Source organism: Roseixanthobacter glucoisosaccharinicivorans (assembly GCF_043195095.2).
In the GTDB taxonomy this organism is placed as follows: domain Bacteria; phylum Pseudomonadota; class Alphaproteobacteria; order Rhizobiales; family Xanthobacteraceae; genus NCEH01.
In genome coordinates, this window is the sequence record NZ_CM195538.1 from 568,092 (window position 1) to 683,434 (window position 115,343).

At 66.7% G+C, this 115,343-nt stretch carries 91 protein-coding genes, 1 tRNA gene and 2 pseudogenes (1 of these 94 only partly in view); 56 read left to right on the plus strand and 38 right to left on the minus strand.

Going from position 1 to position 115,343, the window contains the following annotated elements; translation table 11 throughout:
- Positions 1-49 precede the first annotated feature (49 nt).
- On the minus strand, positions 50-346 hold the full coding sequence (locus tag V5F78_RS02460; RefSeq protein WP_394066846.1) for a hypothetical protein: 297 nt from the start codon (positions 344-346) through the stop codon (positions 50-52).
- Positions 347-495: 149 nt separating this feature from the next.
- Between V5F78_RS02460 and V5F78_RS02465 the strand changes: the two genes are divergently transcribed.
- The 6 genes from V5F78_RS02465 to V5F78_RS02490 all read left to right on the plus strand — a co-directional run bounded on the left by V5F78_RS02465 (position 496) and on the right by V5F78_RS02490 (position 9,377).
- Positions 496-2,520, plus strand: a complete 2,025-nt coding sequence (locus V5F78_RS02465) for an acyltransferase family protein (protein ID WP_394066844.1) — start codon at positions 496-498, stop codon at positions 2,518-2,520.
- A 198-nt stretch (positions 2,521-2,718) separates the two neighbouring features.
- Complete coding sequence (locus tag V5F78_RS02470) at positions 2,719-3,690, plus strand: HlyD family secretion protein (RefSeq protein ID WP_394066906.1); 972 nt, start codon at positions 2,719-2,721, stop codon at positions 3,688-3,690.
- Positions 3,687-6,404, plus strand: coding sequence for a ribosome-associated ATPase/putative transporter RbbA (gene rbbA / locus V5F78_RS02475; RefSeq protein ID WP_394066842.1), 2,718 nt, complete (start codon positions 3,687-3,689; stop codon positions 6,402-6,404). The genes V5F78_RS02470 and rbbA overlap by 4 nt, the downstream gene beginning before the upstream one ends.
- Position 6,405: 1 nt before the next feature.
- Positions 6,406-7,527, plus strand: a complete 1,122-nt coding sequence (locus V5F78_RS02480) for an ABC transporter permease (protein ID WP_394066841.1) — start codon at positions 6,406-6,408, stop codon at positions 7,525-7,527.
- A gap of 98 nt (positions 7,528-7,625) precedes the next feature.
- Complete coding sequence (locus tag V5F78_RS02485; RefSeq protein ID WP_394066840.1) at positions 7,626-8,360, plus strand: CBS domain-containing protein; 735 nt, start codon at positions 7,626-7,628, stop codon at positions 8,358-8,360.
- Positions 8,361-8,393: 33 nt separating this feature from the next.
- Positions 8,394-9,377, plus strand: a complete 984-nt coding sequence (locus V5F78_RS02490; RefSeq protein WP_394066839.1) for a zinc-dependent alcohol dehydrogenase family protein — start codon at positions 8,394-8,396, stop codon at positions 9,375-9,377.
- 242 nt (positions 9,378-9,619) lie between these two features.
- On the opposite strand, the gene V5F78_RS02495 is transcribed toward V5F78_RS02490, so the two are convergent.
- Positions 9,620-12,199: a cation-translocating P-type ATPase gene (locus V5F78_RS02495; RefSeq protein WP_394066837.1), complete on the minus strand. Its 2,580-nt coding sequence runs from the start codon at positions 12,197-12,199 to the stop codon at positions 9,620-9,622.
- Positions 12,200-12,377: 178 nt separating this feature from the next.
- On the opposite strand from V5F78_RS02495, the gene V5F78_RS02500 reads away from it, so the two are divergent.
- Positions 12,378-12,887, plus strand: a complete 510-nt coding sequence (locus V5F78_RS02500) for a peptide deformylase (RefSeq protein WP_394066835.1) — start codon at positions 12,378-12,380, stop codon at positions 12,885-12,887.
- A gap of 116 nt (positions 12,888-13,003) precedes the next feature.
- The gene (locus V5F78_RS02505) at positions 13,004-13,492 is read left to right on the plus strand and encodes a group III truncated hemoglobin (protein WP_394066834.1); all 489 of its coding nucleotides are present in this window, start codon (positions 13,004-13,006) and stop codon (positions 13,490-13,492) included.
- A 184-nt stretch (positions 13,493-13,676) separates the two neighbouring features.
- Here the strand turns inward: V5F78_RS02505 and V5F78_RS02510 are convergent, their stop codons facing one another.
- From V5F78_RS02510 to V5F78_RS02520, 3 genes are all read right to left on the minus strand, one after another.
- A complete protein-coding gene (locus tag V5F78_RS02510; protein WP_394066832.1) occupies positions 13,677-14,219 on the minus strand; it encodes a 2,4'-dihydroxyacetophenone dioxygenase family protein in 543 nt (180 codons plus the stop codon).
- Between the two features lie 737 nt (positions 14,220-14,956).
- Complete coding sequence (locus V5F78_RS02515; RefSeq protein ID WP_394066830.1) at positions 14,957-15,979, minus strand: transketolase family protein; 1,023 nt, start codon at positions 15,977-15,979, stop codon at positions 14,957-14,959.
- Between the two features lie 3 nt (positions 15,980-15,982).
- Entirely contained in the window at positions 15,983-16,876 is an 894-nt protein-coding gene (locus V5F78_RS02520) for a transketolase (RefSeq protein ID WP_394066828.1), read from the minus strand.
- A gap of 563 nt (positions 16,877-17,439) precedes the next feature.
- Between V5F78_RS02520 and V5F78_RS02525 the strand changes: the two genes are divergently transcribed.
- Positions 17,440-18,549 carry a glycerol dehydrogenase gene (locus tag V5F78_RS02525; RefSeq protein ID WP_509276533.1) on the plus strand — a complete coding sequence of 370 codons (1,110 nt, stop codon included), beginning with the start codon at positions 17,440-17,442 and terminating at the stop codon, positions 18,547-18,549.
- Between the two features lie 40 nt (positions 18,550-18,589).
- Complete coding sequence (locus V5F78_RS02530) at positions 18,590-19,297, plus strand: GntR family transcriptional regulator (RefSeq protein ID WP_394066824.1); 708 nt, start codon at positions 18,590-18,592, stop codon at positions 19,295-19,297.
- Between the two features lie 413 nt (positions 19,298-19,710).
- Here V5F78_RS02530 and V5F78_RS02535 read toward each other — a convergent pair whose 3' ends face one another.
- From V5F78_RS02535 to V5F78_RS02585, 11 genes are all read right to left on the minus strand, one after another.
- Entirely contained in the window at positions 19,711-20,406 is a 696-nt protein-coding gene (locus V5F78_RS02535) for an SDR family NAD(P)-dependent oxidoreductase (RefSeq protein ID WP_394066822.1), read from the minus strand.
- Positions 20,407-20,443: 37 nt separating this feature from the next.
- Positions 20,444-21,160, minus strand: a complete 717-nt coding sequence (locus tag V5F78_RS02540) for an ABC transporter ATP-binding protein (protein ID WP_394066820.1) — start codon at positions 21,158-21,160, stop codon at positions 20,444-20,446.
- Complete coding sequence (locus V5F78_RS02545) at positions 21,141-21,884, minus strand: ABC transporter ATP-binding protein (RefSeq protein ID WP_394066819.1); 744 nt, start codon at positions 21,882-21,884, stop codon at positions 21,141-21,143. The genes V5F78_RS02540 and V5F78_RS02545 overlap by 20 nt, the downstream gene beginning before the upstream one ends.
- The gene (locus V5F78_RS02550) at positions 21,881-22,915 is read right to left on the minus strand and encodes a branched-chain amino acid ABC transporter permease (protein WP_394066818.1); all 1,035 of its coding nucleotides are present in this window, start codon (positions 22,913-22,915) and stop codon (positions 21,881-21,883) included. The genes V5F78_RS02545 and V5F78_RS02550 overlap by 4 nt, the downstream gene beginning before the upstream one ends.
- 8 nt (positions 22,916-22,923) lie before the next feature.
- Complete coding sequence (locus V5F78_RS02555) at positions 22,924-23,808, minus strand: branched-chain amino acid ABC transporter permease (protein ID WP_394014563.1); 885 nt, start codon at positions 23,806-23,808, stop codon at positions 22,924-22,926.
- Between the two features lie 472 nt (positions 23,809-24,280).
- Entirely contained in the window at positions 24,281-25,561 is a 1,281-nt protein-coding gene (locus tag V5F78_RS02560; protein ID WP_394066816.1) for an ABC transporter substrate-binding protein, read from the minus strand.
- A gap of 244 nt (positions 25,562-25,805) precedes the next feature.
- Positions 25,806-26,762, minus strand: coding sequence for a 3,5-dioxohexanoate:acetyl-CoA acetone transferase (kce, locus tag V5F78_RS02565; protein WP_394066814.1), 957 nt, complete (start codon positions 26,760-26,762; stop codon positions 25,806-25,808).
- Positions 26,763-26,833: 71 nt separating this feature from the next.
- A complete protein-coding gene (locus V5F78_RS02570) occupies positions 26,834-27,781 on the minus strand; it encodes a 3-hydroxyacyl-CoA dehydrogenase (RefSeq protein ID WP_394066812.1) in 948 nt (315 codons plus the stop codon).
- 833 nt (positions 27,782-28,614) lie between these two features.
- Positions 28,615-31,140 carry a branched-chain amino acid ABC transporter ATP-binding protein/permease gene (locus V5F78_RS02575; RefSeq protein WP_394066905.1) on the minus strand — a complete coding sequence of 842 codons (2,526 nt, stop codon included), beginning with the start codon at positions 31,138-31,140 and terminating at the stop codon, positions 28,615-28,617.
- 79 nt (positions 31,141-31,219) lie between these two features.
- Complete coding sequence (locus V5F78_RS02580) at positions 31,220-32,101, minus strand: branched-chain amino acid ABC transporter permease (RefSeq protein WP_394066810.1); 882 nt, start codon at positions 32,099-32,101, stop codon at positions 31,220-31,222.
- Between the two features lie 192 nt (positions 32,102-32,293).
- Positions 32,294-33,571: an ABC transporter substrate-binding protein gene (locus V5F78_RS02585; protein WP_394066809.1), complete on the minus strand. Its 1,278-nt coding sequence runs from the start codon at positions 33,569-33,571 to the stop codon at positions 32,294-32,296.
- A gap of 146 nt (positions 33,572-33,717) precedes the next feature.
- On the opposite strand from V5F78_RS02585, the gene V5F78_RS02590 reads away from it, so the two are divergent.
- The 5 genes from V5F78_RS02590 to V5F78_RS02610 all read left to right on the plus strand — a co-directional run bounded on the left by V5F78_RS02590 (position 33,718) and on the right by V5F78_RS02610 (position 38,558).
- Positions 33,718-34,455 (plus strand): GntR family transcriptional regulator, encoded by a 738-nt coding sequence (locus V5F78_RS02590; RefSeq protein WP_394066807.1) that lies wholly within the window; start codon positions 33,718-33,720, stop codon positions 34,453-34,455.
- Positions 34,456-34,509: 54 nt separating this feature from the next.
- Positions 34,510-35,286, plus strand: a complete 777-nt coding sequence (locus V5F78_RS02595) for an SDR family oxidoreductase (protein WP_394066806.1) — start codon at positions 34,510-34,512, stop codon at positions 35,284-35,286.
- A gap of 304 nt (positions 35,287-35,590) precedes the next feature.
- On the plus strand, positions 35,591-37,045 hold the full coding sequence (leuC, locus tag V5F78_RS02600; protein ID WP_394066805.1) for a 3-isopropylmalate dehydratase large subunit: 1,455 nt from the start codon (positions 35,591-35,593) through the stop codon (positions 37,043-37,045).
- Entirely contained in the window at positions 37,042-37,650 is a 609-nt protein-coding gene (gene leuD, locus V5F78_RS02605) for a 3-isopropylmalate dehydratase small subunit (RefSeq protein WP_509276537.1), read from the plus strand. Before leuC ends, leuD begins: the two co-directional genes overlap by 4 nt.
- Positions 37,638-38,558: an alpha/beta fold hydrolase gene (locus tag V5F78_RS02610; RefSeq protein ID WP_394066801.1), complete on the plus strand. Its 921-nt coding sequence runs from the start codon at positions 37,638-37,640 to the stop codon at positions 38,556-38,558. The genes leuD and V5F78_RS02610 overlap by 13 nt, the downstream gene beginning before the upstream one ends.
- A gap of 56 nt (positions 38,559-38,614) precedes the next feature.
- Here V5F78_RS02610 and V5F78_RS02615 read toward each other — a convergent pair whose 3' ends face one another.
- Positions 38,615-39,121 (minus strand): YciE/YciF ferroxidase family protein, encoded by a 507-nt coding sequence (locus V5F78_RS02615; protein WP_394066904.1) that lies wholly within the window; start codon positions 39,119-39,121, stop codon positions 38,615-38,617.
- Positions 39,122-39,369: 248 nt separating this feature from the next.
- Here V5F78_RS02615 and V5F78_RS02620 point away from each other — a divergent pair, with 248 nt between their 5' ends.
- Both V5F78_RS02620 and V5F78_RS02625 read left to right on the plus strand, forming a co-directional pair.
- Entirely contained in the window at positions 39,370-39,639 is a 270-nt protein-coding gene (locus V5F78_RS02620; RefSeq protein WP_394066799.1) for a DUF2934 domain-containing protein, read from the plus strand.
- A 289-nt stretch (positions 39,640-39,928) separates the two neighbouring features.
- Positions 39,929-40,789, plus strand: a complete 861-nt coding sequence (locus V5F78_RS02625) for a DUF2189 domain-containing protein (RefSeq protein ID WP_394066797.1) — start codon at positions 39,929-39,931, stop codon at positions 40,787-40,789.
- Between the two features lie 86 nt (positions 40,790-40,875).
- Here V5F78_RS02625 and V5F78_RS02630 read toward each other — a convergent pair whose 3' ends face one another.
- Positions 40,876-41,109 (minus strand): hypothetical protein, encoded by a 234-nt coding sequence (locus V5F78_RS02630; RefSeq protein WP_394066795.1) that lies wholly within the window; start codon positions 41,107-41,109, stop codon positions 40,876-40,878.
- Between the two features lie 217 nt (positions 41,110-41,326).
- Here V5F78_RS02630 and V5F78_RS02635 point away from each other — a divergent pair, with 217 nt between their 5' ends.
- Together V5F78_RS02635 and V5F78_RS02640 are read left to right on the plus strand one after the other, a co-directional pair.
- Positions 41,327-42,922 (plus strand): gamma-glutamyltransferase family protein, encoded by a 1,596-nt coding sequence (locus V5F78_RS02635; protein ID WP_394066794.1) that lies wholly within the window; start codon positions 41,327-41,329, stop codon positions 42,920-42,922.
- Between the two features lie 284 nt (positions 42,923-43,206).
- On the plus strand, positions 43,207-43,917 hold the full coding sequence (locus V5F78_RS02640; RefSeq protein ID WP_394066792.1) for a L,D-transpeptidase: 711 nt from the start codon (positions 43,207-43,209) through the stop codon (positions 43,915-43,917).
- Between the two features lie 271 nt (positions 43,918-44,188).
- Here the strand turns inward: V5F78_RS02640 and ilvA are convergent, their stop codons facing one another.
- On the minus strand, positions 44,189-45,712 hold the full coding sequence (gene ilvA / locus V5F78_RS02645; RefSeq protein WP_394066790.1) for a threonine ammonia-lyase, biosynthetic: 1,524 nt from the start codon (positions 45,710-45,712) through the stop codon (positions 44,189-44,191).
- Positions 45,713-46,137: 425 nt separating this feature from the next.
- Here ilvA and V5F78_RS02650 point away from each other — a divergent pair, with 425 nt between their 5' ends.
- The 8 genes from V5F78_RS02650 (at position 46,138) to V5F78_RS02685 (ending at position 55,609) form a co-directional block, all read left to right on the plus strand.
- Positions 46,138-47,151 (plus strand): TRAP transporter substrate-binding protein, encoded by a 1,014-nt coding sequence (locus V5F78_RS02650; protein WP_394066788.1) that lies wholly within the window; start codon positions 46,138-46,140, stop codon positions 47,149-47,151.
- 57 nt (positions 47,152-47,208) lie between these two features.
- Entirely contained in the window at positions 47,209-49,047 is a 1,839-nt protein-coding gene (locus V5F78_RS02655) for a TRAP transporter large permease (protein WP_394066902.1), read from the plus strand.
- 64 nt (positions 49,048-49,111) lie between these two features.
- On the plus strand, positions 49,112-49,780 hold the full coding sequence (locus V5F78_RS02660; protein ID WP_394066786.1) for a GntR family transcriptional regulator: 669 nt from the start codon (positions 49,112-49,114) through the stop codon (positions 49,778-49,780).
- Positions 49,780-50,988 carry a CaiB/BaiF CoA transferase family protein gene (locus V5F78_RS02665; RefSeq protein ID WP_394066784.1) on the plus strand — a complete coding sequence of 403 codons (1,209 nt, stop codon included), beginning with the start codon at positions 49,780-49,782 and terminating at the stop codon, positions 50,986-50,988. The genes V5F78_RS02660 and V5F78_RS02665 overlap by 1 nt, the downstream gene beginning before the upstream one ends.
- A gap of 48 nt (positions 50,989-51,036) precedes the next feature.
- The gene (locus tag V5F78_RS02670) at positions 51,037-52,200 is read left to right on the plus strand and encodes an iron-containing alcohol dehydrogenase (RefSeq protein WP_394066782.1); all 1,164 of its coding nucleotides are present in this window, start codon (positions 51,037-51,039) and stop codon (positions 52,198-52,200) included.
- Positions 52,201-52,202: 2 nt separating this feature from the next.
- A complete protein-coding gene (locus tag V5F78_RS02675) occupies positions 52,203-53,117 on the plus strand; it encodes a hydroxymethylglutaryl-CoA lyase (protein ID WP_394066780.1) in 915 nt (304 codons plus the stop codon).
- Between the two features lie 40 nt (positions 53,118-53,157).
- Positions 53,158-54,660, plus strand: a complete 1,503-nt coding sequence (locus V5F78_RS02680) for an aldehyde dehydrogenase (protein WP_394066779.1) — start codon at positions 53,158-53,160, stop codon at positions 54,658-54,660.
- Between the two features lie 217 nt (positions 54,661-54,877).
- Positions 54,878-55,609 (plus strand): GntR family transcriptional regulator, encoded by a 732-nt coding sequence (locus V5F78_RS02685; protein WP_394066777.1) that lies wholly within the window; start codon positions 54,878-54,880, stop codon positions 55,607-55,609.
- A 105-nt stretch (positions 55,610-55,714) separates the two neighbouring features.
- Here V5F78_RS02685 and gcvA read toward each other — a convergent pair whose 3' ends face one another.
- Positions 55,715-56,611, minus strand: a complete 897-nt coding sequence (gene gcvA / locus V5F78_RS02690; protein WP_394066775.1) for a transcriptional regulator GcvA — start codon at positions 56,609-56,611, stop codon at positions 55,715-55,717.
- Positions 56,612-56,862: 251 nt separating this feature from the next.
- Between gcvA and V5F78_RS02695 the strand changes: the two genes are divergently transcribed.
- From V5F78_RS02695 to V5F78_RS02750, 12 genes are all read left to right on the plus strand, one after another.
- Positions 56,863-57,702: a transketolase gene (locus V5F78_RS02695; RefSeq protein WP_394066773.1), complete on the plus strand. Its 840-nt coding sequence runs from the start codon at positions 56,863-56,865 to the stop codon at positions 57,700-57,702.
- Complete coding sequence (locus V5F78_RS02700; protein WP_394066772.1) at positions 57,699-58,760, plus strand: transketolase family protein; 1,062 nt, start codon at positions 57,699-57,701, stop codon at positions 58,758-58,760. The genes V5F78_RS02695 and V5F78_RS02700 overlap by 4 nt, the downstream gene beginning before the upstream one ends.
- Complete coding sequence (locus tag V5F78_RS02705) at positions 58,757-59,632, plus strand: NAD(P)-dependent oxidoreductase (protein WP_394066770.1); 876 nt, start codon at positions 58,757-58,759, stop codon at positions 59,630-59,632. The genes V5F78_RS02700 and V5F78_RS02705 overlap by 4 nt, the downstream gene beginning before the upstream one ends.
- Positions 59,633-59,656: 24 nt before the next feature.
- Positions 59,657-60,520 carry an alpha/beta fold hydrolase gene (locus tag V5F78_RS02710; protein ID WP_394066768.1) on the plus strand — a complete coding sequence of 288 codons (864 nt, stop codon included), beginning with the start codon at positions 59,657-59,659 and terminating at the stop codon, positions 60,518-60,520.
- A gap of 42 nt (positions 60,521-60,562) precedes the next feature.
- Positions 60,563-61,576 (plus strand): TRAP transporter substrate-binding protein, encoded by a 1,014-nt coding sequence (locus V5F78_RS02715; protein ID WP_394016230.1) that lies wholly within the window; start codon positions 60,563-60,565, stop codon positions 61,574-61,576.
- 9 nt (positions 61,577-61,585) lie between these two features.
- Entirely contained in the window at positions 61,586-63,454 is a 1,869-nt protein-coding gene (locus V5F78_RS02720) for a TRAP transporter large permease (RefSeq protein WP_394066766.1), read from the plus strand.
- Positions 63,455-63,511: 57 nt separating this feature from the next.
- Positions 63,512-65,521, plus strand: coding sequence for a transketolase (gene tkt / locus V5F78_RS02725; RefSeq protein WP_394066765.1), 2,010 nt, complete (start codon positions 63,512-63,514; stop codon positions 65,519-65,521).
- Positions 65,522-65,666: 145 nt separating this feature from the next.
- Complete coding sequence (locus V5F78_RS02730) at positions 65,667-65,792, plus strand: hypothetical protein (protein WP_394066763.1); 126 nt, start codon at positions 65,667-65,669, stop codon at positions 65,790-65,792.
- Positions 65,793-65,969: 177 nt separating this feature from the next.
- The gene (locus V5F78_RS02735; RefSeq protein WP_394066761.1) at positions 65,970-67,022 is read left to right on the plus strand and encodes a LysR family transcriptional regulator; all 1,053 of its coding nucleotides are present in this window, start codon (positions 65,970-65,972) and stop codon (positions 67,020-67,022) included.
- Between the two features lie 81 nt (positions 67,023-67,103).
- Positions 67,104-68,381 carry a CaiB/BaiF CoA transferase family protein gene (locus V5F78_RS02740; protein WP_445322277.1) on the plus strand — a complete coding sequence of 426 codons (1,278 nt, stop codon included), beginning with the start codon at positions 67,104-67,106 and terminating at the stop codon, positions 68,379-68,381.
- Positions 68,382-68,392: 11 nt separating this feature from the next.
- Complete coding sequence (locus tag V5F78_RS02745) at positions 68,393-69,358, plus strand: hydroxymethylglutaryl-CoA lyase (protein WP_394066759.1); 966 nt, start codon at positions 68,393-68,395, stop codon at positions 69,356-69,358.
- A gap of 243 nt (positions 69,359-69,601) precedes the next feature.
- On the plus strand, positions 69,602-70,609 hold the full coding sequence (locus V5F78_RS02750) for a helix-turn-helix domain-containing protein (protein WP_394066757.1): 1,008 nt from the start codon (positions 69,602-69,604) through the stop codon (positions 70,607-70,609).
- 97 nt (positions 70,610-70,706) lie between these two features.
- Here the strand turns inward: V5F78_RS02750 and V5F78_RS02755 are convergent, their stop codons facing one another.
- The 4 genes from V5F78_RS02755 to V5F78_RS02770 all read right to left on the minus strand — a co-directional run bounded on the left by V5F78_RS02755 (position 70,707) and on the right by V5F78_RS02770 (position 86,482).
- The gene (locus V5F78_RS02755) at positions 70,707-71,420 is read right to left on the minus strand and encodes a SapC family protein (RefSeq protein ID WP_394066755.1); all 714 of its coding nucleotides are present in this window, start codon (positions 71,418-71,420) and stop codon (positions 70,707-70,709) included.
- 167 nt (positions 71,421-71,587) lie between these two features.
- Positions 71,588-72,196: an invasion associated locus B family protein gene (locus V5F78_RS02760; RefSeq protein ID WP_509276542.1), complete on the minus strand. Its 609-nt coding sequence runs from the start codon at positions 72,194-72,196 to the stop codon at positions 71,588-71,590.
- Positions 72,197-72,362: 166 nt separating this feature from the next.
- On the minus strand, positions 72,363-85,121 hold the full coding sequence (locus V5F78_RS02765; protein ID WP_394066751.1) for an autotransporter-associated beta strand repeat-containing protein: 12,759 nt from the start codon (positions 85,119-85,121) through the stop codon (positions 72,363-72,365).
- 392 nt (positions 85,122-85,513) lie between these two features.
- A complete protein-coding gene (locus tag V5F78_RS02770) occupies positions 85,514-86,482 on the minus strand; it encodes an SDR family NAD(P)-dependent oxidoreductase (RefSeq protein ID WP_394066750.1) in 969 nt (322 codons plus the stop codon).
- Positions 86,483-86,619: 137 nt separating this feature from the next.
- Between V5F78_RS02770 and V5F78_RS02775 the strand changes: the two genes are divergently transcribed.
- Together V5F78_RS02775 and V5F78_RS02780 are read left to right on the plus strand one after the other, a co-directional pair.
- A complete protein-coding gene (locus V5F78_RS02775; RefSeq protein ID WP_394066748.1) occupies positions 86,620-87,213 on the plus strand; it encodes a TetR/AcrR family transcriptional regulator in 594 nt (197 codons plus the stop codon).
- 156 nt (positions 87,214-87,369) lie between these two features.
- Positions 87,370-88,308, plus strand: a complete 939-nt coding sequence (locus V5F78_RS02780; RefSeq protein ID WP_394066746.1) for an AraC family transcriptional regulator — start codon at positions 87,370-87,372, stop codon at positions 88,306-88,308.
- A 143-nt stretch (positions 88,309-88,451) separates the two neighbouring features.
- Here V5F78_RS02780 and V5F78_RS02785 read toward each other — a convergent pair.
- Positions 88,452-88,538, minus strand: a pseudogene (locus tag V5F78_RS02785) (aldo/keto reductase); the annotation flags it as partial.
- A gap of 47 nt (positions 88,539-88,585) precedes the next feature.
- Positions 88,586-89,209: a TetR family transcriptional regulator gene (locus V5F78_RS02790; protein WP_509276544.1), complete on the minus strand. Its 624-nt coding sequence runs from the start codon at positions 89,207-89,209 to the stop codon at positions 88,586-88,588.
- Between the two features lie 83 nt (positions 89,210-89,292).
- Here V5F78_RS02790 and V5F78_RS02795 point away from each other — a divergent pair.
- Positions 89,293-90,258 (plus strand): annotated as a pseudogene (locus V5F78_RS02795) (aldo/keto reductase); the annotation flags it as partial.
- 152 nt (positions 90,259-90,410) lie between these two features.
- On the opposite strand, the gene V5F78_RS02800 reads toward V5F78_RS02795, so the two are convergent.
- Together V5F78_RS02800 and V5F78_RS02805 are read right to left on the minus strand one after the other, a co-directional pair.
- A complete protein-coding gene (locus tag V5F78_RS02800; RefSeq protein WP_394066742.1) occupies positions 90,411-91,250 on the minus strand; it encodes an oxidoreductase in 840 nt (279 codons plus the stop codon).
- Between the two features lie 265 nt (positions 91,251-91,515).
- Positions 91,516-92,484 carry a LysR family transcriptional regulator gene (locus tag V5F78_RS02805; RefSeq protein ID WP_394066740.1) on the minus strand — a complete coding sequence of 323 codons (969 nt, stop codon included), beginning with the start codon at positions 92,482-92,484 and terminating at the stop codon, positions 91,516-91,518.
- Between the two features lie 124 nt (positions 92,485-92,608).
- On the opposite strand from V5F78_RS02805, the gene V5F78_RS02810 reads away from it, so the two are divergent.
- From V5F78_RS02810 to V5F78_RS02835, 6 genes are all read left to right on the plus strand, one after another.
- Complete coding sequence (locus V5F78_RS02810; protein ID WP_394066738.1) at positions 92,609-93,667, plus strand: carbon-nitrogen hydrolase family protein; 1,059 nt, start codon at positions 92,609-92,611, stop codon at positions 93,665-93,667.
- A 9-nt stretch (positions 93,668-93,676) separates the two neighbouring features.
- Positions 93,677-94,468, plus strand: a complete 792-nt coding sequence (locus V5F78_RS02815) for an ABC transporter permease (RefSeq protein ID WP_394066737.1) — start codon at positions 93,677-93,679, stop codon at positions 94,466-94,468.
- Positions 94,465-95,307 carry an ABC transporter permease gene (locus V5F78_RS02820; protein ID WP_394066736.1) on the plus strand — a complete coding sequence of 281 codons (843 nt, stop codon included), beginning with the start codon at positions 94,465-94,467 and terminating at the stop codon, positions 95,305-95,307. The genes V5F78_RS02815 and V5F78_RS02820 overlap by 4 nt, the downstream gene beginning before the upstream one ends.
- Positions 95,304-96,128: an ABC transporter ATP-binding protein gene (locus V5F78_RS02825; RefSeq protein WP_394066735.1), complete on the plus strand. Its 825-nt coding sequence runs from the start codon at positions 95,304-95,306 to the stop codon at positions 96,126-96,128. Before V5F78_RS02820 ends, V5F78_RS02825 begins: the two co-directional genes overlap by 4 nt.
- 64 nt (positions 96,129-96,192) lie before the next feature.
- Positions 96,193-97,251 carry an ABC transporter substrate-binding protein gene (locus V5F78_RS02830; protein WP_394066734.1) on the plus strand — a complete coding sequence of 353 codons (1,059 nt, stop codon included), beginning with the start codon at positions 96,193-96,195 and terminating at the stop codon, positions 97,249-97,251.
- A gap of 15 nt (positions 97,252-97,266) precedes the next feature.
- Complete coding sequence (locus tag V5F78_RS02835; RefSeq protein ID WP_394066733.1) at positions 97,267-98,334, plus strand: phenylacetaldoxime dehydratase family protein; 1,068 nt, start codon at positions 97,267-97,269, stop codon at positions 98,332-98,334.
- Positions 98,335-98,637: 303 nt separating this feature from the next.
- On the opposite strand, the gene V5F78_RS02840 is transcribed toward V5F78_RS02835, so the two are convergent.
- The gene (locus tag V5F78_RS02840; protein WP_394066732.1) at positions 98,638-99,219 is read right to left on the minus strand and encodes a TetR/AcrR family transcriptional regulator; all 582 of its coding nucleotides are present in this window, start codon (positions 99,217-99,219) and stop codon (positions 98,638-98,640) included.
- A 408-nt stretch (positions 99,220-99,627) separates the two neighbouring features.
- Here V5F78_RS02840 and V5F78_RS02845 point away from each other — a divergent pair, with 408 nt between their 5' ends.
- Both V5F78_RS02845 and V5F78_RS02850 read left to right on the plus strand, forming a co-directional pair.
- Positions 99,628-100,218 (plus strand): DUF308 domain-containing protein, encoded by a 591-nt coding sequence (locus V5F78_RS02845; RefSeq protein ID WP_394066898.1) that lies wholly within the window; start codon positions 99,628-99,630, stop codon positions 100,216-100,218.
- Positions 100,205-100,363, plus strand: a complete 159-nt coding sequence (locus V5F78_RS02850; RefSeq protein WP_394066731.1) for a hypothetical protein — start codon at positions 100,205-100,207, stop codon at positions 100,361-100,363. Before V5F78_RS02845 ends, V5F78_RS02850 begins: the two co-directional genes overlap by 14 nt.
- A 539-nt stretch (positions 100,364-100,902) precedes the next feature.
- Here the strand turns inward: V5F78_RS02850 and V5F78_RS02855 are convergent.
- The 3 genes from V5F78_RS02855 to V5F78_RS02865 form a co-directional block, all read right to left on the minus strand.
- Positions 100,903-101,433: a cupin domain-containing protein gene (locus V5F78_RS02855; protein WP_394066729.1), complete on the minus strand. Its 531-nt coding sequence runs from the start codon at positions 101,431-101,433 to the stop codon at positions 100,903-100,905.
- 13 nt (positions 101,434-101,446) lie between these two features.
- Positions 101,447-102,193 carry an SDR family oxidoreductase gene (locus tag V5F78_RS02860; RefSeq protein ID WP_394066727.1) on the minus strand — a complete coding sequence of 249 codons (747 nt, stop codon included), beginning with the start codon at positions 102,191-102,193 and terminating at the stop codon, positions 101,447-101,449.
- 84 nt (positions 102,194-102,277) lie between these two features.
- A complete protein-coding gene (locus tag V5F78_RS02865) occupies positions 102,278-103,252 on the minus strand; it encodes an SDR family NAD(P)-dependent oxidoreductase (RefSeq protein ID WP_394066725.1) in 975 nt (324 codons plus the stop codon).
- A gap of 114 nt (positions 103,253-103,366) precedes the next feature.
- Between V5F78_RS02865 and V5F78_RS02870 the strand changes: the two genes are divergently transcribed.
- The gene (locus V5F78_RS02870; RefSeq protein WP_394066723.1) at positions 103,367-103,999 is read left to right on the plus strand and encodes a TetR/AcrR family transcriptional regulator; all 633 of its coding nucleotides are present in this window, start codon (positions 103,367-103,369) and stop codon (positions 103,997-103,999) included.
- Positions 104,000-104,172: 173 nt separating this feature from the next.
- On the opposite strand, the gene V5F78_RS02875 is transcribed toward V5F78_RS02870, so the two are convergent.
- Both V5F78_RS02875 and V5F78_RS02880 read right to left on the minus strand, forming a co-directional pair.
- Positions 104,173-104,247: transfer RNA gene (locus V5F78_RS02875), tRNA-Gly, on the minus strand.
- 176 nt (positions 104,248-104,423) lie between these two features.
- The gene (locus tag V5F78_RS02880) at positions 104,424-104,960 is read right to left on the minus strand and encodes a cupin domain-containing protein (RefSeq protein ID WP_394066722.1); all 537 of its coding nucleotides are present in this window, start codon (positions 104,958-104,960) and stop codon (positions 104,424-104,426) included.
- Between the two features lie 103 nt (positions 104,961-105,063).
- On the opposite strand from V5F78_RS02880, the gene ettA reads away from it, so the two are divergent.
- The 3 genes from ettA (at position 105,064) to V5F78_RS02895 (ending at position 107,917) form a co-directional block, all read left to right on the plus strand.
- Positions 105,064-106,719: an energy-dependent translational throttle protein EttA gene (gene ettA / locus V5F78_RS02885; protein ID WP_394066721.1), complete on the plus strand. Its 1,656-nt coding sequence runs from the start codon at positions 105,064-105,066 to the stop codon at positions 106,717-106,719.
- A gap of 56 nt (positions 106,720-106,775) precedes the next feature.
- The gene (gene tam, locus V5F78_RS02890) at positions 106,776-107,549 is read left to right on the plus strand and encodes a trans-aconitate 2-methyltransferase (RefSeq protein WP_394066720.1); all 774 of its coding nucleotides are present in this window, start codon (positions 106,776-106,778) and stop codon (positions 107,547-107,549) included.
- Positions 107,550-107,617: 68 nt separating this feature from the next.
- Positions 107,618-107,917: a hypothetical protein gene (locus V5F78_RS02895; RefSeq protein ID WP_394066719.1), complete on the plus strand. Its 300-nt coding sequence runs from the start codon at positions 107,618-107,620 to the stop codon at positions 107,915-107,917.
- Positions 107,918-108,132: 215 nt separating this feature from the next.
- Here the strand turns inward: V5F78_RS02895 and V5F78_RS02900 are convergent, their stop codons facing one another.
- Genes V5F78_RS02900 through V5F78_RS02910 form a run of 3 tightly spaced genes read right to left on the minus strand, consistent with a single transcriptional unit; the run spans position 108,133 to position 110,774 of the window.
- Positions 108,133-108,924 (minus strand): MetQ/NlpA family ABC transporter substrate-binding protein, encoded by a 792-nt coding sequence (locus V5F78_RS02900; protein WP_394066718.1) that lies wholly within the window; start codon positions 108,922-108,924, stop codon positions 108,133-108,135.
- A 25-nt stretch (positions 108,925-108,949) separates the two neighbouring features.
- Entirely contained in the window at positions 108,950-109,630 is a 681-nt protein-coding gene (locus tag V5F78_RS02905; RefSeq protein ID WP_394066717.1) for a methionine ABC transporter permease, read from the minus strand.
- Positions 109,620-110,774 carry a methionine ABC transporter ATP-binding protein gene (locus V5F78_RS02910; protein WP_394066715.1) on the minus strand — a complete coding sequence of 385 codons (1,155 nt, stop codon included), beginning with the start codon at positions 110,772-110,774 and terminating at the stop codon, positions 109,620-109,622. The genes V5F78_RS02905 and V5F78_RS02910 overlap by 11 nt, the downstream gene beginning before the upstream one ends.
- A gap of 403 nt (positions 110,775-111,177) precedes the next feature.
- Here V5F78_RS02910 and V5F78_RS02915 point away from each other — a divergent pair, with 403 nt between their 5' ends.
- Complete coding sequence (locus V5F78_RS02915) at positions 111,178-111,471, plus strand: ArsR/SmtB family transcription factor (protein WP_394066713.1); 294 nt, start codon at positions 111,178-111,180, stop codon at positions 111,469-111,471.
- 165 nt (positions 111,472-111,636) lie between these two features.
- Positions 111,637-112,386 carry an SDR family NAD(P)-dependent oxidoreductase gene (locus V5F78_RS02920; protein WP_394066711.1) on the plus strand — a complete coding sequence of 250 codons (750 nt, stop codon included), beginning with the start codon at positions 111,637-111,639 and terminating at the stop codon, positions 112,384-112,386.
- A gap of 63 nt (positions 112,387-112,449) precedes the next feature.
- On the opposite strand, the gene V5F78_RS02925 is transcribed toward V5F78_RS02920, so the two are convergent.
- A protein-coding gene (locus V5F78_RS02925) for an efflux RND transporter permease subunit (protein WP_394066709.1) crosses the window boundary here: on the minus strand, positions 112,450-115,343 show its 3' portion. The gene runs 289 nt beyond the window's last position; 2,894 of the gene's 3,183 nt are visible here — the last part of the coding sequence; the start codon falls outside the window, past its right edge; its stop codon occupies positions 112,450-112,452.

Here is a 115,343-nt window from a genome sequence, read left to right on the forward strand (position 1 = left end):
ACGCATCGGCGCCCAAATCGGCGGCGCCCGCGAGCGGCGCGGCCGCCGATCAGCGCTTCCCGTCGCTGCCGTCGCTCGCCTCGTCCTCACCGTCCTCGTCTTCCTCTGCGTCTTCCGCGTCCTCGTCCTCATCGTCGGAGGGCGCGATCAGGCGGTCGAGGCAATCCATGAACTCATCGCCGATCTGCTCCACGGTCTCGCTGTCGAGCGCGGGATCGCACGGCAGCACGAACCGCTGCTCGCCCTCGTCGGTGGTGACATCGAGAATCAGCGCGCTCGGCATGTCCTCGGGGTGCAGGAAGCTGATCCGCAGGCCGGTGAGGATCAGGGCGGGAATATCGGCCATCTGGCGCTCCGAGAGGTATGGGTGCGATGATGGGGCAGGAGGTAGCACGAATTGCGGCCGCCGACACCGCCTGCCACGCTTGCGTCACACACAATGGAACCGGCGCCGGGTTGCCGGGCAGCGGGCGAGTGGCCTAAAGCATCGGCCCGATGACCTACCGCCTGGATATCGACGGCGTCCGCGCCATAGCCGTGCTGAGCGTCCTGCTGTTTCACCTCGGTGTTCCCGGCGTGCCCGGCGGGTTCGTCGGCGTCGATGTGTTCTTCGTGATCTCGGGCTATCTCATCACCGCGAACATTGTTGCCGACGTGCGCGGCGGCGCGTTCTCGCTGCTGCGTTTCTATGATCGCCGCATCCGCCGCATCGTGCCGGCGCTGACGCTCGTGGTGCTGGCGACGCTGGCGGCGGGCTATTTCATCCTCACGCCCGGCGATTACGCGGTGCTCGGCCGCAGCGCGGCCTATGCGGCGGGCGGCCTCTCGAATTTCTTCTTTCTGCGCAATACCGGTTATTTCAATGCGGCGGCGGAGACCATGCCGCTGCTCCACACCTGGTCGCTCGGCGTGGAGGAGCAATTCTATGTGATCTGGCCATTGCTGCTGGTCGCGGCGCTCCGGTTCTCGGCGCGCTGGCCGCGCCTGGTGCCGGCGCTGATGGGCGCGCTCATCCTGGCGAGCTTCGCCTATGCGGTGCAGAAAGTGGGCACCAATCCCAAGAGCGCCTTCTATCAACCCTGGACGCGGGCCTGGGAGCTGGCGGTCGGCGGGGTCCTGGTGTTCATCCCCACCGCCTGGACGGGGGCCATATCGGCGCGCCTTGGCGATCTGCTGAAGCTCGCCGGCCTCATCGCCATTCTCGCGCCGATCCTGCTGCTGACGGCGCAGAGCCCGTTTCCCGGCGCCAATGCGCTCGCCCCGGTGCTCGGCACGGCGCTGCTGCTTATGCCCACGTCCACCCCGACCCGGATGTCGCGAGCGCTGGCGCTGGCGCCGTTGCCGTTCGTCGGGCGCATCTCCTATTCGCTCTATCTGTGGCACTGGCCGATCATCGTGCTGATGCGCCATTACCAGAACGGCGATCGGCTGAACCTCGCCTGGGGCGCTGCGGCGCTGGTGCTGTCCTTCCTCGCCGCATGGCTCTCGTGGCGGTTCGTGGAACAGCCGTTCCGCCGCATGCGCCCGGCGCCGCGCCTCAGCATCGGCGCCGGAGCGCTGACGGCCGGCGTGGTCGCGGCGGTGGGCTTGGGGCTGTTCTTCACCGGCGGACTGCCCGGCCGCGTCTCCGCGCAACTGCAGGCCATGGGATCGAAGGACCGCATGTGGGACTGGGCCTGCCCGCAGCACGTGCCCGAGGGACCCGCCAAGGGCCTGTGCGCTGTCGGCGCGCCATGGGCGAGCGCCGGGACGCGAGCGATCATCTGGGGCGACAGCCATGCCGAGCAGTTGATGCCCATGCTGGATGTGGCGGGCCGGCAGGCCGATACGGCGATCGCCTTGTTCCGCGCCTGCCCGGCGATCATCGAGGCCGGCGGCATCCGGCGCGATTTCGCGGGAATCCCGACCTATAATGAGGATTGCCGCGCCTCGCGCGCGGCGGTGCTCGCCCTGCTGAAGGCCGCGCCCGACATCACGCTCGTCATTCTTGCTGGCGCGTGGCCGTCCACGGCGCAAAACCTCTACCGCCATCCCGGTGAGGCGGTGGGCTTCGAGGCCGGTCGCCGCCTGCTTCTGGAAGGGTTCGACGATCTGATGCCGCGCCTCGCCGCCCCCGGGCGACGGGTGCTGGTGATGGCCGATATTCCCCATTGGGCGAGCGATCCCGTGCCGTGCGTGGTCGCCAACGACGGATCGCTGCTGCGCGCGCCCTGTACCCGCACGGTAAACAGCCTCGCCGCGCCCGATTATGATGCCTTCCAGCGCGAGGTGAACGGCGTGTTCCGGTCCATGCGCGGGCGCTATGGTCCGTCAACCACCATCGCCATTCCCGCCGACGCGCTATGTGGGCCGCAGAGCTGCCAATCCACGGTGGAGGGCGAGTTCTTCTATTATGATCTCGACCACGTCCGCCGCAATCTCTCGCCCGCCGCCACGCGGGCGTTCGCGGCGCGGCTCGGCCTTGCGGATCTGCTGCGGGCGGGAACTGCTGCCCCGTTCGGCCCGCGTGCGGATCAATAGGATTGCGCGTCCCGGCTTGCTTTCAGTGACTTTTAACGACGAGACAGGCGCATGATGTGCGTCAATGATAGGGCAGTGATGCTGAGCTAAACCGGTCGGCCTTGGCCTGTCGCTTTTTCTGTTCGCAGGAGCCTATCCGTGCGCTGTCGTCCGATCGCACTTCTGTTCGCGCTCCAGATCGCCTTTGGCGCGCTCTGCATGGGTCCTGTCGCCGCGCAGGAACCGAAGAACCTCGGCGACCGGCTGCACGGGCTCTGGCAGAAGCTGGCCGGCACCAAGCTGCCGGCCGATATCGCCACCACCAACGGGCGGCTTGAGGCCGAGCAGGTGCTGATCTCCGCGAAATTCGCCGGCCGGGTGCTTCAGGTGCTGGTGGAAGAGGGCCAGACGGTGGAACGGGGCGCGGTGGTCGCGCGCATGGATACGGCGGAACTCGATGCCCAGCTTTCAGGCGCGGAAGCCCAAGTGCGCCGCGCCGAGAAGGCCATGAGCGAGGCCCAGGCCGCCATCACCCAGCGCGAAAGCGAAGTGCTGCTCGCCCACCAGGAATACGACCGCGCCGCGACCCTGAGCGAGCGCGGCTATGGCACCGTCCAGTCGCTGGACCAGCGGCGCAGCCAGATGAACGTGGCGGAAGGTGCCAAGCGGGCGGCGCAAGCCAGTTTCGACCAGGCGCAGGCCGCCGCCGACAGTGCGCGCGCGGACGTGGCGCGCATCCGCTCCCAGCTCGACGATTCCGTGCTCACCGCACCGCGGCGCGGACGCATCGAATACAAGCTCGTGCAGTCCGGCGAGGTGGTCGGCGCCGGCGCGCCCATTGCGACCCTGCTCGATCTTTCCGATGTCTATATGACCGTGTTCCTGCCCGCGCGCGTCGCCGGGCGGCTGGGCCTTGGCGACGAGGCACGGATCGTGCTCGATCCGGCGCCCGATTACGTGATCCCGGCAACGGTGTCCTTCGTCGCCACCGAGGCGCAGTTCACGCCCAAGACCGTGGAAACGGCGGACGAGCGCGAGAAGCTGATGTTCCGCGTGAAGCTGAAGATCGCGCCGAGCCTGCTGAAACAATATGAGGCGCAGGTGAAGACCGGCGTGCGCGGCAGCGCCTTCGTGCGCACCGCCCGCACGGCAGTGTGGCCGGCGGAACTTGCCGTGAAGCTTCCCCAATGAGCGCGGCGGCGGTCCGCTTCGCCGGGGTCGTCCATCATTATGGCAAGACGGTCGCGCTCGGCGGCATCGACCTTGAGATTCCCGCCGGCTGCATGACCGGGCTCATCGGCCCCGACGGGGTCGGCAAATCCACCTTGCTCTCGCTCGCCGCCGGCATCACCAAGATCCAGGCCGGTTCGGTGGAGGTGCTGGGCGCCGACATGGCGAACCGCGCGGCGCGGCGCGTCACCGGCGCGCGCATCGCCTTCATGCCCCAGGGGCTGGGCCGCAATCTCTATCCGACGCTCTCGGTTGCGGAAAATCTCGATTTCTTCGGCCGCCTGTTCGGCCAGGGCGCGGCCGAGCGGCGCGCGCGCAGCGCCGAGCTGCTCGCCGCCACCGGCCTTGCGCCCTTCGCCGACCGGCCGGCGGGCAAGCTTTCCGGCGGCATGAAGCAGAAGCTCGGCATCTGCACCGCGCTGATCCACGATCCCGACCTGCTGATCCTGGATGAGCCGACCACCGGCATCGACCCGCTCTCGCGCCGCCAATTCTGGGATCTCGTCGCCCGCATGCGGGCGCGGCGGCCGGGCATGAGCGTCATCGTCGCCACCGCTTACATGGAGGAGGCGGACGCGTTCGACTGGCTCGCCGCTTTGCACGACGGCCATGTGATCGCCAGCGGCAGCCCAAACGAGATCCGCGCCCGCGCCGGTGCCCCGACGCTGGAGCGCGCCTTCGTGGCGCTTTTGCCGGAGGACGCGCGCAGCGCCGACGGGCCGGTGGTGGAGCGCCCGCGCGTGCCGCAGGACGGCGTGCCGGCCATCGAGGCGGAAGGGCTCACCTGTCGCTTCGGCGCCTTCACAGCCGTGGACCATGTGAGCTTTCGCATCGAGAAGGGCGAGATCTTCGGCTTCCTTGGCTCCAACGGTTCGGGCAAGAGCACCACCATGAAGATGCTGACCGGCCTGTTGCCGGCAAGCGAGGGCGAGGCGCGCCTGTTCGGCCAGACGCTCGATGCCGGGGACATGGAAACGCGCCGCCGCGTCGGCTACATGTCCCAGGCCTTCTCGCTCTATACCGAACTCACCGTGCGGCAGAATCTGATGCTGCACGCGCAATTGTTCGAGCTGGCGCCCGACACCATCGTGCCCCGCGTCGAGGAGATGCTGGCCCGCTTCGACCTGTCCGGCGTCGCCGACACCCGGCCCGAGAGCTTGCCGCTCGGCATCCGCCAGCGCCTCCAGCTCGCGGTCGCGATCATCCACCGGCCGGAGATCCTGATCCTGGACGAGCCGACTTCCGGCGTCGATCCGGTGGCGCGGGACGGCTTCTGGCGGGAGCTGATCGCCCTGTCGCGCGACGATGACGTCACCATCTTCCTCTCCACCCATTTCATGAACGAGGCCGAGCGTTGCGACCGCATCTCGCTGATGCACCAGGGCAAGGTGCTGGCGGTTGGAACGCCGGACGAACTGAAGGCGCAGCGCCACACGCAGTCGCTGGAGGAGGTGTTCATCGCGGTCTTGGAACAGGCCGGCATGGGGCAGGAGGGCGACGCGGCCGCGCCGGAGGCCGCCGTCCCGACCTCCTCCGGTCCGCCGCGCCGGGTCGATCCGCGCCGGATGTGGGCCTATGCGTGGCGCGAGACGCTGGAGATCCTGCGCGATCCCGCCCGTCTCGCCTTCGCCTTCATCGGGCCGGTGCTGCTGCTGTTCACCTTCGGCTATGGCGTGTCGTTTGACGTGGAACACCTGCCCTACGCCGCCTTCGACCAGGACCAGAGCGCCCAGAGCCGGCAATTGCTCGAAAGCTTCCAGGGCTCGCGCTATTTCACCGAGAAGGCGCCCATCACTTCGACGACACAGCTCGACACCCGCATGAAGAGTGGGGAACTCTCGGTGGCCATCGAGGTGCCCGCGGATTTCGGCAAGCAATTGCAGCGCAATCGCCAGCCCGAGGTGGGCGTGTGGGTGGACGGGGCCATGCCGTTCCGCGCCGAGACCACGCGCGGCTACGTCTCCGGCCTTGCGCAAACCTATATGGCGGACGAGGTGCTGCGCCGCTATGGCCATGCGGTGCCGCTCTATCCCATCGAGATCGACACCCGCTTTCGCTATAATCAGGCGTTCAAGAGCGTGAACGCCATCGTGCCGAGCGTGATCGTGCTGATGCTGGTGCTGATCCCGGCGGTGATGACCGCGCTTGGCATCGTCAAGGAGAAGGAGACCGGCTCCATCTCCAATTTCCAGTCCACCCCGGTCACCAAGGTGGAATTCCTGCTCGGCAAGCAATTGCCCTATGTGTTCATCGCCTTCCTGAGCTTCCTGTCGCTGGTGGTGCTCGCCACCTTGTTCTTCCAGGTGCCGCTGAAGGGCTCGTTCGCGACTTTGGCGCTGGGCTCGCTCGCCTATGTGTTCGCCACCACCGGCTTCGGCCTGTTCGTCTCGAGCTTCGTTTCCAGCCAGGTGGCGGCGATCTTTGCGACCTCGATCCTCGCCATCCTGCCGGCGGTAAATTTCTCCGGCCTGCTGGTGCCGGTGTCCTCGCTCTCCGGCGGCGCGCGGCTGATGGGGCTCGCCTTTCCCGCCGCTTGGTATCAGCCGGTGAGCGTCGGGGTGTTCGCGAAGGCGCTCGGCCTTGCCGATCTGTGGCCCAATATCGTGGTGCTGGTTCTGTTCGCGCTCGGCTTTATCGGCGCGGCAGTGCTCGCGCTGCGCAAGCAGGGGGCCTGACATGCGCGCCCGCCTCATGCGCATCTGGCGCCTCGGCATCAAGGAGCTGTTCAGCCTCAAGGCGGATCCGGTCCTGCTGGGGCTGATCGTCTATACCTTCACCTTCGCCATCTATGCGGTGGCCACCGGCGCGAAGTTCGAGGTGGAGAATGCCGCCGTGGCGGTGGTGGACGAGGACCAGTCCGCGCTCTCCCGGCAGGTGCGGGCGGCGATCCTCAAGCCCTTCTTCAAGGAGCCGGTGCTGATTGGCGCGAACGAGATCGACCGGGTGATGGACACCGGCCGCTTCGTGTTCGTCATCGAGATCCCGCCGAAATTCGAGCAGGACGCGATTTCCAACCGGCATCCGACGATCCAGATCGACGTGGACGCGACCGCCATGTCCCAGGCGGGCAATGGCGCCTCCTATCTTCAGAACATCATTCTCCAGGAGGTGAGCGCCGCCCTGCCGGGCACCACCCAAGCGCTGCCCATCGCCGTGGTAATGCGCGCGAAGTTCAATCCGAACCTCAAGTCGGCCTGGTTCACGGCGGTGATGCAGGTGATCAACAACATCACCATGCTGGCGGTCATCCTCTCCGGCGCGGCGCTGATCCGCGAGCGCGAGCACGGCACCATCGAGCATCTGCTGGTGATGCCGGTGACGCCGATCGAAATCATGCTGGCGAAGATCTGGGCGAACGGCCTCGTGATCGTGGTCGCGGCTATTCTCTCGCTGCTGGTGGTGGTCGAATATATCCTGGCGGTGCCGGTGCAAGGCTCGCTCGCCTTGTTCATCCTGGCGACCGTCACTTACCAATTCTCGGTCACCGCGCTCGGCATTCTCATCGCCACCGTGTCCACCTCCATGGCGCAGTTCGGCCTGATCGTGATGCCGATCCTGATCGTGATGAACCTGCTCTCGGGCAGCACGACGCCGCTGGAAAGCATGCCGACGTGGCTACAGAACGTGATGCAGTTTTCGCCCTCCACCCATTTCGTGGCGCTTTCGCAGGCGATCCTTTATCGGGGGGCGGGATTGGCGATCGTCTGGCCGCAGCTGCTGGCGCTGCTCGCCATCGGCGCGGCCTTCTTCGCGCTCGCCGCCCTGCGGTTCCGCAAGGCCCTGCTCGGGGCGCAATGAGGGTGCGGGGGTAGTGTTGATGCGGCTCAATGCAGCATCCCGGCCGTGGGCCACAATGCGCACCACACTTCATACAGCGGGAGCCGCGGGAGGCGACCATGCGCGTTGCGAATGTCATGACCACGCCGGTCATCAGCGTTGAACCCACCACATCCATCGCCGATGCCGCGCGGCTAATGCTGGCGCAGCACATCAGCGGCCTGCCGGTCGTCGCCAAGGACGGCACGCTCGTCGGCATGGTCACCGAGGGCGATTTCCTACGGCGCGCCGAACTCGGCACGCAGGTCAAGCGCTCCTGGTGGCTGGAATTGCTCGTGAGCCCCGGCACGGAGGCGGAGGAATATGTTCACGCCCACGGCCGCAAGGTGGAAGAGGTGATGACCTGCGACGTGCTCACCACCACGCCGGATGCGCCGTTGTCCCAGATCGTCGAGACCATGACCAATGCCCGCGTGAAGCGCCTGCCGGTGGTCGACCATGGCAAGCTGGTCGGCATCATCTCCCGGTCCGATCTGCTGCGCGCGCTGGCCGCGGCTCTGCCCACGGCATCGGCGGAGCAGACGGACGATGCGCGCCTGCGGGCCGCCATCCTCGATGAACTCGCCAAGCAACCCTGGAGCGGCAGCGGCCTCATCCGCGTGCATGTCGAGAAGGGCGTATGCGAACTGCGCGGCACCATTTTCGACGATCGCGAGCGCATGGCGGCGCGGGTCTGCGCGGAAAACGTGCCAGGCGTGACCAGCGTGGTCGATCAATTGGTCTGGGTCGAGCCCATGTCCGGCATGGTGATCCTGCCGCCGGGCGCCGACGCGGCCGAACGCGGCGCGGCCTGAGGCGCCGCCGGCACGCCCGAAGGGGAGAGCGACATGAAGGCCATGGTCCTCCACGCCATCGGCGCGCCTTTGGTGCTGGAACAGCGCCCCGATCCCGTGCCCGCCGCCGGCGAAATCCGGGTGCGTGTGGAGGCGTGCGCGGTGTGCCGCACCGACCTGCACGTGGTGGACGGCGACCTGCCGAACCCGGTGCTCCCCATCGTGCCCGGGCATGAGATCGTCGGCATCGTGGAGGCGCTGGGCGAGGGCGTAACGGCGCCGGCGCTGGGAACGCGGGTGGGGATTCCCTGGCTCGGCCATACCTGCGGGCATTGTCCTTATTGCGCCTCGGGCCAGGAAAACCTGTGCGACGCGCCCGCTTTCACCGGCTTCACCCGCGATGGCGGCTTCGCCTCCCATGTGGTGGCGGATGCCGCCTTCGCCTTTCCGCTCGACGGCTTCGAGGACCCGGTGGCGGCCGCGCCCTTGCTGTGCGCGGGGCTGATCGGCTGGCGCTCCCTGGTGAAAGCCGGCGAGGGCCGGCGCATCGGGCTCTACGGCTTCGGGGCAGCGGCCCATATCCTCGCCCAGGTGTGCCGCTGGCAGGGACGTGAGGTCTATGCCTTCACCCGCGCGGGGGACACGGCGGCGCAGGCGATGGCGCTGTCCCTCGGCGCCCGCTGGGCCGGCAGCTCGGACGAAGCGCCGCCCGAGCCGCTTGACGCCGCCATCCTCTTCGCCCCCGTCGGCGCGCTGGTGCCGGCCGCCCTGCGCGCTGTCCGCAAGGGCGGGCGGGTGGTGTGCGGCGGCATCCATATGAGCGACATCCCGCAATTCCCTTATTCCATCCTGTGGGAGGAGCGGCAGGTGGTGTCCGTCGCCAATCTTACGCGCGCGGACGCCCACGAATTCCTCGCCCTCGCGCCGAAGGCCGGGGTGAAGACGACCACCACGCTCTACCCACTGGAACGGGCGAACGAGGCGCTTGCGGACCTGCGCGCGGGGCGCTTCCAGGGCGCGGCGGTGCTGGTGCCTTAGGACGGTTGGCTTTCAGCGGCGTGGTGGCTCGTCGAGGCGCCTGACGACAGGTGCGCGCGATTGTCTTTCTTTCACTGTTTGTCATGGCCGGGCCTGTCCCGGCAATCCACGCCGGGCCGCTGGCGGGGCCTGGAAACGCTGGCACCAATGGTGCCGCGTGGATGCACGGGACAGGCCCGTGCATGACGATGCTCTGCTGCGATCGTGCCAAGCCACAACTGTCGATCCGTCCTCGAGCGCTTTTAGCGCCGCAGCCGCGCCGCGATGCCCAGGCCCTTGGCGAGCTCCAGCAGCAGCATCATGGCGATCGCCGCCGCGAGCGCGATGCCGACCCCGGCGAGGCCCACGTCGCCGAAGCGGAACAGCGCCGCGGCCGGCGGCACGCCGAGCACGATCCCCAGCATCACCGTCGCCAGCCCCATCACCGCGACCAAAGCGGAATTCGGGCGCGTCACCGCCGTCAGCAGCGAGGAACTGAAGGAGCGGTCCACGATGATCAGCACGACGCTGGCAAGGACGAGGGTAAGAAAGGCGCGCCCGCGCACCACATCCGGCGGCAGTTCGGCGTATAGCGACAGCACATAGACGCCACCTGCGGCCGCGAAAGCGACGAGCCCCTGGATCAGGCTCCAGGCCATCAAGGCGAGCGGCAGCAGCGCGTCCGTGGCCTTGCGGGGCGGGCGCTGCATCAGATCCGGCTCCTCCGGCTCGGCCTCGAAGGCGATGGAGCAGACCGGGTCGATCACCATTTCCAGGAACGCGATGTGCAGCGGCCCGAGCAGCGGCGGCAGGCCGAGCGCGAGCGGCAGGAACGCGAGGCCGGCGATCGGCACATGCATGGCGAGCACATAGCCCATGGCCTTGCGCAGATTGTCGAACGTGCGCCGGCCCAGGCGGATGGTGCGTACGATGGAATTGAAATCATCGTCCAGCAGCACCATCGCCGCCGCCTCGCGGGCGACGTCCGTGCCGCGCCCGCCCATGGCGATGCCGATGTGGGCCGCTTTCAGGGCGGGCGCATCGTTCACCCCGTCGCCCGTCATGGCGACGATGGCGCCTTGCGCCTTCAGGGCTTCCACGATCTTCAGCTTCTGCTCCGGCACGATGCGCGCGAACACCGCCGCCTTCGCCACCGCCGCCGCGAAGGTTGGTGGATCGAGCGCGGCCAGTTCGCGCCCGGTCACCACCGGTTCGGCATCAAGGCCGGCGGCGCGGGCCATGGCGGCGGCGGTGGCGGGATGATCGCCCGTGACCATGGCAATGCGGATTCCGGCCGCCCGGCATTCGCCCACCGCTTCCCGGACGCCGGGCCGCAGCGGATCGGCCAGCGCGATCAGGCCCTGAAACGCAAGCGCCTGCCCTTCCAGCCGGGTGTCCGCCGTCGCGTGCACTTCACCGTCCGCAAGGCCGAGCACCCGCAGGCCGCGCCCCGCCATCTCGGCGGCGGCAGCCAGGATCTGAGCCGCTTTCTCGGGAGGCAGGCGACACAGGCGGACGATGGCCTCCGGTGCGCCCTTGGCCGCGAGCCGGGGCGTCTCCTCGGCCGCGCCCCAGACGCGCCCCATCGCCGGAAGATCGTCGCGCAGGTCGAAATCGCACACCGCCGTCTGCGGCCAGGGCGGTGCGATGCCGGCGCGGGCCGCGAGATCGTGGAAGGCGCGCTCCATAGGATCGAACGTGCGATCCCGACTGGCGCGCGCCGCCAGCAGGACGAGGTGCGCGGCCTCGGGCCCGAGGGCCGCGTCCGCTTCTGCAAGCGCCACCGGCGCGCCCTCGGTGTCGCGCAATTCCACCACGGTCATGCGGTTCTGCGTGAGGGTGCCGGTCTTGTCGGTGCACAGCACGGTCGCCGCCCCGAGCGCCTCGATCGCCGCCGCGCGCCGCGTCAGCACGCGGGCCTTGGCGATGCGGATCGCGCCCATGACGGTGAAGACCGTGAGAATAAGAGGAAATTCCTCCGGCAGCATGGCCATGGCGAGCGCGATGCCGCCGAGCGTCGCGCTGGTCCAATCGTTGCCGGCAAGGCCGTAGAGAACGGCGGCGAGAATGCTGATGGAGATGCCGGCCACCGCGAACAGGCGCACCAGCCGCCGGGTTTGCGCGCGCAGGCGCGGGGGTTCGCGCTCGATGGTGCCGAGGCTCTGGCCGATGCGGCCGAGTTCGGTCTTTCGGCCGATGCCGCGCACGATCCCGCGCCCCTGGCCGCGCACCACCAGCGTGCCGGAGAACGCCGCGCTGCGGTCGTCCGTATCCGCATGGAGCTCGCCCTCCCCGGCGATGGCGCCCGGCGCGGCTGCGGCTTTGCGCACCGGCACGGATTCGCCGGTGAGCAGGGATTCGTCGATCTCCAGCGCGGCGGTGGTGATCAACAGCGCATCGGCCGCCACCCGGTCGCCCTCGGCGATGACCAGCAGGTCGCCGCGCACGACCTCCCGGCCGGGGATGCGTTTTTGCATCCCCTCGCGGATCACCAAGGCGCGCGGGCTGGAGAGGTCGCGCAGGGCCTCGAGGGCGCGCTCGGTGCGCAATTCCTGCACCACCGCGATCAGCACGGACAGGGTGGCGAAGCCGAACAGGATCGCCGCCTCGGCCGGATCGCCCACCACGAAATACAGCAGGCCCGCCGCCAGCAGCAGCGCGAACATGGGTTCGCGGATGGTGTCGAGAATGATTTTCAGCGGCGAACGCTGCTCGCCCTGGGGAAGTTCATTGGGCCCGTCGCGCTTCAGGCGGGCGGCGGCTTCCACATCCGAGAGGCCGGTCTCCAGCTCCGGCGCCGAGGGGGAGGTCAGGTCCTGGCGTTTGTCCGCCGATTGTGGCATCGCCCTCTCCTCGTGGAGGCGCCGGCCCGCGATCGCGGGCGACCGCGAGGGCAGGGTAGGGGTGCGCCGGATCCGGGCGATTGATGCAGCGCAATCGCGGCCATTTTCCCTTAAGGAACACCAAGGTGCAACCGGGCGCTCGCCCCGGCTGCCAGCAAGACGGGACCGGAGGACAGGCATGGCGGTGCGTGAGATCGTGCGGTTTCCAGATCCGCGGCTGCGGCAGGTGGCGGCGGAGGTGACGCGGTTCGACGCCGCGCTTGCTGCGCTGGCGCAGGATCTGCGCGATACCATGAAGGCGGCACCGGGGATCGGCATCACAGCGCCTCATATCGGCGTGGCGGAGCGGCTGGTGGTGCTGGACCTGCCGGAGGAGGGGCAGGTGCGGGCCTATGTCAATCCGCGCGTCATCTGGGCTTCGGCCGAGCTGGGACGCCATCCCGAGGGCAGCGTCTCCATGCCGGGCGTGGTCGACGACGTGGAGCGTCCGGCGCGGGTTCGCGTGCAATATCAGGATCTTGAGGGAACACCCCAGGAACTTGAGGCGGACGGGCTGCTGGCGGTGTGCCTCCAGCACGAGATCGACCAGCTGGACGGCATCTTCTGGCTTCAGCGGCTTTCCCGGCTGCGGCGGGAGCGGGTGGTGAAGCGGTTCGAGAAGCTCACGCGGGCGGCCACCGGCGCCTGAGGGGCGCTATCGACCTCCGGGAAAGCCCGGATTGCGGTTCCGCGCGGGTGCGGCTAAGCCCTTGGCTTAACAGGCACATGGCGCATGCGCCGCCGGTGCGCGAGACGGAGGCGGCGATGGCTGAGGAGGCGGCGCGCGAGCGCATCGTCAGCGGCGAGAGCGAGCAGATGCTGGCCCGCCGGGCGGCGGCGACGCGGGCGATCATGGACGAGACCGGCATCGACGAGGCGATGATCCGCACCCTCGTCTTCACGTTCTACGCGCGTGTGCGGGCGGATGACCTGATCGGCCCGATCTTCGCGGCGCGCGTCGCCGACTGGGACGAACACCTTGAGAAGCTTTGTCTTTTCTGGTCGTCCGTGGCGCTGATGACGGGCCGCTACCACGGCCAGCCCATGCCGCGGCACTTGCCCTTGCCGATTTCCGGCGTCCATTTCGACCGCTGGCTCGACCTGTTCGAGGCGACCGCGCGGGAGCTGTGCCCACCGGCGGCCGCGCGCCATTTCATCATCCGCGCGCGCCGCATCGCCGACAGCCTGGAATTGGGAATCGCTTCTAAAAACAATGAGATCGCAACCCCGCGCCGGCGCCCCCCGCTGTCTTGAGCGGCGCGGCCGTGCGCCGACGACGCGGGGGCGCCGAATTTCATTCGCCCCGCGCGGAGGAACAGTGCGGTGATGGGCAATTTCGGCGGTCTTCCGCGGTGCCCGCGGCGATTTCCGTGAGATTTCGGCCGGCCGGAGTCCCGACCGCGCCTTTCTGCGGATTTTGCCGCGATTTCCGCGAAATTCAGCGAATGAACTGGTCGATATAGTCCACCCCGAGGCCGTTGGCGCTGTAATGGGCGCGGCACTTGTCGATCCGGGTGAAGACGTCGTCGAAGCCGGTCACATTGCCGTCCGGGTCCACATAGATCATCGCGCCATTCACCTGGAACAGGGTGATCATCTCTTCCACATGGGGGTCGACCACGAGGGTGTGGGTCTCGCCCGGCGCCTCATAGACATAGCCGCCCTCTGTGGCGATCCAATCATGCTCGAGATAGCGCCAGGAGCCCTTGATGACATAGCCGTGCACCGGCAGCGGGTGGCGGTGGCGGGAAAGCACGCCGGCCTTGCGCACCTTCAGTAGGTTCATCCAATAGCCGCTGGAGGCGGAGAGCAGCAGCGGGCGGAACCACACGTTCTCTTCCAGCGGCACCCACACGCGCTCGTCGGTGGGGATGGCGTTCGGCACCACCAGTTCAGGGCGCGCCTCGGCCGGCTGGGGTTTGCGATAGGGCTGCCACTTCTCGTCGATGGGGTCGGCGGGGCGGGGCTGGGGCTGGGTCATTTTTCGGTTTCCTCCCGGTTCGGGCGATCGCGGTTATCCGCTTGCCGGCATGGTAGCAAAGACGGGGACGGCGTGCTGTGCGCCGGCGCGGAGGCCGGCGCGCGAGATATGTCCTGGCGTGTGTCGGGCCGTGTTCCTGCCCCCCTCACCCCGGCCCTCTCCCCGGCGGGGAGAGGGGGGCATTGCGGCCTGAGCGGTGGGGCTCCCTCTCCCGCTTGCGGGGGAGGGTCAGGGAGGGGGAAGGCGATGGGAGAGGGGGGCATTGCGGCCTGAGCGATGGGGCTCCCTCTCCCGCGTGCGGGGGAGGGGTGGGGAGGGGGCCGCGCAGCGGGGCGATCCGCCGGGTCGGCGGCCCTGCGGATGTTGGCCCCGATTTTCGCCTTGGGTTTCTTGCGGCGCTGCCGTCTTCCCCCTCCCTGACCCTCCCCCGCGAGCGGGAGAGGGGACGGCGATGGGAGAGGGGGCGTTGCGGCTTGAGCGGTGGGGCTGCCTCTCCCGCGTGCGGGGGAGGGGATGGCGATGGGAGAGGGGCGTTGCGGCTTGAGCGGTGGGGCTCCCTCTCCCGCTTGCGGGGGAGGGGTGGGGAGGGGGCCGCGCAGCGGGGCGATCCCGCCGGGGTTTGGCTTTGGTCGTTCCCGGCTTTTGGCGGCGGTGCTTTTCGTCGCTGCCGCTTTCCCCCTCCCTGACCCTCCCCCGCAAGCGGGAGAGGGGATGGCCGGGAAAGGGCCGCCGACCGCTCAGCCCCGGTCGCCGCCGATGGCGCTGAGCACCACGTCCTCGATGCCGGCGGCGTCGAGCTTGTAATGTGCGTAGAGATGGGTCGGCGGGGCGATCAGGCTGTATTCGTCGTGGATGCCGTGACGGATCAGTTTTACGCCCGCGCCCACCTCGGTCAGCACTTCGGCCACCGCGCTGCCGAGGCCGCCGAGCACATTGTGCTCCTCGGCCGTCATCAGCACCTTGGAGCGCGCGGCCGCCTTCAGGATCGCCGCCTTGTCGATGGGCTTGATGGTGGGCATGTCGATGACCCCCACCGAGCGGCCCGCCGCATTCAGCTTGCGCGCCGCCTCCAGCGCCGAATGCACCGGCAGGCCGCAGGCGATGATGGTGATTTCATCGCCGGGGAAATGCTCGATGGCCTTGCCGAATTCAAAAGTCACATCCGGCCCGTAGACATCGGGCTCGCGGCCGCGGCCGATGCGGAAATAGATCGGCTCGGGATAGTGCGCCGAGGCCTTGATGGCGGCGGCGAGCTGCGGGCCGTCGGCGGGCGAGACCACGGTGAGGTCCGCGATCGCGCGCATGGTGGAAATGTCCTCGGTGGCATGATGCGAGGTGCCGTAGAAACCGAGCGAAATGCCCGTGTGGTGGCCGATGAGCCGCACCGGCTGGCCGCAATATGCGACATCCATGCGGATCTGCTCGCAGCACAGAAGCCCGAGGAAGGAGGCGAAGGTCGCCACATAGGGCTTGAGCCCGGTGGTGGCGAGGCCGGCCGCCGCCGTAACCATGTTCTGCTCGGAAATGCCGAACTGGATGTAGCGCTCGGGAAAACGCTTGGCGAACTTGGCGAGGCCGTTTGAATATTGCAGGTCGGCGGAACCGGCGACCACCGGCTCGCCGGCTTCCGCCAGCGCGATCAGCGCATCCGACAGATGGCTGAGGCCGGGAGTCTTGGCGTTGATTTCCCGGTATTGCCAGGAATTGGGCGAGAGTGGACGGCTGGCGATGGGAGGATTGGGGGACAGGGTTTCGCTCATGGTTCAGATGTCCCTGTTCATGATTTCTGCGACCGCGTTCTTCGCGTCGGAGGGATCGAGATAGCCGAGGTGCCAGCCGGGCTCGGTCTCCATGTAGGACACACCCTTGCCCTTCACGGTGCGGGCGATGATACAGCAGGGCTTGGTGCGGGCTTCGTCGGCCTTCACCTGGCGCAGCAGGGTGGTCAGCTCTTCGAGATTGTGCCCGTCCACGATGTGCACCTCCCAGCCGAAGGCGCGCCATTTCTCGTCCAGCGGCTCGATGCCCATGACATCGTCCACCGCGCCGTCCAGCTGGAAGCCGTTGCGGTCGACGATCGCCACCAGCCGGGAGGCCTTGTGATGGGCGGCGGAAAGGGCCGCTTCCCACACCTGGCCCTCCTGCATCTCACCATCGCCCAGCATGACGAACACGTTGAAATTAAGCTTTTGCATACGCCCGCCGAGCGCCATACCGAGGCCGGCGGAAAGGGCATGGCCGATGGAGCCGGAGGAGAAATCGATGCCCGGCACCTTGCGCATGTCGGGATGGTCGCCGAGCGGGTTGCCGAGGCGGGTGTAATTGTCCAGCACCTCTTTCGCGATGTAGCCGAACTCGGCCAGGATCGGGAACAGGCCGACGGCGGCGTGGCCCTTGCCCATCAGGAAGCGGTCGCGATCCGGGCGGGTCGGATTGCCCTTTTCGATGTCCATGATGTCGTAATAGAGCGCCGCGAAAATCTCGGCGGCGCTGAAGACCGAGCTGTAATGGCCGACCTTGGCCACTTCGATGAGCCGGATGGTCTCCAGGCGCACGAAGCGCGCTTTTTCCCGCAGCATCGCGATGGTTTCCGGGGTGGGCCGGAAATTCGACGCGCGATGGTCGGGCGGTGAGGATGGGCTTGCGGCCGCGCTCATATGGGCTCCCAAATGTTCCGGCCGCCTTCGCGGTGCGAGGGTGCGGGCGGCTTGATGCGGCGAAGCGGTGCTTTCGCGCTTCGTCCAGCTAGTCATAAAATATGATATATCCTTGTGCAAGGAGATCCGGCGTTGTCCCCCTCACCCCGGCCCTCTCCCCGGCGGGGAGAGGAGGGTCGTTTCCCGCCCTGGCCGGTCCCACCTCTCCCCACCGGAGAGGTCGCCCGCGTGCGGGCGGGTGACGGGGCTGTGCGCCCGCTTTGAGGCGATGCGGCGTTTGCGGCGGGTACCCCTCACCCCAACCCTCTCCCCGGTGGGGAGAGGGGGAATTCCGCCGTCTTCACCTCTCCCAGGCGGGGAGAGGTCGCCCGCGTGCGGGCGGGTGAGGGGGCCGCGCTCGTCGGGACGGCGCAACCCTCCGGCTGTTTCTTCCGGCCCGCGAATTGCGGATCACTCATACACGATATATCATATTCTAATCGAAATGCGATGGCCGTTGGCAGGGCATTGGCATGTCGTCAAAATCACATCTGGCGCGGTCAACGCGCCATCGAGGAAGAGCAATGATGAAGGTCTTCGGAGCCCCGCGTCGCTACATTCAGGGCGCGGGCGCGCTCGATCATCTGGGCACCGAACTCGCCCGCATCACCACCGATGCGGTGCTGGTGATCGACCCGTTCATCGACGCCGCCCATGGCGCGCGGATCGCGCAAGCCTGCGCGGCGGCGGGGGTGGACCTGCGGCGCATTCCCTTCGGCGGCGAAAGCTCGCCCACCGAGGTGGACCGGCTGGTGGCGGAATGCGGCGCGCGCGTGCCGAGCCTGGTGGCGGCGGCCGGCGGCGGGAAATGCATCGACGCCGGCAAGGCGCTCGCCGGGCGGCTCGGCGCCAAGGTCGCGACCATCCCCACCATCGCCTCCACCGACGCGCCCACCAGCCACAATTACGTGCTCTATGACGAACACCACCGCCTGCTGGCGGTGGAGAAGCTCCCCGCCAATCCCGACCTCGTGGTGGTGGATACGCAGGTGATCGCCCAGGCGCCGCGCCATCTGTTCCTCGCCGGCATTGGCGATGCGGTGGTGAAGCTGTTCGAGGTGGAACGCTGCGTGCGCGCCAAGGGCAAGAACATCTATGGCGGCGCGCCGGTGGAAAGCGCGCTGATCCTCGCGCGCGGATGCTACGACATCCTGCGCGCCCATGCCGAGGACGCGCTCGCCGCCGTGGACCGCAAGAGCGCCGACGATGCGCTCGATCTGGTGGTGGAGGCCACCGTTCTGATGAGCGGGCTCGCGTTCGAAAGCGGCGGTCTCTCCATCTCCCATTCCATGACGCGCGGGCTCTCCGCCGTGCCGAAATATGCCAATGCCCTCCATGGCTTGCAGGTGGCCTATGGCGGGCTCGTGCAATTGGTCCTGGAAGGCCGGGACGAGGCCTTCATGGACGACATCATCGCCTTCTATGGCCGCATCGGCCTTCCCGTGAGCCTTGCCGCGCTCGCCGGCGCGGGGCCGACGGGCGAGGAAGCCGAGACCATCGCGCGCCTCACGCTGACCGCGCCCCACGCCCGCCATTTCCCCCGCGTGCTGGACGAGGCCGAGATCGTCGCCGCCATCCTCGCGCTGGAAGCGCGCGCGGGCAGCGCGTCGCAGGCGCTGCGGGCGGCAATATGATATATGTTTTGAGGGTTTAAGTAGGGAATCGCGGGATCAGATGGCCGAGCTGCAGCAAGTCGAGAAAGAGAATCTGTCGGCGCGGGTCTATGGCCGCATCCGGCGGGCGCTGATCGACGGGCAGTTCGAGCCCGGCGAGCGCCTGCGCATCTCGGCGCTGGCGGCCGAACTCGGCACCAGCATCACCCCCGTGCGCGAGGCGATCTTCCGCCTCGTGAGCGAGCAGGCGCTGGAGATGAAGGCCGCCACCGCCATCCACGTGCCGCTGCTGGATTCAGAGCGCCTGCAGGAGATCCAGCTCATCCGCGTGCAGCTTGAAGGGGTGGCGGCGGCGCGGGCGGCGCGGCTGATCACCGACAAGCAATTGCGCAAGCTGGAAGCGATCCAGGCCGAATTCATCGAGGCCGCGGCGACCAATCCCAAGAAAGCCAGCATCAAGAATCGCGACTTCCATTTCGCGCTGCTGGACATCGCCCAATTGCCGCGGGTGGAATCCATCGTCGAGAACATGTGGACGCTGATGGGGCCGCTCTTGAGCGTGTTCCATTCCACCATGCCGCCGCGCCAGATCGCCGGCAAGGAGCACAAGCATTACGACGTGCTCACCGCGCTGCGCGCCCGCGATCCGGCCGCCGCGCGCGAGGCGATCCAGGCGGATATCGAATGGGGCCGCGTGCTGGTGGCCTGGGTGGAGGCGCAATCGCGTGCGCCCGCCGGCAAGGATGGCGCGGCGCAGCGGCTGGGATAGGCGCAGTTTGCTCACGGCCCGTGCGGCCCGATTTCCCCCTCCCTAACCCTCCCCCGCACGCGGGAGAGGGGATCTATGGCTCGTGCGGGTGAGGCGGTTCGATCAGCGCCAATGCGCTCCCTCTCCCGCGTGCAGGGCAGGGATGGGGAGGGGGCAGGCGGAGAGGGGAGCACGCTCGTGCCGCCCTCGCGTCCCGGCCCAGCGACGGCGGAGCCGGAGCGCTGAGCCGGGACCCAGCACACGGCTCCTGCGCAGCAGGCAAACCGCGCCGCGCGCTCCTCTAAGGAAGCGCCTTCGGCGGCGTCCTTGCGCTGGGTCCCGGCTCGCGTTCCGCGCCAGAGGCGCTGCACTTGACCGGGATGCGTTCCGCGCCGCGGGCGTTGCACTTGGCCGGGATGCAATCGCCGGCCTGCTCAGGCGATGCCGTAGCCGCCGTCCACCGGAATGATCGCGCCGGTCACATAGCCCGCCGCCGGCGAGAGCAGGAAGTTCACCACCTCAGCCACGTCCGCCGGCGAACCCCAGCGCTGCATGGGAATGCGCGCCATGATGGGCGCCGCGCGCTCGGGATTTTGCAAGGCGCCGGCCGAGAGGCGGGTTTCGATCCAGCCCGGCGCCACCGCATTCACGCGGATCTGTTCCGGCGCCAGCGCCACCGCCAGCGAGCGGGTCAGCTGCACAATCGCGCCCTTGGACGAGGCATAGGCCGGGTTCCGCCCCGAGCCGAAATAGCTCCACATGGAGGCGATGTTCACCACGCTGCCGCCCGCCGCCGCCAGCGCCTGGCGGAACGCCATGGTGACGAGATGAGAGCCGGTGAGGTTGACGTCGAGCACCCGGCGGAAGCCCTCCGGCTCGAATTCCTTCATGTCGTGCAGGATCATGCCGGCGCAGTTCACCACCGCCGACACCTCGGAATAGCGCGCGGCGAGCGCGGCGATGGCGGCGGCGTCGGTCACGTCCAGCTCGGCGAAGTCGAGCGCGAAATCCGCATCCTTGTCGCGGCCGACCGCGAGCGGCGTATAGCCCGCCTCAAGGAGGCGTTCCGCGACCGCGCGGCCGATGCCGGTGCCGCCCCCGGTGACGATGGCGATCTTGGTGCTGCTCACGAAAGGTCTCCGTCCCTGTGTCTCTTTGTGGCGGCCGTCACAGGCCGAGATAGCTGGCGCGCAGATGGTCGTCCGCGAGCAGTTCCGCCCCGGTGCCGCTCAGCGTCATAACGCCATTCTCAAGCACATAGCCGTAATCGGCCATTTCCAACACCTGGAATACGTTCTGCTCGATGATCAGGATCGTGAGATCGCGCTCCTTGATCTTGGCGATGCTCTCGAACAGGCGATCCACCATGATGGGGGCGAGGCCGAGCGAGGGCTCGTCCAGCGCCAGCACGCGCGGCAGGGCCATGAGCGCACGGCCCACCGCCACCATCTGCTGCTGCCCGCCCGAGAGGGTGGAGGCGTTCAGCGCCTGGCGCTCGCGCAGGATGGGGAACAGCTCGAACACTTCCTCCAGCGTCTGGTCGCGGCGCGCGCGGGCGCGCGTGTTCTGCGCCCCCACCAGCAGGTTCTCGCGGATCGACATGCCGAGGAACAATTGCTTGCCCTCGGGCGACTGCACGAAGCCGCTTTCCACCACCTTGTGGGGCGGCAGGCAGAAGATGCTTTCGCCATAGAGCTTCGCCTCGCCCCGGTGCGGCCGCAGCAGGCCGGAGAGGGTGCGCAGCAAGGTGGACTTGCCGGCGCCGTTGGCGCCGATCAAAGCGACGATGGTGCGCGGCTCCAGCACCAAATTGATGCCGCGCAGCACGTCCTGGTCGCCATAGCCGGACCACAGGTCGCGGACCTCAAGCGCGGGCGTCGACATAGCGCTCTCCGAAATAGGCTTTGAGGACGTCCGGCTGGCGCACCACCTCCTTGGGCGGGCCGTCGGCGATCAGCTTGCCATAGTCGAGCACGATCACCCGGTCCGACAGGCCCATGATGACCTTCATCACATGCTCCACGATCAGGATGGTGATGCCGAGGTCGCGCACCTTGCGCACCAGATGCACCATCTCGCCGGCTTCGTTGGGGGTGGCGCCGGCCACCACCTCGTCCATCAAAAGCAGGCGCGGCTTGGTGGCGAGCGCGCGGCCCAATTCCAGCTTGCGGCGGTCGAAGGCGGTGAGGTCGTCGGCGTCGGTGTGGGCCTTTGCGCCCATGTCGAGGAAGTCCACCACCTTCTGCGCCTCGGCGCGGGCTTGCGCCTCCGCCGACGTGCGCACGAAGCTGCCGACCATCACATTCTCCAGCACGCTGAGCCCGCCGAACGGCTTGGAGAGCTGGAAGGTGCGCGCGATGCCGAGCCGGCAGATGTCCCACGGCTTGAGATTGGCGAGGCTGCGCCCCTCGAACAGGATTTCGCCGGTGTCCGAGCGAAGGGCGCCGGCGATCATGTTGAAGGCCGTGGTCTTGCCCGCGCCATTGGGGCCGAGCAGCCCGAGGATCTCGCCCTGGTTCAAGTGGAATGACAAGGTGGAGACCGCCTGCACGCCGCCGAACCTTTTGGAAATGCCCTTCACGTCCAGGATTTTCTGCGTCGCGCTCATTGTCCCTTGCCCTCCAGCGCGTCGGCCTTCACGCCGGTGCGGCTTGCCGCCGGCTTGGCCTTGCGCCCGTTCAGCAGGCGTTGCAGCGGCACGATGATCCCCTTCGGAAAATAGATCACGGCCAGGATGAGCATCAGCCCGTAGAGGACCAGATGCAGGCCGAGGAAACTGCCGCCGATGGTGGCGCGCACCATCTCGCCGATGGGATGCAGCAGCAGCGCGCCCAGCGTCGGCCCGAGGATGGTGCCCTGGCCGCCGACGATGGTCATGATGGCCATGTCGATGGAGAGGTCGATGCCCATGTTCCGCTCCGGATTGATGTAGCGGAACAGCTGCGCGTAATAGGCGCCGCCGAGGCCGGTGAGGAAGGCGCTGATGGCGAGCGCGGTGAGGCTGTAGCGGGTGGGATCGACGCCCAGCGCCTCCGCCCCGTCGCGGTCGCCGCGAATGGCTTTGAGATAAAAGCCGAGGCGCGAACGCTCCATCAAGGCGGTCGCCGCCATCACGCCCACGAGCATGGCGAGGATGATGTAATAATAGGGCACCTTGCCGTCGAACTGAAAGGCGAGGAAGCTTGAGCCCCCCACCGGCGGCACTGTGAGCCCCTGCGCGCCCTTCAGCGGAATGCCCAGGAAATCGTCGGTATTCTCCAGCCAGATGCGCAGGATTTCCGCGAACGCGATGGTGGTCAGCGTGAAATAGGGCCCCTTCAGGCGGAAGGTGGCATAGCCCACCGGCACCGAGAGCAGGGCCGCGAACGCCCCGCCCGCCAGCATGCCAATCCAGGGCGTCACGCCGAGCTGGGTGAACAGCAGCACGGTGACATAGCCCGCCACCCCGGCGAAGGCGGAATGGCCAAGCGAGAGCTGGCCCACATAGCCGCACACGAAGTTCCAGGACGAGGCCATATAGGCGAAGAACAGGACCATCGCCATGGAGTGCAGAATGTAGCTGTCGGTCACGAACAGCGGGATCGCGAGGGCGAGCGCCAGCAGCGGCAGGCCGAGGACGAAGGTGATTTTGGTGCGCATGGGAAACCTCAGGCCCGGCCCATGAGGCCGGCCGGCCGCAGCAGCAGGATCGCGATGAACAGGCCGAACGAGAAGATCGCGGCCGAGGTCGCCGTGACGAATTGCGAGGCGACGGATTCGAACACGCCCAGCAGCAGGCCGCCGAGGATCGAGCCGGGGATCGAGCCGATGCCGCCCAGCACCACCACCAGGAACGACTTGATGCCGAACGACAGGCCGATGTTCGGCGTGATGGAGAAGAACGGCACCAGCAACGCGCCGAACAGGCCGAGCACCGCGCAGCCGAGGCCGAAGGTGACGTTATAGACCCTCTGCACATTGATGCCGGAAAGCGAGGCGGCATCGCGGTTCTGCGCGGTGGCGCGGATCGCCCGTCCCATCTCCGAATGCTTCAGCCAGAAGGACAGCGCCGCCGCCACCACGATGGCGGCCAAAAATCCGACAAGGCGGGCGAGATTGATGGGCAGGCCGGCGACGAAGATCGATTCATAGGTGATGTCGACCGCCACCGAGCGCACGTCCGGCCCGAAGGCCATGAGCACGATATTGTCCACCACCAGATAGACGCCGGCGGTGAGTAGCAGCGCGCTGGTGGGCTCCACCACCAGGGCGCGCTCGCGCTTGAACAGCGGCGAGATCACCACGCCCTGCACGAAATAGCCGACCACGAACAGGAACGGCACGGTGGCGAGAATGCTCACATACGGATGCAGGCCGAGGCTCGCCCACAGCAGATAGGAGCAATACATGGCCAGCATCAGGAACGAGCCATGGGCGAAATTGATCACCCGCATGACGCCAAAGATCAGGCTCAGCCCCAGCGCCACCCCGCCATAGATGCCGCCGATCAAAAGCCCGTTAATGACCGCGAACGAGAGGGTCAACAGATCCATATATCAAACTCCCGTAAGGTCATTTGGTCGGCGGGATGAGGCGTTGCTTTGGACGAAGGCCGGGGGCGTGCGGCCTCTGCTTCGTTTCCCCCTCCCTAGCCCTCCCCCGCAAGCGGGAGAGGGGACGGATGCAGTCCTCGCCCGCACGCCGAAGCAAGAACCCGTGCAGCATCGGCGGGTGAAAGGGTCGACGATTAGTTTCGCGCGCTCCCTCTCCCGCTTGCGGGGGAGGGCTGGGGAGGGGGCACCGGGAGCGGGGGGCGATGCTTTTCCCAATGCCAGACGCGCCCTCCACAGAGGCTCATGCGCGTCTTGACTGCTCCGCAGGTGTTGTCCCTGGGTCCCGGCTCGGCGCTCCGGCTGCGCCGTCGCTGGTCCGGGACGCGAATGCGCCCCGGCGTCTACACCCCGGCTTCCCCGGCGCTTTGAAAAAGACCGGCGGGACCTTGCGGCCCCGCCGCTCAGGCGGGGGTCAGCGCTTGGACCAGTCCGGCACGGGCCACACCGGCTTGGTGGTGGCGGCGCGGTTTTCCAGCGGCCACACGGTGAGGCGTTCGCCACCGATATTCTCGGAGATCACCCCGTGCGCGAAGGTGTTCTGCCCCTGGTCGTCGAACTTGATGCGCTGGTAGCCCACGATCAGCGGCATGCCGGAGGTGATGTCAGTGGCGGCCAGCGCATCGCGGATCTTCTCGCGATCGGCGGAGGCGGCGCGCTCCAGCACATCCTTGATGATGTACATGTTGGACACGCCCTGGGCGCCGTAGGAATTGATGTCGTAGCCGGCCAGCGTCTTGAAGCGGGCGTTGGCGTCAAGCACCTTCGGGTCCTGGTCGGTCTTCAGGCGGTCGATCTGCCAGTCTTCCTGCACGAACAGATAGTCCACGGCCTTCTGCGGCACGGCCTTATAATAAGACGGGTCTTCCGAGCCGCCGCCGACCGAGTGGATGCCGTAGGGAATATTGATCTTGTTCTCGAAATACTGGCGCGTGAACAGGATATGGTCCGGCGTATAGGCCACGACAATCAGCGCGTCCGGCTTGGAGGCGCGGATCTTCAGCAGCTGGGCGGTGAAGTCCACCTGGTTGGGCGGGAAGCTCTCGTCGAGCGTGATTTCGTAGCCGCGCTCCTTGGCGAACTTCTTGATGTTCGCCACATGCGAGCGGCCCCAGTCCGACCCCTCATAGAACAGGCCGATGGTCTTCGGGCCCTGTCCGCTCTCCTTCTTGAGGAGGTCGATGGCGTCGAGCTGCTCGCGCGCGTCGTAGGTGGCCTTGTTGTTGGGGCGGAACACGTATTTGAAGCCGCGCTCGGTGATTTCGTCTTTCACCGATCCCGTGACGATCCAGGGCGTCTTGTAGCGCTCGGCCACCTCGGTCGCGGGGAAGGTGACGGCGCTGTTATAGGCGCCGACGAGCAGCGAGACGTTCTCGCGCTGGATCAGCCGCTCGGTCTCGGAGGCGCCGATGTCGGGCTTGGACTGGCTGTCGGCGAAGATCAATTTCAGCTTGGCACCGCCCATGGAGGCGATGCCGCCGCTTTCATTGATCTGGTCGGCCGCGACCTGCGCGCCCATCTTGGTTTGGTTGCCGATGGTGGCGGAGCCGCCGGAGAGCGGAAGGACGAAGCCGATCGTGACCTCGGCCGGCTTCTGCGCCGGCGCCTGGGCATGGCCGGCTGCGGGCGCGAAGGCGGCGCCGGCCAACAGGGCAGCGGCAAAGCCCCATGCCTTGGATGATGACAAGGTGAGCATTTTTCCTCCCAGATGCATGACCGTTCCCGGCGGGGTCGACCTTCTTATTAGTATGCATGATATATCATGTTTTGCCGCGAGCCTGTCAAGCTGCCGGGCGGGAAGGGGTTTGGGAGGATTGGGGATTCCTGCTCCCCGGCGCCAGGTCGCGCGGGGGAGGTCGGGCAAGGGGCGCGGGGCGGGGCCGGCCGGGAGACACGCGGCCCGCACGGGAACGGCCCATGCGGCCGTTCCCGATGTCGGTTCAGATGTTGGTCTTGTCGGCGCCCTTCAGTTGCAGGATCTGCCGCGCTTCGTCGGGGGTGGCGATCTCCAGGCCCAGGCCCTCGATGATCTTGCGCGCGAGCTTCACCTGGTCGGCATTGGAGGTGGCAAGCTTGCCGCGCCCGGCCCAGAGCGAATCCTCAAGCCCCACCCGCACGTTGCCGCCCATGGACGCGGACATGCCGGCGATCGGCAATTGGTGGCGCCCGGCGCCCAGCACCGACCAGCGATACTGATCGCCGAACAGCCGGTCGCAGGTGCGCTTCATATGCATGACGTCTTCCGGGTGCGGGCCGATGCCGCCCAGCAGCCCGAACACCGACTGCACGAACAAAGGCGGCTTCACCAGGCCCCGGTCGAGGAAATGGGCGAGATTGTAAAGGTGCCCGATGTCGTAGCATTCGAACTCGAAGCGGGTGCCGTTGTCGTAGCAGGTCTGGAGGATATATTCGATATCCTTGAACGTATTGCGGAAGACGAGGTCCCGCGTGTTTTCCAGATGCGTACGCTCCCAGTCGAACTTGAACTCCGGATACTTGTCGAGCAAATGGAACAGGCCGAAATTCATCGAGCCCATGTTGAGCGAGGCGACTTCCGGCTTGAAGGTGGCGGCGGGCAGCACGCGCTCTTCCACCTTCATATAGGGGCTGCCGCCGGAGGTGATGTTGATCACCGCGTTCGTCGCCTGCTTGATGCGCGGCAGGAACCGGCCGAAGGCTTCCGGCGTCTGGTCCGGCTGCCCGGTTTCGGGATTGCGCGCGTGCAGATGCAGGATCGCGGCGCCCGCTTCCGCCGCGGCCAGCGCGTCGGCGACGATCTCGTCCGGCGTGATGGGCAGATGGGGCGACATGGTGGGGGTGTGGATCGCGCCGGTGACGGCGCAGGTGATCACCACCTTGCGCGGTCCGGTGGCGGCGGGGGTCTTCGTCTCAGCCATGAAGTCAGCCTTTCCTGAAAGAATTCAGAAGAAATTCAGAAGAAATTCAGAGGAGATTTCTTGGGCGCGCGTCACGCGCCGATATCGGTGGCGGCCTTGCGCTTGTGGGCGGCGAGCGCCATCAGCCGGCGGTCGCGCCACACCTGCCGCTCGGCGAGCTGGTCTTGCGGCAGGCGCGCGCGGCGCTCGGCGAGCACCTGCGCCATCACCGGCCCGGTCCAGTCCACCCGGTGCCATTGGCTGGGCGAGATGCGCTCATAGATCTGCTGGTAGCGCGCCGCATAATCGGCGACGCCGCCGGGCGCGTTGAGGTCGATGGTCTCGAACGGCCCCATGAACGACCAGCGCAGCGCCAGCCCCTCGCGGATGCCGACGTCGATGTCTTCCACGCTGGCATAGCCTTCCGCCACCAGGCGGAACGCCTCTTCCAGCAGGGCGCCCTGCATGCGGTTCATGACGAAGCCGTCCAGCTCGGTCTTCATCACGATGGGCGCCTGGCCGGCGGCGCGCATGAGATCGGCGGCGCGGGTCATGGTCTCGGCGCTGGTCCAGGGCGCGGGCACCACCTCCACCGCCGGGATCAGATAGGGCGGGTTGATGGGATGGCACACGCACACCCGCGCGCGGCCCTTCAAGTGTTCGGAAAAGGCCGAGGGCAGGAGCGCCGAGGTGGAGGAGGCAAGCACCGTGTTCGGCGCCGCGAGGCGGTCCAGCTCGGCGAACAAAGCGCGCTTCACGTCCAGCGCTTCCGGCGCGTTCTCCTGCACGTGCACGGCGCCATCCAGCGCCGCCCTATAGGAGGGCGCGGCGGAAAGGCGCGCGCGCACGGCGGCAGGCGTATCGCCGTTCAGCAGGCCGTTTTCGGCGAGCGACGGCAGGACGCCGTCGATATAGCCGAGCGCCGCCTCGGGCGCGCCCTGCGCCTGGTCGGCGAGCGCCACGTCGAACCCGGCGCGGGCGAAGGTGATGGCCCAGGCGCGGCCGATGAAGCCGGAGCCGATGATGGCGATCTTGGTCATGGATGGCCTTTCAGATCATGGCGCTTGAAGATGGCGGGCAGTCCTGCTTCCCGTGTCCCGGCCCAGCGACGGCGCGCCGGAGCGCCGAGCCGGGACCCAGGGAAAAAGACGGCGCAGCCGGCGCACGCGCTGCGCGCTTGCGATGGAAGCGCCTGCGGCGGTTTTTTGCGCTGGGTCCCGGCTCTGCGTTCCGCGCCTGCGGCGCTGCACTTGGCCGGGACGCGGGTGGGTTTCTCCGGCATGTGCGGGTGCGTCCCGGCCCAGCGACGGCTTTGCCGGAGCGCCGAGCCGGGACCCAGGGAGAAGCCGGCGCAGCCGGCGCATGCCCTTGCGCGCCTGCGATCGAAGCGCCTGCGGCGGTTTTTTGCGCTGGGTCCCGGCTCTGCGTTCCGCGCCTGCGGCGCTGCACTTGGCTGGGACGCGGGTGGGTTTCTCCGGCATGCGTGTCCTGCGTCCCGGCCCAGCGACGGCCTTGCCGGAGCGCCGAGCCGGGACCCAGGGGAGACGGCGGCGCAGCCGGCGCACGCGCTGCGCGCTTGTGCGATGGAAGCGCCTGCGGCGGTTTTTTGCGCTGGATCCCGGCTCTGCGTTCCGCGCCTGCGGCGCTGCACTTGGCTGGGACGCGGGTGGGTTTCTCCGGCATGCATGTCCTGCGTCCCGGCCCAGCGACGGCTTTGCCGGAGCGCCGAGCCGGGACCCAGGGGAGAAGACGGCGCAGCCGGCGCACGCGCTGCGCGCTTGTGATGGAAGCGCCTGCGGCGGGTTTGTGCGCTGGGTCCCGGCTCGCGTTCCGCGCCTGCGGCGCTGCACTTGGCTGGGACGCGCAACTTCCCTCACAGCCACAGCACCTTGCGCCGCAGGTCGAGGTCGCGCGCCAGCGGGCGGGCGGGGCCTTCGTGCATCACCTGCCCGCGCTCCAGCACCACCGCGCGGTCGGCGAGATTCAGCACCACGTCGAGATGATGATCCACGATCACCAGGGAGAGCTGGTGGCGCAGCCGGTCGAAGGCGTCGAACAATTCCTCGGTCACCGCCGGAGAGAGCCCCTCGAACGGCTCGTCCAGCAGCAGCACGCGGGTGTCGCCCATGAGCGCGCGGGCGACCGCCACCATCTGCTGCTCGCCGCCGGAGAGCAGGTCGGCCGCCGTATCCAGGCGCACCTTCAGGCGCGGGAAAAGATCGAGCACTTCTTCTTCCGAGAAGTGACGCCCCGCGCCAGTGATGCGCTTCAGCCGGCCCAGCTCCAGATTGTGGCGCACGCTCATGCCGTGGAACAGCGCCCGGCCCTGGGGGACATAGCCGACCCCGTGTCGCGCGATGGCGGCGGAGGAGAGGCCGGCGAGTTCTCCGCCCGCGAGGCGCACCGAGCCAGAGGCAGGCTTCACGATGCCGACGATGGTCTTGAGCAAGGTGGACTTGCCGGCGCCGTTGCGGCCCAGCAGGGCGACGATCTCGCCCTCGCGCGCCACCATGGACACTTCGGTGAGAATGCGGCTCTTGCCGTAGAAGGCATCCACCTTCGACAGTTCCAGCATGACGGTGTCGGTCGCCGCCGTGGCGAGGTCGCGGGAGGCGAGCGCCGCCGCGCCGGAGCCGATATAGACGTCCTGCACGCGCTTGTCGGAGCGCGCGTCCTCCACCGTGCCGTCCACCAGCACCGCGCCGTCGGCCATCACGGTGACCGCGTCGGCCAATTCGAACACCCGGTCGATGTCGTGTTCCACCAGCAGCACCGGCACCTCGCCGGAAATCTGCTTGATGAGGTTGGAGACGCGCGTGCGCTCGGCCGCGGCAAGGCCGGCCAAAGGCTCGTCCAGCAGCAGCACGCGGGGCCGCGAGGTGAGCGCCAGCCCCATGTCCAACAACCGCTGGCCGCCATAGGAGAGCGCGCCGGCTTCCGCCTTCTCCATGCCGGCGACGCCGAGAAAGGCGACCATCTCGCCGGTCTCGTGATGGATGTCGGGAATGTCCGCGATGTCGGTCCAGGGATCGAACCGGCGCTTGTGGGTCGCCTGCACGCCGAGGCGCAAATTCTCGTGCACCGAGAGGGTGGGAAACAGATTGGTGATCTGGAACGAGCGCGCCAGCCCCTTGGCGCACACCTTGTGGGGCGGCAGCCCGTCGATGCGCTCGCCGGCCAGGCGGATCTCGCCGGAATCCGGGCGAAACATGCCGGAAATCAGGTTGAAAGCGGTGGTCTTGCCGGCGCCGTTGGGGCCGATCAGGGCATGCAGCGTGCGGTCCTTCACCGCCACCGCGCCGGAGCGCACCGCCTTGATGCCGCCGAACGCGCGGGCGAGGTCCTTCGCCTCCAGCAGCGCCCCGGCGCCGGTCCAGCGCGGCTGGCTGCGCAGCGAGGCGGGCAAGGGGCGCAGCTCCGCGCCGGTGCGCGCGCCCATGGCCGAGCCCTGCTCGCGCTTCTTCAAAACCGGCGCCAGCAGGCGGCCGGCAACGCCCACGAGGCCGGTGGGCGAGAACACGATAAAGGCGACGAACAGCAGGCCGAAGTAAAACAGCCAGTCCGGCGTCCACATGGAGAGGAATTCGCGGAACAGCACGAAGAACAGCGCGCCCAGCGCCGGGCCGAGGAACGAGCGCATGCCGCCGATCACCACCATGGCCAGCAATTCGCCGGAAAAGGCGATGCTCACCGGGTCGGCCGAGGCAAAGCGATGGTGGAACACCATCAACCCGCCGGCGAGCGCCGTGAGCCCGGCCGAGAGCACGAAGCAGGCGACCTTGTAGAGCGTCGTGTCATAGCCGATGAAGCGCGCCCGCTGCTCATTCTCGCGGATCGCCACCAGCACCGCGCCCAGGGGCGAGCGCACGAACCGCTGGAGGCCGTAGACCGCGATGAGCGTGACCAGCGCCACCACCAGATAGAACGGCCACGCGCGTTCCAGATCGAGCCCGAAGGCGGTGCCGCGCTTCACGCCGCCGAGCCCGTTCTCGCCGCCGGTCAGGTCGGTCCAGCGGAAGGCGACGGTGTAGAGCAGAGCGGTGAAGGCGAGGGTGAGCAGCGAGAAATAGACGCCGCGCCGGCGCAGCACCACGAAGCCGATGGGGATGGCGGTCAGCGTCACCAGCAGCGCCGCCGGCACCACCAGGATCATACCGGATTCGGGAAATACGTGGCGCTGGAGCAGCGCCGCCGCATAGGCGCCGAGGCCGAACCATGCGCCGTGGCCGAACGAGACCAGGCCGGTGTAGCCCACCAGCAGGTTCAGCGCCATGCAGGCGAGCGCCAGCACCACGATGTCGGTGGCGGAGGTCAGCGTCAGGCCGAGCGCCGTGACCAGATAGGGCAGGACCAGGAGACCCGCCGCGGCGATCAGGATATTGGCGTTCCGGGCGAGCATTGCGCTCCCTTTCGCGGGATCGGGGGAGGCGGGACGGGCGGTGTCGCGGCGGCTGACGGGCTGGTGCATCACGGCCGCCTTACTCGAAGCGCAGGATGCGTTCGCCGAACAGCCCGCGCGGGCGGACCAGCAGCACGATCAGCATCAGCATGTACATGGAGGCCTCGGCGGCCGGCGGCAGGAAATAGACCGTCAGCCCGCGCACCACGCCCACCAGCAGCCCGGCCGCCACCACGCCCCAGAACGAGCCGAGGCCGCCGATGACCACCACCACGAACGCGGCGGTGAGGATTTCCGCGCCCATGGCCGGATGCACGCCGGAGATGGGGGCGAGCATCACGCCCGCGAGCCCGGCGAGGCCGATGCCGATGGCGGCGACGGCGGTCAGATAGGGCCGCAGCGAGATGCCGAGCGCACCCACCATGTCCGGGTTTTGCACCCCGGCCCGCACCACGCGGCCAAAGGCGGTGCGCTGGAGCAGCAGCCACAGGCCGAGCACGGCCGCCATGGCCACAAGCAGGATGGCGATGCGATAGCGCGAATAGATGAAGTCGCCGATGAAGACTTGTCCGCGCAGGAATTGCGGGATCGCGAACGGGATCGGCGTGGCGCCGAAGAGCATCCGCAGCGCCTGCTCGATCACCATGGCGAGGCCGAAGGTGAGCAGCAAAGAGAGGATGGGATCGGCGCGGTAGAAGCGCGCGAACAGCACCCGCTCGATCACCATTCCGATCAGCGCCACGCAGAGCGGCGCCGCCACGAAGGCGGCGGGAAAGCCGAAGCGATTGCCCACTTCCACCGCAATATAGGCGCCGATGGCATAGAAGCCGCCATGGGCGAGGTTCACGATGCCGCCGAGCGAGAAGATCAGCGAGAGGCCGAGCGCGATCAGCAGATAGGCGACGCCCACCAGAAGGCCGTTGAGCAATTGCTCGATGAGGAAGACGAGTTCGAGAGGCATGGCGATCTTCGTCCTGAGGGCGATGTATTCGGCCGAAGCGAGAAGCTCCCTCCCCCGCTTTCCCCCTCCCTAACCCCCGCCGCAAGCGGGAGAGGGGATTGGTGGGCTCGGGACGGAGCTTTTCTCCGGTCTCCCGAAAGGGGCTCCCTCTCCCGCTTGCGGGGGAGGGCTGGGGAGGGGGCAGGGCCGGCCTCAGACCGGGAAGGAGCAGGCGTTTTCCGCCGGCGTCGGCGCGATCACGTCGAGCGCGTCGTTCGGGCCGGGCACCGCCTTGCCGAGCACCATCAGGTCCCACTGGTCCTTCACCTGGGCCACGGGCTTGGCGGTGATGGTGTACATCTCCTGGATCAACTGGTGATCCCACGCCCGGTAATAGCCCTCGCGGCCCTTCAGGATGTCGAGCTTGGGCTCCTTCTCGAAGAAGCCGATGATCTGCGCGCTGTCGGTGCTCTTGGTCTCGTTCATGGCGCGGGCGACCGTCTTGGTGGCGACGTAATCGCCCCAGGCCTGGTTTTCCGGCGGCTTGCCGTATTTCTTCACGAACGCGGCGACGAACGCCTTGGAAGCCGGAGCCTCCACGTCGTGGTGCCAGATGCACGGCCACACGCCGCCGAAATTGCCCTTGCCGGCGCCCCAGGCCACGGCGGTGTCGAAGCCGAAGCCGCCGAACGGGAAGGGCAGGCCGAATTCGGCATATTGCTTGATGAAATTGGTGATCTGATTGCCCGCAAGATTGGAGATCACCACGTCCGGCTTCATCTGGCGGATCTTCAGCATATAGGCCGAGAAGTCCGAGGCGTCGGTGGGCACCAGCTCGTCGGCGATCACCTCGCCGCCATTCGCCGCGATATAGAGCTTGGCGACGCGGGAGAGATCGTGGCCGAAGGCATAGTCGGCGGTGAGGAAGAACAGCTTCTTGCCCTTGATCAGGCCGTCGCGCAGCATCGCCGCGCCCACCGCCTTCACATATTGGGTGTTGGCGCCTTCCACATGGAACATGTAGCGGTTGCAATCCTTGCCGCGCAGGGCGTCCGAATTGCCGCCGGTGTTGACGAATACGATCTTGTTGCGCGCCGCCACCTGGGAGATTGCGAGGCAGGAGGCGGAGGAAATCTCGCCGATGATCACAGCCGCCTTGTCGCGCTCGATATAGCGCTCGGCCTTGGAAGAGGCGGTGGCGGGATTGACGCTGTCTTCCATGAGCAGGTTGATCTTGCGGCCGTTCACGCCGCCGGCGGCGTTGATCTCTTCCACCGCGAGCTGCACGCCCATCTGCCCATAGGCGCCGAGCGGGCCCAGAAAGCCGGTGAGCGGGGTGAGATGGCCGAAGGTGATGGTGTCGGCCTGCGCCTTCACGATGGCGGGCATGCCGACGCCGCCCAAAAGGGCGGCGGCTCCGAGCCCCTGGAGGACCCGGCGGCGGGGGAGAGGCGCAGACAGAATCGGGACGGGATGGGGCTTTTCGGTCATGGCGTTGTTTCTTCCCTATGGTTCCGCGCCGGGAACCGCAGGAGGTTTGCGCCTCGCGGGCGGGTCCTCCTTGCATCCGACGACGGAAATGTTGCCGATTGGCGCGGCAATCTGTTATCTGTGATCACACTTAGCAGACGATGGTGATGGAACACAAGCCTCTCCCCGCCGACGACCCCGCTCCGGCAAGCGACGAAACGCTCGGCACCCGCATGGGCCGCATCGTCCGCGTCACGCTGGCGGACACGGTCTATCGCGACCTCAAGGAATTGCTGCTGGCGGGGCGCGCCGCGCCGGGCGAGCGGTTCACGCTGCGCGGGCTCGCGGGCGCCATCGGCACCAGCGCCATGCCGGTGCGCGAGGCGGTCTCGCGCCTCGCGGCCGAAAATGCGCTGGAGGTGCTGCCCAACCGTGCCGTGCGCGTGCCCCTCATGTCGCGCGCGCGGTTCGAGGAATTGCGGCTCATCCGCTCCAGCCTGGAAGGGCTCGCGGCCGAGACCGCTGCGGTGAATGTCACCGATGCGGACCTGGACGAGATCATCCGCTGCGAGCGCGCCTTCGCCGCCGAGCGCGACAAGCCCCGGCCTGACGGCGCCGCCGCCATGCATTACAACAAGGACCTGCATTTCGCGCTCTATCGCGCCGCCCGCCTGCCCACCCTGTTCACCATGATCGAGAGCTTGTGGCTGCAGATCGGCCCGGTGCTGAACCTGGATTTCCAGGCCGGCCCGGAGCGCGTGCGCGCGGGAGAGGCGCATATCCACCACGCCGCCCTGGTCGAGGCCATGCGCCGGCGCGACGGCACGGCGGCGCGCGCGGCGCTGCTGGCGGACATCTGGAGCGCCGGAGACTTCATCCTCTCGCGCGGCATCCTGCCGGACTGAACCGGCGCCGCGCGGACCCAATCAAGAACGGCGAAACGCCGAGGGAGAGACGCCATGGACATGGGAATTGCCGGCCTGCGCACCATCGTGACGGCCGGGGCCGGAGGCATCGGCCTGGAGATCGCCCGCGCCTTCGCCCGCGAGGGCGCGCGGGTGGAAGTGTGCGACGTGGACGAGGCCGCGCTCGCCGCTCTCCCGCAGAGCGATCCCGACCTGACCGGCAGCTATTGCGACGTTTCCGACCGCGCCGGCGTGCAGGTGTTCATGGACGGCGCCCTGGCGCGCCTCGGCGGGCTCGACGTGCTCGTCAACAATGCCGGCATCGCCGGGCCCACGGGCCGCGTGGACCAGATCGACCCCGCCGACTGGGACCGGACGCTGGCGGTGGACATCACCGGCCATTTCAACGTGACGCGCCTCGCCGTGCCGGCGCTGAAGGCGAGCCAAAACCCCTCCATCATCGGCCTGTCATCGGCCGCGGGCCGGTTCGGCTTTCCGCTGCGCTCGCCCTATGCGGCGGCAAAATGGGGGGTGATCGGCTTCATCAAGTCGCTGTCCATGGAACTGGGCGAGTTCGGCATCCGCGCCAACGCCATTTTGCCCGGCTCGGTGGATGGCCCGCGCATCCGCTCGGTGTTCGAGAACAAGGCGCGCGAGCGCAACCTCTCCATGGCCGAGGTGCAGGCCATGGCGCTTTCCGCCACCTCGCTGAAATGCCTGATCCCGCCGCAGCATCTCGCCAACATGGCGGTGTTCCTCGCCTCTCCGCTCGGCGCCACCATCTCCGGCCAGGCGATCGCGATCGACGGCGACATGCAGATGCTGGTGTAGGATAGATCCTCATAGCTTTGACGCCATTGCAGGAGCATCGTCATGCGCGGGCTTGTCCCGTGCATCCACGCGGCACCGCCGGTACCGGCTTTTCAAGGTCCGTGCGGGCGGCCCGGCGTGGGTGGTCGGGGCGAGCCCGGCCATGACATCCTGTCAAAGAAAAGCAATCGTGCGCACCTGCCGTCCGTCGCCTCGACGATCCGCCACGCCGCCGACTGTCGATTGGCCTAGCCCCCGCCGTGCATGCCGCTCGACGCACGCATTCATGCGCAGTTTGCATCACCGCCGGGCGGCGATCGGATGCATGATCGCCGCCGACGCAGGAGAGCGAGAGCGCACCTTGGCCAGAACCCTCTATGACAAGCTGGTGGATTCCCACACCGTCCGCCGCCTCGATGCGGACGGGCGGCAGGTGCTGCTCTATATCGACCGCACGGTGCTCAACGAATACACCAGCCCCCAGGCCTTCACCGGCCTGCGGGAGGCGGGCCGCCCGCTATGGCGCCCCAAGGCGGCGCTCGGCACGGTGGACCATGTGAATTCCACCGCCAGTGCCCGCACCGCGCGGATGCCGGATGACGAGGCCCAGCGCCAGGCGGTCTATTTCGCGGAGAACTGCCGGGACTTCGGCATCGAATTGTTCGACGTGCTGCATCCCCAGCAGGGGATCGAGCATGTGGTGATGCCCGAGATCGGCCTCGTGCTGCCGGGCCTGGTGATCGCCGCCGGTGACAGCCACACCACCACTTACGGCGCGTTCGGCACGCTCGGCTTCGGCATCGGCACGTCCGACATCGAGCATTATCTCGCCACCCAGACCTTGGTGTACCAACGCCTGAAATCCCTGCGCGTGACGGTGTCCGGCCGCCTCGGGCCGGGCGTGCGGGCAAAGGACATCGTGATGGCGCTGATCCGCGACATCGGTGCGTCGGGGGCGACGGGCTCGGCGGTGGAATTTGCCGGCGACGCCATTTCCGCGCTCAGCATGGAAGGCCGCATGACCCTCTGCAACATGGCGGTGGAATGCGGCGCGCGCGGCGCCCTGATCGCGCCGGACGAGACCGTCTTCGCCTATCTCAAGGACCGCCCGCGCGCGCCCAAGGGTGAGCTGTGGGACATGGCCGTGTCCCGCTGGCGGGAACTGGCGAGCGATGCCGACGCGGTATTCGACCGCGAAGTGTGCATAGATGCCGGCGCCATCGCCCCCATGGTGACCTGGGGCACCAGCCCGGACCAGGCCGCGCCCGTCGGCGGGCAGGTGCCCGACCCGGCCCTGGAGGCCGATCCCGATCGGCGGCGCGACATGGAACGGGCGCTGGCCTATATGGGCCTTACCCCCGGCACGGCGCTGGCGGAGATCGCCATCCAGCGCGCCTTCATCGGCTCCTGCACCAATGCCCGCATCGAGGATCTGCGCGACGCGGCGTCCGTGGTGCGCGGCCGCACGGTCGCGCCCGGCGTGCGGGCCATGGTGGTGCCGGGATCGAGCGCGGTGAAGCGGCAGGCGGAGGACGAGGGGCTCGATCGCGTGTTCGCCGATGCGGGCTTCGAATGGCGCCAGTCCGGCTGTTCCATGTGCCTCGCCATGAACGACGACGTGCTGGGCGCGGGGGAACGCTGCGCCTCCAGCACCAACCGCAATTTCGAGGGGCGCCAGGGCGCCGGCGGGCGCACCCATCTCATGAGCCCCGCCATGGTCGCGGCGGCGGCGCTTGCGGGGCATATCGCCGATCCGCGCCCCTATCTGGGAGCCGAATGATGCAGCCCTTCACCGTGATCGAAGGCATCGCCGCGCCGCTGCCGGCGGCCAATGTCGATACCGACGTCATCATGCCCAAGCAATTCCTCAAGGGTGTCGACCGCTCCGGCCTGAAGGAGGGCACCTTCGCCGCCTTGCGCTATGGGCCCGACGGCGCGCCGCGCGCGGATTTCGTGCTCAATCGCGATCCCTGGCGGGCGGCGGCGTTCCTGGTGGTGGGCGAGAATTTCGGCTGCGGATCGAGCCGCGAGCATGCGGTGTGGGGGCTCTCGCAGAACGGCATCCGCGCGCTGATCGGCACCTCGTTCGCCGGCATCTTCTTCGACAATTGCGCACGCAACGGCCTGCTCGCCATCACCCTGCCGGCGGACGACGTGGCCGCGCTTTTGGCGGGTGCGGGCGACCCCGACACTTGCCGCATTGCCATCGACCTGCCGAACCAGATTATTTCTGCCAGCGGGCTTTCGCTGCGCTTCGAGATCGAGGCGACGCGCAAGGAGGCGCTCGTGTTCGGCCTGGACGCCATCGGCACCACCTTGCAGGCGCGCGCCGACATCGCGGCGTTCGAAAGCGCCTATCTCAAGGACAACCCATGGCTGGCGTGAGCGAGACCGCCGACATCGTCTCCCTCGGCCCGGCGCCGCTCATGGCGGGGTTCGAGCTGCTGGACGTGGATGTGGGCGGCGGCATTACCCTGCGCGCCGCGAAGGCGGGAGACGGGCCGCCGCTGTTGCTGCTCCACGGCCATCCCCAGACCCATGTCACCTGGCGCAAGATCGCGCCGGAGCTGGCGCGTACCCACACCGTGATTGCCGCCGATTTGCGCGGCTATGGCGACAGTTCCAAGCCCGCGGGCGGGGAAAACCACCAGGCCTATTCCAAGCGCGAGATGGCGAAGGACCAGATCGCGCTGATGCGCCATTTCGGCTTCGAGCGCTTCGCAGTGGTGGCGCACGACCGGGGCGCGCGGGTGGCGCACCGCATGGCGCTGGATTTTCCCGACGCGGTCGAGCGCCTCGCCCTGTTCGACATCGCCCCCACCGCCACCATGTATGCGCGCACCGACAAGGCGTTTGCCACACGCTATTTCTGGTGGTTCTTCCTGATCCAGCGCTTTCCCTTGCCGGAACGCATGATCGGGAATGACCGCGAATACTTCTTGAACGAGCATATTTCCGGGCAGATCAAGATTTCCGGCGCCACGGAGCCGGCGGCTTTCGCCGAATATCTGCGCTGCTACACGCCGGCGACCATCCACGCCATCTGCGAGGATTATCGCGCCGCCGCCACCATCGACCTCGACCACGATGCTGCGGACGCGGACGAACGCATCAAAGTCCCGCTGCTCGCTTTGTGGGGCGGCCTCGGCACCGTGGGTGCGCTCTATGATGTGCTGGAAACCTGGCGCGAGAAGGCGGACGACGTGCGCGGCTGCGCGATGCCCTGCGGGCACACGCCCCAGGAGGAATGCCCGCGCGAGACGCTCGACGAGGTGCTGGCTTTTCTCGGCTGATCGGGGGCCTATCGCGGTGGCGTGCCGGCGGACGGGCCGCCGGCACGCGGCGCGGCTTATTCCGCCGCGCGAATGTTGAGCTTGGATTCGGCGATCGAGGTCAGCTTCTTGTCGGCCGCCTTTTCCTCGTCGAGATTGCGCTGGAGCACGCTCGCGCAATCCGCGCGGCCGAGGCGCTTGGCCCAGGCGATGAGCGTGCCGTAGCGGGTCATCTCGTAATGCTCCACCGCCTGGGCGGCGGCGGCGAGCGCGGCGTCGAGCACTTCGGCGTCTGCGACTTCGCTCGCGATTTCATCGGCTTCCTTGAGGATGCCGTCGATCGCCGGGCAGGTGACGGTCTTCGCCTCGGCGCCGTGCATGGAGAACACCTCCTCCACGCGTTTCACATGGCCCTCGGTCTCCTTGAGATGGGCCTGGAAGGTGGCCTTCAGCTGCGGATCGCTGGCCTTGTCGATCATGTCCGGCAGCGCTTTCAGGATGCGCTTCTCGGCATAATAAATGTCGCGCAGGGTGTGCACGAACAGATCGTCGAAGGTCTGAATGTCCTTGGAAAAGAAGCCCATGGTGCGGTCCTCGCTGGTGGGAATTGAGCCGGGCGCGCATGCGTCCGCTGCCCCCACAACCCCGCGCTGCACGGGTGGTTCCGAATTTCGATAATTTTTACAAGCTGAAACCAAGCAATTCACGCGATTTCAACTTAAGGCTTGGCAGTAAATATTACACGCACACTTGTTCTTGACCTGTGCCTTTATGCGGGAACTTGGCCGGCTGGCCGCAAGTTCTGATGCCGAACCCGCAGGAGGTTACGCGTATGGACGAAGAACAGGAAAAGATTCGTCAGAAGGCCTATCAGATCTGGCTTGACGAAGGACAGCCCGAAGGGCGCAGCGACGCGCATTGGGACATGGCGCGCGAATTGGTGGCGCAGCAGGAAAATTATCTCTCCACCACCAAGCCGGTGGGCGACGGCGCGCCGCCGGCCGAGGATTCCACCGTCGCCCTCGACAATCAGGGCGATTTTCCCACCCTCACGGACCAAGGGGAAATGGAAGCGCCGCGCAAGGTGCGTCCGCGGCGGTAAACACGCGATCGAGCGGGCCGGCCCTGGCGCGGCCCGTTTTTACAAAGGTGGTCCGCTCATTCCGGTGGCGGGAGCGGATCTTCGCCGGGCCACTCGGCGCACGGGTCCTCGCCCCGCCTGGCGATGCTGCCCCCAATCGGGCTTCCCATTCGGCAAGCCGGTGCTGACAAGATGTCGCAGGGCGCGTACACTCGTGGCAAAACGGGTGTCGCGGCGTGATCGTGGCCTTGCGCGGCTTGCGCTTTCCCCCGCTCCGGGACGTCCCGACAGATCCTCGGGAGGAAGCGCCATGACGATCCGCAATCCAGTTGAGTGGAGTGCCGACCAAGTGCGGCTGACGTTCAATGCCGCGCGGGCGGCAGGGGCGGCGTTCGTGCCGCCGCGCGAGGCGGTCGCCGCGCCCTTGCCGCGCGCCCGGCGCGTCACCTTTGGCGATCTGCGCGAGGTCCTGCGGCGCGGCATCAGTGATTTCGGCGCCTGCCGCAGCGATATCGTCTTCCTGTGCCTGATCTATCCGCTCGCCGGCCTTGTGCTGGCGCGGATCGCGCTCGGCTACGGCATGTGGCCGCTGCTGTTTCCGCTGGTGTCGGGCTTCGCCCTCATCGGCCCGTTCGCGGCGGCCGGTCTCTATGAGATGAGCCGGCGGCGCGAACAGGGGCTGCCGCTGTCCTGGAGCGACGGATTCAAGGTGTTCGCCTCGCCCTCACTCGCCCCGATGCTGGAACTCGGCCTGCTGCTCACGCTCATCTTCGGCCTGTGGCTGGTGGCCGCCATGGCGATCTATGCCGCGACCCTCGGGCCGCAGATGCCGGCCTCCCTCGCGGATTTTGTCGATACCGTCTTCACCACCCCGGCGGGCTGGGCGCTGATCATCTTCGGCGTATCGGTGGGCGCGATGTTCGCGGCCGTGGTGCTCACCATCTCCGTGGTGTCGTTCCCGCTGCTGATCGACCGGCGGGTGTCGATGGGAACGGCGGTCCGCGCCTCGGTGGACGTGGTGCTGCTCAATCCCTTGCCGATGCTCGCCTGGGGCCTGATCGTCGCCGGCTTGCTGCTGCTCGGCGCCTTGCCGGGCCTGATCGGGCTGATCGTGGTGATGCCGGTGCTCGGCCACGCCACCTGGCACCTCTATCGCAAGGCGATCCGCTGAGCGGCTGAGGATGCTGAGGGGGCAGAGGATTCTGACCCGCAATCTTACCGGCGTCCCCGCAGCGCGGGCGCGGACGCCGCTTGGGCTCAATAGGGCGCGACGGCCTCGGCTTGGGCGGCCTTGCGCGCATAGATCAGCGTGAGATAAAGCGCGGGAACGGTGAACAGGGCCATCAGCACATATTCGCCGATATTGCCGAGGTTGAAGAGGCCGCCGAGTGCCCAGCCGGCGGCGATCGCCGTGGCCACCGTCTGGCACGCTACGAACAAAGTCGCGCTCGCGACCGTCAGCATGTGCCGGCCCTTTACCTGCTGTTGCATCCTCGTCTCCTGCCATCCGCGCCGGCGCGCGGGCTGATTTTCAGTGAGGCCTCCGCCGCGCGCTGCCCGGCCGCTTCCAGCGAAGCGCCGGGGCCGCGCGAAAATGTCGGTTGCCTCCGTCCCCCCATGCTTTATTGCCCGCAGCCGCAAGACGCAACGCCGACGACGTCACGGCGCCGGCACCGGCGCCCGCAGGACCCGCCGGCTGGAGGATGAAATGATCCACGAGAGCACGCATGCCGGCTGCGGTATGGTGGCCGCCCCGCACGCTTTGGCGGTGGAAGCCGGCCGCGAGATCCTGCGGGAAGGGGGAAACGCCATCGAGGCGGCGATCGCCACCGCCGCCGCCATCGCCGTGGTCTATCCCCATATGAATCACCTCGGCGGCGACGGCTTCTGGCTGATCCGCGAACCCTCCGGCCGCGTGCGCTATATCGAGGCGTGCGGCTTCGCGGGGGCGAAGGCGACGCAGGCTTTCTACCGCGAGCGGGAGTGCGAGGCGATTCCCCAGCGTGGGCCTTTGTCCGCCCTCACCGTGCCGGGGGCGGTCGGCGGCTGGGAGCTGGCGCTGGAGGCGGCGCGCAGCTTCGGCGGCAAGCTCAGCCTCGCCCGCCTGCTGGAGCCGGCGATCCTGCATGCCCGCAACGGCGTGCCGGTGACGGCCTCGCAAGTGCGCCTGACCGCCGAGAAGAAGGGGGAGATGGACGCCTCCCCCGGCTTTGCCGAAACCTTCATGCCCGGCGGCAAGGTGCCGGAACTGGGGCAGGTGCTCGCCCAGCGCACGCTCGGCGATACGCTGGAGCATCTGGCGCGCGCCGGGCTGGACGATTTCTACCGGGGCGACGTGGGCCGCGAGATCGCCTCCGACCTGGAGCGCATCGGCGCGCCGGTGACACGGGCGGACCTTGCCGCCTATCGCGCGATCCTGCGCGCGCCCCTGTCCCTGCAACTCGCCTGCGGCACGCTCTACAATGCGCCGCCGCCCACCCAGGGGCTCGCCTCACTGCTCATTCTCGGCCTGTTCGAGCGGCTCGGCGTGACGCGGGGCGAGGGCTTTGCCCATGTGCATGGCCTGGTGGAGGCCACCAAGCGGGCGTTCCTGGTGCGCGACAAGGTGGTGTGCGACTTCGACCATCTCAAGCACGATCTCGCTGCCCTGCTTTCGCCTGCCGCGCTTGATGCGGACGCGGCGAAGATCGACATGCACCGCGCCTTGCCCTGGCCGCAGCCGGCGCAGCCCGGCGATACCATCTGGCTCGGCGCGGCGGACAGTTCGGGCCTTGTGGTCTCCTATATCCAGTCGATCTTCTTCGAGTTCGGCTCCGGCTGCGTACTGCCGGCGACCGGGGTGCTGATGCAGAATCGCGGCGCCAGCTTCTCGCTGAACCCCAAGGCGGTGAACCCGCTGCAGCCGGGGCGTCGGCCGTTCCACACGCTCAATCCCGCGCTCGCGGTGCTGCGCGACGGGCGCATCATGGCCTATGGCACCATGGGCGGAGAGGGCCAGCCGCAGACCCAGGCGGCGGTGTTCACCCGCCACGTGCTGTTCGGCGAAGCGCTGGGCGATGCGATCGCCGCGCCGCGCTGGCTGCTGGGGCGCACCTGGGGCTCGGTCAACACCAGCCTGCGGCTGGAATCGCGCTTTGATCCCGATCTGGTGCGCGAGCTGGAGCGGGCCGGCCATGTGCTGGAGGTGCTGCCGGAAGCCTATAGCGACACCATGGGCCATGCCGGGGCGGTGATCCTCCATCCGCGCGGGCATCTGGAAGGCGCCCACGACCCGCGCGCGGACGGCGGCGCGGCGGGCCTCTGAGCCGCCGGGGGGCTATCTCGATCCGGACGCCGGGAGGGCGCGCCGGATCGCGGGCAACCCCAGCGGCCACGCCTTCAGCGCGAGATGGAGCGCGGATTTGCGCCGTCGGTCGGGGGCGAATGAACGGGCGTCCGCATAAGTCCCCGTGGGATCTGCGCTTATTTCGCACCAAAAGCCGAGCTTGCCAGCCGGGCCGAGTGGCGGCAATGTCTGCCCGGAAGACGCCCGGCGGGTGTAAGATGGGGTATCATCTCACCGGGCAGCAGGACACGGGAAGTTTCAGGATGATGATGGACGCTCGGAACGCCGATGCCGGCACGGGGAACGCGCGCGCTGCGCTCGGGCGCGGAGCGGGGCTTCTGACCCGCCGTTCGTTTCTCGCCGGCTCAGCCGTCAGCCTCGGCGCGCTGGCACTGGCCGGTTGCTCGACCACCGACTACATGAGCATGGCCGAGGCGCAGAAGGTCTACGGGCCGCTGCCCAATGAGAAATTTCCGATTCCGGCAGTCGATGTCAGCAAGGTCAATCCGAAGTATTTCCGCAAGACCATTCCTTACGAGACCAAGGAAGCGGTCGGCACGATCGTCGTCGATCCCAGCAATTACTACGTGTATCGCGTGGAGGACGACGGGAAGGCCACCCGCTATGGCGCCAATGTGGGCCGCGCCGGGTTCCTGTGGAGCGGCGATGCCTATGTCGGGCGCAAGAGCGAATGGGCGACCTGGACGCCGCCGAAGGAGATGATCAAGCGCCAGCCGGAAGCGGCCAAATGGGCCAACGGCATGCCGGGCGGCCTCGATAATCCGCTCGGCGCCCGCACGCTCCATCTGTACCAGAACGGCGTCTACACGCTGTACACGATCTATGCGTCCAGCGATCCGGAATCCATTGGGTCGGGTGTCACCAGCGGCTGCGTCGGCCTGCTCAGCCAGGACATGATCGACCTGTACGACCGCACGCCGGTCAAGACCAAGGTGGTCGTGCTGCCGGCCTAGGGCCGATCGACCTTCATGGTTTGACGCCGTTGCAACAGGCCGCCGTCATGCACGGGCCCGTCCCGTGCATCCACGCGGCACCGCCGGCACCAGATTTTCAAGGATCGCGCGGGCGGCTCGGCGTGGACGGCCGGGACAGGCCCGGCCATGACACCCGGTCGTTGAAAGACCATCACGCAACTGCCGTCAGGCGCCTCTACGAGACATCACGCCGCTGAATGTCGGTCGGCCTGGGGCCCTGCCGACATAAACGGTTTCGCGCGAAACCGAGCTACCCGGCGAGGAACTGGCGGTAGGCGGGATTGGGGGTCTCGTCCCAATAGGGATAGCCGAGGCTGTCCAGCCATTGGGTGAAGCGCGGCAGCGAAGCCGGCTCCACCTGGATTCCCGCGAGCACGCGGCCGTGGTCGGCGCCGTGATTGCGATAATGGAACAGCGAGATGTTCCATTCCGGCGCGAGGCTTTCCAGGAAGCGGGACAGCGCGCCGGGCCGCTCGGGGAATTCGAAGCGATAGATGACCTCGTTGCCCAGCCCCGGCACGCGGCCGCCCACCATGTAGCGGACATGGACCTTGGCCATCTCGTTGTCGCTGAGGTCCATCACCTCGTAGCCGGCCGCGCGCAGAAGCGCGATGACCTCCTGCTTCTCCTTCTCGCCGTTCGCCAGCCCGATGCCGACGAAGATCCTCGCCGGTGCATCCGGGCCGGCGAAGCGATAATTGAACTCGGTGATGGAGCGCGTGCCGAGGGTGCGGATGAACTGGCGGTAGCTGCCGGGCTTCTCGGGTATGGTGACGGCCAGCAAAGCTTCCCGGTGCTCTCCCACTTCCGCCCGCTCGGCGATGGTGCGCAGGCGGTCGAAATTGAGATTGGCGCCGCTGTTGATGGCGATCAGGCTGCCGGTGCGCGCCCCGCCGCGCTCCACGTAGGCCTTCAGGCCCGCGAGGCTCAGCGCGCCCGAGGGCTCCGCGATCATCCGGGTATCGTCGAATATGTCCTTGATGGCGGCGCAGATGGCGTCGGTGTCGGCGGTGACCACCTCGTCGAGGAATTCCCGGCACAGGCGGAACGTCTCCCGGCCGACCTGGCGGACCGCGACGCCATCGGCAAACAGCCCCACTTGGTCGAGCATGACCAGTTCACCGGCGGCGAGTGCCGCGCTCATGCTGGCGGCGTCGGTCGGCTCGACGCCGATGACCTTGGTGGACGGGCTCAGGAACTTCACGAAGGCCGCAACGCCCGCGGCCAGCCCACCGCCGCCGATCGGCACGAAGATCGCCTCGATGGGATCGGGGTGCTGGCGCAGGATCTCCATGCCCAAGGTGCCCTGGCCGGCGATCACGTCGGGGTCGTCGAAGGGATGGATGAAAGTCAGATCCCGCTCGGCCTGGATTTCCTTGGCCTTGAGCTGCGCCTCGTCGAATGCGTCCCCGTGCAGCACGACGGTGCCGCCAAGCCGCTTCACCGCTTCGATCTTGATGCTCGGCGTCGTGCGCGGCATCACGATGATCGCATCCACGCCGAGCTTTTTCGCCGCCAGCGCGACGCCCTGCGCATGATTGCCGGCCGATGCGCAGATCACGCCCCGGTCCAGCACCGCGCGCGGCAATCGCACGAGCTTGTTGTAGGCGCCGCGCAATTTGAACGAGAAGACCGGTTGCAGATCCTCACGCTTAAGATGCACCTGCGCGCCCAGCCGCTCGGAGAGGCGAGGCATCAGATCGAGCGGGCTCTCTATGGCGACGTCGTAGACACGGGCGGATAGGATACGCTGGACGTAATCATTCATCGACACTGCGGACGGCTCCCTCGCAGGCAGCACAGCGTGCGCCACACGCGCGGGGCTTATAAGGACTGCCGACGATCTTGACCAGCTTGGCTCCTCGTCAGCGGGGCACGTGATGGCTGCGGGAGAGGCCACACGGCAGGCCCACCAGTGCGCGCACCGAGCGGCGCCTGATCGCGGCCCGCCATCACCCAATCTCAGATAACTGCTTATGTTATCTATATAAAATGCCTCACATCTCCTGATCGCCTCCGGATTTAGGTGGGCCGAAGCTCTGCATTTGACAATGGGATCCCAAATGGGATACTCATCTGCATCCTGATAAATAATGGTATCGGCATAGAAACCGTAGAAAAAATTCGCGTTAAATAACAACATCTCGCGTCGTGATCGCGGCGAACGAGGATGTATATAATATAGGGAGGCCTCTCAGCATGAATACGTTAAATATTTCCCGGCGTTCTCTTCTGGCCGCGGCGGCAGCTATTCCCCTGGTTTCCATCATTGGCAGGCGCGGCGAGGCGGCCGAGTTCACCTGGAAGTTCGCCACCGGGCAGGATCCGACGCATCCGGTGAACGTGCGCGCGGCGGAAGCCATCAAGCGCATCCGCGAAGCCACCGGAGGGCGCGTCGACATCAGCCTGTTCCCCTCAAACCAACTCGGCTCCGACACCGACCTGATCTCCCAGGTGCGCAGCGGCGGCGTCGATCTGCTGAACATCTCTTCGTCGATCGTGGCGACGCTGGTGCCGTTGAGCGGGATGCTGAACACCGGGTTCGCCTTTCCCGACTATGACCACGTCTGGAAGGCCATGGACGGTGCCTTCGGCGATCTGGTGCGCGCGCAGATCACGAAGTCGGGGTTGGTGGTCGCCGACAAGATCTGGAACAACGGTTTTCGTCAGATAACGTCCTCGGGGCGCAAGATCGTCGGGCCTGCCGATCTCCAGGGCTTTAAGATCCGGGTGCCGGTGGCGCCGATGCTGACTTCTCTGTTCCAGGCATTGGGCGCGAGCCCATCTCCGATCAACTTCAACGAAGTCTATTCGGCGCTGCAGACCCGCGTGGTCGAAGGGCAGGAGAACGCCCTCCCGCTCATCTACACCACCAAGCTCTATGAGGTGCAGACCAGCGTTTCCATGACCGACCACGTGTGGGACGGCTTCTGGATCCTCGGCAGCCGCCGCGCCTTCCAGGGCCTGCCGGCCGATCTGCGCGACATCGTCATGGCCGAGCTGAACAAGTCCGCCGTCGAGCAGCGCGCCGACGTGGTGCGTCTCAGCGATTCCCTGCGCACGGACCTGCAGGGCAAGGGGCTCCAGTTCGTGGACGTGGATCGCACCGCATTCCGGGACGCCTTGCGCAAGACCAGCTTCTACACGGACTGGCGCGGCAAGTTCGGCGACGAAGCCTGGAACAAGCTGCAAGACGTCGTCGGTCCTCTCTGACGCGGGGAGGGGATCGCCATGTCTACGGTCAATCTCGATACCGCCGCCATCCCCGAGATGAGCGCCGCCGACATGTCGGCGGTGGCTCGCGCCGAGCGTGGCCTGCGGGGGATAGTGGAAGTGGCGGTCGCCCTGCTGGTCGTCGCCGAAGTGGCCATTCTGTTCGCCGGTGTGGTCTCGCGCTACGTGCTGCACCAGCCTCTGGTTTGGTCGGACGAACTGGCGTCCATCCTGTTCCTCTGGCTTGCCATGCTGGGCGCCGTCGTCGCCTTCTGGCGCGGCGAGCACATGCGCATGACCGCCTTCGTCGGCGTCCTGGGACCCTCGGCGCGGGCCTATTTCGAACTGGTCGCGCTGGCCGCGGCCATGGTTTTCCTCTGCGTGATGTGCCGGCCGGCCTTCGAGTTCGCCTATGAGGAAACCTTCATCGAGACGCCCGCGCTCTCGATCGTTAATGCGTGGCGGGCGGCGGCGCTGCCCACCGGCATGACGCTGATGGTGATCTTCGGGCTGCTGCAATTCTCGCGCGTCGCCAATTGGCGCTGCGCGCTTGCGGCGGTCGCGACGGTCGTGGCGATCACCGTCGTCCTGATGGGCCTTGAACCTGTGCTGCGGCCCCTGGGCAATCTCAACCTGCTCATCTTTTTCGTCGGCATCGTCGCCATGCTGGTGTTCGCCGGCGTGCCCATCGCCTTCGCGTTCGGCCTCGCCACCTTCGGCTATCTCTACCTCACCACCCGCACCCCCATGATCGTGCTGGTGGGGCGCATGGACGAGGGGATGAGCCACCTCATCCTGCTGTCGGTGCCGCTGTTCGTCTTCCTCGGCCTGCTGATCGAGATGACGGGCATGGCCCGCGCCATGGTCGGCTTCCTCGCCAGCCTCCTGGGGCACGTGAAGGGCGGGCTGTCCTATGTGCTGGTGGGCGCCATGTATCTGGTGTCGGGCATCTCCGGCTCAAAGGCGGCCGACATGGCCGCCGTGGCCCCGGTGCTGTTTCCGGAGATGAAGGCCCGCGGCGCCAAGGAAGGCGATCTCGTCGCGCTTCTCTCGGCCACCGGCGCTCAGACGGAGACCATTCCGCCGAGCCTTGTGCTCATCACCATCGGCTCCGTGACCGGCGTTTCGATTTCCGCGCTGTTCACGGGCGGCATGCTGCCCGGCGCGGTGCTGGGCATCACCTTGTGCCTGGTGGTGTGGTGGCGCTACCGCGGCGAGGACCTGAGCAAGGTCAAGGCGGTCAGCGGCAAGGATATCGGCCGCGCCTTCATCGTTTCGGTTCCCGCCTTGGCCTTGCCGTTCCTCATCCGGGCGGCGGTGGTGGAAGGCGTCGCCACGGCCACCGAGGTCTCCACCATCGGCATCGTCTATTCGGTGCTGGTGGGCTTGCTGGTCTATCGCCAGTTCCCGTGGCGGCGGCTGATGCCGATGCTGGTGGCGACGGCGGCGCTGTCCGGCGCCATCCTGTTCATCATCGGCGCCGCCACCGGCATGGCGTGGGCGCTCACTCAATCAGGCTTCTCGAACCAGCTCGCCACCGCCATGGCCGGCCTGCCCGGCGGCTCGACCAGCTTCTTGCTGGTGTCCATCGTCGCCTTCATCGTGCTGGGAAGCGTGTTGGAAGGTATTCCCGCCATCGTGCTGTTCGGGCCCCTGCTGTTTCCGATCGCGCGTCAGATGGGCATTCACGAGGTCCATTATGCCATGGTGGTCATCCTGGCCATGGGCGTTGGCCTGTTCGCCCCGCCATTCGGTGTCGGCTATTACGCCGCGTGCGCGATCAGCCGCGTCAGCCCGGACAAGGGGATGGGCCCCATCGTCGGATATCTGCTCGCGCTCCTGACCGGCCTGCTGGTGGTCGCAGCCGTGCCGTGGATCTCCATCGGCTTCCTCTGAGCCTTCCCGAAACACAGGACAGGGTGGCCGCATCGGTGCGGCCACCGGAACAAGGGCGCGTCCCATGTCGCAGATGATCCTGATCTACGAGCAGCTTCGCGACATCATCCTCTCGCTCGGCATGGAGCCGGGGGAGAGGTTCAGCGAGCGGTCCCTGGAAAGCCGCTTCGATGCTTCGCGCACTCCGATCCGCGCCGCCCTGATGCGCCTGGAAACGGATGGACTGGTGGCCCGTGAGGAACGCGGCTGGATGGTTACGCCGATTTCGCTCGCGGAACTGGAGCAGGCGATCGAATTCCGCCAGGTGATCGAGGTCGAGGTGGTGAAGCTGGCCTGCCTGCGCGCCCAGGGTTCGGATATCGACCTGATCGAAGAGATCCTCGCATCCTGCACGCTGGCCAGCCATCGCTCCGACTGGCATCGCGTCGGCTCGGACTTTCACGTTGAACTGGCCCGCCTGAGCGGCAACCGCTTCTATATGCGTGCGGTCGAGGATCTGATGGTCCGCTTGTCGCGCGCCCGCTGGCTGGAAGTGTGGGACGAAAGCGGGCGCGAGCGTTCCTGGAGCGAACATCGCTCCATTCTCGGACATATTCGTGCCGGCGCCGTCCAGGCGGCCATCGAAGCCGTCGGCGAACACATAACCGGCGTGCGCTCACGCAATTTGGGGAACCGGCTTTCCGACGGTTCCGGCCACACCGTGCGCGGCTATTCAGTCGTAGGGAAGATATGATGACTCAATCCGAAAATCAGAGCGCGTTGACCGGCATCCGCGTCATAGAAATGGGCTCGTTCATTGCCGGACCGTTCTGCGGACAATTGCTCGGGGATCTCGGCGCCGACGTGGTGAAGATTGAGCCGCCCAAGGTGGGCGACGTGATGCGCCAGTGGGGCGTCGCCCAGCTGGACGGCAAGTCGCTCTGGTGGCCGGTGATCGCCCGCAACAAGCGCAGCGTGACGCTGGACCTGCGCGATCCGCGCGGCCAGGAGATCGCGCGCACGCTCATCCAGGACGCCGATGTGCTGGTGGAGAATTTCCGCCCCGGCACGCTGGAGCGCTGGGGCATGGGTCCCGACGACCTGCAGAAAACCAATCCCGGCCTCATCATCGCCCGGGTCTCCGGCTTCGGCCAGACCGGTCCCTACAATCGCAACGTGGGCTTCGGCGCCATCGCCGAGGCGATGGGGGGCTTGCGGATCCTCGCCGGCTTCGCCGACCGGCCACCCCCGCGCGCCGGGCTGTCGATCGGCGACTCTCTGGCGGGCGTGTTCGCTGCGCTCGGCGTGACGGCGGCGCTGGAGGCGCGCCACCGCAGCGGCAAGGGACAAGTCGTGGATGTCGGCATCACCGACAGCGTGCTCGCCGTGCTGGAGAGCGTCCTGTCCGAATACAGCGCCACCGGCTCCTTGCGCCAGCGCACGGGTACGACGCTGCCGGGCATCGCGCCTTCCAATCTTTATCCCACGTCGGATGGCCAATGGGTTCTCATCGGCGGCAACGGGGACGCAATCTTTGCGCGGTTGACGCAGGCCATGGGCGCGCCGCAGCTCGCCACGGATCCCCGCTACGTCAGCCATCGCGCCCGCGGCGCAAACCAGCAGGAGCTGGACGAGATCGTCGCCGACTGGACGCGCACCCTGACGCTCGCGGAACTGCTCTCCATCCTCAAGACGCACGATGTCCCGTCCGGTCCGCTGAACGATGCGGCCGGCATCATGGCCGATCCGCATTTCCGCGAACGCGGTGCGGTGGTGGATGTGGAGAGCGCGGAATATGGCCTCCTCACCATGCAAGGGGTGGCTCCGCGCCTGTCGGAGACCCCCGGTGCAGTGCGCTGGGCGGGTCCCTCGCTCGGCTTCCACACCGAGGACATCCTGCGCGAGCGCCTGGGCCTGAGCCCGGAGGCGATCGCCCAACTCAAAGCCGACGGTGTGGTGTGAACCCCGCCGCGCCCAAGACTTCTCCTACCCGTCATCCGGAACAACATCATGTCCGACATCGCCGTCTTCACCGCCATCCAGAGACTGATCCAGGGGTGCGGTTCGCTCAACCAATTGGCTGACGAGGTGGATCGCCTCGGCAGCCGGAAGATCATGCTTGTAACGGACCCCGGCCTCGTGAAGGCGGGCATCGCCGAACGGGTTCTGAACCTGCTCCAGGGCCGCGAGATCGAGGTGTTCGCGGACGTGGAACCGGACCCGAGCATCGAGACGGTGATCGTGTGTGCCGAGCGCGTCCGCGCCTCCAGATGCGATCTCATCATCGGCCTCGGCGGTGGCAGCGCGCTCGACACCGCCAAGTGTGCGGCCGTGATGGTCAACAATCCCGGCGATGTGGAAGCCTATCTCGGCATCGACAAGGTGGTGAACCCCGGCGTCCCGAAGATCCTCATTCCCACCACCGCCGGCACCGGCAGCGAGGTGACCAACGTTGCCGTGCTCAGCCTGAAGGCGCAGCACACCAAGAAGGGCATCGTCAGCCGGCACCTGTTGGCCGATACCGCGATCCTGGATCCCGAATTGACCCTCGGCCTGCCGGCCTTCACCACCGCCGCCACCGGCATGGATGCGCTGACCCACGCCATCGAAGCCTATGTCTCCCGCTTCGCCCAGCCGTTGACTGACGACTTCGCCCTGAAGGCGATCCGGATGATCGGCGAGAACCTGCGCACCGCGGTCTTTTACGGCCAGAACATCGCGGCGCGCGAAGCCATGCTGAGCGCCAGCCTCTATGCCGGCCTCGCGTTCGGCAGCGCCGCCACCGGCATGGTGCACGGCCTCGCCATGCCGCTGGGCGGGCAGTTCAACATCGCCCACGGCATCGCGAATGCTGTGCTGCTGCCCCATGTGATGCGGTGGAATCTGGTCGCCGCCCTGCCGCGCTATCGCGACATCGCGATCGCATTGGGCGAACCCGTGGAAGGCCTGCCGCTGCGCGCAGCTGCGGAGCGGGCAATCGCGGCGGTGGAAAGCCTCTCGCGCGACATCGGCATTCCGGTACATCTGGACGATCTGGAGGTGCCGCGCAGCGCCATGGACGCACTCGCGCGTGACGGCATGACCAATTTCCGCCAGACCCGCCCCAACCCGCGCGACGTCACCTATGCGGGCCTGATGGACATCCTCGACCGCGCCTTCTTGCCGGAGGCATGATGATGAAGCTCCCCTCAATGGTGCAGATCACCGAAGTCGGCCCGCGCGACGGCTTGCAGAACGAAGCCCGCTTCATGCCCACCGCCGAAAAGGTGCGGCTGATCGAGCAATTGGCGGCCTCCGGCATCCGGGAAATCGAGGTCACCTCCTTCACTCATCCGCGTTGGATTCCCAATCTGGCGGATGCCCAGGAAGTGGTGGCGGCGACCCGCCATCTGAACGTTGAGAGCTTCGCGTTGGTGCCGAACCGGCGCGGGCTGGAGCGCGCGCAGCAGGCAGGCGTCGGCGGCGTCACCTTCGTCTTCTCCGCCACCGATGGCCACAACCAGCGCAATCTCAACCGCTCCACCGAGGCTTCGCTGGTGGAAACGCTGGAATTGCACGCCCATGCGGCGACGCAGGGGCTGCGCCGTCGCATTTCGCTCTCCACCGTGTTCGGCTGCCCGTTCGAGGGCAAGGTCGACCCGGCGCGCATCCATGCCATCGTCGAACGGCTGGTGGAGGGCGGGTGCGACCGTATCGGTCTTTGCGACACGATCGGCGTCGCCAATCCGCTGCAGGTCTACGACCTCTCGCGCCAATTGATCGAGCGCTTTCCCGACGTGGTTTTCGAGCTTCATCTCCACAACACGCGCGGCTGCGCGCTGGCCAACATCCTGGCGGGGCTGGAGGCCGGCATCACCCGTTTTGATACCGCTGCGGGCGGCCTCGGCGGCTGTCCCTATGCGCCGGGCGCCACCGGCAACGTGGCGACGGAGGATGTGGTCTCCATGCTCTCGGAAATGGACATCGCAACCGGCATCGACATCTCAGCCCTCATGACGGCCGACCGGATGCTGGAGGACTGGCGGGGCCAGCCGCTCGACAGTTCGGTCTGGCGCGTCGCGCAACGCGGCTGCGCCGCAGCGGTCGCCTGAACAGGCGGCCGTCGAACACCCTTGCTCTGGAGTATCAGACATGAACGCCCCCCTCGTGCCCGACGCGCGGAACACCTACGGCAATTTCATCGCGGGCAAGGAGGCGCAGTCGGCGGATGGCCGCACCTTCGTCTCCTTCAACCCGACCACCGGAAAGCCCTGGGGCACGTTCGCGGATTCCTCCGCGCACGACGTGGATGCGGCGGTGAACGCCGCCTCCGCCGCATTCTCAGGGCCGTGGGGTGCGCTCTCGCCCACCCGGCGCGGGCGCCTGCTGATGAAGTGGGGCGACAGGATCGCCGAGCATGCCGAGCGCATCGCCGCCATGGAGACGGCCCAGAACGGCAAGCTCTACAGCGAGATGCGCACGCAGGCCACGATCGTGCAGGACTGGCTCTATTATTTCGGCGGCCTCGCCGACAAAGTCGAAGGCACGGTCATCCCGCTCGATCGCACCAGCGTCTTCAACTACACGCTGCGCGAGCCCCTCGGCGTGGTGGCGGTGATCGTGCCGTGGAACTCGCCCACCTTCCTGACCATCATGGCGCTCGCGCCCGCACTCGCGGCGGGCAATACCGTGGTGATCAAGCCGTCCGAGGTGACGTCGGCATCGGCGATCGAGCTGGCGCGGCTCGCGGTGGAAGCCGGCATTCCGCCGGGCGTCGTCAATGTGGTCACGGGGCTGCGGGGAACCGGCGAAGCGCTGGTGGATCACCCGAAGGTGGCCAAGATCAATTTCACCGGCGGCGATGCCGGCGGGCGGGCCATCGCGTCGGCGGCCGGCAAGCGGCTGGTGAGCTCCATTCTCGAACTGGGCGGAAAGAGCCCGAACATCGTGTTCGCGGATGCCGACCTGGACCGGGCGGAAGCCGGGGTCCTCGCGGGCATCTTCGCTGCCGCCGGACAGACCTGCGTGGCCGGTTCCCGCGCCTATATCCAGCGACCCATCTACGACCGCTTCGTGGAGCGGCTGGTGGGACGGGCCAGCGGCATTGTGCTCGGCGACCCGATGAAGGCCGAGACCCAGATGGGCCCGGTCGCCACATCCACCCAGCTCGCCAAGGACGAGAGCATGGTGCGGCAGGCGGTGGCGGACGGGGCGGAGATCCTGTTCGGCGGCGCCCGCGCCAGCGTGGCGGAATTTCCCGACGGCTATTTCTTCTCGCCCACCATCCTGCACAATGTGGATGCATCCAATTGCCTGGTGCGCCAGGAAGTGTTCGGGCCGGTGCTGGCCGTCATCCCGTTCGACGACGAAGCCGAGGTGCTCCAGGCGGCGAACGATACCCCGTTCGGACTTGCTTCCGGCGTGTGGACGCGGGACTTGCGGCGGGCGCACCTCATGGCGCGGCGCCTGCAGGCGGGCACGGTCTGGATCAACACCTACCGCGCGATGGCCTTCAACTCCCCCTTCGGCGGTCACAAGGACAGCGGCCTCGGCCACCAGAACGGCATTGGGGCGATCCAGCAATATCTGCAGACCAAGAGCGTATGGTGCGAATTGAGCGAAGAGATCCAGGATCCCTTCGTGATCAAGGCTTAGGATCCGCTATGCTTTGAGGTCGTCCTTCCGGCCGATGCATCTGCGCGCGCAGCCAGGGGCGTTCATGCCGCCCTTGGCTGAGCGAAGCATTTTTTGGCCGTCTTCCAGAACCGGCGCATTTCTTGTATCCAGCACGGGATACGAGAGGGCCCCTGAGCACTCTGGCGCCCCGCCAGTCTGTGAACGATCTGGGACAAGGCAAGGGACAATCGACACGATGGCGGATGACGCGACCGAAAGCGGCGAATCTTTCGATGCCGATCCGACGCCCACACTGGGCGAGCAGACCTACGAGGACCTGAAGGCAATGATCCTCATGGGCGAGCTGCGCCCCGGAGAGCGGCTCGCAGAGGCCGAGATGGCCCAGCGCCTCGGCGTCAGCCGGACGCCGCTGCGCCACGCCCTGTCCCGGCTGGCGCAGGAGAAGCTCGTCACCAAGCGCACCCAGGGCGGCTATGTCGTTGTCAGCTTTGATTCCGCTGCCATTCGCGATCTGGTTGGCCTGCGCGAGGCTTTGGACGTTCACGCAGCCCGCGTCGCCGCCGAGATGGCCTCGGAAGAGGATCTCGCCCGTCTGCGCGAATGCCTCGCCAAGCTCGAAAGCGTGGCGAACAAGGAAGAAGAGATCGCGACCGAATTCTCTCTCGGGTTGCACATCCACGTCATCATCGCCGAATCCACCGGCAATCAGGCGCTGCTGGATGCGGTGAAACAGGTCTATGAGCGGCTGCAACTGGTGATCTGGCTGGAAGTGAGCTGGATGGATCACTGGATTGACCGGTTTAGCGAGCACCGGCAGATCGTGGAAGCCATCTGCAGCCGTGACCCCGAGCGAAGCGGAGAAGCGGCGCGCTTTCATGTGCAGCGCTCGCTGCAGAACATGCTGCGTGTCCTACAGATGCGGGAGCGCCGGGCAGTCGTGATCCCCAGCAAGCGGAACGCACGGTGAAGGCAGAGGAGGACGGCACGCGGCACGTGTCCTTCTGAAAATCGCAGCGCATACGATCTGCGACACGCCCGGACGCACCCGTTCTCTTCTGTGCCTTATGCCCGCCTATCTTTCGGAGGCGGCGAGCGCGTCGAACAGCCATTGCCGGAACTGGACGATCTTCGGCAGCTTCGCCCTCGATTTCAGATAAAGCATGCAGTGGCAGGTCATGCGCGGCCCCTCGAAGCCGAATGGGGCGACCAGGCTTCCACTCTTGAGTTCGCGCTCCACCAGAAGACGGCTCTCCAGGCAGACGCCGCGCCCGTCCACGGCGGCGCTGATGGACATGAAGGAGCGGTCGAAGCGCGGCCCGCGATCGAGGTTCAGCGCGACCCCCGGATGGCGGCGCAGCCATTCGCGCCAGCCGAAGAGATTGACTTCCGAGTGGATCAGCGGGTGGTGGCTGAGGTCGGCCGGCGTCCGCAGCGCATGCGGGCCCTCCAGCAGGCGGGGAGAGCACAGCGCGACAATGGTCTCGAGGGGAAACGGCTCCACCACGGTGCCGCTCTGCTGCAAAGCGGTGCCGTACTGGATGGCGAGATCAATGGTTCCGGATGCGAGGTCGATGGGATTGTTGGAGGCGTGCAGACGCACGTCGATCTCGGCGCTGACTTCGCTGAAGCGTGAAATCCGCGGCATCAGCCACTGGGCGGCGAGGCTCGGAACCACGTGGATCGACAGGATATCGCTGTGCTCCTCGCGGCCGACATTGCGGGTCGCCGCCTCGATCTGGGAGAGCGCCTGGCCGAGTTCCTCGGCATAGCGGCGGCCGACATCGGTGAGAATGACGGAGCGGTGCGCGCGGTGAAACAGGCGCGCCCCGATCTCGTCCTCCAGGAAACGGATCTGGTGGCTCACCGCCGAAGGGGTCACCCGCAATTCATCGGCGGCCTGCTGGATCGAACCCAGGCGCGCCGCCGCCTCGAAAGCGCGTACCCCCTTCAGCGCCGGCAGTTTCCGCATCTTTCACCTGAATTATTTTCAGACATATGGCCTTATAATTCGTTTGAAGGCGACCGGCAAAGACCGCACGTTCTTCCCTAACGATCAGCGCAGGCCGAAAAGCCGCGCAGCGACCCTGCTCAAGCAGGGCGTGCCGGGAGGACCACATGCTTCGCCACCATCCGCTCCGATCGCACTGACGCGCCCTGATCGCGCAGCCGCGTCCGCTCCCCGTCGAGCGGCCGCTTCCGCTTTCCTGAACGAGATCCTTCATGAACCAGCTCGGGCACAACATACCGATCGCGGAGCGCGCCTACCGCATCCGCCGCAACGCCCTGCGCATGGGCGAGGTGCAAGGCCAGGGCTATATCGCCCAGGCGCTCGGCATCGCGGACGTTCTCGCGGTCGCCTATTTCCACGCCATGGACTACCGGCCGGACCAGCCGGAATGGGAAGAGCGCGACCGCTTCCTGCTCTCCATCGGCCATTACGCCATCGCGCTCTATGCGGCGCTGATCGAGGCCGGAATCCTACCCGAAGACGAGCTCGACACCTACGGCACGGACGACAGCCGCCTGCCCATGTCGGGCATGGCGGCCTATACGCCGGGCATGGAGATCACGGGCGGGTCCCTCGGGCACGGGCTGCCCATCGCCATCGGCATGGCCCTCGCCCTCAAGCACAAGAAATCCGCGTCCTTCGTCTACACGCTGTTTTCCGATGGAGAGCTGGACGAGGGGTCGACATGGGAGGCGGCCATGTCCGCCGGCAGCTATGCGCTCGACAACCTCATCGGCATCGTCGACGTCAACAACATGCAGGCCGACGGGCCTTCGCGCGGCGTGCTCAATTTCGAGCCGCTGGTCCCCAAGTTCGAAGCCTTCGGCTGGCACGTCCAGCGTGTCGATGGCAACGACATCGCCGCGCTCGTGGCGGCGTTCGACACGGCGCGCCACACCGACATCAAGAAGCCGCGCCTGGTGATCTGCGACACAAAGATGGCGAAGGGCGTGCCCTTTCTCGAAGCGCGCGAGCGCAATCACTTCCTGCGGGTGGAACCCGAGGAATGGACCCAGGCCTTCGTGGCCCTCGAAGCGGGGAGGACGTCATGAAGCGCGACAAGTATCTGAAGCCGGTGCGGCCGGCATCGGCCGGAGAGCGGCTGACCACCTCGGCCATGATCGCCTCGCTCGCCTCGGAAGGCCAGCGCACCAAGCCGGCCCCGTTCGGCCACGCGCTCGCAGCGCTGGCTCAGACCCGGCCGGAAATCCTCGGCCTCACGGCGGATCTCGCCAAATATACCGACCTGCACATCTTTGCCCAGGCGCATCCGGACCGCTTCTACCAGATGGGCATGGCCGAGCAGCTGCTGATGGCGAGCGCGGCGGGCTTCGCGCGCGAGGGCTTCATGCCGTTCGCGACCACCTATGCGGTGTTCGCCTCGCGCCGGGCCTATGACTTCATCTGCATGGCCATCGCCGAGGAGGATCTCGACGTGAAGATCGCCTGCGCGCTGCCAGGCCTCTCCACGGGCTACGGGCCGAGCCACCAGGCGACGGAGGACATCGCGATCTTCCGCGGCATGCCGAACCTCACCATCGTCGATCCCTGCGACGCGCACGAGATCGAGCAGATGGTGCCTGCCGTCGCGGCGCATCGCGGGCCGGTCTACATGCGGCTGCCGCGCGGCAACGTGCCCCTGGTGCTGGATGAGTACGGCTACCGCTTCGAGCTGGGCAAGGCCAAGCTGTTGCAGGACGGCGCCGACGTCCTGGTGGTGTCCACCGGCTTCATGACCATGCGGGCGCTGGAGGCGGCCAAGCTCCTTCGCACCGACCGCATCGATGTCGGCGTGCTGCATGTGCCCACCATCAAGCCGCTCGACGAGGCGGCGATCCTGGAAGCCGCACGCAAGCCGGGCCGTCTGCTGGTCGTGGCGGAGAATCATTCGACCATCGGCGGGCTCGGCGAGGCGGTGGCGGGCGTGCTGATGCGCGCAGGCGTGACCCCGGCCTTCCGCCAGATCGGCCTGCCGGACGCGTTCCTGGATGCGGGAGCCCTGCCCACCCTCCATGACCGATACGGCATTTCCACCGAGGCGGTGGCAAGGCGCATCTCGGCATGGGTCAGTGGCAAGACTAATCACGCTCAGACGGGAGCTGTCGCATGATCCGGGTCGGTTTCGTCGGGCTCGGCGCCATGGGGCTGCCGATGGCGTCCAATCTCCTGAAGGCCGGTTTTCCGGTGCGCGCCTACGACCGCCGCCCGGAGCCGGTGGAAACCCTCGTCGCGGCCGGCGGCACGGCGGCCCACAGTGCCGCCGACGCGGCGCGCGATGCCGACGTGCTGGTGCTGATGGTCATCAACGCGTCCCAGGCCGAGGATGTGCTGTTCGTCGGCGGGGCGCTCGATGCCTTGCCGCCAGATGCAACGGTGGTGCTCATGGCGACCTGCCCGCCGCAGGCCGTCGCCCGCATCGCCGAGCGGGTGGAAGCCACAGGCCGCCCTTTCCTCGATGCGCCGGTTTCCGGCGGCGTCGTTGGCGCCGCCGCAGGGACGCTCTCCGTCATGGCGGCGGCCCCGCAGGCGACCTTCGAGCGCCTGCGCCCGCTCCTGGAAGCCATGGGTGGCAAGCTCATCCATGTGGGCGAGACGGCGGGGCAGGGGGCGATGGCCAAGACCATCAACCAGCTCCTGTGCGGCGTGCATCTCGCCGCGGCGGCGGAGGCCATGTCCCTGGCGGAGAAGGCCGGCGTCGCGCCTGCGGTCGCGCTCGACATCGTTTCCGCCTCGGCGGCGTCGAGCTGGATGCTGCGGGACCGTGGCCCCCGCATGCTGGAGCAGGACCCCATCGTGACCAGCGCGGTGGACATCTTCGTCAAGGACCTCGGCATCGTCCTCGCCGCGGGCAGCGACGCGCGGGCCGCATTGCCGCTGGCGGCAGCGGCGCACCAGATGTTTCTCGCCGTTTCCGGCCAGGGCAAGGGCGCGCAGGACGACAGCCAGGTGATCGAAGCCTACCGGCGCCTGCGCGGAGCCTGAACGCCGCATCGCAAGGAATTGGCAATGACAATCGACGTCCAGCACCATTTCGCCGACCTCTCCGAGGTTACGCTGCACTACCTCACCGCCGGCCAGGGCGATCCCGTGGTTCTCCTGCACGGAGTTCCGCAGAGCGCGCACGAATGGCTGCGGGTCATCCCGCAGCTTGCAGATCGCTATTCCATCATCGCGCCGGACCTGCGCGGGCTCGGCGATTCCTCCCGCCCGGCGACGGGGTACGACAAGCGCACGGTTGCGGCGGACATCTGGGAACTGGTCCATGGCAAGCTGGGCCTCGACCGGTTCTTCCTGGTGGGCCACGATTGGGGCGGCCCCGTCGCCTTCGCGCTCGCCGCCCAGCATCCCGAGGCGGTGCGCGGGCTGGCGATCCTTGATGTCGCGATCCCGGGAGACGGCGCCGAAATGTCCCAGGGCGGGCGCCGCTGGCACCATCCCTTCTTCCGCACGCTCGACCTGCCGGAGGCGTTGTGCGCCGGCCGCGAGCACATGGTCATCGACTGGCTGTTCGACAATTACGGCCGGCGGCCGAACGTGATCCCGCCCGAGGACCGGGCCGAATATCACCGCACCTACAGCCGGCTGGGCGGGTTCCGCGCCCTGCTGGCCTATTACCGCGCCTTCCCCCAGGACGCGCGCGACAATGCCGAGATCGTCGCCCGCAACGGCAAGCTGAAGATGCCCGTGCTCGCCCTCGGCGGCGACAGCAGCTTCGGCCGGGGCATGGAAACCTATGAATCGCTGAGCCGCCTGGCTGAGGACGTCACCGGCGGGCTGATCCCCGACTGCGGCCATTGGGTGGCCGAGGAGGCGCCGGACTTCATCGCCGACCAGCTCCGCAAATTCTTCGCGAAGATCGCCGCGAAGTAGAGGAAGAAATCGCGATCAACAAAAACAACCGGGAGGAACACCATGCCAATCATGACCCGCCGTACCCTGCTTGCCGGCTCGGCCGCGCTCGGCGCGAGCCTGGCGATGCCCGCCATCGTTTCGGCTGCTCCCGAGTTCCGGCTCAAGTTCGCCAACATCATGCCGGTCGATCATCCGCTGAACACGCGCATGACCGAGGCCAGCAAGGAAATCGAGAAACTCACCGACGGGCGGGTCGAGATCCAGGTGTTTCCCGCGAGCCAGCTCGGCACCGATGCGGACATGCTGAGCCAGCTTCGCTCGGGTGCCCTCGATTTCTTCGCGCAGACCGGCCTGATCGTGGCGACCCTTGTACCGGTCGCCTCCATCACCGGCGTGGGGTTCGCCTTTTCCGACTATCCGCAGGTCTGGAAGGCGGTGGACGGGCCGCTTGGCCAGCATATCGTGAAGGCGTTCGCGAAGGCCAATCTCATCGCGTTCGACACCATGTGGGACAACGGCTTCCGCCAGACCACCTCGCTGTCCCGGCCGATCCGCACCCCCGACGACCTGAGCGGCTTCAAAATCCGCGTCCCGCCTTCTCCGCTCTGGACGTCACTCTTCAAATCGCTGGGCGCATCCCCCACCTCCATCCCGTGGGGCGAGACTTATTCCGCGCTGCAGACCCGCGTTGCGGACGGCCTCGAGAACCCGCTCGCGGGGATCTACTTCGCCAAGATGTATGAAGTGCAGAAGTATCTCTCCCTCACCAACCATATGTGGGACGGCTTCTGGTTTCTCGCCAACCGCAAGAACTTCGAGGCCATGCCCGCCGCGACCCGCGACATCATCACGAAGACCGTCAATGCCGCGGCTCTCAAGCAGCGTGCGGATGTCGAGAAGCTGAATGGCGAGCTTCAGTCCGCGCTGACGGCCAAGGGGCTCGAATTCATCACCGTCGATACCTCGCTGTTCCGCAAGAAGCTGCAGGATTCCACATTCTACACTGAATGGAAGGGACGCTTCGGCGAGGAAGCCTGGGGACTGCTTGAGGCTTCCTCTGGCAAGCTGATCTGAGGCGCGGGGATGGCCGCATCACCTCACTCCACCGCCACCGGCGGCGTGCTTCCCGCCCCTCTGGTTCTGCTGGAGGCGGGGGTGGTGCGCGTCGTCGAATGGATCGCGGGCGCCCTGGTGCTTGCCGAGGTCCTCGTGCTCTTCGCTGGCGTGCTGTCGCGCTACGTGTGGAACGAGCCGCTGGTCTGGTCGGATGAACTCGCTTCCATGCTGTTCCTCTGGCTCTCCATGTTCGGAGCGGTGCTGGCCTTCCACCGGGGCCAGCACATGCGCATGGGCGCCCTGGCCGACGCATCGCCCGCCAGGACGCGCTCGCGGCTCGAAATCGTCGCGCTGGTCGCCTGCCTCGTGCTGGTGGTGGTGCTGCTGCCCCATGCAATCGAATATGCGGTGGACGAGATGGCCGTCGTCACGCCGGCCCTGGAAGTCCCCGTCGCCTGGCGGGCGTCGGGGCTTCCCATCGGGCTCGCGCTGATCCTGTTCTTCGGGCTGATGCGAGTCGCGCGGCTCGGCACTCTGCGCGATTTTGCGGTGGCGGTGGTTCTGGCGGCGGCGCTGGTGGGCGTGGCCCTTGCCGCGCGGCCGCTGATCCTCTCCCTCGGCAATTGGAACCTTGTTCTCTTCTTCGTTGTGTTCGTGGCCATGGGCGTGCTCAGCGGCATTCCCATCGCCTTCGTGTTCGGGCTTGCGGCGCTGAGCTATGTCGCGCTCGGCACCGGCCGCCCCTTGACCGTGATCGCCGGCCGGCTGGACGAGGGCATGTCGCATCTGCTTCTGCTGGCCGTGCCGCTGTTCGTGCTGCTCGGCATGCTGATGGAATTGACCGGCATGGCGCGGGCCATGGTGAATTTCCTCGCGACCCTGCTGGGCCATGTGCGGGGCGGCCTGTCCTATGTGCTGGTCGCCGCCATGTATCTGGTCTCGGGCATTTCCGGGTCCAAGACGGCCGATATGGCCGCGGTCGCGCCGGCCCTGTTCCCGGAGATGAAGAAGCGCGGCGCCAAGCCCGGCGACCTCGTGGCCCTGCTCGCCGCAACCGGCGCGCAGACCGAGACGATCCCGCCGAGCCTCGTTCTGATCACCATCGGCTCGGTCACCAGCGTTTCCATCGCCTCCCTGTTCATCGGCGGGCTGCTGCCGGCCCTGGTCTGCGGCCTTGCCCTGTGCACGCTGGTCTGGCGGCGCTATCGCCACGAGGATCTCTCCGGCGTGCGGCGCGCCACGCGAGGAGAAATCCTGCGGGCGTTCGTGCTGGCGCTGCCGGCGCTCGCGCTCCCCTTCATCATCCGCACCGCGGTGGTGGAAGGTGTCGCCACCGCCACGGAGGTCTCCACCCTCGGCATCGCCTATTCGGTTCTGGTGGGCCTGCTGATCTATCGCGAGTTCAACTGGGGCCGCATGTTGCGGATGCTGGTGGATACGGCGGCCCTCTCCGGGGCGATCCTGTTCATCATCGCTGCCGCGACGGCGGTGGCCTGGTGTCTCACCCAGTCCGGCTTCTCGCGCGATCTTGCCGCCGCCATGGGGAGCCTGCCGGGCGGCGCGCCGGTGTTCCTGCTGGTGTCCATCATCACCTTCGTGGTGCTCGGCAGCGTGCTGGAAGGAATCCCCGCTGTGGTGCTGTTCGCCCCGCTCGTCTTCCCCATCGCCAAGAACCTCGGCATCCACGAGGTGCACTACGCCATGGTCATCATCCTGGCGATGGGCGTCGGCCTGTTCGTGCCCCCGTTCGGGGTTGGCTATTACGCTGCCTGCGCCATCGGCCAGGTCAATCCCACGGAGGGCATCAAGCCGCTGTGGGGCTACATGGTCGCGCTGCTTTTAGGCCTCGCCCTGGTCGCGGCGGTGCCTTGGATTTCCATCGGCTTCCTGTCCTGAGGTCCCTTTACTGAACCGCCGGGGCGCGGCCTCGGTGCCATGCAAGGTCGTGCGCCCATGTCCCTGATTCCGTCCTCCGGCTTCGCCGAAGCCGGCACCTCCGCGCGCCGAATGGCCGACGCCATCCGCTTTCTCGCCCTCGACGCCATCGCCAAGGCCGAGGACGGCCATCCCGGCGCGCCCCTCGGCGGGGCGGAGGTCGCCACCGCGCTCTTCACCCGCCACCTCAAGTGCAATCCGGCGGACCCCACCTGGCCGGATCGCGACCGCTTCGTGCTCTCGAACGGCCATGGGTCCATGCTCCTCTATGCCGCGCTCCATCTTTCGGGCTACGCCGGCATGCCCATCGAGGAGATTCGCCGCTTCCGCGAGCTTGGCAGCTCGACCCACGGCCATCCCGAGCGGGCGTCGGAACTCGGCGTCGAGGTCACGACCGGCCCGTTGGGGCAGGGCATCGCGAACGCCGTGGGCATGGCGGTGGCGGAAGCCTGGCTTTCCGCCACCTTCGGCGCGGATGTCGTGGACCATCGCACCTATGCGCTGGTCGGCGATGGCTGCCTCATGGAGGGGATCGCCCACGAGGTGATCTCGCTCGCCGGTCATCTCGGCCTGCGGAAGCTGTGCTTCCTGTGGGACGACAATCGCATGACCGACGACGGCGTCATCGACTTCGCCCTCTCCGAGGACGTGCGCGCGCGCTTCCGTGTCGCGGGCTGGCAGGTGATCGACGCGGACGGCCACGATGTCGAGGCGGTTTCCGCCGCCTTGCATCTCGCCGGCGGTGATCCGCGCCCGACGCTCATCGCCTGTTCGACCACCATCGGCAAAGGCCTGCCGCGCCTTGAAGGCCAGCGCGGCGCCCATGGCGGGCGGGTGTTCCCCGAGGACGTCGCCGCGGCCCGTACCGCCGCCGGCTGGACCCACGGCCCGTTCGAGGTGCCACAGGATGTGGCTGCGGCTTGGCATGCGGGGGTCGCGCTGCGCAACCGCTCGGCCTACGAGGGCTGGCAGGCGCGCGTCGCCGCCCTGCCGCAGGAGAGGCGTCGCCTGTTCGAGCGCCTGATGCGCGGCGCGCTTCCGGAGGGCTGGAGCGAGGCGCTCGCGGGCCATGCCGCGAAGCTTGCAGCCGAGGCGCCCATCCAATCCTCCAACCAGTCCACGGCCGACATCGTCGATCTCCTCGCCAGCTCGATCCCCGAGCTTCTGCCCGGTGCGCCGGACCTCGAAGGCCCCACCAATTGCAAGCGCGGCCTTGCCGCCTTCACGGCGCGCAACCCGGCTGGGCGCTATCTGCACTACGGCATCCGCGAACATGCCATGGGCGCCATGATGAATGGCATGGTGGCCCATGGCGGCGTCGTGCCGCTGGGCGCCACCTATCTCGTCTTCTCCGACTATATGCGCCCGCCGCTGCGCATGGCGGCGCTCATGGAGCTGCCGGTCATCACCATCTACAGCCATGACAGCATCGGCATCGGCAAGAACGGGCCGACCCACCAGCCGGTGGAGTTCCTCGCCTCCCTCCGCGCCATCCCCAACATGGCGGTGTTTCGCCCCGCCGATGCCGTGGAAACCGTTGAATGCTGGCAGCTCGCGCTGGCTCGCCGGCACGGTCCGTCGTCCATGATCTGCTCCCGCCAAGCCTTGCCGCCGCTGCGCCGCGATGCCGGCGAGAACCGCTCGGCGCGCGGCGCCTATGTGCTGGCGGAGGGCGAGGGCGGCGCACGCCGGGTGACGCTGCTCGCCACCGGCTCGGAGGTCGCGCTCGCGCTCGCGGCACGCGATATTCTGCAGGCGGAGGGCGTGCCGACCGCCGTCGTCTCCATGCCATGCTGGGAAATCTTCGCCGGGCAAGACCTCGCCTATCGGTCCAAGGTGCTCGGTCCCGGCACGGTGCGCGTCGGCGTGGAAGCGGCGGTGCAATTCGGCTGGGAGCGCTGGATCGGCCTGGATGGCGGCTTCGTGGGAATGAGCGGCTTCGGCGCCTCTGGGCCGGGCGATGCGTTATTCCGCCATTTCGGCATCACCGTCGAAGCGGTGGTAGACGCCGCACGGACCCGGCTCTGATCTCACCCGCGTGTCGGGTCTTGATCTCTCCGGTGACGGCGTAAGCAACCAGAGGTGAGACCCGAAAACCGGACCGCTTGGCATCGTCAACCTGGTACTCGGCGCCCTCGTCCTCGGCCTCCCGCCGATCGAACTCGCCCACGACATGGAGCGCTATTACGGCATATTCTCGCGCCTGAAGGAGCGGCGGGTCCAACTGGCCGGCACGCTGTCCAGCGGCGAGCAGCAGATGGTCGCCATCAGCCGCGCGCTCACGGGGCGTACGTGCTGAGACAGAGCGCATCACCGCCGAAGGCACCGCGACGGACCTGCTGGCGAGCGATACGCTGCTGAGGCGGATCTCGGCGAGAAACCGCGGCCGCAGCGTGCCGCCGTATGCGCGAGGTGAGGACCTGGCGCTGCGGTTCTGCCGGGCAGGCTCTTTCCATTGTACGATGGAGGCGGCTAAATGAATCTGGAAGAAGGAACCGAACTCGATCGGCGGCTGTTGGCGACGGCCATCGCCGGGAAATCCCGTTTGACCCATTTCGATATCACGTCGCTGCGCCTGTTCGCATCCGTTGTGGAGCAGGCGAACATCGCCCAGGCCGCCCGCGTCAATGCCATCGCGGCGTCCGCGGTGAGCAAGCGCATTTCCGATCTCGAAGGGCGCATCGGCATCACGCTGCTCTACCGCACCAAGGACGGCGTTGAGCCCACGCCCGCCGGCTTTGCCATGTTCCGCCATGTCAAGCGCATCCTGCGCATGCTGGAGGACCTGGACGCGGAGCTGAGCGAATACGCCAATGGTGTGCGCGGCCAGGTGCGCATCTGGGCCACCACGTCGGCCATTACGCAATTCCTGCCCGAGGATATCGCCGCCTATGCCGCCAGCTTTCCCGAAGTGAAGGTCGAGCTGCGCGAGGCGTCGAGCCAGGTGGTGATCGACGCCATTCGCGACGGCTTTACCGACATCGGCATCTTCTCCGACCATGTGGCCAATCCGGACCTTGAGGCCCGGGTCTACCGGCGGGACACGCTCATGGTGATCGTGCACCCGGCGCATCCCCTGGCCGGCCGCGAGACGGTGAAGCTGGTGGATCTGGCGGATTATGATCAGGTGGGCCTCCAGCTCGGCAGTTCGCTCCAGAGTAAGCTGGTCGAGGAGGCGCGCGCCGCTGGCATCCGCCTCAAGGTGCGCGTCAATGTGCTGAGCTTCGACGGCATCCGCCGCATGGTGGAGGCGGGGCTCGGCCTCGCCGTGCTCCCGGAAGGCTCGGTGACGCCCTATCTGAGCACGGGCATGTTCACCGCGATCGCCCTGGATGAGCCCTGGGCCACCCGCTCGCTGCTGCTGGGCTATCGGGATTATAAATCCCTGCCCATGGTGGCCCGCGCCCTGATCGAATGCCTCGCGCCCGCACCGCGCGCCGAGGACGCGAAGGCGCCGCCGCCACAGGCCGTGCCCGCTTCGCGGCAGAGATCTCCGATGGATATGCAGGGCGTCTCCAAACAACGATAGCCGCCGCATCCCGATTCCTGGACTGTTCCGCCCGAACAGGCCGGGCCGGTGATGCCCGGGGCCAATATGAAGGCGAGGGTCATGCTGGAAAAACCCATGGGCGACGGCATCGAGGCGGACACGACGGGCACACAGGCCGGCACCGCGCCCGCAGGTCCCTTGGCGGGGCTGCGGGTGATCGAGCTCGGGCATTTCATCGCCGGCCCGTTCGCGACCCGTCTCCTGGCCGATCTCGGCGCCGAGATCATCAAGGTGGAGCCGCCCGAGGGCGGAGACCCGGCCCGTGGCTGGGGCATAGCGGTGGAGGGCAATTCCCTCTGGTGGTCGGTTCACGCCCGCCACAAGAAGTGCATCACGCTCGATCTGAAATCGCCCGCCGGGCGCGACATCGCGCTCAAGCTCATCGCCGAGGCCGATGCGGTGATCGAGAATTTCCGCCCCGGCCAGCTGGAGCGCTGGGGCCTCGGCCCGCAGGAGATCAAGGCGGTCAATCCCGACTGCATCCTGGTGCGCATTTCCGGCTTCGGCCAAAATGGTCCCTATCGCGACAAGGTTTCGTTCGGCGTCATCGGCGAGGCCATGGGCGGCATTCGCCATCTCACGGCCTATCCCCCGGACGGGGCGGTGGATCTGCCGCCGGTGCGCACCGGGGTGAGCCTCGCCGACAGCCTTGCGGGGATCTATGGCGTGGTCGGCCTGCTTGCCGCCATCTATCAGCGCGACGTGCGCAAGACGCGCTCGGGCCAGCTGGTGGACGTCGCCCTCTACGAGGCGGTGTTCAGCCTCATGGAAGGCTGCTTGCCGGAATACAGCAAGCTCGGCGTGGTGCGCCAACCGGCCGGCTCCATGCTGCCCTCCACCGCACCGTCCAACGCCTATCGCTGCGCGGATGGAAGCTGGATCTGCATCGCCGGCAATTCGGACCGCATTTTCCGCCGCCTGATGGACCTCATCGGCCGGCCGGAGCTGGCCGACGATCCGCGCTACGCCACCAATTGGAGCCGCGTCGCAAATGTCGCCCAACTCGATACGCTGATCGCCGCCTGGGCGATCGGCCAGCCGGCCCGCGCGGCGGTGGAGAAGCTGGAGGCCAGCGACGTGCCGGCGAGCATCATCTACACCATCGCCGATTGCGTCCAGGATCCCCACTTCGATGCCCGCGGCATGATCCAGCAGGTGGAGGATGCCCAGTTCGGCCCGCTGCTTCACCCCGGGATCGTCCCGCAGTTCGACGGCGTCTCGCCGAAGGTCGCCGAGCCTGGCCCGGCCCTTGGCGCCCATACCGAAGAGGTCCTGTCGCAGCTCCTCGGGCTCGATGCTGCTGCGGTCGGCAAGCTGCGCGCCGACGGCATCGTGTGAAGGAGGCGCGCATGGACAACGTCAGCATTGTCGAAGTGGGCCCGCGCGACGGCTTCCAGGCCGTCAAACCCTTCATTCCCACGCAGACCAAGATCGCACTCGCGCGCAAGCTTGCCGACAGCGGCCTGCGGCGCATCGAGATCGGCTCCTTCGTCAGCCCCACCGCGCTGCCGCAGATGTGCGACATCCGCGAGGTGCTGGCCGCCCTGCGTGACGACCGGCGGCTCGAACTCTCGGTTCTCGTGCCCAATCTGCGCGGCGCCGAGCTGGCGCTGGCCGCCGGTGTCGACAACCTCGTCTATGTGATTTCGGCGAGCCCGTCCCACAATCAGAGCAATGTGCGGCGCAGCGTCGAGGCGTCGCTCGCGGAGATGCGCGCGCTTCTGAGCGATCTCAAGCCTCAGGGCCGCTTCCGCTTCAACCTTGCCACCGCCTTCGACTGCCCCTTCGAGGGGACGACACCGCCCGAGCGGGTGCTCGACATCGTCGCGCAGGTGCTGGAGATGGCGCCGCGCGCCGAGATCTGTCTGTGCGACACGACCGGCAAGGCCATCCCCGTGCAGGTGGCGAATGTGTTCAGGGCTTGCGCCGAGCGGTTCGGCGCGCGCGCCTGGGCCTATCACGCGCATGACACCTACGGCCTCGGCCTCGCCAGCTCGCTCGCCGCCTATCAGGAAGGCGTCAGGGTGTTCGACGCGGCGGTGGGTGGCCTCGGTGGCTGTCCGTTCGCGCCCGGCGCAACCGGCAATATCGCCACGGAGGACCTGGTGTTCCTGTTCGAGAAGTCAGGCCTCTCGACCGGCGTCGCGCTCGGCCCGCTGCTCGAGGCGGCGGCTCTCGCCGAAAGCCTGGAGGGTGGGCAGACGGGTGGGCATATCCGCCTTGTGCGCGCCCGCCGCGGGGCGGCGCGCGACGGCCAGAAGCTCGCGGCCGACGCCCTTCTCGATTCCGAGAGCGACCAGGGTGAAACCATCTGATCGGCGAACGCGTTCTTGAGAGTGTGATCCGCCGGGAAAAGCGCGTGCGCCCAGATGCTTCGCGTGGAAACGGGCGCACCGCCCGCTCCGGCCACACAAAATTGGGGGGCGGAGGTTTTTAAATGCAAAAGCAACTTGGCGTGCCCTTACGTTCCGCGCAAAACTTACGTTCAAGTAGGCGGCTACCGACCTGAGCATGTGGCTCCGTGATCCGCCGGCGACGAACCTCGTGAGACACCGCACATGGCTGCACATGCGCCCCAACTTCGCCGCTTGGCGTTCGGCAATCGCGGTAAGATGCATTCGCGATCGCTTCAGCGAATGCAGTATCAGGTCGAGCGCGTATTCGGTTGGAACGCGGAATACGATGCGATCGGCGATGCCTCCGCCTTCGCTATTCAGCAATCGTTCTCGGTCATCAATGGCTTAAAGCTTGTCTGTATGTCGCATACGCCGATCCGGACCCGGGTTGAGACCGACGAATTTTCGTTTTTCATGCCGATGGATGGCGGGCCAATCCATTCCAAGGTGAATGGCAAGGAGATCCTGTGCAATGTCGCCACGGACGCATTGCTGGCGCCGGAGGGCGAAAGGGTCGGCGAGGGCAACAATCGTTCGGTCCTTGTTGCCAGCATCGACCGGCGACGCTTGCTGCACACCGCGCGCACGATGCTGGGCCAGGACGAGATCAAGCTGGACCTGGGCAACCCGACCGTGCTGCCGCTCAATGTAGGTGGCGTGAACTTCGATCTTATGGTGCGCAGTGCCTGCAATTTGCTGGAGGCCTGTAACCTTTCGGGCGAGCTGGCGGCGAAAATCGGCGTCGACGAAACCTTCTATCGTGCGATCTGCGGCATGCTGCTGCGCGACCAGCTCTTCGGCGAAGGTGAAGGAAAGGCGGCGCGGACCCTCGAAGACGAATGGGTGGAACGCGCCTGCGACTATGTTCTCGCCAATCTCAGCCGCCGTATCACCTTGACCGATCTTGAGATGGTGAGCGGCTTGTCCGCCCGCAGTCTGCAATACGGCTTTCAGCGGCATTTCGGCTGTTCGCCGGTAACCTGGATTCGCAATGAGCGTCTGAATGCGGCCCGCGATCTGCTTCTGGCGAAAGGGGCCGAGACCAATGTCACCACGGCCGCGCTGACCTTCGGCTTTTCCAATCTTGGAACGTTTTCCAAACTCTATCGGGAAAAGTTCGGCGAATATCCCACCGCAACCCTGGCGGCCTCTCGCGCCAGGCGCGGATGAAGTCGCCCTGTGATGGGGGCCGGATCGCCCGAAGGTCGTCTGCCGCCGCTCGCAGCCTGGAGCCTTGCCAGCGCTGCGTCGCGGCGGCGGGATGGGTTCAGGCGTTTTGGGACGACGCCTGGCGACGCGCGAACCCGGCGTCGACAAGGAGCTGCCAAGACAATTGCGAGGCCAGGTGGAGCGTGATCAGCTCGAGCCAGCCCTTGGCGTGGAATTCCACCACCACAGGTGCGGGCAGGGCGCGGAACGCCGCCTCGTTCACCACCTGAAATCCTTGCACCACGGCCTTTCCGGCGTCCGCATAGTCCACCTGGGCCGAGCGCTCTTCGAGCAATCCATTTGCCTTCAGCGCCTGGGCGAAGGCCAGCGTCCGGGCGTGGTCCACCGCATAGGCGTCACATAGGGCCATCGCCGCCTGTCCGGCGGAAGTTGGGCCGCCGGCCGCATCGAACAGACTGTCCGCCTCCCCATCGCCTTCCGCGATGACGCGGTCGCTGGCGATGTCGATGCCGAGCATGGTGGGTCCGCCGGCCTCGGAGGTCATGCCGATGAACGGGTAGCGTCGGACATAGCCGGGAATATATGCGCCGGCGCGCCAGCCGCCATCGGCTTCGACGAACAGATTCTGCCCGGCTTGCGTGCCGGTCACAGCCAGCGGCATGGCGCCGTCGTCATTCGCGAACACGATCGGATAGGCGCGCCCGGCAAATGCGAATTCGCTGAGCACCAAGGGCACCGCCGTTGCGGCGGCGGCAAAGTGGAAGTTCGCCCCGCGCCGCACGCCGAGAGCGGAATGCTCGTGGCTGCGCAAAAGCGTGGGGCTCCGATAGAAGAGCGGGAGAGAGGCGGGGGATCGCGCTTGGTCCAGACTCGTCAAGGGTTCGACCTTCCTGTTGGGTACCGGCGGGGCGCTGGGCCCGCGTCGGCGGAGTGGAGCATTGTCCGGACGGGACGGCGTGCGAACGGTTCCCGGCTGTCTCAGGGCTTGATGCTGGCGTCGAGTGCCGGACCGAAGCCCTTGAAGGAGACCGGCAACGTCGCGGCGTGGCGGGCGCCGTCCTCGAAGGTGAAGCTACCGGGCTCCGTGGCGGATTTCATGGCCTGGACGCTTGCGCTGTCAAGCTGGACTTCGGCGACGCAGGCCTGGGCGCACTTCTTGAATTCGAGCTGGAGCGGCTTGGCCTTCTCGCTCACTTGAAACTTGACGCCGGCCGGCAGCCACACGCCCTGGGGCAATTGGATGACGAGGCTCATGCCGGCCTTGGGATCGGTGCGCCCGACGGCGATGCTTGCGACCACCCCCTGGCCCTGAACCTGCAGGTTCTGAACCACCTCGCAGGTGCGCGCCTTGTCGGCCTGGGCCACGCAGCGCATCAGCCAGTCCTGATAGGTAGCGGTCGTTGCGGCGGGTTGGGAAGGGTCGGCGGCTGCCGCGGGCGGGGTCGTTGGGGCGGGACGCGCGGACTGTGCCGGCTGGGCCTGCGTGGACTGGGCGTGGGCGGACTGACCCTCGGCGAGCAAGCCGCCGCCCAGTACGCCGGCGATCATCAAGACCGCGCGGGCGGCGAGGGGAAATGAACGCATCATTTTTGCTCTACGTACCTTGGAACGGAAGGAAACCGGGCCGGCAGGGGCGGTGCGCCCCGGCCTGCCGCGTGGTGGGTGATCGCCTTGATGGCGAGCGGAGGCGGTGGGGCCACCTCCGCTCGCACTATCCCGCTGCCCCGTGCGGCGAGCAAATAGGCAGCGGGCATTAGAATCTCAGTGAGAATTGCGCGCTGAAGGCGTTCTGACTCGCCTCCGACGCGATCTGGCCGGAATAATTGACCTGGATGGTCGCGAGATCGGACAGGGCATAGGCCAGTCCCGCTCCCATGATCAGCGTATCCTGCGCGATCGGCACGCCTTGCACCTGGAACGGCGCGGCGCCGCTGAGGAACTGCATGCTGGCCGCCGAGCCGGTATCGCCGAAGGCATGCTGCCAGCCGAGGGTCATGCTCGGCGTCAGGGCGCGGCCGCCGAGGGTCAGGGCGGTGGCCGCACGCACGCCGAGGGTGCTGTAGAGTGTGCTCTGCCCGTCCACATCCACCGCAAGCCCCGCGCCGCCGAAGCCGGTCTCGGAGGTCGCGCCGCCGGACAGGTTGACATAGGCGAGACCCGCGAACGGCTCCACGTCATAGCCGCCGAAGGTCATGCGGTAACCGGCCTCGCCGAACACCTGCGTGGTTCCGAGCGTGTAGCCGCCGCTTGCCGATCCGGCAAAGCCCGGGAAAGCGATGGTGCGATCCACCTGGATGTCATGCCAGGTGTAGGACACGCCGCCCCGCAGCCCGAGCGCGCCGAACTGCCCGCCCAGGTAGAAGCCGACGTCGTAATTGTCCATGGAGCCGGAGGACGAGCGGGCGTTCACGTCGAGCTGCGTCTGGCTGAAGCCGGCCACGACACCGGCCCTGACGTTCTCGAGGATCGCCGCATCGAGGCCGGCGAAGAAGCCGCCCACCGACGAGGAGATGCTTGCCGCATTGCCGTTGCCGAAGGCGTTGCCCCAGCCGCCATAGCCCTGCGCCCACAAGGTCGGGGTCAGATCCTGGCTCAGCTTCGCCGTTGCCGGCCCCGCTGCCTTCGCCGCATAGGATAGGGCCCCCGCGCCGGCGCTTTCCATCCCCGCCTGGCGCAGCCGCACGCCGACCGCATCCCGCAGATAGATCGACTCCTGCTGGATCACCGTGTTGACCGACGGATAGATCTCGCCGGACAGCTGGTTGAAGGCCGGAGCCACCGCCGATTGCGCCAGCGAGAAGATCGCCTCGAACACCGGGTTGCCATTGCTCAGGGCCTGCGCGGCGACCGCGACATTCGCCTGGTTGGGCGTGGTGGCATAGTCGATGAAGTTCGCGCCGGTATAGACGAGGCCGAGATAGACGTTCTGGAGGTCGTAGGACAGCGTCGGCTGGAGGAAGGCGTAGTCGGAGCTCACGCTGCCGAACGTGCCGCTCACCGTCCCTGAGGTGGTGATGATGGGAACGATGCTCTGCGAGGCATAGCGTCCCGGCACCGCATTCACCTGCACCGTGGCGCCGGACGAGAGCGTCACGTTGCCGGAAGCGATGATGAGATCGTGGGCGCCCTGGGGCGTCACGTCCACCGAATAGACCGAGCCGGCATTGAAGGCGACAGCGCCGTTGACCGTGAGGGTGCCGGGCGAATAGCCCGGAGCCGCCGTGCCGCCGGCATTCACCGTCAAGCCGCCGATGGTCGCCGTGCCACCCAGCACGCCGCCGCTGTTGATGGTGAAGGGGGAACTCGTGGTGGTGCCGGCCTGGAGCTGGACCATCGTGTCATTCACGCCCACCGCACCCGTATAGGGCGAGGAGAACAACACCATGCCGCCGCCCGTGAAGCTCACGTCGCCCGAGCCGGTGATGGAGCCTGTGAAGGCATAGGTGTCGGACCGGTTGAACACCAGGCTGGCATTGTTCACCACATCGCCGGCGATGGCGCCGCTTGTTCCGCCATTGCCGATTTGCAGCACGCCCGCCGAGATGGTGGTGAGGCCGGTATAGCTATTGTTCCCCGTCAGGATCAGGGTTCCGGTCCCGGTTTTCTCGAAGCCGCCGCTGCCGGAGATCACGCCGGCGATCGTGAGGGTCTGGCTCGGATCGACGAGGATGGTCGCATCCAACGCGCTGGCGCCGACATTCGACAGGGCGACCGCCCCGCCAAAGGTGAAGCTGCCGCTGGCCTGGAGGGTGGTGCCGCGCTGCAACGTCAGCCCGCCCGTGCCGAGCGCCTGTTCCGACAAGAGGCGCAGCGTTCCGCCGGCCACCGTGGTGCCGCCGGAATAGCTGTTCGCACCGGTGAGGGTGAGGGTGCCGGACCCGATCTGGGTCACAGCGCCCGTGCCCGAGATCACACCATCGAAGCTCGTCGTGCCGGAGAGGTTGAAGGCCAGCGTCGCATTGTTGACCACGTCGCCGAGGATCGAGCCGGTGGTCCCGCCATCGCCGATCTGCAATGTGCCGCCGGAGATGGTGGTCCCGCCGGTATAGGTGTTGGCGCCGGTGAGCACGAGGGTGCCGAGATCGCCCTTGTCGATGCCGGTGGTACCGGCGAGGACACTGGAGATGGTCGCCACCGTCGCGGCACCTGCGCTGGTGCCGTCGCCCACGCGGATGGTCGCGGGGCCCGTGCCCGTGAGCAGGATCTGCTCGCCGGTCACCTCATAGCCGCTGTCGACGAACTGCATGCCGACCGCCGAGACCGGTCCGTTGATGGAGGAGACCGTCACGGTGCCCGCCGTCCCCTGGAATATCGCGAAGCCGCTGTTCCATTCGCGCGAAATGGTGCCCGAGGCATTGATCCAATTGGTCTGGGTCGAAGCCGTCCAGGTGCCGGTGCCGCCCACCACGGTCTGCGTGGGGGTGGTGGTGGACCCGTTCCAGAACAGGATCGGGCTGTTGGGATCGTCGACCACCAGGTTGACTTGCCCGGCCACTGCGGTCTGCACGCCGCCCAGCAGCCCGCCCGACAGTGCGCCGACTTCCAGGCCGTTGTCGGTCAGCGTGCCGCTATAGCTGACCACCCGATAGATGCCGATGCCGAAGCCGGTGCTGGGGGTGACGTTCAACGTGCCGTCCAGCGTGACGTTGCCGTTCACGGTGAACACGCCGCCGCCCATCGGGGAGCCCAGGGTGACGTTCATGTTCGCGCCGGACTGCATGTCCAGCGCCCCCATGGTGAGCCCGGTCGGCTGCACGCCCGCCAGCGTGCCGCCCGAGAGCACGTGCACCGTCTGCGCGACGGTTCCCGTGCCGGCCAGCGTCGCCTGGTCGTACACATAGATGTCGCCCGCCACGCTGCCGGTCACGGCGAGGGTGCCGGCATTGACATTGGTCGCGCCCGTATAGGTGTTGGCGCCGCTCAGCGTCAGGGTCCCGGTGCCGTCCTTGTCGAGGCCGCCCGAGCCGTCCATCACGCCGGAGAAGGTGGTCGAGCTGTTGTTGCCACCTGCGGCGAGACGTGTGCCGTCCAGCGTAATGGCGCCCGCGCCGGCGATCGAGCCCACGCTCTCGGTCCCGCTCGGCCGCAGGATCAAGGTCGCGCCCGATGCCACGTTCACCGCGCTTTCGTCGCCGAGCGCATTGCCGCCCTCGGCGATGAGCGTGCCGACATTCACATTCGTCGCGCCGCTGTAGCTGTTCGTGCCGGAGATCACGAGCGTGCCGGTGCCGGTCTTGGCGAGGTCGCCGAGCCCGGTGATCGTTCCCGTGAGCGTCAGCGTCTTGGTATCGTCGACGTCGAACGTGCCGCCGCCGACGCCCGAGAGCGGGGTGAGCGAGATGGCCGAGCCATAGGTGAAGGTGTCGCTCGCGCGCAGCGTGCCGGGACCCTGGAGCGCCAGCGCTCCGCTGCCCAGAGCGCTGGCGGCGGTAACCTGGACCGCGCCGCCGGAGATGGTGGTCGGACCTGTCAGCGTGTTGGTGCCGGTGAGGGTGAGCGTGCCCGCGCCCGTCTTGGACAGGCAGCCGGGACCCGTCATGCTGCCGCTGAAGGTCGAGCTCGAACCGTCGCCTCCGGCCGTCAGGCAGTGGCTGTTCAGGGTGATGTCGCCCGCGCCCGCCAGCGAGCCCACCGTCTCATCCGCGTCGGTGAGGTTGACCAGCGCTCCGCTTGCCACCGTCAGGCGCGCGGTGTCGGAGAGCGAGGAGCCGCCGGCGATCTCCAGTGTCCCGGCATCGACCGTGGTCGCGCCGGAGAAGGTGTTGGCGCCGGTCAAGACCAGCGTGCCGGTCCCGGATTTCGTCAGCGCACCGGTGCCGGAGATGATGCCCGAAACCGTCAGCGTCCGCGCCGGATCCACCGCGATGGTGCCGCCGCCGCTACCCGAGGCGGGTGTCAGCGAGACCTCGTTGGCCAAGGTGAAGGTGCCGCTTGCCTGGAGCGTTCCCGCGCCAACCAGGGCCAGCGGCCCGGTTCCAAGGTTCGCCGCCGCCGTCACCTGGATCGCGCCTTCCGAAACCGTTGTCGTTCCGGAATAGGTGTTGGTGCCGGTCAGCGTCAGCGTCCCAGCGCCAGTCTTGGTGACGCAGCCGGAGCCCGAGATCCCGCCAGAGAACGTCGAGCTCGTGCCGTCGCCGCCGGTGGTCAGGCAGTAGCTGTTGAGGACGATGTCGCCAGCGCCGGCCAGCGAGCCCACCGTCTCGTTCGCGTCCACCAGTTCAAGCCCGGCACCAGAGGCCACCGTCAGGCGCGCCCCGTCGGCCAGGGAAGAGCCGCCCATCAGGGCCAGCGTGCCGCCGGAGACCGTCGTCGCGCCGGTGAAGCTGTTGGTGCCGGACAGCGTCAGCGTGCCCGCTCCGCTCTTCGCCAGCGTACCCGTGCCCGAGATCGCGCCCGCGAAGCTGCTGGCATCGGAGCGGTTGAAAACCAGCGCGCTGTTGTTCAGCACCGGCCCCGTCAGCGAACCGGACGTGCCGCCATCGCCCACCTGCAGTGTACCGGCCGAAATGGTCGTGGTGCCGGTATAGGTGTTGGCCGCGGTGAGGATCAGCGTGCCCGTGCCGGCCTGCGTCAGCCCGCCCGCGCCGGACACCGCCCCGCTGAAGGTGACCACATCATTGCGGTTGAAGGCCAGCGTTCCGCCCGTCGCCACCGCCACATCGCCCAGGATGGAGCCGGTGGTCCCGCCATCGCCGATCTGCACCGTGCCCTGCGTCACCGTGGTGCCGCCCGTGTAGGTGTTTGCACCGGTGAGGATCAGCGTGCCGAGATCGGTCTTCTCAAGCCCGGTCGTGCCGGCCAGGACGGAACCGATGGTCGCCACATAGCCCGCGCCCGCGCTCGTGCCATCGCCCACGCGCACCTGGGTCTGGCCGGAGGTGGCGGCGAGCGTGATCGTGCCGCTGTCCACGTCGTAGCCGTCCACCATGAACTGCATGCCGGTGGTCGAGACCGCCCCGGCCGTATTGTCCACGGTCACCGTGCCGGGCGTGCCGGCAAATACCGCGAACTGGCTGTTCCAGGCCCGCGACTGGTTCAGCGGGGAGGTCAGCCAGTTGGCATCGGACGGGCTCGCCGTCCAGGTCCCGCTGCCACCATGAATGGTGCCGTCGGGCGTCGTTGTCGACCCGTTCCAGTACAGCATGTCGCCCGCGAGAACCGTCAGGTTCACCTGGTTCGGCACCACCTGGATGGTGTAGGCAAAATCGGTCGGCGTGGCCCCCAGGACCAGTCCGTTGTCCGCCGTCAGCGTCGTGTAGTCGATGATGCGGTACACGCCGAGCGACATGCCCCCCGCGTTGGTCACGTTCAGCACGCCATCCAGCGTGAGGCTGCCTGTCGAGAGGACGCCGACGCCGGTGTTTGACCCGAGGATCACATCCACATTGGCGCCGCTCGACAGGGTCAGGGCCGTCATTGAGAGCCCGTACAATCCCGCCGTGCTGGTGGGAGCCGCACGCAGCGTGCCACCGTCCTGCACGCTCACCGTGCCGGTGACCGAGGCGCCGGCGGTGCCGCTCGTCTCCCCTTGCAGCGTGCCGCCCGATCCCACGACGATGTCGCTGGCGAGGCTTACGCCGGTCAGGATTTCCAGCGTGCCCCCGGACACCGTCGTTCCCGCAGCCGCGCTGTTCGCCCCCACGAGGGTCAGCTTGCCCGGCCCTTGCTGGACCAGCGCACCGGTTCCCGTGATCGCACCGGACGCGGTCACGTCGTCGGACCGATTGAAGACGACCGTCGCGCTGTTGGCGATGGCCCCCGCCACCGAGCCGGAGATGCCGCCGTTGCCGATCTGGAGCGTTCCGGCCGAAACCGTCGTGATCCCGGAATAGGTATTGTCGGCGGTGAGGGTCAGGGTTCCGAGACCGTCCTTCGTCAAACCGCCGGTGCCGCCGAGCACGCTCGCCACGCCGATGTCGAAGCCGTTCGTGTCGATGGTGCCACCCCCCGCCGCGAGCGTGATGTCCCCCGCCGCGAAGCCGGAGAGGAAATCCGCCTGGGTCGCAGCCGCGCGCAGGGTGCCGCCGTCGAGGGTGATCAATGCGCTGGCGGCGGCGGCGTCCTTGACGATCTGGCCCGCCGTAACCGCACCGCCGCTCTCCACGGTGATGCTGCCGTTGCTGCCATACTCGCCCATATAGATGCTGGCGGTTCCGACATTGAAGGACGACCCGGCGCCGCTCACGGTCAAGGTGCCGCTCCGCCCGGAATCGTTGCCGAGATAGAGGTCGCCGCTCAGGATCGTGCCACCGTCCGAGACGGCGATGGTGCCGTCGCCGTAATAGCCTGCATAGAAGCCGTTGTTGCCGGCATCGAGCATCGAGCCCGCGCCCGTCACCGTGACGAAGCCCTGGGTGATGTCATAATAACCAAGGGTTACGGTACCCGAGGTGACCTTGCCGCCATCGGAAACGATCAGCGTGCCCTTCGATCCGTCGTACTCGTAGCCGAGGATCAGTTCCTGGCCGTTGAGGTCCCAGGTCGAGCCGGCACCGGTCACCGTCACGGTGCCGCTGTATGGCCCGTAATAGCCGTTATAGACGCCGATATAGGCGATGCCGGTGGTGAGCGTCGCTCCGTTGGAGACGGTCACCGAGCCACTGTTGTAATAGCCGACATCCAGCTCGCCGGTTCCCAGATTCAGCGACGAGCCGGGACCCGTGATCGTCAGCGCGCCGTTGGCGCCATCGCCATAGTCATAATAGCCGACCCGCGCATAGGTCGCGGTCACGGAGGCGCCGCCGGAAATCTCCAGGGTGCCGGTGCCGTCACTCCCCACATAGAGATAGTTGCTGAGATTCCAATGCGACCCCGCCCCCGTGACGGTGACGTGTCCGACGGCTCCGCTGTCGTTGCCGATATATCCCGAAGACGACATCAGGCCCGCGCCGTCCGAGATGGTGAGCGAGCCGGTGCCCTGATAGCCCACATACAGGTTTGAGCCGCCGAGATCGAGGCTCGTCGTGGCACCGGTTACCGTAGCGGAAGCCGATGTTCCGGCATCACGCCCCACATAGAAGGTCTGCGCCGTCGACGTGCCACCCGCGAAGGTGAGCGAACCGGCCGAGACCACCGTGTCTCCGGTGATGGCGTTGCCGCCCGTGAGCGTCAACGTGCCCGCGCCGGCCTTGACGAGGCCCGCCGAGCTGCTCAGGTCGGAGGCAATGCTTGCGGTGAAGCCGGCCGTCTCGGGCGTTGAGTCCCCCACCGTGATGACCGGCGCCTGCCCGTTGAATCCCGCGAGGGAGATCGCGCCGTCCGTGATCGCGTAGCCGGAGGTGAGGAAGTACATCCCGGCCACCTGGGGATCGGTGGCGCCGCTGAGCGTGACTGTTCCTGCGGTGCCCGCGAAGACGGCGACGCTGCCCTGGGTCCAGGCGTTGGCCGTGCTGCCGGTCGCGTTGGTCCAGTTCATGTTGGAATTGGTCACGGTCCAGGTGCCGTCGCCGCCCTGCACGCTTGAACCCGGGGTAACGGTCGAACCATTCCACCACTGGGCGGCGGCGACCTGAAGGTTCACCTGGCCGGTGGTCCCGTAATCAAGCGCGGTCAGCGAATATTGCTGCGTCGTCCCGAGCGCCAGTCCGTTATTGGTGAGCTGGCCGCCATAATCGAACAGCCGATAGGTGCCGGAGCTGTAGCCGTCACGCTCAATGAGGTTCAGCGTGCCGGCAACGGTCAGTGCGCCGTTTCCGGTCGTGAGCGCAGCCATGGTCGATGGCGCGCCGAGGCCGATATTGACCACCGATGTGGTCCCAAGGGTCAGGCTGCCGACGGACAATTGGCTCATGCCGTCCGCTTCCATCTTGAGCGTGCCGCCGTTTTCCACGGTCAGGCCCAACGTTGCCCCGCCGGTCGCCCCGGAATCGGCCACAAGGGCCGCCCCGGACTTGACGACGATCGAGCCTCCCAAACTCGCGCCGCCGCTGAACCGGAGCGTGCCGGCGGAGACCGTCGCCTCGCCCTCGATCGTGTTCGCCCGCGTCAGGTGCAACGTGCCCGTGCCGGTCTTCTCGAAGCCTGCGCCACCGCCCAGGCCGGCGGAGATCGTGGCTTCGCCTTCGGCCACGGAAATCTGCGGGACATAGCCGTCGGCCAGCGCCACGAGCTGGATCGCCCGCCCCGGCGTCGCGCCTTGCACCACATAGCCGGGGGTGATGAATTCAAGGCCCGCAACCTGCGGATTCACCGTGCCGTCGATCGTCACCGTGCCTGCGGTTCCATCGAAGATGGCAAGGCCCCTCTGGCCCCACGCGTCGGCGGTGCTTCCGTCCGCCTTGGTCCAGTTCGTGGTCCCCGCCTGGACGTTCCACGTGCCGCTGCCCCCGACAACGCCGGAGCCGCCCGTGGTGTCGGTGCCGTTCCACCATTGGCCGAGCGCCACCACGAGGTTCACCTGACCGGTGGTTGCGGTGTCGATCGCGTAGAGCGAATGGGCCGGCGAGGCGACCGTCATGCCGTTGTCGGTGAGTGCTCCGGTGAAATCAATCAGCCGGTAGGTGCCGGAGGCGAAGCCGGCGCCGGTGGTGAGCTGAAGCGCCCCGTCCAGCGTCAGCGCGCCGTCCGCATACACAGCGCCCGTGGAAGACGGCGCTCCGACCGCGACCGCGAAGTTCGAGGTGTTATCGAACGAAAGGTCCTTGATCTGGAAGAAGGTGCCGCTCGCCGCCGAAAGCGTGCCGCCGTTCTCGATCGTTGTGCTGCCGAAGATCATGCCCGTGGAGGTGCCGAGCAGCGTGCCGCCGCTCTTCACATCCACGGGGCCGCCGAAGAGGCTGCCGGTCAGCTTCAGCGTGCCGCCGGTCACTGACGTCGTCCCGCTCAGCATGTTGGACCCGGTCAGCGTCAGCGTTCCCGGTCCTCTCTGCTCCAGCGTGCCGCTGCCGCCCACGGTGTTGTTGAAGGTGACATCATCGGAACGGTTGAAGACCACCCCCCCGGAATTGCCGCCGGAATTCGTGATCACATCGCCGGTGATCCAGCCGGAGGTCCCGCCATCGCCGATCTGGAGCAGGCCGCCGGATACGATCGTGTTGCCCGTGTAGGTGTTGTTTCCCGTGAGCGTCAGCGTGCCGGTACCGGTCTTCGTCAAGCCGATCGTTCCGCCGGCTCCGAAAAGCGTACCGGAGAAAGTGGTATCGGTGTTGTTGCCGCCCGTCGTGAGCACCACGGTGGTACCGATACCAACCACATTGCCGCCACCAGCCAGCGAGCCGATGGTTTCCGACCCCATGAACAGGTCGAGTTCCGCCCCGGCATCGACCGTCACCGCGACGGTATCGGCCAGCGCCGACCCGTTCTGGAGGTACAGCCCGCCCGCCGCGATATGCACCGGCCCGGTGAACGTGTTGGTGCCGGTGAGGAATTGGTTGAGGGCGCCGACCTTGGTCAGGCCGCCGGTGCCGGTGATCGCGCCCGCAAACGTTCCGGTGGCATTGTTTGCCCCGACCGTCAGGCTGTTGGCGTTGAGATTCACCGTGCCGCCGGCACCGTTCAGATTGGCCAGGCTCTGCGAGCCGTCGACCAGTTCCAGCGTCGCCCCGCTGGACAGGTTCATTTCCGTGGTGCCTGGAAGGGCCGCTCCGCCGGACAACACCAACGCGCCCGCGGAAACGGTCATCACGCCGATGAAGCTGCTCTGCCCGTTCAGGGTCAGCGTGCCCGTGCCGGTCTTCTCCACCGAGCCAATGCCGGCAATCTCGCCCGAGAAGGTCGTGGAGCTGTTGTCGCCGCCAGCGGTCAGCTGGCTGACATTGGTCAAGGTCACGGTGCCCGCGCCCGCCAGCGAGCCGACGGTCTCGTTCGCGGTCAGCGTCAGGCTGGCGCCGCTCGCCACCGTCACCGCGCTGGAATCGCCGATCGCCGAACCGCCGGACGCGACCACCGCACCCGCGCTGATGGTGGTGGCGCCGGAATAGGTGTTGCTGCCGGACAGGGTCAGCGTGCCCGATCCCGAGACGGTGAGGGCGCCCGCGCCAGAAATCGCGCCGGTCAGGGTCTGGGCGGCGGATGAGGCGTAATCGAGCAAAGTGCCCGATGCGAGCGCGATCGCTCCCGCATAGCTGCCCGCGCCGAGACTGCCGGCCGAGGCAATCCGCACGGTGCCGGCCGAAATGGTCGTGTCGCCACTATAGGTGTTCACGCCCGACAGGATCAGCGTGCCGTCGCCGGTCTTCTCCATGCCGTCGCTGCCCGCGAGCACGGACGAGATGGTCGCGAGCGCGCCGGTTCCGTCCACGTTCACGATCGGCGCCGCGGAAGCATTCGCGAGGGTCAGCGTGTCGCCGGTGATCTCATAGCCGGAGGTCAGGAACTTGAGACCCTTGGCGGACACCGCGCCGTTCGCCGCCGACACGGTCACCGTCCCCGCCGTACCGGAGAAGATGGCGGTTTTGGTGGGGTCCGTCACCACATTGGTGGTGCCGCTGGCATTGGTCCAGTTGGTCACGCCCCCAGCCGCGGCCGTCCAGGTGCCATCCCCGCCCGCGACCGGGCCCGTCGCACCCGTAGTGGTCGTGCCGTTCCAATAGAGGCCAGCGCCGACGATCGTCAGCGTGACCATATTCGCGGCACTGCCAATCGTGTATTCGTAATCCGTCGGCGCGGTGCCGATGACGAGGCCGGTTCCCGAGAAAGTATTGGCGTAGCCGATGAGGTTATAGGTGCCCTCGGCCATCGCGCCATTGTTGGTGATGTTGACGGTGTTGCCGTTGAGCTCGAGATTATAGGTGGAATTGATCAGCGGATAGGTGGTCAGCGGCGCGCCGAGGGTCACATCGAGCACGGCACCGGCGTTGAGCGTGATGCCGCCGGTGAAAAAGCCGCCGGCCTGAACGGCAACGTCGCTGCCGGCAATCGCCCGCAAGTGGCCACCGCTCTCGATCGTCAGGCTGCCATACAGGCCTGCCGTGGTCGCGCCGGAGGCGACGTTCGTGAAAGTGGCGCCGGACTTAACCGTGACGTTGCCGTGCAGCGTGCCGCCCAACAGAGCATTGCCGGCCTGAAGCGTGCCGTTTGTGACCGTCGTGTTGACGTCGTCGTTTCCGACCGGATTATTGGTCAGGACCCAGGTCGCGCCGGCGGAATTGATGTCCATGTTCGCGAAATTGCGGAACTTGCCCGTCGAGCCGACCAGCGAGAGGTCGAAATTGCCGCCCTGGCCGGACAGCCGCAGCGTGTCGCTGCCGCTGGAGACCGCCACGGCATTGCCCGTGATCGTGGCGTAGCCGGTACCGTTGCCTTGCAGGTCCAGCACGTTGGCGCCGCCGGTGAACTGGATCGCGTTCGACCGCGTGGTACCCGTCGTTACGACGTTCAGGGAGTAAGGCGACAAGAGATCGCCGTCCAATCCGCCGGAAACGGTGGCGGTCGGCGTCAGCACAACATTGAGGTTGCTACCGCCGATGCCGATGCCGCCGGCGCCAGCCGTGCCTTGCGGATAATTCGTTCCGAAAAAATTGCCGCCATACGTCGCGTTGCCGCCTTTTCCGCCAGAGACCGTCTTTCCGGCGCCGACGGTTATCGTGGTGACATCTGTCGTATTGACCGCGAACACGCCGCTGCCGCCGGCGCCGCCGATGAAGGACATGCCGTTGGCGACATTCGATCCGCCGGTCACAGTTGCCCCAATCGTCAATTGGGTGGCAGCCGTGCTGTAGAGATAAAGGCCCCCGCCGCCGGCCCCGTTGGCGCCGGTGGTCTGAAGATAGGGTGCGTCTCCAGCTCCACTGCCGCCGCCGTCTCCGCCGGTCAGGGCGATCGTCAGGGTGCCGAGATTACCGGTGCCGCTTACAACCGCGCCAAAGCCGCCGCCGCCACCGCCGCCACCGCCACCGCCTGCGACCACTGAGTAGGTTCCGAAGCCGCCGTCTCCGGCGCTCACGGCTGCAGTGGGCAAGGTCGTACCGATATAGCCATGCCCGCCGCCGCCGCCGCCGTAGCCGGGACCGGAGCCGGTGGTTGCGCTCCCGCCGGGGCCGGCGTCGGCGCCCGTCGCCCCGCCGGTACCGCCGTTCGCGGGGGGCGTGAGGCCCGTGCCGCCCGCGCCGGCGGTGCCGCCGCCATTTCCGCCCGCACCGGCCACGTTGCCCGCGTTGCCGCCCGCGCCGGAGGTGCCACCGAACCCCGCGCTGCCGCCAGCGCCGGGGCTGTTTACGCTCGACGTGTTGCCACCCGCGCCGCCGCCGCCACCGCCACCACCACCACCGCCGCCGCCCGCGCCGGCGGTTGTTCCGCTACCGCCGGCGCCGCCGGCGCCACCGGCAAGCGGATCGATCAGGACGGTTTGCGCATGGGGCGAGACCGGAGCCACGGACAGGGCGATGGCGAGTACCGGGACCAAGGCCGAACTTAACAGCAGCCCCCTGCGCAAGGGCCGCGACGGCCGCGCAGAAGGGGCGGGGGCGGGCGGGGGCAACTCGGGAAGGCCGTGGCCGAATCTGCGGGTGGGATGCATCTCCATGGCGGTCAGGTGGGAGACATTGCGGCTCTGCGCTTCACCACGATTCGACATATTTCCCCCAGCGTCCCAACGGCTTCGCGTCGCGCCGGCAATGTCGGCGCCGCCCCGGCCAGCTTGCGTCCACCGGGTTCCGCGCACAGAGAGGTCTCACACGCTTGGCGAGATCGGTGCGGAGTCACGCGGTATTCTGTAGCCAGCCCGTGCGGCAGTAACAGCATCGTTCGCAGGGGGCCGCGACCGCGATTACGCAACGGCTGGACGGATTGCGAAATGTGGCGAAAAAAAATCGCGGGCGTGGTCGCTCGGCATCACCCGGCTTCGCGGGAAGGACCGCGCAAAAGCTGTTCGCGAACCGCCACTCTCCACATGAAAAAAGCCGCGCCCACCAGGGGCGCGGCTTCTCCGTGTCAGGGGCGCGTCGCTAAGCCCCGTCAGGGCAAGGATCAGAAGCGTTCACCCACCATTTCCTCGCTCTTGGCCCACAGGGCCTCGGCATGATTCGGATCCAGGGCATAGGAGCGCACGCCCTCGCTGACCGGGTTGATCAGCCCGTCGGTCACGGCCGAGACGTGGCAATTTTCGCAATAGCGGCCGCCCACCGCGTCGGCGTCTGCGACCACGCCGGCCCAGACCGAGGTGGCGGCGCCCTGCGGAATGGTTTTCCATTGAAACGGCGGCTTGCCCTCGGCCTGCAGCTCCGCATTGATCCGCTCGAGCAACTGGTCGAGGGCGCCGGGCGGAATATGGCGTCCGAGTTCGGTCCGGATGCCGCCGGGATGCAGCGCCGTCGCGCGCACGCCGCGGTCCCGGTGGCGCCGGTCGAATGCGACCGCGAACAGGATGTTGGCCGTTTTCGAGCGGCCATAGGCGATCATCGGATCGTAGGGCGTGCGTTCGAAGTTCGGATCCTCCAGATCCACGTCCGAGTAGCGATGGCCGGAGGAGGCGACATTCACCAGCCGGCCACCCGATGCGATCAACGGGGCGATGCGGTTGATCAGCACGAAATGGCCGAGGTGATTGGTGCCGAACTGGGTTTCGAAGCCATCCGCGGTATGGCTGAAGGGCGATGCCATCACACCCGCATTGGCGATCACGAGATCGAACGGCCGGCCATCGGCCAGCAGACCATCGGCGCAGGCGCGGACGCTGGCCAACGAGGCGAGGTCGAGCTGGACCAGCGAGAACCCGCCGCCGTTCGCCGCCTGGGCCCGCACGGAGGCCGTCGCCGCTTCCGCCTTTTGAAGATCGCGCGCCGCGCCGACCACCTGTGCGCCATGCGCCGCGAGCGCACGCGCCGTCTCCACGCCCAGACCGGCCGACACGCCGGTGACGAGCACGCGCTTGCCGCCGAGTTCGACGCCTGCGAGTACGTCGTCGGTGGTCGATGTTGATCCGAAAGCCACGGCCATGGTGTTCTCCTTAAGCAATGGACACACCTCTCCTGCCGCTGCGGCATCGTTGCCAGCGGGTCGGCATGGAGTTAAAAGGAGGGTGCCTCCGTTTTAAATACGGAGGGTTCCTCCGTTTATCAAGGGGTGATTTTCAGGTGGCCGACGACGCCGACCCGCAGGCTGTCCGCAAACCGCGCGCCGATGCGCAGCGCAATCGCGTGCGCCTGCTCGAAACGGCGAAGGTGGCCTTTTCCGAAAAGGGTTCCGCCGCAAGCCTGGACGAGATCGCGCGCGCGGCCGGCGTCGGCATCGGCACGCTCTATCGGCATTTTCCCACCCGTGACGCGCTGATCGCTGCGGTCTACCGCAATGAGACCGACCAGATCCATGCGGCGGCGGCGCGGCTCGCGCAGACCCATCCTCCGGTGGAGGCGCTGCGCGAGGGAATGCTGCTGTTCGTGGACTATATCGGCACCAAGCAGGGAATGTCGGAGGCGCTCAACTCGATCGTGGGTGGAACCTCGGAGCTCTATGCCGCTTCCGGAGCCCAGGCAAAGCACACCATCACGATGCTGGTCGACCGCGCCGTCGCGAGCGGTGAGATCCGCCTGGACATCGACCCGCTCGACCTGCTGCGCGCGGTGGCGGGGGTGGCAAACATCGGTGCGGGACCCAATTGGAGACAGGCCGCGCAGCGCCTCGTGGACATTCTGATCGCGGGCATTCGTACCGGCGGGGAAAAATCTTAGGACGCAACGGTTCATCCCGCGCCACACCGAAAGCCGACGATCGACAGGAATAGGCAAATATTCGCGCGGATCAGGCTAGGTGTTGAGTGGTCCCGTTTCTATCTTCGCTTTTATGGCGCTCCGTCCATCGCCACCGATCCGCCCGCGAGGCCGCAGATGATCGTCTCAGGAAGCACAGCCGCTGGCGAGGATGAGATGATCGCCTTTGCCCTCGGCCGCATCGCCGCGTTGGTCAAGCGCCACTTGGGGGCCGGCTGGCAGGGCGAGCAGACCGCTGTCTCCGGCTTGACCATCCACGGCAAGGTGGGACCCGCAGAGCCCGTGTCCTTCCTCTACGATCCCTCGTTCGCGCTGATCGCCTGCGGGTCGAAGCGGGTCGTGTTGGGAGAGGAAAGCTATGTCTATGATGAAAAGCATTTCCTGCTGACGGCGGTCGGGCTTCCCACCATCGTGCAGGTTCTCAACGCCTCGCCATCGCAGCCCTATTACTCGATCAAGCTCAACATCGACCTGGAGCTGGCGCGCGAGCTCATCGGCGAGGTCGCGCAATATGGCCCGGAGCTGGCGCCCTTCGGCATGGGCATGGCGATCGGACCGGTTACACCGTCCCTTGCCCTGGCCGCCATGCGGCTCGTGGAATTGCTCGACAGCCCGCAGGACATTCCAATCCTCGCGCATACCTTGCAGCGGGAAATTCTCTATCATGTCCTCCTGAGCCCGATCGGTGGTCGCCTTCGCCAGGCGGTGCAGCTTGGAACGCGCACCAACAGGGTTGCCACGGCGATCGACTGGATCCGCGAGAATTTCACCGAGGCTCTCAGGATCGACCAACTCGCGGAGAGGGCAGGCATGGCGGAATCGACCTTGCATCATCATTTCCGAGCCATCACCGCCATGAGCCCGCTGCAGTACCAGAAGCAGCTTCGGCTGCATGAAGCACGCCGGCTGATGGTGAACGACCGGATTGATGCGGGCCTTGCCGGCCTGAAGGTGGGCTATGAGAGTGCCACCCAGTTCAATCGCGAGTACCGCCGAGCCTTTGGTGCTCCGCCAAAGCGCGACGTCGCCACGATCCTGGCGCGGAACGAGGCGTGAGCACGACCACGTCAGGCCTCATGTGATCAACCGGATCGGGCAAGAAATCCGAAGCCGCGGGCTCACCACCCTTGGACGAGGATCGAGGCTATAATGCCCTCGACGTCATGCGCCCGATCGCCGAGGCGCATGGCGCGTCGGTCGCTCGAGACCAGCAGGCCCACGCCCTCGCTCAGCAACAGCGGCGCGATCTCGCGTTCGATGTCGCGTCCGGCGACCGAGTAATAGGCCCCGCGGGGATGTCGGATGCGCCCGCGCGCCGCGCCCGAGCAATTGCCTAGGTCTGTCGATCGTCCGCTGTGCCGGTCGGATCTTCACCGCCCGCGAGGCCCGCCAGCACCAGGTCCATCATCCGCTGGGCCTGCGTTTGGCCCTCCGCATCGCGTGGAATGCGCCAGAGGAAGCCCATGAGCAGCAGCACGTCGGCGGCCTGCAATCCGGGACGCATGGTCCCCGCGGCGACGCACGCGCGCATCAGCGCGTCAACCGCCGCCGTGACCGGGGCATAGGTACCACGGATGGCCTCCTGCGCGGCTGGGCTGTGGAGCGCCTCGCCGAGACCGTGCTTGACGCGAATATAATCGGCGAGCGTGAAAAACCACAGGCGGAAGGCGCTCAGCGGCGGGTGCCGCGCCAGCAGCTTCGGGACGCAGCCCACCAGCCGCTCGATGTCATGCTGGTACACGGCCAGGATCAGCGCTTCCCGGGTCGGAAAATGGCGATAGAGCGTGCCCGCGCCGACGCCCGCCCGCTTGGCGATTTCGTTCAGCGACATCAGCCCGGACTCGGCGAACGCGTCGTGGGCGATCTCAAGGATGTGCTCGCGGTTTTTCAACGCGTCGGCGCGCTTTGCCGTCGGCGGACCGTCTGACACGCCCTCGTTTTTGCGCGGCATCGGCATGGCCTCTTGATAAACGGAGAACTCTCCGTTATTTCCGATAACAGAACGGAGAACTCTCCGCTTTGCGAACGATAGGGAAAGCCATGAACTATATCAAGCTCGGGAACACGGGGCTGGACATCTCGCCCATCGCCATCGGGGCGATGACCTATGGCGATCCCAAACGCGGCCACCCGGTTTGGTCATTGGGGGAGGAAGAGAGCCGTCCGCTGATCCGGCACGCGATCGAGCAGGGCATCAATTTCTTCGATACCGCCAATCTCTATTCGCAAGGCTCCAGCGAGGAAATCCTGGGTCGCGCGCTGAAGGACTTTGCCAACCGCGACGACGTCGTGATCGTCACCAAGGTGCGCCATCCCATGCGGCCGGGGCCGAACGGCAAGGGCTTGTCCCGCAAGGCCATCATGGCCGAAATCGACCACAGCCTGCGCCGGCTCGGCACCGATTACGTCGATGTCTACATGACCCATCGCAACGACCCCGCCACGCCGCTGGAGGAGACGCTTGAAGCGCTGCACGACGTCGTCAAGGCCGGGAAGGCCCGCTATATCGGCGCCTCGTCCATGCGTGCCTGGGAATTTTCCAAGGCCCTGCACATGCAGAAAGCCAATGGCTGGGCGCGCTTCGTCACCCTGCAGAACCACTACAATCTGATCGCCCGTGAGGAAGAGCGCGAGATGCTGCCGCTCTGCCAGGATGAGGGCGTCGGCACCATGGTCTGGAGCCCGCTCGCCCGCGGCCGGCTGGCGCGCGCCTGGGGCGATGCGAAGGCGACCGCACGTGCGGGCAGTGATCCGTTCGCGGACATGCTCTATACCGCGGCGACCGCGGGGAGCGACAAAGCCATCATTGAGGCGGTCGGCACGGTGGCGGAAGGACGCGGTGTTTCGCGTGCACAGGTCGCCTTGGCCTGGTTGAGGACGAATCCGGTCGTCTGCGCCCCCATCGTCGGTGCCAGCAGCACGCGCCAGATCGACGATGCGGTCGCTTCGCTGTCCATCGTGCTGACCGAGGATGAGATGCGCCGTCTCGAAGCGCCCTATACGCCGCGATACGATTTCCAGGGGATTTCGGACGATCGCGAGCTTCAGCGCATCATGGCGCGGATCCCCGGATTCAAGACAGCTGGGTCCTGAGACCCCCCTCGGACGCGGCGGGCATTGGGAACGGCGCCCAGTCCTGCATGCCCGCCGTTCCGATCTCAGCTGGAGCTGGTGAAATCCGTCGAGACCATGAGCGCTTTCCAGTCCTCGACATTCTTGCGCAGTGCATCGGCCTTGGCGGTGAAGACCGCGTAGGCGTCCGAGCCCGCGCCGAACCACACCGGCGGGTGTTCGGCTGCGACCAGCGTGCCGATGGCGGCGGCGAGCTTGATCGGGTCGCCGATCTGAAGATGATTGTCGGCATCGAGCGCGGCCCGGCGCCGCTCAGAAAATGCCTTGTAGTCGTCGATCTCGATTTCGCCGTAGCGCACTGAGCTGCCATCGAGAAAGTCGGTCCGGAAACGCCCGGGATAGACGCAGGTGACCTTGATGCCGAAGGGCGCGACCTCCTTCGCCAGCGCTTCAGACCAGCCCGAGACAGCGTGCTTGGTCGCGCAATAGACGGACGAGCCCTCGAAACCTTCCATGCCGGCGATGGAAGATATGGTAAGGATGTGCCCGGAGCGCTGCCGGCGCATGATCGGCAGGACAGCTCGGGTCACGTCGAAGACGCCGAAAACATTGGTGGCAAACTGCCGCGCCAGCGCGGCGCTGGTCACTTCCTCGAACGCGCCGAGCTGGCCGTAGCCCGCGTTGTTGACGAGCACATCGATGCGATCGAACGCCTTCAGCGCCTGTTCCACGGCGGACTGGACCGCCGCCGCTTCAGTGACATCGAGCTCAAGCGCGCAAAGGCGGCCTTCATAGCCTGCGAGCGCAGTAGTAATGTGCGCGGAGTTCCGCGCGGTCGCGATCACCCGGTCGCCCGCTTCGAGGGCCGCACGGGCAATTTCCAAGCCTAATCCTCGGCTGGCGCCGGTGACAAACCATGTCTTCATCTTGATGCTCCCGAAGGTCTATCGTCGATGACCGCTGCAGCGACCCACCGCCACGGAGAGCTATGTGCTGACCGAGACGAAATATAGCGACGTTCCTGCTTGTTTCTTGCCTGATCCCTCAGCTCGGCGCTCCGCAATTCGGATCGGCTCGGCCACATGTGGGAGAGCCGGATGGTGATGGCCGGCTTCGAGATCGGCCCAGCGGCGTTGCCGCTCTTCAAGAACGCAGCAATGCCAGCAAGCCCGGCCTTGGCGCGCAATGGTCTCAGATCTTCTCAGCGTTCGCCTTGATCTCAGCGGCTCCTTCCCTCGCTGCCGCGGTCTGGCCTTTGCTCCAGTTCACCAGGAAGCCGCGCACGAAATCCTGGAACGTCATGGTGAGGCGGCGCTTGGCGATGCGCTTTAGTGTCACCAGCACCACCTTGAGCGGGCGCACCCCATCTTCCAACGGCACGTTCACAATGCGCGTGCCGTCATAGGTGGTCGAAAGTGCAGGCTTGAGGTTCAGGATCGAATAGCCGAGTCCGTTGCCCACCAGGGTTCGCACCGCTTCGAAGGAGGAGGAGCGGAAGCGGATATTGGGCTCAAGTCCACGGGCGTAAAAGAGCGAGAGGAAGTACTCGCGCGTGTGCGGCAGATCCATAAGGATCATGGGTTCGGGGGCGAGATCCCCGAGCCGCACACTCTGTCGGCCGGCGAGCGGGTGGCTCTCCGGCAGCACTGCAAAGGCCTGCAGTTCGGCCATGGGCACCGCGTGGAACTGGTCGGACAGGCCGAGGTCGAAGGTGAGCGCGGTCTCTATGCGCCCGCTCTTGAGGCCCTGGAGGATCTCCTCCTGATCACCGATCTCGATATGGATGCGGATGCTCGGATAGCGCGCCGAGAACGAGCCCATGATGTTGGCGAACACCACCGGGGCGAGGTTTGTAAAGCAGCCGACCGTGAGCTGGCCCTCCACTGCGTTGCCGAGCGCTCCGGCGATGCTTTCAAACTCGTCGGCATGCGCCAGAAGCCCGCGCGCCTCCAGCGCGACCAGTTCGCCCGAGGGGGTGAGCGCCAGCCCCTTGGCCGGCTTGCGGACAAACAATTGGAGCCCGACATGCGCCTCGAACTCGCTGACGGTGGTCGACACCGACCCCTGGCTGCGACCGAGCCGCTCCGCCGCGGCTGAGATGGTGCCGCATTCGGCCACCGTCACGAATGTGCGCAGCGCACGGAGCGTAAAGCAGTTCATTTAATCCGAACCTCATATTCTATTTCTTGTGTCTTTTCGAATGCTGCTCCCGCGATACGATGCTTGCAAGTGCCCCAGAGCGCGGCGCTCGCCGCCCCCGGCGATATTCGAAGGAAGCTATAGAATGGAAGGCATTTCGGGAGCCTCCGGCAGTCGGACAGCGGTGGTTGCTGCAGCGCACGTGGCGGCGCCGCCCTTCGATCTGCGCGGTGGGGTCGCAAAGGCGGTCGAGGTGATCGCCGAAGCGGCGCGGGCCGGCGCACGGCTGGTGGTGTTTCCGGAATCCTTCATTCCCGGGTTCCCCATCTGGGCCGGCCTCTATCGTCCCATCGACGCCCACCGCTTCTTCCGCCGCTTCGCGGAAAACGCGCTGCTTTCCGATCGCGCCGCCCTCGGCGAGATCGCCGCGGCCGCGGCGCGCCACCGCATCTTCGTCAGCCTCGGCTTCTGTGAAGTCTCGCCCACCAGCCCCGGCTGTATGTGGAATTCACAGGCGCTGATATCCGACACGGGTGAGGTGGTGAACCTGCACAGGAAGCTGGTTCCCACCTTCTATGAGCAATTGTCGTGGAACCGGGGCGATGCCGCAGGCCTGCGGGTGGTGCAGACTTCGCTTGCCCGCATCGGCGGGCTCATTTGCGGCGAGAATAACAACCCGCTCGCCCGTTATGTGCTCATGAGCGAGGGCGAGGAGATCCACTGCTCCTGCTATCCAGCCATCTGGCCGTTCCGCAATCCCTTGGCCGGCGCGCCGTATAACCTGAAGGACGCCATTCGCTTCCGCACCGCCGCCCACGCTTTCGAGGCCAAGGTCTATTGCGTGGTCGCCGCCGGGGTGCTCGACGAGGCCACCATCGCCGCCACCAGCGAGGGCGACGAGGAGGTAGAGCAGATGATGCGGGCCTGCCCGCGTGCTTCTTCCATGATCGTCGGTCCCACCGGCGAGCTTCTCGCAGATCGGCCGCCCGAAGGGGAGGGCCTCGTGCTGGCCGAGATTGATCTTTCCATGTTGGTCGAGCTGAAGCAGCATCACGACATGGCCGGCTACTACAACCGGCACGAGCTGTTCTCCCTGCGCGTGCGCCGTGAGCGTCCCCGTCTGCTGGAGAGCATCAGCGAGGAGTCCTCTGGCTTCGATGGTGACATGGATCTGCCGGCGGCCTTCGGCGCCGCGGCGGAATAAGGGGAAGCCATGGCTGCCTCGACCTCCCTTCGCCGCATTTGGCTCAGTGCGCCGGCCATCGGCGGCGCGGCTGTGCTCGCGTTTCTTGCCGCTTGGTGGGTATCGGCAAGCACGTTCGACCCCATGCGCATCCCGCAGCCGGGCGACGTATGGGATGCCGCCGTGCAGCTCGCCACCACCGGCTATGCGGGCGGCACGCTTGTCGAGCACACCGTGCATTCGGTGATGCTCGCGTTCATGGGCTTTGCGGTGGCCGCCGGCACCGCGCTGCCCGTTGGCCTCGCCATGGGCATGAGCCGTAGCGCGGAGGCCGTGTTCGGCCCCATCGTTGCCTTCATCCGGCCGATCCCCCCGCTGGCCTGGATTCCTCTCGCCATCATTTGGTTCGGGCTCGGTGATGGGGCGAAGATTTTCGTCATCTGGTTCACCGCCTTCGTGCCGACGCTCATCAACACCTTCACCGGAGTGCGCAACGTCGATCCAACCATTATCGCCGCCGCGCGTGTGCATGGCGCCAGCCCGCGCCATCTGCTCCTGGACGTGATCCTTCCGGGCGCCGCGCCACTCATCTTCTCGGGCCTGCGCGTGTCGCTCCAGGCCTCCTGGATGGCGTTGGTGGCGGCGGAGCTGATCGGCGCCTTCTTCGGTCTCGGCCGGGTGCTGATGACTGCGGCGCAGGACATCTTCCCGGGCATGATCGTGGTCGCCATGGCGGCGGTGGCGGTTTGCGGCGCGAGCATGACCTGGCTCCTCGGGCTCGTCGAGCAACGCATAATGCCCTGGCTAAAGGTGACGCCATGACCATGGAAGTCCTCACCAAGCCCGAAGCGCGCTCGGCGCGGAGGCGGGCGTCGCGCCGAGGAATGGGCGCGGGTATCCGCCTCACCCTGCTCTCGGCCGCCAGTATCACGGTGGCGCTCGGCCTTTGGTTCGGCCTCGCCGGATCTGGCCTCCTGCCCAAGATGGTGCTCCCCTCGCCATGGGACGTGGCGCAGGCGCTGGTCAAGAATATGGGGGTGCCGTTCGCGGGAGCGACGCTCCAGCAACATCTCCTGGCGAGCCTCGGGCGGTTCTTTTCCGGCTTCGCGCTCGCCGTGGCGCTGGGCGTGCCGGTGGGTCTTCTGATGGGCTGGTTCGCGCCGTTCCGCTACGCCGTCACGCCGTTTTTCGAGACGTTCCGTTTCATTGCCCCGCTCGCCTGGGTGCCGTTCGCGGCCCTGTGGTTTGGCACCGGCGTCGGCGGGCCGATCCTGATCGTCTTCTCCGGCGCCTTCGCGGCCTGTGTCATCAACACCTTCCGCGGCGCGCGCATGACCGACGCGCGCCTCATCGAGGCCTGCCGGACCATGGGCGCGGGCAACTGGCGGCTGATCGTCGACGTGCTTCTGCCCTCGGCGATGCCCTCCATCATGGCGGGTATACGCGTGGCGGCGGCGCTGGGCTGGCAGTCACTGATCGGCGCCGAGTTGATCGTCGCCTCCTCGGGGGTGGGCTACCTGATCGTGCAGGGGCAGGGGTCGGTGGACACGCCCATCGTCATGGCCGGCATGGTCACGATCGGCTTCATCGGCCTCGTCATCGACCTCGGTCTACGGCAGATCGACGCCCATATCGGGCGCAACTGGAGGGCGGGCGCATGAGCGGCATCGCATTCACCGACGTCACCCGGTCGTTCGAGCGCAAGGGGGGCGCTTACCAGGCGCTGGAGCCTGTCACCCTGCACGTGCCCGACGGCGAGTTCGTTGCCATCGTGGGTCCGTCGGGATGCGGCAAGACCACGCTGCTGCGTCTTGCAGCCGGCCTCGATCATCCAACCTCCGGCAGTGTCACGGTGGGCGGGAGGACGGTGGCTGGGCCCGGACCAGACCGGGCGGTCGTGTTCCAGCAGTTCGCCCTGCTGCCGTGGAAGACGGTGCGCCAGAATATCGGCTTCGGGCTGAAGTGCCGGGGTATGAGCGCGGCGGAGGCGCGGCCGCTGGTGGAGCGCTATCTCGCCACCATGCGGCTGGAAGGCCACGGCGACAGCTATCCGCATCAGCTCTCCGGCGGCATGCAGCAGCGGGTCGCCATCGCCCGCTCCTTCATCCTGGAGCCAGAGGTGCTGCTCATGGATGAGCCCTTCGGCGCCCTCGACGCCCAGACCCGTATCGAGATGCAGGAGGAGCTGATCCGCCTCACCGCCGGCCAGCGCCGCACCGTGCTGTTCATCACCCACTCGGTGGAAGAGGCGACCTACCTCGCTGACCGGGTCGTGGTCATGGCGGGTCGTCCCGGCTCGATCCGCGAGATCGTCGATGTTGGCTCGCTGCGCAACGCCGAGCGCTGGGCGGAGCGCCCGGTGGAGGAGGTGATGGAGCTGGAATCCTTTACCCGCATCCGCACCCGCCTGTGGCGCCTGCTGCGCTCGGCGGGCACCCATCAGGAGGAGGCGGCGACGCGCCGCCTCTCCATGGCGTCCTGAGACGACGACGAAACAATCACAAAAAACAAGACCTTCCAGAACATCGGGAACAGGAGTTCAAATCATGGTCAGTCGCCGCGCGGTCCTCGCACGCACGCTTTTCGCAGCCGGTCTGGCGTTCGCCGCGCCGGCACTCACTGCCCCTGCGTTCGCCGAGGAGGTGAAGATCTCCTACCAGCCGGCGCTCTATTGGTCGCTGCCCTTCTACATTGCCACCGAGAAGAACTGGTGGAAGGAAGTGGGCCTGGAACCGAGCTTCTCCACCTTTCCCGCCGGTCCGCAGCAGATCGCGGCGGCGCCCTCCAAGTCGTGGGACATTGGCGGCACCGGCTCGCCGCCGGCCGTGCTCGGCGCGGTGCGCTTCAACCTCGTAACCATCGCACTGGCGGACGATCAGTCCGACACCGCCTGGGTTGCCGCGCGCACCAAGGACGCGGACGCGATCCTGAAGGATCCCTCGATCTTGAAGGGCAAGGAGATCCTTCTCACCACCAATTCCACCGGCCATTATGCGGCGGTGGCCTGCCTCAAGAAGATGGGCCTCGGCCCCAACGACGTGCGAGTGGTCAATCTCGGCCCGGCGCAGACCATCGCCGCTTATGCCTCCGGCAACGGCGCCCTCGCGGCCGCCTGGCCACCTTTCAGCTATACGCTTCTGGAGAAGGCGGATGCCAAGCCCATCTGCACGGGGCGCGAGGGTGGCGCCGCGGTGACCGCCGCAGTTGTGGTGCGCGCTGACTATGCCGCCGAGCATCCGGAAACCGTGGCGAAGGTATTGGCCGTCTACCTGCGCTCCATCGCCTGGCAGAAGAAGCACCGCGCCGAGACCATGGCCTACATGAAGGTCTTCTATCCGGAAGGCGGCACGACACTGTCCGACCATTTTATCGAGGTCGACTACGACAAGCGGCCCATCTACACCCTCGACGAGCAGCTCAAGCTGTTTGACCGCTCCAAGGGTCCATCAGTGATGGATGTCTGGCACACGGACCTTGCCGAGTATCTGAAGTCCACCGGCACGCTGTCCAAGACTCCGGACGCCAAGGACTACATCACTGATAAATTCCTGAAGATGATTGCGGACGACCCGAAGTTGAGCGCCTTCGCCATGGACAAGAGCTGAACGGTCTGAGCACCCATGAGCGAGCAGTCCACGCGCCTCTATCCCATGAGCCGGCCGGCGGGGCATGCCCCGCCGATCCCGCGCTATTCCTCGCGCTTCGATCATGCCCCGGATCGCCTCGCGGTGCTGTTCGTGGGCATGGCCGCGGAGGCGGGGGATCGCGCAGCGCGCGCGCTCTCGGACTTCCTCGCAGCCGCGTCTCATGCGCCCGACGCGCCGTCCTACTTCGATCGCGCCACCTTCACCGATCTTGAGGGGCGGCCGAACCACATGGCGGCGCTCTATTGGCCAGACCGCGCCGCCTGCACGCGCTGGGGAGAGGCGCCCGAGATCGCCGCCTGGCGTGCGGGAGATCGTGCCCTCGCCGAGGATTTCGGCCAGTGGTGGGAGCCGGTGAGCATCGTGCCCGAGCGCGCGGAGACCATCGCCTTCGCCGAGTATCGCCGCGGTCTATCCGCATGCCCCTTCTCGCGCCTGGAGCAGATGGGGGAGACCGGTTACTGGGGTGCGGCGCGAGACCGCATCCCCGCCTCGGCTTGGGACCTTCTGGAGGGCGAGACGCCGCGCCTTGCGCCACTCGAAATGCTGCCGGAGGCGCAGGGCAAGCGCCTTGCCATCCGTCCTCCGGCGGGCCTCACAGTCATCCGCTCGGGGGTCTCATGGTCCGCCTGCGGCGCCGAGCAGCGGGAGAGTTACGAGCGCAACGTCAGGCCCAAACTCGATGCGGGTATGGACTATCTGCGCCGCAATCCCGTGGAGGCGGGCTGCTGCGCATTGCGGCAGGTGGTGTTGGCGGACGCGGAGGGCATGGAGCTCAAGGAGGCCTATTCCCTGGGCCACTTTCTTTCTCTCGGGCATCTGGAAGCGTGGGCAAAGCACCACCCGACCCATCTCGCCATTTATCACCGGGCACTTGCTGAGCGCCGAAAATACCAGGAGGCGCTGGAGCTGCGCACGTACAACGAGATCTACGTTCTGGACCAAGCCGCCCCCGATTTCGAATACGTCAACTGCGCGCCCTCGACCGGTCTTCTTCCCTATTTTCCCGCGCGCGTGCTGGGCGCGCCGGCCCGCGCTCCTTGAGGAAGGATACCGGCTGATCCGCGGTCTCGCCCGCCGAGTCAGATCGAAGCTATTGGCGGGATGCTTCGAATGCCGAATGGCGGGATTGCGGCATGGCCCAGCGTCGGCAGCACGGTGCAAAGTGCGGGATCTTCCGGCGCAGACTCTTGTCATATCCGCGCATGCCCATAGCGATAGCGTGGTATCCGCTGCCGCGACAGCCTTCATAAGGCGCCGCCACCGCAGAGCCGAAGAAAAGTCAGTCGAAATCCACCAACAGCATGGCGGACGTCTTGGGGGAATGAATGACTTTATTTTCCCCCTTCATTGCCGAATGAGCGTCAGCCTTTCGATCAAGGGCTGGGTGACAGCAACGAATATGGCCGGATCACCATAGGCCCTTGCCGATAGCATGGCGCCATGCACGGTCGCGATGACCGTTTCCGCCTCGGCTCGAGCGGAGCCAGAAAGCGTCAAAGTCCCCCGCGTCGCGCCTGTCTCCATCACGGATGTCAGCCAAGCGGACAGGATGCGAAAATAACCCCTGACCTCCAGAACGACCACAGGCGGCAGCACCGGAATTTCGCCGGCAAGCAGCGCGCAGACGCAGAAAGGTCTTGTCCCGTCGCTGATGCACGCCGCCCAGTATTCCGCGTAGGCACGAAGCTGATCGGCCGGCTCCTGAACCGCGAGCTGCGCAAGTGCAGCCTCGGTCTCCTCGCGATAACGCGACACAAGTGTCTGGACCAGATCCACCTTGCTTGGAAAATGATGGTGAATGCTCGCCTTCCGAATGCCGACCACTTCGGAAATATCGGCATAGCTGAAACCGTTGTAGCCGCCCGCAACGATCAGCGAGCGCGCGCACCGAAGAATTTCGTCGGCGGTATTTGTCAGATTGGCCATGTCTGCAACCTGCCTTCTAGTAGGCAGTACGTCAAGCCGATGCTCACGCACTCAGCGTGTGAGGTCGTCGGCAAGCAGCGGAACAGTTTTCGTACCTCGTCGAGTCCGGCATCTGTCCATGAAGTCAGAATGCGATGGGCGAGTCGCTGACGGGCTCGTCTGAACCACTGTTAAATCCCTGGTTTCTTCCCATGGATGTCTTGCTCTCGCGAACCCTCGGCTTCCGGCCGACGGTGCGAGCGATCTATCAAGCCGCCCGGGAACATCCGATGTGGCGCCGACGACGTGGCGGCTCTGGTCGACATGTCAGAAGAGCGAGACATGCGACCCTTCCTCTCCGCTACGCAGAAACGCGCTTTGACAAGATGTCTACCTTCTAGTAGGTTGATTGAAAGGAGAGACATGCCGATGACCAGCGTTTCGACCGATCAGCCCACCGCTTCCGCCACTTCAAGTTGGCTGAAACGTTACTATTACGCCCGTTTCGCATTCTCGGCCGCCTGGGTCGCGATCGCCGTCATATTTGCGAAGAGTGCTCCCGCTCTGGCGGCCGTCATGCTGATCGCCTACCCCGCCTGGGACGCGGTCGCCAATATTGTCGACGCCCGGCGCAGTGGTGGGTTGAGCCGGAATAAGTCTCAACTGTTCAATTTCATCATCAGCATTCTAACCGCGGGCGCCGTAGCCGTTGCCCTCCGTGGCAGCATGAACGGCGTGCTTACGGTCTTCGGCGTCTGGGCGTGCCTCGCCGGGCTTTTTCAGCTCGTCACGGCCATTCGCCGCTGGAAAGACTACGGCGCGCAATGGGCGATGGTCTTGAGTGGTGCCCAGTCGATTCTGGCTGGGGTGTTCATGCTCAAGATGGCCCAGGGGGCTGAGCCGGTGGGCATTGCCAACATCGCGCCCTATGCCGCGTTCGGAGCGTTCTACTTCCTCGTTTCGGCGATCTGGCTCACCGTTAGCGAAGCGCGAAAGGCCTCGCTACGTGCCGCAGGCTGACGGCACCAAAAAACTCACCGGCACGCCGCAAGACCCAATCTTAGGCTCGAAGAACCCTGTCGATGAACGGCATCGGCTCCGCGCCGGCGGCGAGATCGTCTTCCCGATCGAGGGGCTCGATGATCTGCGCGTGAGGCCGCCGTAAGGAGCAAGCGTGAGCGACCAAGCCACGATTGAGCGCATCTATATCGTCAATGGCGGCATCGCCCAGGTGGAGACGCCGCGATCCATTCTCCCGGCTTCCGCCTCGGCGAGCGATGGCGCTAAGCTGTAACGCCGACCTGCCAAAGCATAGAGACGGCCCCGAAGGGCGTCTTGTCGAAGTGCTCGGGCGTCGCCGCGGCGGCCATGGTCTTTTCGACGAAGGCCGCATTCGCAAAAATCACATCGATCTTGCCCTTTTTCGCGGCGCTCTCATGGAGACAGTCGAGGTCGTCGAGATTGGAGATGTCGGTCTTACGCCGGTGACCTTCTTGCCGATCTTCGCGACAGCGTTGTCGAACTCGCCCTGGCGCCGGCTGGCGATGAACGCTAGACGCCCTGCTCAACGAACCGCTGGGCGGTCGCGAGGCCGCTGCCGCTGCTGCCCACCGTCGACTGGCCGTCATCTACACGCGCCGACTCCGCGGGGACCGTAGCGGCGGCAATACTCTCAGAATCGAGAAGTGGACGATCCCTTGTGACTCAGGCCGCCTTCCTCTCGGCGCCGAAGACGAACATGAGGATTACGCAAGGGGCGTCCGAGCGGTTGTGGAATTCGTGAAAGGCGCCGTTCTGCACGAAGAAGTCGCCCTCTTTGGCTGTGGTCGCGTGCACTTGGCCGTCCTCTCCCGGATAGGCGATATCCACTTCGCCCTTGAGCACCACCGCGAGATCGATGGTGTCGGTCCGGTGCATCGCTCCGCCATGCTCGCTGGGGGTCATACCCCCGCCGGTGCCGAAATCAATCTTGGCCATCAAGATCCCGAGATCCGTCGCGCCCGCCTTCTCCGGGGGAACGACTTGGAGATCGACGCGGACTGAGCCCTTTGGCCCAAAAATCCCAAGCCGCTTGTATTCCCCGAGAACGTGTTCAGGCGTGAGAGGAAGCTGAGGAATCTCGTCGAACCCCCAAATATTCGTGACCCTATCGGCGGTTTCGGTGTCGAGAAGATCGTCCACTTGCATGACGACGCCAGCCTTGCCTTCGGCGCTCACAATTCGTCGCATCTTCATTTTACCCGCCCCCTCAGAGTTGCGACCAGCCGCCGTCGACCGGAATCTCAAGGCCCGTGGTGAAGGTCGCGTCGAAGGCGAGGAAGAGGACGGCCTTCGCGATCTCCTCCGAGGTCCCGAAGCGCTTCATCGGGATCATATCGCTGAACTTCTCCCGGACCTGGGCGGCCATGTTCTTATCAGGAAACACCTTGTCGAGGATTGGCGTGGCGATGGGCCCGGGCGACACGGCGTTGACGCGGATGTCCTGGGGAAGCAGCTCGGTCGCGAGCGTCCGAGCCAAGGAGCGCAGCGCGGCCTTGGCAGCGCCATAGGTGGCTTGCCCAGGCAGTCCCTTGACGTTGGCGACCGAGGTCGTGAGGACGACGGAGCCGCCCCGGTTGATGAGATGCGCGAATTTCTGGACCGCGAAGAACGGCCCTTTGGCGTTGAGATTGAACATCTCGTCGTAGATGGCCTCGGTGACGTTCGCGAGCGGCGCTGGGGTACTGAACCCCGCGTTGACGAAAAGCAGGTCGATGGTCTGGAACTCGGCCTTCACCTGAGCGGCGAGGGCGTCAATATCGGTCAATGATCGCGCGTCGCTCGAAACCACGAGGGCGTCAGTCCCAAGCTCCTGCTTCGCCGAGTCCAGTCCGGCTTGCGAGCGGCCTGTCACCAGAACGCGCGCGCCTCCATCGAGGAGCTTCTTCGCCGTCGCGAGACCCATTCCGCTGGTGCCGCCGAGGATCACCACCTTTTTATCTTGATACCATGCCATTCACATTCTCCTCGGACGCCATTGCGCCTGCGTATTTTTGGACAATTTAGGATGATATTTCTGCGCCGTGGCGGCGGTCAGGTGTTAGGACACCGCCCTCAAAGATGCCGGGTGAGACAGGTCGACGCCGGAGACCTTAACGACGGCCTGCCACGCGGCTTCCTGGCTGGCGCGGTCGTGGAGGTGTGGCTCGCGCTGCAGTTCCATTGGGCCTGAGAACTTCCCCTTGGCCGAGGCGAAGAATTGCCCTGAGACGTTGGTTCCAAACTCCGACGCCTGGATGTAGCGACCGGCCGCAGTCTCCGGCGTCTGATTCATGCCGGGAATGAGGTTCACGATTGGAATCATCAGATACTTCAACAATGGGCCGGCGTTTCGTGCGACATTGGTGGCGTTCGACGCACCGGGCGAGACAGCATAGACGGCCATATCGGACGATAGCCGGCGCGCCAGCGCCTCGGCCCACCAGGCGATCATGAGCTTTGCGTCGGCATACGCAGTGTTAGGCGAGTACTTCACGTTTGGTCCGCTGCGAATGAGAGCTTCAGCAGCCGCGGTTTGGTCGTCCCCGTAGTATTTCGCCGCGAACGCCGGCAGGTCGGTATATTTGAACATAGGCACGCCCCCGCGGGCAGGCTCCGCGCTGGTGATAACAATCCGCGCGTCGGGGCTCAGGAGATCGGCATTGAGCAACCCGACAGCCCGTTCATGATGGCCGATCAGCGGGGCCTGAGAAGCTTCAACGCCCTCCGCAGTAATCACGCGCTTCTTGGTTGGGACCAATCCGGCATTGAGCAGCAGGAAATCAATCGGCCGACCGCGTTTGACCAACTCGGCGACCGCAGACTTGGCGCTGGCGGCCTTGTTCAAATCAAGCTCAAGCGGCGTGAACACCCGTTTCTTGGTCTCATTCGCAAGCTGAGCGGCGGTTTTCTTGGTCTTGTCCAGATTGCGTCCCGTTATTATGACCTCTTGCCATCCCCCGTTGGCGAGCAAGCGAGCTGCGGCATAACCAAGCCCGGACGTAGCGCCGGTGACCAGAGCGGTTGAGTGTCTCATATTGGTTCCGCCGTGAGAGAAGGCCGGATCGTCAGGCCACGAGCCAGCTTGCTATTTTTGGACTGATTACTAATATATTCGGGCGGGACACGTGGTCAAGGATTTTTGGACCAGATGCTAAAGAATTCGAGCAGGGGTCGCGGGCGCCCCCGAACCTTCGACGAGAGCGAGGCACTGGACAAAGCCACGCAGATCTTCTGGTCGAAAAGCTACGACGGTGTAGCGATCGACGATCTCATCGCGGGCATGGGTGTGGGGCGGCAAAGCCTGTATTCCGTCTTCGGAGACAAGCGAACGCTCTTCCTGCGTGTCCTTCGGGCGTATGCTGAGCGGAAGGGTGCAGGCGCAGCGAAGGCGCTCTTCTCGCCACCGGCTCTTCGCGACGCGATCGCCGGCTTCCTGAGGCACGCCGTGGAAGTTGCGACCGAAGAAGGGTCGGTCCGGGGATGCCTGATGGTGTGCGTCGCGCCGCTCGTGGACGACGCTGAAGTCAGGCAGTTTCTGAAGGACGCAGCCGCTGGTGGCGTAGCGCTCGTGGAACGCCGCTTCCGCGACGGGATCAGCGCGGGAGAAATCCCATCTGACTTTCCTGTCGCCACGCGCGCGCGCCAGGTTATCGACCTTGCCCGCGGTCTAACGATGCATGCGCAGTTAGGCGCGCCACGTAAGATGCTCCTGAACGACGCCGAAGAAGCGGCCGAATTGGTGCTCTTGTCGCGGCGTGGAAATGCAACGCCTGAAGGTTGATGCTGGATGCGGTGACTTGATAAGCGCGCCGGAGCACGTCCAAGCCGCACCCAGATTTCGACCAGCTGCTTACATGGGGCTTACATTTTTGATCGCCAGAATGTAAGCGACGAGAAGCGATGGGCCGCCTTGCGGCGGCCCTACCATAACGCTCTGAATTTATTGGGAGAATTTGGAGCGGGCGAAGGGATTCGAACCCTCGACCCCAACCTTGGCAAGGTTGTGCTCTACCCCTGAGCTACACCCGCATCCATCTGCCGTGGCGGTGTGGCGCCGGGCAGGTGCGTGTCTATGCCAAAACGAAATCCGGATTGCAACAGGCTTTCGCGCCCTTTCTCGCCGGGCTGGGGAAAAATCCGCCGGGCGGCAGCGGAGCGTGCCGTGCCGCGCACCCCGCCAATGGCCAGCAAACCCTTTCGCCGGCTCATTCCTTGTGGATCGAGTCGATCCATTTGACGGCGGTGGGTTTTTCCACAGGCTCGATATCGAGGTTCACCACAACGGGCTCCTGGCCCGAGCGCACCAGCACGCATTCCAGCGTTTCGTCCGGCGACGCGTTGATTTCCTGGTGCGGCACATAGGGCGGCACGTAGATGAAATCGCCGGGGCCCGCCTCGGCGGTGAATTCCAGATGGTCGCCCCAGCGCATGCGCGCCTTGCCCTTCACCACGAAGATCACGCTTTCCAGATCGCCATGGTGATGCGCCCCGGTCTTGGCGTCGGGATGGATATGCACCGTGCCGGCCCAGAGCTTCTCGGCCCCGGCGCGGGCCCGGTTGATCGCCGTGGCGCGGTTCATGCCCGGCGTCTGGGCCGTGTTGGGGTCGAGATCGTCGCCGGGGATCACCTTCACGCCGTTGGTGCGCCAGTCGATGCCGGGGGAGGGGATGGGGGCCGCGCCGGTGTCCGGGCCGTGGCTGTGGTCGCCCTGCGTGTGGGGATGATCGTGCGGTCCGCCCATATGCGTCTCCTTCGGATCTGCGACGGGCTTGCTTGCCCGCGTCTTCACAGGAGGCTAGAACGGCGGCAACTTTCCTGCATCCCTTTTCCGGAGCCGGTGGCGCATGGCGTCCTATCAATATGCCTATCACATGCATGGCCTCACCAAGGCCTATCCTGGCGGCAAGAAGGTGCTCGACAACGTGCACCTGTCTTTCTACCCGGACGCCAAGATCGGCGTGCTGGGCGCGAACGGTGCCGGTAAGTCCACCCTGCTGAAGATCATGGCCGGGATGGACAAGGACTTCACCGGCGAGGCCCGCCCGGCGGAAGGCGTGCGCGTGGGTTATCTCGCCCAGGAGCCGCAGCTCGATCCCACCAAGAGCGTGCGCGAGAACGTCATGGACGGCGTGGCGAAGCAGAAGGCGATCCTCGATCGCTATAACGAGCTCGCCATGAATTATTCCGACGAGACGGCGGACGAGATGACCCGCCTGCAGGACGAGATCGAAGGCCAGGGCCTGTGGGATCTCGACAGCAAGGTGGACCAGGCGATGGACGCCCTGCGCGTCCCCTCGGATGACGCCGACGTCGCCAAGCTCTCGGGTGGCGAGCGCCGCCGCGTCGCCCTGTGCCGCCTGTTGCTGGAACAGCCGGAACTGCTCCTGCTCGACGAACCGACCAACCATCTGGACGCGGAAACCACCGCCTGGCTCGAAGGCCATCTGCGCTCTTATCCGGGTGCGATCCTGATCGTCACCCATGACCGCTACTTCCTCGACAATGTCACCGGCTGGATCCTGGAGCTCGATCGCGGCCGCGGCATCCCCTACGAGGGCAATTATTCCTCCTGGCTCGGGCAGAAGCAGAAGCGCCTGACCCAGGAAGGCCGCGAGGACGAGGCGCGCCAGCGCGCGCTCGCCCGCGAGCAGGAATGGATGGGCACTTCGCCCCGTGCCCGCCAGGCCAAGAGCAAGGCGCGTATCCAGCGCTATGAGGAATTGCTGGAGAAGGCCTCCGAGCGCATGCCCTCGGCGACGCAGATCGTCATTCCCGTGGCCGAGCGCCTGGGGCAGAACGTCATCGCCTTCGACCATCTCAACAAGGCGTTCGGCGATCGCCTGCTGATCGACGATCTCTCCTTCAAGCTGCCGCCGGGCGGCATCGTCGGCGTCATCGGGCCCAACGGCGCGGGCAAGACCACGCTGTTCCGCATGATCACCGGCCAGGAGAAGCCCGACAGCGGCTCGATCACCATCGGTGAATCGGTGAAGCTCGGCTATGTGGACCAGAGCCGTGACGCGCTGGACGACAAGAAGACCGTCTGGGAGGAAATCTCCGGCGGCAACGAAGTCATCTATGTCGGCAAGAAGGAAATTCCTTCGCGCGCCTATTGCGCGGCCTTCAATTTCAAGGGCGGCGACCAGCAGAAGAAGGTCGGCATGCTCTCGGGCGGCGAGCGCAACCGCGTGCACCTTGCCCGCACGCTCCAGCGCGGCGGCAATGTGCTGCTGCTCGACGAACCGACCAACGATCTGGACGTGGAAACCCTGCGCGCCCTGGAAGAGGCGCTGGAAGATTATGCCGGCTGCGCCGTCATCATCTCGCATGATCGCTTCTTCCTGGATCGCATCGCCACCCACATGCTGGCCTTCGAGGGCGACAGCCATGTGGAATGGTTCGAGGGCAATTTCGCGGACTATGAGGAAGACAAGAAGCGGCGCCTCGGCATCGATTCCATCATTCCCAAGCGCATCCACTACAAGAAGTTCGGCCGCTGATCGAAAGGCGGGCGGTCCGCCGCCCGCCTTTCTGCTTTGAAACGCGGAGTGCTGCCATGGCCGAGGACTGGAACGCCCGCCAATATCTCAAGTTCGAGGACGAGCGCACCCGCCCCGCGCGGGATCTGCTGTCCCACGTGCCGCTCGCAGAGGCGCAATTCGCCGTCGATCTCGGCTGTGGGCCGGGCAATTCCACCGAGCTGGTGGCGCAACGCTTTCCCGGCGCCGATGTGCTCGGCATCGACACCTCGCCGGCCATGCTGGAGGCCGCCCGCAAGCGCCTGCCCGGCGCGCGCTTCGAGGCAGGCGATGCCTCCACCTTCACGCTCGATCGGCCGGCGGACCTGATCTTCGCCAATGCGGTGCTGCAATGGGTGCCGCACCACGCGGCGCTGTTTCCGCGCCTCTTGTCCCTGCTGGCGCCCGGCGGGGTGCTGGCGGTGCAGATGCCGGACAATCTCGACCAGCCCTCCCATGTCGCCATGCGCGAGACCGCGCAGGATGGCCCGTGGGCGGAAAAGCTGGCGGATGCGGTGGGCGCGCGCACCGAGCTGCCTTCAGCGGGCGAGTATTATAATCTCCTGATCGCAGGAGCCGCTCAGGTCGATATCTGGCGCACCACTTATTATCACCCGCTGGACGGGCACGGCGCGATCGTGGAATGGCTGAAGTCCACGGGCCTGCGTCCGTTTCTCGACCCGCTGGACGCGGCGGAGCGGATGGAATTTATCGCCGCCTATCAGGCGCGCCTCGCGGCCGCTTATCCGCTGCGGGCGGACGGCAAGGCCTTGCTTGCCTTCCCGCGCCTGTTCCTCGTCGCCCGGCGCTGACGCAAGGTCGCGCCCGCGCCGCAAACGCTCTCTAGGCTTTGCCCATCAATCCTTGAATGGAAAACGTCATGTCCGCGCCCCAGAATGAGCCGCTCACCGATTCCGTCACCTTGCCCAGCGGCGATGTCGTGATGACGCTGGACCGCTCGGTGGCGGTGGTTCTGCTGGATCTGATCTCCCGCATCACGTCCGATCCGGCGGAACAGGACGCGCGGGACGACCTGGAGCACCCGGCCGAGCTGGCTGCGCTCTATGCGGTGCGGGGCGTGCTGGAAAATGCCTTGGGCGAGCCGCTCGCGGACAATTACGAGCAGCAGATCGAGGAAGCGCGCACCGCCGTGATCACGCGCCTCGAAGCCAACGCCTAAGGGCGCCCCCCTTTATGGCTGAACGCCGCTTCAGCAGATGACCGTCATGCACGGGCTTGTCCCGTGCATCCACGCGGCTCCGCCGGGACCCGCGTTTCAAATCCAGGCGCGAACGGCCCGGCGTGATGGCCGGGACGAGCCCGGCCATCACGCGCTGTAGAGAAAGATGTTCGCGTGCAGCCGGATCGCAGCTGCCGTTCCATCCGTCCTAAAATTCACCAGCTCGGAAGCACGGCGCCCTTGAAGGTGGTGAGGATGAAGTCCTTCACCTCCGGCGAGCGATAGCTTTCCACCAGGATCTTCACGAACGGCTTGTCCTTGTCTTGCGTGCGCACGGCGATGACATTGACATAAGGCCCCTTCGGGTCTTCCCGCAGGATCGGGTCCTTCACCGGGTCGAGGCCGGCTTCCTTGGCATAATTGGTGTTGATGCCGGCCGCATCCACGTCGGGAAGCGAGCGCGGCAGCTGGGCGGCGTCGATCTCGACGATCTTGAATTTCTTCTTGTTTTCAATGATATCCGCCACGCTCGGCTTGAAGCCGACGCCGTCGCGCAGCTTGATATAGCCCTTGTCCGCGAGCAGCAGCAGCACCCGCCCGCCATTGGTGGGGTCGTTGGGAATGGCGATGGTCGCGCCCCCCGGCAGATCGTCCAGGCTCTTGAATTTCTTGGAATAAATGCCGATCGGGAAATTCACCGTCTGCCCCACCGAGACGATCTTATAGCCGCGATCGGCAACCTGATTGTCGAGATAGGGCTGGTGCTGGAACGAATTCGCCTGGATCTCGCCGGAATCGAGCGCGGTGTTCGGCACCACATAGTCGGAAAATTCGACGATCTTGATGTCCAGGCCCTGCTTGGCGGCGATGGGCTTCACCGCTTCCAGGATCTGGGCGTGGGGACCGGGGGTGACGCCCACCGAAATGGTCTCGGCGAAGGCCGGAGCGTTCGTCAGGACGAACGAGAGGGTGAGCGCGGTCGCGAGCGCGCGGAAGCGAACTTTCATTTTCGGATCTCCTTTAAGGAACGGGTCAGTCGCGCCGGTTGCGCTTGTCGAGGCGGCGGGCCAGCAGGTCGCCGAAGCTCTGCACCGCCTGCACGAGGAGGATCAGGACGATCACCACGGCGGCCATCACGTCGGGCATGAAGCGCTGGTAGCCGAAGCGGATGCCGAGATCGCCGAGGCCGCCGCCGCCCACCGCGCCCACCATGGCGGAATAGCCGAGCAGACTCACCACCGCGAGGGTGAGCGCGAGGGTGATGGCCGGGAGCGCCTCGGGCAGCAGCACCTTGGCGACGATCTGGAGCGGGCTCGCCCCCATGGCGCGGGCGGCTTCCACCAGGCCCTGGTCCACCTCGCGGATCGCGGCCTCGATCAGCCGCGCGATGAAGGGCGCCGCCGCCACCGTCAGCGGCACGATGGCCGCATTGGTGCCGATGGAGGTGCCGGCGATCAGCCGGGTGAAGGGAATGATCGCCACCACCAATATGATGAAGGGCGTGGAGCGGGCGGCGTTCACCACCAGTCCGAGCGTGTGGTTCAGCACCGGGGCGGCGAACAATTCGCCGCTGCGGCTGGTGGCCAGGAACACGCCCAAAGGCAGGCCGATGGCGGTGCCGATGAGCCCGGCGACGGCGACCATGTAGAGGGTCTGGCGGGTGGCCTCGATCAGCAGATCGACGATGGCGGGGGGCAGGATTTCAGGAAACATAGCCAAGCACCTCCACGCCGAGACCAAGCCCGGTGACGGCGGCCTTAACGGCCGCCACGGTTGCGATGTCGCCCGGCACCGACACCACGATGACGCCGAACGGTTCGCCCGCGATATCGTCCACCTGGGCCTGGATGATGTTCACATCCACGCCCAGCAGGCGCGCGACGCGCGACAGCACCGGGTCGGTCGCATGGGTGCCGGTGAAGACGAGGCGTAGCACCGCCTGCGCCTCTCCCACGCGGACCGGCTTCAGGCGATCCGCCACCTGGGCCGGCAGCGCGGTGCCGGTGACGGCGGAAATGAACGCCTTGGTGGTCGCATGGCGGGGGTGGGAGAAGATCTCGAACGTGCGGCCTTCTTCCACGATGCGCCCGCCATCCAGCACCGCCACCCGGTTGGCCACCGCCTTGATGACCGCCATCTCGTGGGTGATCAAAAGCACGGTGAGCTTGAGTTCGGCATTCACCTTGCGCAGCAAGGCGAGGATCTGGTTCGTGGTCTCCGGATCGAGGGCGGAGGTGGCTTCGTCGGAAAGCAGGACGCGCGGGCGCGTGGCGAGCGCGCGGGCGATGCCGACGCGCTGCTTCTGCCCGCCGGAAAGTTCGGCCGGATAGCGGTCGCGCTTGTCGGCAAGGCCCACCAGATCGAGCAGCGGTTCAACCCGCGCCTTGATTTCGCGACGCGAGACGCCGGCGATCTCCAGCGGCAGGGCCACGTTCTCATAAGCGGTGCGGCGGGACAGCAGGTTGAAATGCTGGAAGATCATGCCGATGGAGCGGCGCGCGGCGCGAAGGCCGGTCTCCGACAAGGCGGTGATGTCGGTGCCGTCCACCACGACACGCCCGGAGCTCGGCCGCTCCAGCCCGTTCACCAGGCGGATGAGGGTGGACTTGCCCGCGCCCGAGCGGCCGATGACGCCGACGATAGCCCCTTCGGGCACGGAAAGGGTCACATCCTCCAAGGCCGCCACCAGCGGCGTGCCCGCGCGGGCGGCATAGGTTTTCCCCACATGGGCAAATTCGATGACGGCGCGGCTGGCGGGGGCGGGTTCGAAGGGGTTCTGCACGGGCGCGGGCCTTCCCGAAGGGTCGGCTTCCTGTGCCGATGCGGCGACAATAGGCAGGATGGCGGTCACGATCATCTCCGGCTTTCGTCGGCATGGAACGCGAACGCGCGTTCGTCCTGGCGGTCCATCTCAGGGCGCAGGCAACCGACGGCTGGAAGGGAATTTCGGGCGGCAAAAGACGCGGCGCTTCAATCAGGCCGCAATCACATTCGCATACACAGGCAGCGCATCATGGCCGCACCCATCGTTGATGTTTCCCGTGTCGATACATCGTTCGTTTTGGCGAACAAGTCAAGCCGCCTGAAATGAATGTGAAATAGATTTTCGGGCCGCGCCGCGCGGGGGCCGTTCCGCCATCCGATGGCCGGGCGCGCGCCGCGGGGGCGGGGCGCCCGGCGTTGTCAAAGCGCGGGGGCGACCACATATTGAGCGTCGCGGCGACCATGTGAGGTTCGTTGCGCCCACGAGTTTTGAGATCATGTCGTCTGCGGAACCCATTCATCTGAGCGAGAAGCAGTTTGCTCAGATCGCCCGCGCGCTGGCAGAACCACGCCGCTACCAGATGCTGAAGGAGATCGGTGCCGCCGGGGCGCAACTCGCCTGCACTGCGTTGGCGGAGTGCCATTCCGTGAGCGCCGCGACCATTTCCCACCATCTCAAAGAGCTTGAGACCGCTGGCCTCGTGGATATCGTGCGCGAGGGCAAATTCGCCAAGCTCATCCTGCGCCGCGACGTGCTGAGCGCCTATCTCGAGCAGCTTTCCCGGATCTGACTCCGCCCGCGCGGACCTTTATGCCTCCATGCGCGCCCGTCCCGAAAACTTCGGGCACCGCCCGGCGCGATGACCCCTTGCAACCGCAGCCGGCCTTCCCATCTACGCCGCACATCAATTAGATATTTATCTAATTATCGAATCGTTCCGGTTAGGAGAGATGAGATGGGCAAGCTTTCAGGCAAGGTCGCGGTGGTCACCGGGGCCTCCAAGGGAATCGGCGCGGCCATCGCGAAAAGCCTCGCGGCCGAAGGGGCCTCGGTGGCGGTGAATTACGCGTCCAGCAAGGAGGGCGCTGACCGCGTGGTGGCGGAAATCACCGCCGCCGGCGGCAAGGCGGTCGCGGTGCAGGGCGATGTGGCGAAGGCCGCCGACGTGGCGCGCCTGTTCGCGGAAACGAAGGCCGCGTTCGGCGGGCTGGACATTCTCGTGAACAATGCCGGGGTCTACACGTTCGCGTCGATCGAAGAGGTGAACGAGGAGCACTTCCACCGCCAGTTCGATACCAATGTGCTCGGCCTGCTGCTGGCCACCCGGGAGGCGGTCAAGCTGTTCCCCGCAGAGGGCGGCAGCATCGTCAATATTTCCTCGGCGGCGACCGCGCTCTCGCTGCCGACCGCTTCGGTCTACACCGCCACCAAGGCGGCCGTGGAATCCATCACCCGCACGCTCGCCAATGAGCTGGGGCCGAGGAACATCCGCGTCAACGCCATCAGCCCCGGCGGCGTGGATACCGAAGGCACGCGTGCCATCGGCATGATCGGCAGCGACATGGAAAAGCAGTTCATCGCCAAGACCCCGCTCGGGCGCGGCGGCCAGCCGCAGGATATAGCGAGCGTGGCGGCCTTCCTCGTCTCGGTCGATGCCGGCTGGCTCACCGGCGAGATCCTCTTCGCTTCGGGCGGCCTGCGCTGAGCGCAGGCGTCCCGGCGCAGGCGCGCTCCGGCCGTTTTCCCCTTCCGGCCGGGGCGCGCGATGTCATTCGGCCGCGCGGGGGAAGGGCAGGTGCTTCTGCCCATCCTGCGCGTCCGGCCGGTGGGCATCCGGGCCGTGAGCATCGTGCTCATGCCCGGGATGCTCGTCCTTCTTGCCGACGAAGCGGCCGAACAGCCGGCCCATAACGTGGCTGAAATCGTCCATCACCGAGAACACCGCCGGCACGAACACCAGCGACAGCACGGTGGAGGCGATGAGCCCGCCGATCACCGCGATCGCCATGGGCGCGCGGAACGAGCCGCCTTCGCCCAGCGCCAGCGCGGACGGCAGCATGCCCGCCGCCATGGCGATGGTGGTCATGACGATGGGCTGCGCGCGCTTGCGGCCGGATTCAAGCAGCGCAGTGGTGCGATCCATGCCCTTGGCCATGGATTCGATGGCGAAATCCACCAGCAGAATGGCGTTCTTGGTCACGATGCCCATCAGCATCAGGAACCCGATCACCACCGGCAGCGAGATGGAATTGCCCGTCAGCAGCAAGGCGATGAACGCCCCGCCCACGGAGAGCGGCAACGCCACCAGGATGGTGATGGGCTGCAGCACATCCTGGAACAGCAGCACCAGCACCGCGAGCACCAACATCACGCCGGCGGCGATGGCGAGCGCGAAGCCGGAGAACACCTCGCCCATGATCTCGGCATCGCCGGATTCCTTGAGCGTGACGCCACGCGGCAGGTTCTTCGCGGCCGGCAGCGCGCGCACCGCCTCGATCGCGGCACCGAGCGGGGTTTCCCCCACCAGATCCGCTTCAACGGCCACCCGGCGCGCGCGATCATAGCGGTCGAGCGATGTCGGGCCCTTGCCGAAGCTCACGTCCGCCACCGAGGACAGCGGCACCGAGACGCCGGGCTTGGAGGTCGGCACCTTGAGCGCATCGAAGGTGGCGAGCTTGGCGCGCGCCTTCTCGTCCATCTGCACGCGGATGTCGATCTGGCGGTCCTTGGCAGAGAATTTGGCGAGGTTCGCCGCGATGTCGCCGATGGTGGCGATGCGCACCGTCTCGGCGATGGTATCCACCGAGACGCCGAGCTGCGCCGCCTGGTCCAGCTTCGGCACGATGCGGATTTCCGGCCGGTCGAGCGCGGCGCTAGACACCACGTTGGCGAGGGTCGGCACGTGGTCGCGCACCTCCTTCTCCAGCTTCAGCGCCGCCTGTTCCACCGCCTCGCCGTCATTGCCGGAGAGGATCATGGAGAAGCCGCGCTGCGCCGCCTGCCCGTTGGGGCTCCAGGTGAAGCGCATGTCGGGCAGCGCCGCCAGCTCGTCGTGCAGGCGGGTTTCGAAGGTCTTCTGGTCGACGCTGCGTTCGGCGCGCGGCTTCAGGTTCACGACGATCTGCGCCTTGCGCACCTCGCTCGCCATCATCGCCATGCCGCCCTGTCCGCCGGTGCCGGCGGTGGCATAGACGCTCGCCACTTCCGGCTGCTTCAGCAGGTCCGCCGTGATCTGGTCCGATACCGCCTGGGTTTCCGCGAGCGTGGTGCCCGGCGGCATCTCGATGGAGAGCATGGAGCGCGAGATGTCGTTGGTGGGCAGGAAGCCCGAGGGCAGCAGCGTGGACAGGAAGATGGTGCCGGCGAACACGGCGAACCCCATCGCAATGGTCGCGAAGCGATGGCGCACGGACCAGCCCAGCAGGCGCACATAATGGCGCATGATGAAGCCGTCGCCGGTTTCCCGGTGGCCGTGGTCGCGCAGGAAATAGGCCGCCATCAGGGGCGTGATGAGCCGCGCCACCGCGAGCGAGAACAGCACCGCCACAGCAACCGTGATGCCGAATTGCTTGAAATATTGCCCGGCGATGCCGCCCATGAAGGACACCGGCACGAACACGGCGGCGATGGTGAGCGTGGTCGCCACCACCGCGAGGCCGATTTCGTCCGCCGCCTCGATGGCCGCGCGATAGGGGGATTTCCCCTGTCGCATGTGGCGCACGATGTTCTCGATCTCGACGATGGCATCGTCCACCAGGATGCCGGTGACCAGCGTGATGGCGAGCAGGCTCACCGCGTTCAGCGAGAAGCCGAGCGCGTCCATCACCCAGAAGGTGGGCAGGATGGACAGCGGGATGGCGAGCGTGGTGATGAGGGTCGCGCGCCAGTCGCGCAGGAACAGCAGCACCACCACCACCGCGAGGATCGCGCCTTCGATCAGCGTATGCATGGCGGATTGGTAGTCCGCCTTGGTGTAGCGCACGGTGGTGTCGATCATGGTGATGGACACGTCCGGATGCGCCGCGAGCAGCTTTTGCACCTCCGCTTCGGTGCGGTCATAGACCACAACGTCGGAGAAGCCCTTGGCGCGATAGACGCCGAAGGCCACCACGGGGCGCCCGTCGAGCCGCGCGAACACGCGCTGCTCCGCCGCCCCGTCGGTCACCGTGCCGAGATCCTTCAGCCGCACGTAGCGCCCGTTGGAGAGCACGATGCGGGTCTCGGCGAGATCGTCCACGCTCGCGGCGCCGGCCAGCGTGCGAATCGACTGCTCCTGCGTGCCGACTTCCCCGCGCCCGCCCGAGACGTCCAAATTGGTGGCGCGCAGCTGGCGCGAGACCTCAGCCGCCGTGATGCCGAGCGACATCAGCCGGTCGGGATCGAGCGCAACCCGGATCTCACGATCCACGCCGCCTTCGCGCTTCACCTGGGCGACGCCGCGAATGCCCTGGAGCGTGCGAGCCACCGTGTCGTCCACGAACCAGGAGAGTTCCTCCGCATTCATGGTGGGCGAGGCGACCGCATAGGTCACGATGGGCAGGCCCTCGATGTCCACCCGCTGGATCAGCGGCTCCTCGATGGCCTGGGGCAGTTCGGTGCGGATCTTGGTGATGGCGTCGCGCGTGTCGTTCACCGCCCGGTCCACCGCCGTTTCCAGATGGA

What these genes read in the sequence shown, in the direction of transcription:
- V5F78_RS02625 (WP_394066797.1), top strand. Translation starts at nt 39,929, where the DNA reads ATGACGATCCGCAATCCAGTTGAGTGGAGTGCCGACCAAGTGCGGCTG.
- V5F78_RS02730 (WP_394066763.1), top strand. Translation starts at nt 65,667, where the DNA reads ATGGAGCGCTATTACGGCATATTCTCGCGCCTGAAGGAGCGGCGGGTC.
- V5F78_RS02555 (WP_394014563.1), bottom strand. Translation starts at nt 23,808, where the DNA reads ATGGATCTGTTGACCCTCTCGTTCGCGGTCATTAACGGGCTTTTGATC.
- V5F78_RS02610 (WP_394066801.1), top strand. Translation starts at nt 37,638, where the DNA reads ATGGCTGGCGTGAGCGAGACCGCCGACATCGTCTCCCTCGGCCCGGCG.
- V5F78_RS02520 (WP_394066828.1), bottom strand. Translation starts at nt 16,876, where the DNA reads ATGAGCGCGGCCGCAAGCCCATCCTCACCGCCCGACCATCGCGCGTCG.
- V5F78_RS02790 (WP_509276544.1), bottom strand. Translation starts at nt 89,209, where the DNA reads ATGCCGATGCCGCGCAAAAACGAGGGCGTGTCAGACGGTCCGCCGACG.
- V5F78_RS02840 (WP_394066732.1), bottom strand. Translation starts at nt 99,219, where the DNA reads ATGGCCAATCTGACAAATACCGCCGACGAAATTCTTCGGTGCGCGCGC.
- leuC (WP_394066805.1), top strand. Translation starts at nt 35,591, where the DNA reads ATGATCGCCGCCGACGCAGGAGAGCGAGAGCGCACCTTGGCCAGAACC.
- V5F78_RS02800 (WP_394066742.1), bottom strand. Translation starts at nt 91,250, where the DNA reads ATGAAGACATGGTTTGTCACCGGCGCCAGCCGAGGATTAGGCTTGGAA.
- V5F78_RS02590 (WP_394066807.1), top strand. Translation starts at nt 33,718, where the DNA reads ATGGAACACAAGCCTCTCCCCGCCGACGACCCCGCTCCGGCAAGCGAC.
- V5F78_RS02735 (WP_394066761.1), top strand. Translation starts at nt 65,970, where the DNA reads ATGAATCTGGAAGAAGGAACCGAACTCGATCGGCGGCTGTTGGCGACG.
- V5F78_RS02740 (WP_445322277.1), top strand. Translation starts at nt 67,104, where the DNA reads ATGCTGGAAAAACCCATGGGCGACGGCATCGAGGCGGACACGACGGGC.
- V5F78_RS02770 (WP_394066750.1), bottom strand. Translation starts at nt 86,482, where the DNA reads ATGGCCGTGGCTTTCGGATCAACATCGACCACCGACGACGTACTCGCA.
- V5F78_RS02705 (WP_394066770.1), top strand. Translation starts at nt 58,757, where the DNA reads ATGATCCGGGTCGGTTTCGTCGGGCTCGGCGCCATGGGGCTGCCGATG.
- V5F78_RS02895 (WP_394066719.1), top strand. Translation starts at nt 107,618, where the DNA reads ATGTCCGCGCCCCAGAATGAGCCGCTCACCGATTCCGTCACCTTGCCC.
- V5F78_RS02820 (WP_394066736.1), top strand. Translation starts at nt 94,465, where the DNA reads ATGACCATGGAAGTCCTCACCAAGCCCGAAGCGCGCTCGGCGCGGAGG.
- V5F78_RS02505 (WP_394066834.1), top strand. Translation starts at nt 13,004, where the DNA reads ATGGCTGAGGAGGCGGCGCGCGAGCGCATCGTCAGCGGCGAGAGCGAG.
- V5F78_RS02540 (WP_394066820.1), bottom strand. Translation starts at nt 21,160, where the DNA reads ATGTCGACGCCCGCGCTTGAGGTCCGCGACCTGTGGTCCGGCTATGGC.
- V5F78_RS02570 (WP_394066812.1), bottom strand. Translation starts at nt 27,781, where the DNA reads ATGACCAAGATCGCCATCATCGGCTCCGGCTTCATCGGCCGCGCCTGG.
- V5F78_RS02695 (WP_394066773.1), top strand. Translation starts at nt 56,863, where the DNA reads ATGAACCAGCTCGGGCACAACATACCGATCGCGGAGCGCGCCTACCGC.
- V5F78_RS02560 (WP_394066816.1), bottom strand. Translation starts at nt 25,561, where the DNA reads ATGCTCACCTTGTCATCATCCAAGGCATGGGGCTTTGCCGCTGCCCTG.
- V5F78_RS02490 (WP_394066839.1), top strand. Translation starts at nt 8,394, where the DNA reads ATGAAGGCCATGGTCCTCCACGCCATCGGCGCGCCTTTGGTGCTGGAA.
- V5F78_RS02665 (WP_394066784.1), top strand. Translation starts at nt 49,780, where the DNA reads ATGACTCAATCCGAAAATCAGAGCGCGTTGACCGGCATCCGCGTCATA.
- V5F78_RS02700 (WP_394066772.1), top strand. Translation starts at nt 57,699, where the DNA reads ATGAAGCGCGACAAGTATCTGAAGCCGGTGCGGCCGGCATCGGCCGGA.
- V5F78_RS02845 (WP_394066898.1), top strand. Translation starts at nt 99,628, where the DNA reads ATGACCAGCGTTTCGACCGATCAGCCCACCGCTTCCGCCACTTCAAGT.
- V5F78_RS02750 (WP_394066757.1), top strand. Translation starts at nt 69,602, where the DNA reads ATGGCTGCACATGCGCCCCAACTTCGCCGCTTGGCGTTCGGCAATCGC.
- V5F78_RS02575 (WP_394066905.1), bottom strand. Translation starts at nt 31,140, where the DNA reads ATGCTCGCCCGGAACGCCAATATCCTGATCGCCGCGGCGGGTCTCCTG.
- V5F78_RS02485 (WP_394066840.1), top strand. Translation starts at nt 7,626, where the DNA reads ATGCGCGTTGCGAATGTCATGACCACGCCGGTCATCAGCGTTGAACCC.
- V5F78_RS02720 (WP_394066766.1), top strand. Translation starts at nt 61,586, where the DNA reads ATGGCCGCATCACCTCACTCCACCGCCACCGGCGGCGTGCTTCCCGCC.
- V5F78_RS02630 (WP_394066795.1), bottom strand. Translation starts at nt 41,109, where the DNA reads ATGCAACAGCAGGTAAAGGGCCGGCACATGCTGACGGTCGCGAGCGCG.
- V5F78_RS02495 (WP_394066837.1), bottom strand. Translation starts at nt 12,199, where the DNA reads ATGCCACAATCGGCGGACAAACGCCAGGACCTGACCTCCCCCTCGGCG.
- leuD (WP_509276537.1), top strand. Translation starts at nt 37,042, where the DNA reads ATGATGCAGCCCTTCACCGTGATCGAAGGCATCGCCGCGCCGCTGCCG.
- V5F78_RS02660 (WP_394066786.1), top strand. Translation starts at nt 49,112, where the DNA reads ATGTCGCAGATGATCCTGATCTACGAGCAGCTTCGCGACATCATCCTC.
- V5F78_RS02465 (WP_394066844.1), top strand. Translation starts at nt 496, where the DNA reads ATGACCTACCGCCTGGATATCGACGGCGTCCGCGCCATAGCCGTGCTG.
- V5F78_RS02855 (WP_394066729.1), bottom strand. Translation starts at nt 101,433, where the DNA reads ATGAAGATGCGACGAATTGTGAGCGCCGAAGGCAAGGCTGGCGTCGTC.
- V5F78_RS02550 (WP_394066818.1), bottom strand. Translation starts at nt 22,915, where the DNA reads ATGCGCACCAAAATCACCTTCGTCCTCGGCCTGCCGCTGCTGGCGCTC.
- V5F78_RS02525 (WP_509276533.1), top strand. Translation starts at nt 17,440, where the DNA reads ATGATGAAGGTCTTCGGAGCCCCGCGTCGCTACATTCAGGGCGCGGGC.
- rbbA (WP_394066842.1), top strand. Translation starts at nt 3,687, where the DNA reads ATGAGCGCGGCGGCGGTCCGCTTCGCCGGGGTCGTCCATCATTATGGC.
- V5F78_RS02900 (WP_394066718.1), bottom strand. Translation starts at nt 108,924, where the DNA reads ATGAAAGTTCGCTTCCGCGCGCTCGCGACCGCGCTCACCCTCTCGTTC.
- V5F78_RS02825 (WP_394066735.1), top strand. Translation starts at nt 95,304, where the DNA reads ATGAGCGGCATCGCATTCACCGACGTCACCCGGTCGTTCGAGCGCAAG.
- V5F78_RS02685 (WP_394066777.1), top strand. Translation starts at nt 54,878, where the DNA reads ATGGCGGATGACGCGACCGAAAGCGGCGAATCTTTCGATGCCGATCCG.
- V5F78_RS02810 (WP_394066738.1), top strand. Translation starts at nt 92,609, where the DNA reads ATGGAAGGCATTTCGGGAGCCTCCGGCAGTCGGACAGCGGTGGTTGCT.
- V5F78_RS02515 (WP_394066830.1), bottom strand. Translation starts at nt 15,979, where the DNA reads ATGAGCGAAACCCTGTCCCCCAATCCTCCCATCGCCAGCCGTCCACTC.
- V5F78_RS02765 (WP_394066751.1), bottom strand. Translation starts at nt 85,121, where the DNA reads ATGTCGAATCGTGGTGAAGCGCAGAGCCGCAATGTCTCCCACCTGACC.
- tam (WP_394066720.1), top strand. Translation starts at nt 106,776, where the DNA reads ATGGCCGAGGACTGGAACGCCCGCCAATATCTCAAGTTCGAGGACGAG.
- V5F78_RS02680 (WP_394066779.1), top strand. Translation starts at nt 53,158, where the DNA reads ATGAACGCCCCCCTCGTGCCCGACGCGCGGAACACCTACGGCAATTTC.
- V5F78_RS02510 (WP_394066832.1), bottom strand. Translation starts at nt 14,219, where the DNA reads ATGACCCAGCCCCAGCCCCGCCCCGCCGACCCCATCGACGAGAAGTGG.
- V5F78_RS02870 (WP_394066723.1), top strand. Translation starts at nt 103,367, where the DNA reads ATGCTAAAGAATTCGAGCAGGGGTCGCGGGCGCCCCCGAACCTTCGAC.
- V5F78_RS02655 (WP_394066902.1), top strand. Translation starts at nt 47,209, where the DNA reads ATGAGCGCCGCCGACATGTCGGCGGTGGCTCGCGCCGAGCGTGGCCTG.
- V5F78_RS02835 (WP_394066733.1), top strand. Translation starts at nt 97,267, where the DNA reads ATGAGCGAGCAGTCCACGCGCCTCTATCCCATGAGCCGGCCGGCGGGG.
- V5F78_RS02915 (WP_394066713.1), top strand. Translation starts at nt 111,178, where the DNA reads ATGTCGTCTGCGGAACCCATTCATCTGAGCGAGAAGCAGTTTGCTCAG.
- V5F78_RS02460 (WP_394066846.1), bottom strand. Translation starts at nt 346, where the DNA reads ATGGCCGATATTCCCGCCCTGATCCTCACCGGCCTGCGGATCAGCTTC.
- V5F78_RS02580 (WP_394066810.1), bottom strand. Translation starts at nt 32,101, where the DNA reads ATGCCTCTCGAACTCGTCTTCCTCATCGAGCAATTGCTCAACGGCCTT.
- V5F78_RS02650 (WP_394066788.1), top strand. Translation starts at nt 46,138, where the DNA reads ATGAATACGTTAAATATTTCCCGGCGTTCTCTTCTGGCCGCGGCGGCA.
- V5F78_RS02615 (WP_394066904.1), bottom strand. Translation starts at nt 39,121, where the DNA reads ATGGGCTTCTTTTCCAAGGACATTCAGACCTTCGACGATCTGTTCGTG.
- V5F78_RS02635 (WP_394066794.1), top strand. Translation starts at nt 41,327, where the DNA reads ATGATCCACGAGAGCACGCATGCCGGCTGCGGTATGGTGGCCGCCCCG.
- V5F78_RS02470 (WP_394066906.1), top strand. Translation starts at nt 2,719, where the DNA reads ATGGGTCCTGTCGCCGCGCAGGAACCGAAGAACCTCGGCGACCGGCTG.
- V5F78_RS02710 (WP_394066768.1), top strand. Translation starts at nt 59,657, where the DNA reads ATGACAATCGACGTCCAGCACCATTTCGCCGACCTCTCCGAGGTTACG.
- V5F78_RS02500 (WP_394066835.1), top strand. Translation starts at nt 12,378, where the DNA reads ATGGCGGTGCGTGAGATCGTGCGGTTTCCAGATCCGCGGCTGCGGCAG.
- V5F78_RS02880 (WP_394066722.1), bottom strand. Translation starts at nt 104,960, where the DNA reads ATGGGCGGACCGCACGATCATCCCCACACGCAGGGCGACCACAGCCAC.
- V5F78_RS02760 (WP_509276542.1), bottom strand. Translation starts at nt 72,196, where the DNA reads ATGATGCGTTCATTTCCCCTCGCCGCCCGCGCGGTCTTGATGATCGCC.
- V5F78_RS02595 (WP_394066806.1), top strand. Translation starts at nt 34,510, where the DNA reads ATGGACATGGGAATTGCCGGCCTGCGCACCATCGTGACGGCCGGGGCC.
- V5F78_RS02620 (WP_394066799.1), top strand. Translation starts at nt 39,370, where the DNA reads ATGGACGAAGAACAGGAAAAGATTCGTCAGAAGGCCTATCAGATCTGG.
- V5F78_RS02860 (WP_394066727.1), bottom strand. Translation starts at nt 102,193, where the DNA reads ATGGCATGGTATCAAGATAAAAAGGTGGTGATCCTCGGCGGCACCAGC.
- V5F78_RS02865 (WP_394066725.1), bottom strand. Translation starts at nt 103,252, where the DNA reads ATGAGACACTCAACCGCTCTGGTCACCGGCGCTACGTCCGGGCTTGGT.
- V5F78_RS02585 (WP_394066809.1), bottom strand. Translation starts at nt 33,571, where the DNA reads ATGACCGAAAAGCCCCATCCCGTCCCGATTCTGTCTGCGCCTCTCCCC.
- V5F78_RS02805 (WP_394066740.1), bottom strand. Translation starts at nt 92,484, where the DNA reads ATGAACTGCTTTACGCTCCGTGCGCTGCGCACATTCGTGACGGTGGCC.
- gcvA (WP_394066775.1), bottom strand. Translation starts at nt 56,611, where the DNA reads ATGCGGAAACTGCCGGCGCTGAAGGGGGTACGCGCTTTCGAGGCGGCG.
- V5F78_RS02670 (WP_394066782.1), top strand. Translation starts at nt 51,037, where the DNA reads ATGTCCGACATCGCCGTCTTCACCGCCATCCAGAGACTGATCCAGGGG.
- tkt (WP_394066765.1), top strand. Translation starts at nt 63,512, where the DNA reads ATGTCCCTGATTCCGTCCTCCGGCTTCGCCGAAGCCGGCACCTCCGCG.
- V5F78_RS02675 (WP_394066780.1), top strand. Translation starts at nt 52,203, where the DNA reads ATGAAGCTCCCCTCAATGGTGCAGATCACCGAAGTCGGCCCGCGCGAC.
- V5F78_RS02640 (WP_394066792.1), top strand. Translation starts at nt 43,207, where the DNA reads ATGATGATGGACGCTCGGAACGCCGATGCCGGCACGGGGAACGCGCGC.
- V5F78_RS02780 (WP_394066746.1), top strand. Translation starts at nt 87,370, where the DNA reads ATGATCGTCTCAGGAAGCACAGCCGCTGGCGAGGATGAGATGATCGCC.
- V5F78_RS02530 (WP_394066824.1), top strand. Translation starts at nt 18,590, where the DNA reads ATGGCCGAGCTGCAGCAAGTCGAGAAAGAGAATCTGTCGGCGCGGGTC.
- V5F78_RS02715 (WP_394016230.1), top strand. Translation starts at nt 60,563, where the DNA reads ATGCCAATCATGACCCGCCGTACCCTGCTTGCCGGCTCGGCCGCGCTC.
- V5F78_RS02745 (WP_394066759.1), top strand. Translation starts at nt 68,393, where the DNA reads ATGGACAACGTCAGCATTGTCGAAGTGGGCCCGCGCGACGGCTTCCAG.
- V5F78_RS02815 (WP_394066737.1), top strand. Translation starts at nt 93,677, where the DNA reads ATGGCTGCCTCGACCTCCCTTCGCCGCATTTGGCTCAGTGCGCCGGCC.
- V5F78_RS02480 (WP_394066841.1), top strand. Translation starts at nt 6,406, where the DNA reads ATGCGCGCCCGCCTCATGCGCATCTGGCGCCTCGGCATCAAGGAGCTG.
- V5F78_RS02545 (WP_394066819.1), bottom strand. Translation starts at nt 21,884, where the DNA reads ATGAGCGCGACGCAGAAAATCCTGGACGTGAAGGGCATTTCCAAAAGG.
- V5F78_RS02905 (WP_394066717.1), bottom strand. Translation starts at nt 109,630, where the DNA reads ATGTTTCCTGAAATCCTGCCCCCCGCCATCGTCGATCTGCTGATCGAG.
- ettA (WP_394066721.1), top strand. Translation starts at nt 105,064, where the DNA reads ATGGCGTCCTATCAATATGCCTATCACATGCATGGCCTCACCAAGGCC.
- V5F78_RS02920 (WP_394066711.1), top strand. Translation starts at nt 111,637, where the DNA reads ATGGGCAAGCTTTCAGGCAAGGTCGCGGTGGTCACCGGGGCCTCCAAG.
- V5F78_RS02910 (WP_394066715.1), bottom strand. Translation starts at nt 110,774, where the DNA reads ATGATCGTGACCGCCATCCTGCCTATTGTCGCCGCATCGGCACAGGAA.
- kce (WP_394066814.1), bottom strand. Translation starts at nt 26,762, where the DNA reads ATGGCTGAGACGAAGACCCCCGCCGCCACCGGACCGCGCAAGGTGGTG.
- V5F78_RS02830 (WP_394066734.1), top strand. Translation starts at nt 96,193, where the DNA reads ATGGTCAGTCGCCGCGCGGTCCTCGCACGCACGCTTTTCGCAGCCGGT.